We start from the raw sequence: 115,343 nt of genomic DNA, 5'->3' as shown, positions 1-115,343 counted from the left end.
GACATTTTTTTGACCAGATCGCGCGGCCGCGTCTCCGACTTCAGCTCCGCGAACAGTTTTGCCGAGCGGTTGATCATCGTCTGCTTGTCGAGCACGCGGAGCGGCCAAAACCCCTTCTTCATCTCGCGGCCGAGAAAGACATTTTGGGCGGCCGTCAGATTGTCGGCCAAGGCCAGATCTTGATAGACGACCTCGATCCCTTCGCCCCGTGCCTCGATCGGCTTGTGGAAATGGCAGACCTTGCCGTCCACCGCGATTTCGCCGTCGGAGGGTGGGAAGTTCCCCGCAATCAGCTTCACCATGGTCGATTTCCCGGCACCGTTGTCGCCCATCAGGCCAACCACCTCGCCGGCAGCAACCGCGAAGCTAACATCTGACAAGGCGCGGATAGCACCAAAGCTTTTCGAGACGCTTCGTACGTCCAGCACAGACACATTCTCCTCCCTGTGCGACGTCGACTTGAGCACTCAGCCGACGTACCTCTCTCCGGCTGCAATCTATATTGCAAAATGTACAAACATGCAACGTTTATTTCAGACGCATGCGGGGCGGCGACCAACTCTCCCTCGCATCAGTCTGTTCGCAGCCACTTGCTCTCCCGGGCCGAGCCCTGAATTGCCTCCACGAGTTCCTGGATGCGTTGGCCGGCCCGGAAGCCGAAAGACTCGTCTCGCTTCCCGGCGATCGCATCGACGAACCGCGCAATCTCGATAGCCTTCAGATCGTTGAAGCCGAGCTGATGGCCTGGTGCGACGCAGAAGAATCCATAGGGATCGTGATCCGGACCGGCCTCGATGCGCCGAAAGCCACGCCGGCCGCCGGGATCGGCCGTGCTGTAGAAATGCAGCTCGTTGAAGCGCTCCTGGCTGAAGACGAGCGCCCCCTTGGTGCCATAGACCTCGAAATCGTGCTGCATCTTGCGGCCGGTGGCGACCCAGCTCGCTTCGATGCTGCCGGATGCACCATTGGCAAAACGCAGAAATGCGCGACCGATGTCGTCGACCTCGATGGTCCGGCGCCCGCCTCGGCCATCCTGACGGCTCGCTATGACGGTGACGGAATCGCCGAGGACCCGTTCCACCGAGCCAAGCAGAAACTCCGCCGTGGCCAGAGCATGGCTGCCCAGATCCACCAATGCGCCACCGCCGACAGGATCGTGCCGGAAGGTAAATGGGCTTTCCGCATCCGCCATGTAATCCTCGGCGTGAATGCCGCGATAGCTGCGGATCTCGCCCAACTCGCCCGCGCGGATCATCTTCCGCGCCAGCGCGAGCAGCGGGTTGCAGAGATAATTGAACCCGACCTGCGTCCTGACGCCGGCCGCTTCCGCCGCCTCGGCCATCCGTCGGGCATCCGCCGCAACGGGCGCCAGCGGCTTCTCGCAATAGACGTGCTTGCCGGCGGCAATGGCGGCGAGCGCCATCTCCTTGTGGAAGGCGTTCGGCGCCGTGATATCGATCATATCGATCTCCGAGTCCTCGACCAGACGCCTCCAGTCCCCGCTCGCCCGCGCGAACCCCAAGGCCTGCGCCGCCTGCGCGGCGAGGTCATCGGTTCTGTCCGCAACCGTGTGGAGCACCAGTTCGTAGGGAAGATCGAAGACACGTTGTGCGGCAGCAAAGCCGAACACATGGGTCTTGCCCATGAAGCCGGTGCCGATCAGGCCGATTCTGAGTTGAGGTTTTTCACCGGCCATTCAACGCGGCTCCGTTTACCACCAGCGCCGAGTCAATCCGCCCGGCGAAAAAATCGAGCACGTTCCGCACGGACGAGATCGCCATGCGTTCTCCGCATTCGGCGGTGAGCCCGGCTATATGCGGCGTCAGAATCACTTGGTCGAAGCCGAAGAGCGGATGGTTCGCGGCAGGCGGTTCATCGTCGAAGACGTCGATACCGGCTGCGGCGATGCGCCCCTCTCGCAGCGCCGCGATCAGCGCCGCCTCGTCGACCACGCCGCCCCGCGCAGTGTTGATGAGTACGGCAGTCGGCTTCATCGCCGAGAGTTCCATTGGCCCGATCACCGGGCGCTCGGCCTTGGGTACGTTGACGGAGATCGCATCGGCCCAGGCGAGTCCCGTTTGCAAGTCGCTCACCGACGCGACCGGCCCCTCCGGCCAGCCTTGCCTTGCAAGGAATGGATCATATGCGCGCACGTTCATGCCGAATGTTGCCGCCATGCGCGCCAAGTGGCGGCCGATCCGGCCGAACCCGAGGATCAGCAGTCGCTTGCCCGCGAGTTCGTTTGGCTCCAGCCGGTTGCGCCAACCCCATTCGTTGTCGCGGACCGAACGATCCGCGCGGATGAGCCGCTTGGTTGCCGCCAGCAACAGCATCATAGCGTGCTCGGCCACCGACACCGAATTCACGTCGCCGACTATCGCCAGCGCGATACCACGTTCGTTGAGAGAAGGCAGATCCACGGCGTCGTAGCCGACGCCATGGCGCGAGACGATCTTCAGTCTCTCGGCGCGTGCGACGGTCGGAGCCGACAAGGGCTGGGTGCGGATGACGAGACCATCGGCCTTGCCGATCAGAGGTGCATAGCTTGGCTCGGAGACATCTTCGACATAGTCGTAGGTGACGCCGGGCGACCCATCGAGAAGTTCGATGCCGCTCGGATGAAGCTTTCCGGCGACCAGGACGTGGGGCATCAATAGCCTCCCTTGCCGGCTTCGGCCGGGACGGCTTTCGCACCCGTCAATTCGCGGAAGCGAGCGACACTTGCCTGCGCGGCGGAGGCAAGCAGTCGGGAGTCACCCGAGATGGTTGTCATCTCGAAACCCCATTCGACGGCACGTGCGGCGTAGTCGGCCGTGCCGCAATGGAGCGCGGCGCGTTTGCCGTTCCTCTTGCAGGCCGTAACGATCGTCCGCAGAGCGGCGATCATGTCAGGCTCCTCGCGATCGAAGGACGGCGCGAGACGCCCCTGGTGCAGGCTGAAGGTCAGGTCTGCGGGACCGACATAGATGCCGTCGAGCCCTGGCGTTGCGGCGATCGCATCGAGATTGCGCATTGCCTCGGCGGTCTCGACCATGGCGAAAGCCAGGATCTCGTCATTGGCCTCGGCCGCGTAGTTGGCACCCGCCGAGAAGTTGGCACGCGTCGGCCCAAAACTGCGCTGGCCGGCCGGCGGATAGCGCAGGTAGCTGACGAGCTGAGCCGCCTGTTCCGGCGTGTTGATCATGGGACAGATCACGCCATAGGCGCCGGCATCCAGCACCTTCATGATGATGCCCGGCTCCACCCACGGCACGCGCGCCATGGGCACCACCCTGGATGCACGCATCGCCTGGAACATCGGAAGCAGCATCGAATAGTCGAGCGCGCCGTGCTGGACATCGATGCTCACGCTGTCATAGCCCTGCGCGGCCATGATCTCGGCGGTGAATGGATTGCCGATCGAAAGCCAGCCATTGATCGTGGGCCGCCCTTCGGCCCAGATCTGCTTGAGCTCGTTCTTGATCAAGGCGGCCTCCTCAGAACACGATCTGCGCAAGCTTGGTGTCGAGGTAGTCACCGATACCTTCGCTGCCGCCTTCGCGACCCATTCCGGAATATTTCGTGCCGCCGAACGGAGCCTCGGACGCGGCAAGAGCGAAGCTGTTGATGCCCACCATGCCCGCCTTGAGCTCCGCGACAACTCGCCTGGCCCTGTCTGGACTGCGGGTGAACGCATAGGCCGAAAGCCCCACCGGCGAAGCATTTGCTCGCGCGAGCACCTCGTCGTCGGAGCTGAATCTGGCGATCGCCGCGATGGGTCCGAAGTTCTCTTGGGCAAAGACCGTCATGTTGTCGGTAACGTCACTGAGAGCGGTGGGCTCATAGAAATGGCCCGCATTGAACGAGGCGGCGCGACCAGCTCCGGTCGCTACTTTTGCTCCGGCCCCCACCGCGTCGTCGACGATGGCTTCGATCTCCGCAAGCCGGCGGTCGCTGATTAGCGGTCCCATCTGAACCGAGGGGTCGAGGCCGTCGCCCAGCTTCAATGCTCTTGCGCGTTCGACGAAGCCTTCGACGAAAGAGTCGTGGAGGCTTTCGTGGACGAAGAAGCGATCAGGCGTCACGCAGACCTGCCCGGCATTAGCGTATTTGGTTGGCACCGACAGGTTGAGCGCAGTGTCTAGATCTGCATCGTCGAAGACGATCAGCGGCGCGTTGCCGCCAAGCTCCATCGACACCTTCTTCACCGTGTCGGCGGCATCGCGGATCATTTGCTGGCCGACTCGAGTGGAGCCGGTCAGCGATACCTTGCGGACAGCAGGCGAAGCCATGATGGGCGCATAAGTCGTGTCCGTCAGGCCGATGACGAGGTTCACCGTGCCGGCAGGAAGCCTGCCGGCGCGCATGCAGTCGACCATCACCATCGCCACGCCGGGAGTCTGGCTCGACGGACGGATGATAGTCGAACAGCCGGCAGCTAGCGCCGGCGCCACCTTGCGGGCAACCAGAGCAGCCGGAAAATTCCAGGCCGTGAACGCTGCCGCAACCCCGACCGGTTCGCGCAGGACCTCAAACCGGCCGCCCGGTACGCGGCTTTCGATGACTCGACCATAGATGCGCCGCGCCTCTTCGGCATACCAGCGGAACTGGTCGATCGAGAGTCCCCATTCCCGCTCAGACTGGGCGATTGGCTTGCCGGTCTCGGTCGAGATCATCCGCGTCGCTTCGTCCTTGCGGCGGATCATCTCGTCGGCGATGGCGTGAAGCGCGTCAGCCCGCTCGAAGGCGCTTTTGACTTTCCAGGCGGCGAAGCCGCGGACCGCACTTTCCAGAGCCTCCTCGGTATCGACGAAGGCGGCAGATGGCGCATTCCCAAGTGACTCTTCTGTGACCGGGCTCAGGACCGTGGAGGTGGCATTTCCGAACGCCGGTCGCCAACGACCATCGATAAACAATCCGTATTTCGCGTACATGGCTTATCCGATCTCGCTGACCTTCACGGAGCGGCCTTCGACCGCCGATTTCATCGCCGCTTCGGCCAAGACCAGAGCGCGGCGCCCGTCCTCGAAACCGACCAGCGGCCGCTCGGCCTTCTCGACGCAGGTAACGAAGGCGTCGATCTCGGCATCGAACGCTTCGCGGTATCGCTCGATGAAAAAGTCGAGGTAGGGCGTGGTGGCTTCGGCCCGCGCGGCCGAGTAACGGCGCAACTCATGAGGCTTCCGGTTGCCGCTGATCACCATGCCGGTGCTGCCCAGAAGCTCGACGCGCTGGTCGTATCCATAGGTTGAGGTGCGGGAATTGTTGATGTGGCACTGCTTGCCGCTTTTGGTTCGCATCACGACCATGACGCTGTCGTAGTCGTTTAGTTCCTCCATCATCGCCGGGTCGATCAGCCGGCCTCCTATGGCGAACACCTCCTCCGGCTCCTCTCCCAGCATGAAGCGGGCGAGGTCGAAATCGTGGATCGTCATGTCGCGAAAAAGCCCGCCCGCGACCTCGTAGTAGGAACGGGGCGGCATGCCAGGATCACGCGAGGTGATGATGACCTGGTGCAGGTCGCCGATCTCGCCGGATCGTACGGCGTTCCACGCCGCACGATGACCGGGGTCGAAACGTCGGTTGAAGCCGATCTGGACCGGCACGCCCTTGGACAAAATTGCTTCGGCGCAACGGTTCACCCTTTCCAGACTAAGATCGATCGGCTTCTCGCAGAGCACGGGTTTGCCAGCGGCCACCGCCTTTTCGATGTAGTCGGCATGCGTGTCAGTCACCGTCGCGACAAGGACCGCATCTACATCTGCCGAGGCAAATACCTCGTCGGCGGATCCCGAAGCGCGAACGCCGTGCCGCGCCGCGACAGCCTCCGCGGACGATTCGTCGATGTCATAGACGGTGGCCAGTTCCGCACGGGGATGCGCGGCGATGTTTGCCGCATGCATCCTACCTATCCGACCACAGCCGAGCACAGCAATCCTGAGCAAGAAATCCTCCCGGTTTGAATTTTTGCAATGATCGTTGCAAACATATTGATTTGTCAATGGGCATTCCGTATAGATTTGGAAAGACCGTCGTTAGGGAGGAGACAAAGATGACCAGGGCCACCGTCCGTCTGACCATGGCACAGGCGCTCGTGCGCTATCTGTGCAACCAGTTCACGGTCGTCGACGGCGAGAAAGTTCCGCTTTTTCCGGGAGTCTTCGCCATCTTCGGGCACGGCAACGTGACGTGCCTTTCTGAAGCACTCGAGGCGGTGAAGCACGTGCTGCCGACCTGGCGCGGCCAGAATGAGCAGTCGATGGCGCTTGCAGCGATCGGCTTTGCAAAGGCGAAGCGCCGGCGCCAGATCATGGTTGCGGCGACCTCGATCGGTCCGGGTGCGCTGAACATGGTGACGGCGGCGGGTGTCGCCCATTCGAACCGGCTGCCGGTGCTGATGCTCTCAGGCGACACCTTCGTCAGTCGCCGGCCCGATCCGGTCATGCAGCAGGTCGAGCACTTCGGCGACCCAACCATCAACGTCAATGACGCCTTTAAGGCGGTCACGCGCTACTGGGACCGCATCGTCCATCCCGAGCAGATCATCTCGTCGTTGCCGCAGGCGGTTGCGGTGCTGCTTGATCCGGCCGATTGCGGGCCTGCCTTCATCGCTTTGCCGCAGGATGTGCAGGAGATCGCCTGGGATTATCCCGAAGCCTTCTTCGAACAGACGGTGAATGAGGTGCCGCGCCCCCGGCCCGATCGCAGCCGGCTCGCCGAAGCGACCCGCCTCCTCAAAGGCGCAAAGCGGCCGCTGATCATCTCGGGTGGTGGCGTGCGTTATTCGGGTGCCGAGAAGGTTCTTGGCGATTTCGCCAAAAGGCATGGGATCCCGCTCGCGGAGACGATTGCCGGCAAAGGCACGGTTACGCACGACCACCCCGCGCATGTCGGACCGATCGGCATCGTCGGCTCAACCTCCGCCAACGCGCTGGCGGCGGAAGCCGACGTGATCATCGCCGTCGGCACACGGCTCATGGACTTCACCACCGGATCCTGGAGCGCCTTCTCGGCCGACGCAAAGTTCGTCTCGATCAATGCCGCACGCTGGGATGCCACCAAGCACCGGGCGCTCGCCGTCGTCGGCGACGCGCTGGAGACGGTGAGCGAACTCGAAGGTGCCCTCGGCGACTGGAAAGCGGAGAGGGCCTGGACAGACAAGGGTCGCATCGAGTTCGCCAAGTGGAACACGATGCTTGACGGCTTCCAGAAGCCGACCAACGAGCCGGTCCCGACCTATGCGCAGGTCGTAGGCGTGGTGAACGCCAAGGCGGGCGAGCGTGACCTGCTGATCACCGCGGCCGGCGGACTGCCCGGCGAGGTGATGAAGAACTGGCGGGTGAAGGAACCCAACACTTTCGACTGCGAGTTCGGCTTCTCCTGCATGGGTTATGAAATCTCTGCCGGCTGGGGCGCGGCCATGGCCGACCCTACCCGCACGCCGATCGTCATGATCGGCGACGGCACCTACATGATGATGAACTCCGACATCTATTCGTCGGTGCTCGCCGGCCACAAGATGATTCTCGTGGTATGCGACAATGGCGGCTATGCGGTGATCAATCGGCTGCAGAACGCCAAGGGCGGCGCCTCCTTCAATAACCTTATCAAGGACTGCCGGGTCAAGGAGCCGTTCTCGGTCGACTTCGCCAAGCACGCGGAAGCCATGGGCGCGCTGGCGCGGCGTGTCGAAAGCCTTGCCGATCTCGGCCAAGCGATCGAATGGGCGAAGACCACCGACCGAACCACCGTCATTGCCATCGTATCCGACGCCTTCAGCTGGACGCCCGGGGATGCATGGTGGGACGTCGGCGTGCCCGAGATCAGCGGGCGCCAGCAGGTCCGCGACGCGCATGCCGCGCAAACCGAAGGTCGCAAGAAGCAGCGCGTGGGTGTCTGAACCGTTCGGGCGCGCGGGGGCGTCCCCTGCCGGAACGATGCAAAACTCCCTGAGCATTGTTCCGGCAGTTTTTTGTCGCTGCGCAGGCAGCCAGCAGCATTCGAAAATCATGATTGGAGATGACGATGAGAGCCAAGCTTGGCATCGCGCCGATCGCCTGGTGGAACGACGACCTTCCCGAACTGAGCGACGACGTCTCGCTGGAGGAGTGCCTGCGGCAGGCCCGTGAGGCCGGCTTCACCGGCATGGAGACTGGCCGCCGCTTCCCGATGGACGCGGCCGTGCTTGAGCCCATCCTGAGGCAGCATGCCATGAGCGTCTGTGGCGGCTGGTTCTCCGGCCGCTTGCTGGTCGGCAATATCGATGAAGAGAAGGACCGCATCGCCGCGCAGATGGAGTTGTTCAAGGCGACCAACGCGCCCTGCATCGTCTATGGCGAGACGGGTCGCACCATTCAGGGCGACCGCGGAACGCCGCTGGCTATGCGCCCGCGTCTCGACGACGATCAGATCAAGGCCTACGGCCGTAAGCTCACCACTTTCGGCGAATGGTGCGCGGGTCAGGGCATGCCGATTTGCTACCACCACCACATGGCCGCGCCGATCGAAAGCGAACAGGACGTCGATCTGCTGATGAAGCATTCCGGCGAGGGTCTGCCCCTGCTCTACGATGCCGGCCATATGGCCTTTGCCGGCGGCGACGTGCTGCGGGTGGTGGACAAGCACCACGCCCGCATTTCGCATGTACACACCAAGGACATCCGCCAAGCGGTCGTGGACGGGCTCGACCGCAGCCGGGAAAGTTTTCTCGACGCAGTGGTAAAGGGGGCCTTCACCGTACCCGGTGACGGCTCGCTCGACTTCGAGGCGATCGTGAAGCGGCTGGCCTCCTACGGTTACGAAGGCTGGTTCGTCGTTGAAGCCGAGCAGGATCCCGTCAAAAGTCCGCCACTCGAAATGGCGAAGATCGGGCATAAGGAATTGCGGCGCGTCATGGCCGCGGCTGGCTACACTGTGGAGAGCTGAAGTATGAATCGCATGGATGGAAAGGTCTGCGTTGTCACGGGTTCAACGCAGGGGTTGGGAGCGGCCATTGCGCGCCGGCTGGCGGAAGCCGGCGCTGCCGGTCTTGTCACTCTCGGCCGCAACGAGGCGAAGGGCCGTGCCGCGGCCGAGGCGATCACGCACGACACCGGCGTGCCTGTCCACTTTGTCAAGGCCGATCTCGGCAAAGTCGAAGATTGCCGAAGCGTGATGGCGGAGGCCGAGCGCGTTCATGGCAAGATACATGTGCTGGTGAACGCCGGTGCCCGCACGGACCGTGGCACCATCCTCGATACCTCGCCCGAACTTTTCGACGCCCTGTTCGCCGTCAACGTGCGCGGACCCTACTTCCTGATGCAGGAGGCCATCCGCCGCATGATCCGCGACGGCATTGAAGGCGCCATCTGCAACATCGGCTCGATCTCGGAACATGCCGGCCAGCCTTTCATCAACGTTTACTGTGCCACTAAGGCGGCGCTGGCGACGCTGACCCGCAACACGGCGTTTTCCGTGATGAAGAACCGCATCCGCGTCAACCAGCTTGATGTCGGCTGGATGGCCTCCGACCATGAGCGGGAGTTACAGGCGAGTGAGACGGGCGATTCCAATTGGGAAGCGAAAGCGGTCGCAAACCTGCCCTTCGGGCGCCTGATCGACCCCCGCGAGGTCGCGCGGGCGGTAAACTTCCTTGTTTCGGACGATGCCGGGCTCATGACAGGTTCGGTGGTGGATTACGACCAGACAGTCCTTGGTGCCGCATCCGGCCCCATGGCCGTGCCTGAAAAGGCGATGGCGTTTTAACCTTCCGACACCGATTGAGAATCGACGGCCGGAGGATCGCCGGTGCTGCGACAGGTTTCGCGGTTTGGAGTCCCTACCGCTCGGTAACCGTTGGAATGCGGGGATTGACTGCGTTGTTCTGAAGCCTGGCCGCCAAGGCCACGGTCAAAGCCTGGGCAAGACACATAGGAGCCGCCAGCGAGCGCGAGAAAGTGTATTCGTGCTCCGGAACGGCGAAGAGAACGCGCGCGCTCTTGGCCAATGGAGACAGCGTGCTGTCCGAGATCGCCACGATGGGTATACCTCTCCCCGCGGCTTCTTCCACAACATTGACGACCTCGTTCGCATAGAAGCGGAACGACACCGCAAACAGCAGGTCCGTCTTCCGCATCGCGCGGGCCATATGCGTGGCCAGTCCGCCGCCCGGATCCAGGAGCACGCAGCGCTTACCCAGCATGGTCAGTATATAGCGAAGGAGTTCGACGACCGGTGCCGAGCGAAGTTGTCCCATCAGATAGACGACGTCGGCCTTCTCGAGCAGGCTAACGGCTTCCGCCAGATCCTCGGGCTGAATACCGGTGAGCATCTCTTTCAGGGACGCGATGTCACGGACGACCAGATCGTGCATGAATCCCATCTCGCTGCGATCCGTCCGCTCCCCCAGTTCCTTCTCCAACGCCTTGACGCGGGCTTCGAAGCCAGGAGCCGCGGTGGACAATCGTTTCTGGAAGAGGCTCTGCAGGTCCTTGAACCCCTCATACCCCAATGCTTGGGCAAATCGGACGAAGCTGGACGCGTGAACGCCGCTGCCTTCCCCGATCGAGTTCACCGATCGCACCGCGACGTCATTCGGATTTTGGGTGAGATACAACGCAATCTTCTGGTACGACTTGCTCATCCCATCATACCGGTCGTGTATCACGCGGATGAGATCCTCATAGTCCTTGGGAGCCTCGACCTTCTCGTCCACGATGCACATCCTTGCAATTCTTGTTGCATGATGGCGTCTTTGAAGGTTTTTGACCAGCAGAGAGTTGTCAACTCTGTCATGGGGCCACAAGTTGTGACTTCCGGTCGTACTGCGCAGGTCAGCTTCGCGCTAGAAAAACGGATCGGAGCGCCGAAGAGTGCGCATCGCGCGTCCGCGCACCAAGAGGGCTGCGACGGGTCCGTGCGAAGGAGACGCGTCAGAGGAGCAGCGGTTTCGGACAGGCTTAGGAATAGAAGGCCGGAAAGTCGACCGCTCCACCGCCCTACCAAAAGGCTTCGCGGCGGCGAAGATCTTTGCCGACGCCGCCCACTACGACTTGGAGAATACCTGCTGCCTTATGCGATCCGCAGAGTTACCGATCCGGAAGCAAGCCTCATAGTCTTCTTGGAGAGCACATATCGCGCCGCCGCAGACCTCGCGGACTGGGATTCAGCCGGTCTCGAATGTGCATTCGGGCAACCTCTGCGACCACGGGCTCCGCAAGTGCTCTGTCGCGCCGACGTTCGCAACGGCAAGTCCGTCCTACGACCCTGAAAACATCATCGGCTGCGCTTCAGCGGTACTGCATTTGGTACTGCATCGCCAACTTAAATCCCATTAAGCTTTGATTTTTATTATCTTTTCCGGATCAGTCCGTCCAGTCCATCATCGTCCCGACTCGCAATTTCGAGTTCGTGGTTGCTCGATCTCGATTTGTTGTCAGGCCGCTTGCCGACGATAGCAAAAGAACGCCTCCTCGATAGGGGGTCTTGCGATGTAGCGGTCTAGCGACTCGGCCCCCCACATTTGCAGCGGAATATTCTGTGAGTATCATTTGTCCGATTTACACGTCGCTGTTCGCTTTTGCCGAACGAACTATTGAGGCAGCTTCCGCACAAAGCCACATCCTATTATGGCAGGATGATCTCGCCCTGTTGGGATGATATGGATATGCGGATCTGGTTGCACTCATGGCAACATAGCCCTGTTTCTTTGCCACGAAGCTGCCGAAGCAACTGCCTATTTTGGCTTCGCGCGGCTGCGGCTTTTGCGCGCCGATATCTCCGAGGCAGCGTCTATGAAGAGTGACGCGATTTCCTATCCGCCGAGAGGACTCTCTCGCGACGAAGCCGCACGCTACGTCGGTGTCGGATCGACGCTTTTTGAAGAGATGGTTGCTGACGGGCGCATGCCGAGACCTAAACACATCAACAGTCGGGCCGTCTGGGACCGTGTAGCGCTCGACATCGCGTTCACCTCGTTACCCGACAAAAACAACGGTCTGCAACAGCTTTTGGAGCGGAGCAAAAAGGAAGCAAGGAGATAGAATAGGCAGCTTGCGCATACGCTGCTGGCGTAATAAAGTCGCGGGCTCGTACGGAACACGCGACGTGAACGATCGTGAAAAGCTTGCGCAAGAAGTTAAAATTTGGCGCGCCAAGGCAGGATTCACGGCCGAAGCCGCAGCCAAGGTGCTTGGGATACCCAAGCGCACATTTGAAGGCATTGAGCAAGGCAGGGGCTTCCCTTACCCGTTGCTCCTTCGGGTCGCCATGGAGAGCAAAGGCCCTTCGCCTCCGGCGACGATCGAGGTGCCCCGGCGCTTGGAACAGCAGAAGGCTGGAAGGAGGGCTTAATGGGCCGGCCATTCAAGGATGACAAATATCCCGGAGTCTCGTCGCGCCTAAAAGGCGGTAAACTCGTCTATCGTTACCGCGGCAAGGGAAAGCCCGAAATTCGGCTTCCAGGCCGGCCGGGTGATCCAGAGTTCGAAGCCGCCTATGGACGGGCAACTCAAGGCCAGAGTCAGAAGGCCGTGATCATCGACTTGCCTGGACGGGCGTTGCCAAAGACTTTCGGTCATGCTGCCCGCCGACTTGAAACGACGATGGAATGGCTGGACTTCGACCAAGCGACCCAGCAGAAGAATGCTCGGCTTATTGAACGCTTCCTTGAGATGAAGGTCGATCCCGCCTATCCGCTGACCTGGCGCGACACGCCGATCGAGCATCTCGATGCCGACCGTCTGCGTGCGATTATCGAAGGCGTCTTTGGCACCAGACGGACAGTCGCAAAGCACCTGCTGGTAGCGATCAAAAAGCTCCTTTGGGTGGCGATTGACGTTGAGAAGTGGATCAAGCCGCAGGACGATCCTTCGCTGTCAATTCGCGTTCGCATTCCCAAATCGACGGCCAATCCCGGGTGGCCGATGGCCATTCGTGAAAAGTTCGAGGCGCGCCATGCGGTCGGCTCGGCGGCGCGCACCTGCTATGCCCTCGGCTTCTGGCTCGGGAATAGACGCGGCGATATCGCCACACTGGAATGGGAAGATCTGGTCAGCGAGGAAATCGAACTGTTCGATGGCTCGCTGGTTTTGATCGAGGCCTTCGAGTTCCGGCAGAAAAAGAACCGAAACCGCCACGGCGGCAGGGAAGTGTTTATCCCCGTCGTGGACAAGCTGGCGCAGGCTCTGGAGCCGCTAGACCGTTCGAAAGGTGGACCGGTATTGAGGAATGGCTATGGGCGTCCGTTTGCGGAAAAAAGCCTCACCGGCATGATGGCACATTGGAACAAGCAGGCCGGCATTCCGGAGGGCTACACCCTGCACGGGCTCCGGCGTACCTTCGGCACGTATCTCGCCGAATGCAACATCCAGGCACGCGCCATTATGGAAGCGATGGGACATTCCTCCATGACGGTGACGGACGCGTACGTACGGGAAGCCAACAAGAAGCGGATGGCCGTCGATATCGCCCGCGCGATCAACGAGCGGGAGGCGAAACGCGACGCCATAAAGCAGCGGACACCGCTTCGCGTCATCAAGTGAATGGTTTCAATTCGGACCGGTGCAGGGCGGCTTATCGGCCGCCCTTTTTTGTTGGGCCCATAATCGGCCCAAAACGTTTTGGGCCGAGGCCACTTTTTCGCACTAAAATCAAAGATCTTGGTGGGCCCGGAGGGTATTCAGAAAGCCATAAAAATCAATTGGTAAGAGATCAGTGGGACTTCAGAGCATTCAAATCTTTTCCAATATTTTTCAATGTTGTTGTCCCACTCAGAAGTGCCTCAGTCCACCAAGCCGACGCACTGAACGCCTCACTCGGAAGGGAGGTTTGCGCAAGGTGAAAGGAAGTCGCGTCGTGTGCAGCCTTCCTGAGAAAGGTCGCGGTAGAGCCAACTGCTGACGCTCAGCGCGAAGACATCAATGTCCTGTTATGGGGCCGTCAGAGGACCGGCCGCTTCTCGCGCCCAGAAAGCGATAGCAGACATGCAATAGGTGGTACAAAAGTCTCTAGCGTGACCCTTTCGAGACATTTGCGTGCGGCATTTGCGTCTCGAAAGCGGTTCTACAGTGCTACCAGCACCAACGACCGTCTGCGGTCGTTCAGAACACGGGTTACCGTCTCTAAACGGATATTGGACCGGGCAGCCGCCGGAAATTGATCGAATGGAGGTGATCGCCTGTCAGGAGGCGTTCAAAAACGACCTACGACCGCGATCTTCATCGCGGCCGTTTTCATGGTGTCATTCCCGGCTATGCTGACAAGTTCTTTATGATCGGCAGCTTGCGGATCGTCTTGCCCGTCGCCGCCCGTAGCGCGTTGGCGACGGCCGGGCCGATCGGCGGCACACCGGGCTCGCCAACGCCCGTGGGCGGCTCGTCGGACGGCACAATGTGCACCTCGACGCGCGGCATCTGCTCGATCCTGAGCGGCGTATAGGTGTCGTAGTTCTCTTGGTCTATGACACCGCCCGTCAGGGTCAGCTCCTCCTCGAGGATCGCGCCTAGCCCGAAGCCGATACCGCCCTCCATCTGAGCGCGGATCTGGTCAGGATTTATCGCGGTGCCGCAATCTACCCCGCAGACGACGCGGTCGACTTTGAAATCATTTGCATCGTTGAAGGTGATCTCCACCACCTCGGCGACATAGGTCGAGAGGCTTTCATGCAGGGCCACGCCGCGGAAACGGCCTTCCGGCAGAGGCTTGTCCCAGCCTGCCTTCTCAGCAGCCAATTTCAGCACGCCGGCATGCCGTGGATGGTGACCGAGCATCGACAAGCGGAAATCGACCGGATCACGGTTCGCAGCGGCGGCGAGCTCATCAATCAGGGTTTCCATTGCGTAAGCGGTGTGGGTGGAGCCTACCGAACGCCACCACAGCACTGGGATGTTCACGTCCGTCGTGGTCAGCTCGACCTTCAGGTTCGGGATCGCATAGGGCAGGTTGGTGGCGCCCTCCACGGAGGTCGGATCGATGCCGTTCTCGATCATCGCCGCAAAGGGCGAACCGCCCGCGATCGATTGGCCCACGATGTGGTCATGGAGAGCGACGACATTGCCTTCCTTGTCGAGCCCCGCCTTGACTGCGTGCACATAGACCGGCCGGTACCGCCCACCCCGCATGTCGTTCTCGCGGGTCCACTGCACCTTCACTGGCTTGCCGGGTCCCAGTGCACGCGCTGTGGAAACAGCTTCGATAATGAGATCTGCGTCCGAGACCGCTCGGCGGCCGAAGCTGCCGCCGGTCTTCATCACGTGCAGCCTCACCTTGTCCGGCGTGGTGCCGCCTACTTGAGCGGCAGCCGCTTGATAAAGATCGGGCATCTGGTGTCCGCCCCAGACGTCGATGGTGCCGTCTTCGTTGATTCGGGCGGCCGCGTTGAGTGGCTCGATCGAAGCATGGACAAGATAGGGGAATTCGTAGTGCCCTTGGATGACTTTCTCAGCACTGGCCAACGCTGCGGGAGTGTCACCGTCGTCGCGCGCGGTGGCCGCGCCCGGATCGTCTGCTGCCTTAGTGTATTCGGCCATGATCTCGGCCGTGCCGCGCCTTTCGGCCTTGTCTTCGTTCCAGGTCACCTCCACGAGATCGCGGCCCTTGAGCGCCGTCCACATGTCCCTGCCGACCACGGCAATGCCGCGCGGCGTCTGGACGACATCGACAATGCCGTCGAGTGCCTTGGCCTTGGAGGCGTCGAAGCTCTCGATCTCAGCGCCGAATTTCGGCGGATGGATCATAACGGCCGTATTGAGTCCATCCATCTTGAGGTCGATCGTGTAGGTCTGCGCGCCATTGGTCTTGCCGGCGGAATCGTAGCGCTTGAGGCTGTCCGATCCGATCTGGGCCCACTTGTCGCGCGGCTTTAGCGGCACGTCGTCGGGAACCGGCATTCCCGCTGCGGCTTCAGCCAGGTCACCGAAGCGCGCCTGCATCCCTGAGGCGTGCGACACGACCCCGGAAGCGACTGTGATCTCGCCGGCTGGCACGTCCCACCGCTGCGCCGCGGCCGCCACCAGCATGGCCCGTGCGGCAGCACCCGCCTCGCGGTAGCGCTCCCACGACGAGCTCATCGACGTGGAGCCACCGGTTCCCTGCGCGGCCCCTCCCCAGGCGAGATTGCCGTAGAGCGCGGTATTGCCATATCCGCCGACCACGTGGACCTGCGCCCAGGCGCCGTCGAGCTCTTCCATAACCAGGGTGGCGATGCCGAAATAGGAGCCTTGTCCCATCTCGAACTGCGACGAGTGGACGACGATTCGGTTCTCCGGTGTGATCTCGACATAGGTCTGGAAGGGGTTCGCCTGGACCGTTGCAGGCGTCGTTTGTGCGTTGGTGGGCGCGGCCATCATTAGCCGGTAGCCCACGGCGAGGCCCGCGGTGGTGACGGCCGTGCCGAGGAGGAACTGGCGGCGCGTAGGCCCCACGGCATTATGCTTCGGGAGAAACTGCAACATGCCTCAAGTCTCCAGCCGGTTGGCGGTCTCGTGGATGGCCGCGCGGATGCGATGATAGGTGGCGCAGCGGCAGAGATTGCCGCTCATCGCCGAATCAATATCATCGTCCGTCGGCTTCGGCGTCTCTGTCAGGAGGGCCACGGCCGACATGATCTGGCCAGACTGGCAATAGCCGCATTGAGGTACGTCGAACTCGGCCCACACGGCCTGGACCGTTTCGCCGATCTTGCCCGACACGCCCTCAATGGTGGTGATCGAGGCTCCTTCGATGTCGCCGACTGCGGTCTGGCACGAGCGCGTCGGCATGCCGTTAACGTGAACCGTGCAAGCGCCGCACTGGGCAAGGCCGCAACCGAATTTCGTTCCTGTGAGTCCGATGCCGTCACGGATCGCCCAGAGCAGCGGCATCTCTGGATCGACGTCGAGTGTTCGCGCCTCGCCATTGAGGGTAAAAGCGACCATGGTTTGCTCTCCTTGTCCTGAGCTGGCTATCTCGTTGCGCCTCCGCCCGGCTAGGAACCGGATTCTTATTGCTGAGGCATAGCGACCACAGACTAGGATCGCGCAGCTCGAGCAACAAGCCGCTAGCTGGCAATCGCGAGATCGTGAAGTGGCTCGTGTCGAAAGGCTGGAGGCAACTGAATGTCATTTTTGGGCCGACCGGCCGGTCAGTTTCCGGCTCGATGACCTGGTTGGCAGTCATTCCGCTTCTAAGCCGAAACCCCAGACATGAACTGTAGCAGCATCATAAAAGACGACATCAAGCGGCGATTTTTCGTTGCGCTGCACCGCTAGCTCGTTCGCGTGGTTCATGATCCGCTGGTTATCCGCGGATGCTGGTTCACCATAGATGCCAACACAGAGCTTGCGAAACTTGCCACGCGCTATGCGGTTAAGGATGTGGTCGTCATTCGTAGCGAGCGAATGGCCGAAAATGAAGAAGCAATGGCTGGCGGTCTTTGAACTGCTTGAAGCCTTGGTACAGGTAGGCATTGTGACGGATCTTCGCCTTCTTCTGGGCGCTGGTGGGCTGATGAAGGGCGGCTTAGGGTCATGATTTCCGGTTCATCGCGCTGCAATGACCCATGAGTCACAGACGCTGCATTTCGCGCTAGACCGCAGCTGCGGTATTCTCGATCATACGCTCAGCCATCCTATTCGCACCTCGTTGCCGCCGTTCGCCGCACCTATCGATCGGAGGCCTTCCAGCCTCGCGATAGCCGCGCTATGTGGCTGCACACGACGAACAGGAGCAAGATTGGACACATAGAAGCCAGCACAAGATCGCCCTCCCCCTGTCCTTGCTCGTTTTCAACGAAAACAATCAAACTGAGTGCTGCGGGAATGCGAGCTCGATTTGGCCCACTTCAGAGCGAAGTCGGCCATAAGCCATTGATATAATTTTGGTGGGCCCTGAGGGTGCTTGGAAAGTCAGAAATATCAAAGGCTATTCGACAGTGGGACTGTGTTGCGTTACTATGCTCTCCGGTCTTTTCCGGTTGATTTGTCCCACCCCTGATGCCGATTGCGGTCATTCGCCGCTGCCTTGGTCAATTCCCGATTCCACAAGCATCCGGTCCTGAGTGGGCAGACGGGCTCCTAGTGGTAATTAGTCAGCGACACGTTGACCGTTCTCGTCACGCGGGTGAAATCTACGTTCGACCATATACGTCGTCGAAGCGAACGATATCATCCTCGCCGAGATAATCGCCGCTCTGCACTTCAATGATCACCAGGTCAATTCTGCCTGGGTTCTCCAGCCGATGCTTATGGCCGCAGGGGATGTAGGCTGATTCGTTTGTCGCCAGGAACAGCTCCTGCTCGCCATTGACGATTTTCGCGGAGCCGCTGACCACGACCCAGTGCTCCGAACGATGATAGTGCATCTGCAGGCTCAGCCGCCGACCGGGCTTCACCTCGATGCGTTTGATCTTGAAGCGCTCGCCTTCCTCGAGAACCGTGTAGGTACCCCACGGCCGGTGTACCGTGCTGTGGACCAGGTGAGCTTCATGTCCTGAAGCCTTGAGGCCCTCGAACAGCTTCTTGACGTCCTGAACGCGGTCGCGGGATGCGACGAGCAAAGCGTCCGGGGAATCGACGATCACCAGATCGCTGACACCGACCGTGCCGATGACGCGCTTGTCGGAGCTCACATAGCTGCCGGTCGTGTCGACCATATGCACATCGCCGCGTATCCTGTTCCCGCTTTGGTCGGGGGCGATCAAATCGGCCATTGCGTTCCAGGATCCGATGTCGTTCCAATCCATGTCGCAGGCAACCACGGCAAGTTTGTTCGTCTTCTCCATGACAGCGTGGTCGAGCGAGATTCGCGGGGCGGAGCCGAAATGCTCAGGCGCGAGTTCGATTTTGGCAAAGCCTTCGCCTTGACTGAAGCGGCCGTTCTCGTAGCTGTCGGAGACGGCCTGGATCACCGCGGGGCAATGCGATGCCATCTCGTCGAGCATGGTTTGTGCGCTAAAGCAGAAAATGCCGGCGTTCCAGAAGAAGCGCTTGGACGCGACATAGGCTTTGGCTGTGTCCAGATCCGGTTTTTCAACGAAACGGACGACTTTCTCACCATCCGCTTCGATATAGCCGAATGCCGTGTCCGGTCTGGTTGGGGTGATGCCCAATGTGGCGATCCGCCCGAGCTTCGCATGTTCGATGGCCCGGCACATGACGTCTAAAAATGCAGGCAGGTTGCCAACCATGTGATCGGCTGGGAAGACGCATAGAATCGCGTCAGGGCCTTGCGTTGCCTTGGCATGGATGGCGGCTGCCGCAACGGCTGCGGCCGTATCCCGGCCTTCAGGCTCGAGCAGAAAGGTGCGTGGCAGGACCACGGAATCTAGTTCGTCGAACTCGTCCTTGGTAAGGAAGAGGTGTTCCCCAGATGTCACGGCGACGAGTTCCACTACGCCCTTTATCGAACCGACGCGCAGCACAGTGTGCTGAAAGAGAGAATGTCCATCTGCTACTTTAAGGAAAGGTTTGGGGTGCGATTGCCTCGAAGCGGGCCATAGCCGCGATCCGGCTCCACCGCTGATGATGACGGGAACCACTTTCATTAAACAACCTCGATTTCGTCTCTGGAGTGATTGCCCGCGCCCTTTCGAGCGTTAGCGTCACGATCGCCGTCGCTCTGGCTTGGTCTGCGGCCTCCGAGTAACAGCGAAGTTCTGGCGCGTTGCCGAACGGCCTCAGATGACGACGCTATCGGTATCGTACGACGCTTCCATGGCTGCGATGAGAAATGGACATTCAACTATGCCTGTTGGTTGCATCCGCCGAATTGTGCAGGTGGCGGGTCTTAACTGAGACCAGAGATTCTTTGGCTGTCCTCTATCAAAATCAAACGACTTGGCTCCTTCAGATCGAACTCAATTACGCGTGGTGCGAAAAGGCGTGCATATCGTGTAAAGGCGCTCGTCGGAGGAAACCGAATTACAGTATCGCAGCGCCCGAGAAGATACATCTCAACGAGGGCGGAAATTCCGCCGTCAATCCCAAGTGCTGCAGTGTGTAAGGGGCCATCTTGATCGGATCGGAAATGCTTGGGGACGGTGAGAAGATCGGGAAACCTGGCCGACAGGTGATCCAGGATCTGCGCGCTGTCCGTGCACAAGAACAGCCGCACAGGCTTGGGGTGCGGTAACGCTTTAGCCTTATCAACCGCACTGCACACTTGTCGAACGGCGAACTCCGGATCGGCCCAGTAGGGCGCATGCTCCATGATGTCTTCACCGTTACCATGTCGAACATGAACCCCGATGATGCTGTGCCCCTCAAAACATTCTTGGTAAATGGCATCTATGCGTGTTTGAATTTCAGACCGAGGCTTGACACTCTGGAAGACCTGCCGCTCGGCATCCTCATCGCAGCGCCACATCAAGCAAGCGTCACACACTACTGTGTTCGCTTCGACATCCTGTTCGGCCTGAAAGAGCTCGCCCAACTCGTCGCGCTCTTGGAAAATCTGCTCATCTGGGCGGTAAAGGCAGTCGATCGCTGGCCTATTCCACCACTCCGGGAAGAATGGACCCGGGAAGGAAAAGTCGTTGATCCGGTCGTCGCAAATAGCCGGTACGCCAGCGATGTCATTGATCGGTTGGAAGAACACCGGAAAGGCATTTGTGAAGGGTTGGTCGAGATAGCAGGACCCGCGCCAGTCGACGGCTAGCGTTCGTCCCGACCGCTGAGCGTAGCGCCAAGCGGCCGCCAGCGACCACAGACAATCACCGAACCCCGTACGCCTCTGAGAGACGACGAACCTGCGCTTTACCAATCCACTGACCTGCATTTTCGGAAATCTCGTTTCAGAGACGAGGTTGCATCTGACTTGGGATCTCTTAATCGATACTAGTCGACCGTTACGCCGGGCGATTTGGTAGAGGCTGCGCGTGGGGCAGAAGAGCTCCTCAGCACTGCCTATCCTTATCTCTGTGACGCTCGCAAATCTTGACGCCGGGTACACTCGCTTCCGGTTTAAATTCAGCGTTCTCTAATGCGCCCGGCGACATGTGTAAAATTGATTGCGTGAATGTGGCCCATCCATGTGATGGATACTAAGGCGTTCCTTGACCATGAGCCTCTGCTGACGTGGGGCCGCGCTTTGCTAAGCGAAACAGCCGGTCGAGGCAGTCCACAAAGTCCCTTTTTCAAGTCCAATTCTTAACTGCCTCAACGTAACATCTCATTTGCGGGCGTTTCCTGAAGGACGGATGTGCAGGACCCGCCAGCCGTCGAATGTCAGGCGCAGGCCATCCACGTCATTTATGGCCATCATGGCGTCCGGTCCCATCGAAAGATGCGACACGGCGCCCTCTGACGCTTTCAAGTGCGCCAACATGGCGCAACTCCTGCCGGATAGCTTTCGAGCCGGCTGGACTGAGCGACTGGCACGCGATGCTGTGCGACGATGGCCGGGAGAGGAATTTTGGCGTCTGCAGCCATGTGGAGGATCGTTCCGACGGTTCTGCGGGTTCTCGGTGTCAGAGCGGACACCTGTGCGAACCCGCTCTCGTCCGTTTTCGACAGGCCCTGAGGTTCATGACCCTGTTGTTCGCCGAGATCACCCGCCAGTTCAGCGATCCAGGTGAAGATCGGCACGCCTGTCGATGCGGCGATCATCGCCTCGGCCAGCGAAGACGATGAAGAGGGCCATTGGGTCAAGTACAAGCGCCGACCAGCGTTTCATTGCTTCAAAGCCCATTTCGGTGCCTACGCCGATACGGCCCTTGTCGAGGAGATCGCCCACGGCGCCCACACCGAGGACGGCAACGCCGTTCCTGATGCTCTGCCCGACAATCCCGGCGAAGTGTTTGCCGACAGCGCCTACCGAGGCAATCATCTCGGCGACGCGGTGCGCGCCAAGGGTGGAAGGCCGCGCATCGTCGCAACCGCTATGTGGGGGCGCGACGAGGCCGAAAGCTCGACGCCTGGAACCAACCGATCCACAGAATTTGTACTCGGATGGAGAAGATCTTCGGCACCTGTAGCCGGATGCGATGGCGAGGGCTGGCAAAGGCGGCCGTTCAAATTCGCCGCACTGCGATCGCCTACAGTATGAATCACAGTTTGATGGTCGCCTCGTCCCGCCCATCGTTGAAGCCCAGCCACCGTTTTCGGGCTAGCGCGCCCGAAATTCCTTGGAGGTCAATACGTAATGCCCTACCCGGCTTTTCGCCGCCGTCTCAGATGTGCGGTTCGCCCAAGCCCCCGACTGCCACGAACTTTGTCTTCGCGCGGAGCGAAACCTCGCGCCCACGACTTTGTGCCGCCGATGGTGCCGCGCTGCCCTGTCAAACAATCCATTTTATGGATGCACCTCATCCAAACAATCGATTTCACTGATCAAAACAATTTCCATTAGAAGACGCTGAAGCAGACAAAGATTACTTGGTCAGCGCAAAAGAGGGATGGTGGAGTTCTAGTGTGGGTTGGACCCACATGCTCGCCATTTTATCTGGGAACTGCTACGTGCCCTGTTGGCGCAGGGCAATACGATTCCACTGGCCACCCACTTCGTGGAAGAAGCGGAGCGGCTGGGCAACCGACTGTGCGTGCTTGAGAACGGATGTAGAATCCCAGAAGGGCGTCCTAACTCGCTGATTGATGAGCAAATCGGGTTCGACGTGATTGAAATCTATGTCGCTCACCCCGTGAGCTGAGTTCGGCACTCAGGCCGCATGTGCGACTTAGGCAGGTTAGCGGCGAGACTCTGTTTTGCTATGCCTCGAAGCAGGAGCAGGTGTGCTCGCTGGCTGACACTGTCAATGACGAGCTCCGCGCCGCATCTGTCGAAATCCTACCATAGGGTATGAGGCGGGCCGCCGGTGTGGCGAGCCAGATTCGAAACTTCAACTACCATAGAGCAGGAAGAAAATGGGCGAGAACAGGAAAGTTGCTCTGGTTACGGGCATAACGGGACAGGATGGTGCCTATCTCACGCGTCTTCTGCTGGAAAAAGGCTACGTCGTTCATGGGATTAAGCGACGTTCCTCTTCCTTCAACACGGGTCGCATCGAAGACATCTACCAAGACCCGCACGATCCCGATCCGCGCCTAATTTTGCATTACGGTGACCTCACTGATGCGACTAATCTCATCCGAGTAGTTCAGGAATCCCAGCCAGACGAGATTTACAACTTGGCCGCTCAGAGCCATGTCCAGGTGTCGTTCGAAACGCCGGAATACACAGCAAACGCCGACGGTATCGGAACATTGCGACTTCTTGAGGCGATCCGCCTTCTCGGTCTGAAGGACAAGACCCGCTTCTATCAGGCCTCGACTTCAGAGCTCTACGGCCTCGTGCAATCCGTACCGCAGAACGAAACAACGCCCTTTTATCCGCGCAGCCCTTACGCCGCCGCCAAGCTCTACGCCTACTGGATCGTGGTCAACTATCGCGAGGCCTATGGTATCCATGCTTCCAACGGCATTCTCTTCAATCATGAAAGCCCACTGCGCGGCGAAACTTTTGTGACGCGCAAGATCACCCGCGCCGCCGCTGCTATCTACCTCGGCAAGCAGGACAAGCTTTATCTCGGCAATCTCGATGCTCAACGCGATTGGGGCCATGCGCGTGAGTACGTGCGTGGTATGTGGATGATGATGCAGCAGGATCAACCGGATGATTACGTGCTGGCGACGGGCAAGACGACCCCTGTCCGCCAATTCGTCGAATGGGTTTTCAAAGATGTCGGCGTCGAGCTCGAATGGCGTGGTGAGGGAGTCGACGAAAAGGGCTATGATGTCGAGACCGGCAGATGCCTAGTCCAGGTAGACCCACGCTACTTCCGCCCCACGGAAGTCGATCTTCTCCTGGGCGATGCCACCAAGGCGAAGGAGAAGCTCGGCTGGGTGCATGAGACATCCGTGCGCGAGCTCGCCGCGGAAATGGTGCGGGAAGACCTCAAGGTCATGCAGACATCGGTAATCATGAAGGAAGCATAATGTACGATCTGAAGGGAAAAGCCGTGTGGGTCGCGGGCCACAAGCATGGTGGGCAGCGCTGTTGTAGGCCGCCTCGCGTCTGAAGACTGCAAAGTTATGGCCGCCCTGACGTTTCCCCCAAATTTTATCCAGTCTTGAGTTCGTTTCCGCGGGTGGATTTGCCCTGATGGCCAGTGGACGCGACGGGTGCTGGCGCGGAGCGTTTCACGTTGCGCAGCGCGAGCGACCGTCGCGGGTTGAAGGTCGATGCACATTCGTTGGGTGTCTGCCATCCGATGTGCGAGTGCGGACGCGCGCCGTTGTAATCGGCGCGCCATACATTGAGCCTCGCGCGGGCCTGGGCCAGGGACGTGAACCGCGTCTCGTTGAGGAGTTCATCGCGAAGGGGGCCGTTGAAGCTCTCGCGTTAGGGTCCTAGCCAACCTCCGACTGTGAACTCGCGGAAGCGATTTACGGCAAGCGCACACAGCAGCTCGTCCACGGCGTTCGTACATGAAGTTTGGAAACTTATAATACTGGTACACACCTCCATGGGGGAACATTATCTCCAATATCTCAGCGATTACGGGATAGCTATCTGCCTTCACCTACCTCGGCCTAGTGCAGAATCTTGGCCGAATGAACTCGGCGCTCTTGCTGCACACCAATGGTCCGTCCCGCGCGAAGTGCGATCATACCGCCGCAGCTTACCTTCAAATCCGGCACTGGCGAGGATCTAGATCCAAGCCGACGGCGCCGGGGATCAAATAAAAAGCCGCCGACCGAAGCCAGCGGGCTTGATTGGGATGGCCCGCGCGGACGGTCAAGGCTGCGCCGGCCGACCATGGCGGAGGGACCACCTTGGTCAACGGCACGGCCCGATGACGGCGTGCCGATGTACCACAACATGCGGCGAGATAGAGCCTTCCGGCGTCGCGGAAAAAAAGCCCGCCGGTTTTGAGCCAGCGGGCAAGTTCTGGAGTGGCTGAGATCACCCAGCATCAGTCAACGACCGGCGGAAGAGTTGGTTGCAGTGGATGCCAGCTAGCCGCAGCATGCTGTGAATCGTAGCAATGTGAAAAACAAAACTCTGGACTTCTAGGTCGGACTCGCCCCAATATTTGTTTGGGGGAATTCACATGAAAATTGGAGCACTCATCGCAAGTGCAGCCCTGTGCGTCAGCGGCTGCTCTACGAGCACTGTCGTGTCGGACAGCGATCTCACGGCAATGAATACCGTTGCGCTATGTCACGTTCTCGCCAGCAGCACGGACGAACAGTATCGTAGTCGGGTAGCGGCCCTTCTAGTGCGCAGGCGCGCAACAGCAGAGAAGTGCACCAGGCTTGTGAAAACCGACAATGCTGTCGCGACAGGAATAGCGGTCGCCGCTGTCGGCGGCGCAGCTGTGGGTGTCGCTGCCAACAACGGCTATGGAGGCGGAACATATTACCGGCCACCGCCACCACAAATCTATGGCGTCGCGTGGGACCAATTCTATGGCCAGAACTACAGCGTTATCTGGCGCTGCCGCGACCGGTCCACCGGGCGGTTCGTTGACGATTACTATTGCGCCGGCCTGCCCATGGTCGACAGCGCATGGCCGGGCTGGTCGGCGTAGCGGATGAGCAGGCCATACCGCAAATATCGATCCAATCGGTGGCAGAGACCCACCGGTGCCAAGCTGTGGCGGCGCCAACTTGCGAGCGTGCCGGCAATGCTCAGTCTTACGGCAGCGGCGGCAGTGGCTGCCTTCCTGGCGCCGTCGGGCGCGCAACGCAGCGACGATGCATCAAAGGCCAGCCCACGAAGGGCGGCGCCCGCCTTGCTTACCGGTGTCGCATCCGTCATTGACGGCGATACGATCGAAATCCACGGCCAGCGCGTCCGCTTCAACGGCATCGACGCGCCAGAGAGCCGACAGCTGTGCCGCGATGCGAATGGCGCCGAGTATCCTTGCGGCCGGCGATCGGCCGAAGCGCTGGACACTTTCCTGGCCGCGTCGAGGCCGCTCGAATGCACATTCGTGACGTGGGATCGCTACCACCGCTTTGTCGGCGATTGTCGGCGCGCCGACGGCGCGGGCGTGGCCGCCTGGATGGTCCAGCACGGCCAGGCGCTGGATTGGCCTCACTACAGCCAGGGCGCCTATGCGGGGCAGCAGGCGCAAGCCCAAGCCTCAAAGATCGGCCTGTGGGCCGGGACGTTTCAGGCACCCTGGGAATGGCGCGCTGCGCACGCCGACGGCGCGGCGCCGTCGAGCCGCCCACTGGGCATCATCAGCCGTAAGCTGGTCGCGCAGAGCGGCTATTCTTGCGAGCCGCGGAGAACGTGCAAGCAGATCGGTTCCTGCGACGAAGCCAACTGGTACCTGCAAAACTGCTCATGGGGCGGAAAACTCGATCGCGACAAGGATGGGATCCCATGCGAAACACTCTGCTAGCTGAAATGCGCGCTACGGCCTGTTCGGCTTTCCGCTTACACCGATCTAACGAAGACCATGCATGGGCGGCGCGGTCTGCTAACCCCATTTTTTGACGAGGTATTCTATATCTGAAGGGCAGAAAAAGTTGTTGCGACAATAGAGAGAAGACGCCTTAACTAAGACTTTCAAAACCGTTAAGTGTATGCTGCCAGGCGATCAAGGCGTGATGTCGCCCTGTCGGGGGGGCGAGTAAAATGCAGACTGTGATGAGTCAAAAGCTGGCAAGCTATGGCCAGTGGACCTACCGTGGTGCCTGGGCCCTAGAGATTGCGGCCGCAGCGATTGGTCTTACGACAGGTGTAGCATTAGGCGTACAAGCGTTTTCTGCAAGCGAGTCTGTCACTGCAATGGATTTGACGCTCGCCAGTGCACCCTTTCTCATGGTGGCAATCGCGGAGCTCACCAAGATACCGATAGCTACACTGCTTTTCAGCGCGTCTTGGCTCTGGAAGCCCATAATCTTGGTCTTCCTCCTGGTTCTTGCAGGCATCACTTTCGAAACTGTCTTTATGGGGATGGAGAGGGCAGGCGCATTGCGTCAGCTGCGTTATGAGGAGCTCGTAAACAAGATTGATGCCCTTGAGCAGGAAGCGACAAAGCTCGCCTCTGCTGACGAACTTGGTCGAAGAGCCGATCAGGTCGATCAAGCCCGTTCCGAAATTGAGCAGCTGACTTCTCTTGCGGAAAAATCGCGTGCGACCTTTCAGTCGCAAATTGCCGAGGCCAATGCGGAATTGGAGGGAACGACAGCCCTTACCCCAGAAGCCTCGCGTGTTCGCGATCAAGTGGAGGAGAAAAACGCGGTTCGATCGGCGCTGATTCAACAGCGTGATCGCGAAGTTAAAGAGGCTGTCGATCAGTTTGAGCGCCAACGCGACAGCTTTGTTGAACGTATCAAGATGGCGCGCGATTCAGGGGACAGCGACTCGGCACGCAGGCTAGAATCGGAAGTGGCTAAACTTGCCAACCCCCGCACGAAAATTATCACCAAGTTCGACACTCAGATTGACCCGCTCGATCAAGAGATTGCTGCGCTGCGCGAAAATTTCGATCGTTTGCGGGCAAATAGCCCTCCTATGACTACTGACCAGAGGCAGAAGCTTGTCGATAGGCGTTCGTCTCTGGAGCAAACGCGCGATAGTGATGCCGCGGCTTGGCAGCGTCGATTGGATGAAGCGGGCAAACGGCTCGCAGATGCCCAGGCGGCAGAAGCCAACAAGGCAAACACCTCGGCGCAAAACCAGGTCAGACAGGACCAGATTGCCAAAGCCCTCAGCGCCTTGGCCAAGGAGCGGATCCCAATGGCGCGGACAGATCAGGTCCGCCGTATTGCCTCACGGTGGTACGGCAGCAAACCTGAACTGGTGACTGAGGCACAGGCCGGAATAATCTCTGTGATTTGGTTCGGCTCGCTCGCGCTCATTGCCGCGCTCGCGGGACCAATTACGGCAATGGTCGCTCTAGCGCTCCAGCGCATTGCCGCCCGAGAAGAGGACAATTCAGACAGCAAGACTTCCAGGCTGCTCCGCAGAATGCTTCTGAGTTGGCGGTGGCGCCGAATTCGAACGATTAAGGTACCAGTCGAAGTTATGGTCGAGAAAGAGGTTGAGAAGCGGGTTGAGGTGCCTGTGGAAAAGGTGGTCAAAGAGATCCTCTATGTTCCGCTCTTCACCGATGATCCCGAAGTCCTTCGCAAGGCCCTCGACCAGGATTTGCCGCCTGAGGTCTCAGACCTCGTGACGGTATCAATGAAGGGTCGCAAAAGTGCTCGTCCGGCATAACACCACCCTGCTCGAGCAAGCCGTCGATCTCGCCGTCAAAAGGTCAGCGATTCCAACCTTGCAGGCTCAAGCCGCGGCCCAAGAGAAGACAGCCCGGGCGACCGCCTTTCGCCGAATGGCGACTGGCGGAGCCATTGCAGTGGCGGCGGTCGGGATTGGGCTAGGCATCAATCTTGGTCTATGGGACAAAACCTTGCCGGAGCCGGCGGCTTTGCCGACCATAGAGCAGCCAAGCGATCTCACCTCCCCAAAAGATGAGCCGCCTATTCCTGTTCCAACTCCAAAGCCAACTCAGGAGCAGGCGCCTCAGGCTGACGTCCCTACCAAGCCTGACGTGGTGACCGTCGACTTCAACAAGTTCGCCACCAAGAACGTCGAGTTCCAAGGCACCACTTGGGAGTTAATCACAGGTCACCACTTCAAGGATGAGAACGACCAAACCTGGGACCGAGCGTGGTGTTACTCTCGGCGGAGTGTGAACGGCGTAGACGTAAATGTATCATTGGCAGCTCGTTCTGCCCCGACAGCGCCACCAGCCGGGCCTGGCGCTGCTGCTCAGACGCTTCAGTTGGTCGGCCTTAATGATTCATCCGCCGTCGATCTTGCAACAAGATGCGCGTGGCTGGATGGTCGCACATTTGCGTCTTCAGACATCATTCCTGACTCGTCACGAGAGCAGGCCGCAACTGTCCCCGCAGAAACTCCTGCGACAGAGGTCGATCCAGATAGTGGATTTGTTGTCGTGTCCGGGTGGGACGCGATCGGAAACGACCTGCCGGATATGCCAATTAGGAACGTGAGTTCTGAGCAGTGTCAAACCGCCTGCGACACCGACTTCAGGTGTCTAGCGGTTACTTATAACACAAAATTTCGAGCTTGTTTCATGAAAGGGGACGCATCGCTACTGGTCAAAAGCGAAGAGTCGATCATGGCCGCAAAAAAAGTGGTCGAGAGCAATTTGCGCTACTCGAATTTGGTGTTCGCCACAAAAACGGAAATTTCTGGCAACGCCTATTGGACCTCTCCGCTCCGATATCCAGACTGCATACTGCAATGTGCAAACGACAAATCCTGCTTAGGGTTCAATTTCCGCAAAAAAGAAAGTGCGTGTGTCCTTTTCAACAGCATAACCCAATCCGCTGATAACGCAGCGGTCGCATCTGGCATCAAGAGCGTCGCCAACTAAAGTTGAAGCGAAGAACCTATCCTCAAGGAGCGATTGAAACCAAGCTGCTTGTCAAAGAGAGTGGCTAGCAAAATTCCACGATAACCTTTGGGTTAGCGGCAGGAATGTTCTTCGACGAAGCTCCAGCAGAATGCAAAGTGGAGCCAACTGAGGCATCTCAGAGAAAGAATTGTCGTCGGCGCATTGCGGGACCGTCTGACTTAATGTCAAAAATGGGGCCGGAGGCAGACTGTCAGGTCTTGGTAAGACTTCGCGATAAACGGTCATTCGGCCATCCCGGCACGCCTGGTGTCGGTATGCAGTTCGCACCTTAGCCGGCCCCGCGTATAGACCCAGGTTTCGTGACCATCTATCTATCAGTTGGGCGGCGGCAACTGAGCCTGATTTGGCCACGAGGTTGAGAGTGCACCTGGACGACCAGCGCCGTCGCCTTTTCAGCTTACGAAGGAACCGCCGACATCGCTCATCGCACGTCCCCACCTACGTTCTAAATCGGCTTTGGCCATACTTGCGCGCATGCTAAGCGTTGAAGCGCTAACGCCTCTGTTTATGGGACTTCGAAATAGCTTGCGGCAAATCATCGTTAGAATCTTGAACTTGCTTTGCCGCTCAAACGACGCGGTCGACTTACAATCAAAGTTTATCGATCTTGCCCCAACCGAGAAGGCAGACGAGGCAGGAGTATATTCCGATGCGCTCCTATACGCGACGAGCAATCCCAGAGTTTCGAACATCGCGTTGACCGGGCCTTACGGCTCGGGAAAAAGCAGCATCATTAGGGCCTTCCTAAAAAAATACCGGCATCCAATTCTGCAGATATCGCTCGCCGCGTTCCTTCCTGAGGCAACCGCCAGCGGTGGCGCCGTGAGCAAACAGGAGATCGAGAGAAGCATCCTTCAACAGATGCTCTATGGCGCGGACGCGAACCAGCTGCCGCTCTCGCGGTTTAAGCGAATTAAGTCGCCCAGTAGATGGTCGATCGTCATTTCTCTGTACGTGATCCTTGGCGTCGTGGCCTGTTGGCATCTTTTCCAAAAAAGCGATGGCGTCATCAGTGGCAGCTTTTTCCTGCCTCTTTCAATAAGTAACTGGCCCAATTTCTTGTGGTTTGCCGTGGGAGCGTCGTTCCTCTGGCTGACGGTCTACCACTTCTACAAGGTGAGCTTCGGCCTGTCTCTGAAGAGTATTTCTCTTAGAGATATTGAGATCACACCTGTGGCGGCCAGCCAAGAATCGATTCTTAATCGGCATCTGGACGAAATTATATACTTCTTTCAGTCAACGAAGTATGACCTCGTCATTATCGAAGATCTCGACAGGTTCAACAATTCCGAGATATTCGTTACTCTTCGTGAAATAAATAGCCTTGTAAATGCTAATGCAGGCGTGAAGCGGACAATACGCTTCCTTTACGCATTGCGTGATGATATGTTCGTGAACACGGACAGAACGAAGTTCTTTGAGTTCATTATCCCCGTCATACCAGTCATCAACAGCTCGAACTCGATCGATAAAGTACTGGAGCAGGGAAAACGGCTTTCACTGGACAGTCGACTTGATCGCCAGTTTCTGCGTGAAGTTTCGCGATATTTGAACGACCTGAGGCTCATACAAAACATCTTCAATGAGTATGCTATCTATGTCGCTAATCTGGAGACTGATGGCGACAATGTGCTGGACGCAAACAAGCTCCTATCGGTTCTAATATATAAGAATGTATTCCCAAGTGACTTTGAGAACCTTCATCGTGGAAAAGGCAATCTCGCACAGCTACTTGGCAAGCATGATGAGTTTATTGCTCGCGGAGAAGCAGAATATAGGGCCGCTATTGAGCGCATGGAGCATGAGATCGATGTGGCCGACCGGCAAGTTCCGGCCGATCTGCTCGATCTACGTCGAATTTATGCGATGGCGTTGTTTGAGAAACTACCTGCTCAAGCGTCTCACGTCGTTCAGAATGGGCAGAGCCTGATCGAATTTAACAAACTCGCGAGAAGTGAAAATTTCGACCAGATCATCAGTAGCCAGACGATTACCTATCGGAATATCAACGGATATCACCAGAACCTCAACATCTCGAGCTTTCAGTCCGAGGTCGATAGTCTGAGGACGTTTGCGCAGCGCAAGGAAGAGGTTGAACAGCGGACCACTGATTCTAGGAGCTCTGCCTCTAGAAGGCTGCGAGCGTTGCGGGAGAAGATCGCCGCTCTCCGCTCCGCTAAATTCAATGAGGTTATTCGACTGAACGCAAAAGAACAGAGCGATCTCTTTGGCTCGTTTGGCGAAAATGGCGAGCTAGCTCGGTTTCTAATAATGGAAGGCTATATCGACGACACCTATTACCAGTATACGTCGCTGTTCCATGCGGGTCGACTGTCGCCCAACGACAACAAATTTCTCATCCAGATACGCGGCTTCATAAACCCGGACCCCGACTTCCTGATCGACAATGCGAAGGAAGTCGTGGCGGCGATGCGCGGCGAGGATTTCCGTCAGCACTACGTCCTTAACGTCAAGATCGTCGATTGCCTGCTGGGTGACGAGGCCGCTTATGCGGATCAAGGAGCCAAGATGTTTGAGTATTTGGCTTCTGATTTCGAGAATTGCGACGCCTTCTTCACTAGTTACTACGCCACGGGAAAAGAGGTTCCCAAGTTGGTCGCAGGGTTGCGAGCGGCGTGGCCAGGCTTCATTCCGGCCATTCTTGCCAATCCCAGGCATCTCCCCCATGTCGGTCAGATCATCGAGCATTTGCCTGAGCCGGCCCTCAAAGCGCTGCCGGCCGCATATCCCGAGACTTCGCCTTTTGTCTCCGAAAAGCTGGCTCAGATTCTCGCGCTCGGGATCAACATCGATCCGTCTCGTCTAAAAACCCTTGGGATCGAGCTGAAAGACCTCAGAAGTATAGAAGACTTTCCTGGAATTGCTCGCTTCCTCTTCGAAGAAGGATTCTACACGCTCTCGGTTGAGAATCTAGAGTTCATCTTCCAAACGGTTCTAGGAATTGGCGATCTCGAGCCCTTACGCACCCGGAATTACACGACGGTCACGGGAATCGGTAATGCGGTCCTGAGTTCAAGGATCGAGCGCGGCTTCGTTGACTATCTCAAGAACGTGCTCCTGCGGCTTGAGGACAATTCGCGCGAGAGCGTGGCCACCATTCTGTCCATTGTCGGTCGAGAGGATGCCGATTTTGGCGATCTGAGTGCGTTCTTCGAAAGGCAGTCGGCGACCATCCCTTCCCTCGACGATGTGCCAGTCCGTTTTCACTCCCTCGTGTTCCAGCTGAGCAGGATTGAGCCTTCGTGGAAGAATTGCCTTGCCTTCATGGGCAGCGAGGCCTTCGATGCGGCAATTTTCACCGGCTTTCTGGAGACGAAGGCAGCGCTGGCGGCACTTCCACAGCAGGCCATTCCCCACGACGATAAGGCAGCCGTCCTGCGCCAATTCTTGATCAACGACGACGCCTTGCAAGACGCGACGTATCGAATCTATGTCCAAAAGCTACCGAGGACCTTCATTAAATTTCCGAGTAATCTTGGCCCTGGTAAATTGCGGGTATTGATCGAGGAAGCGAGGGTCAATTTTACGAAAGAAAATTTGGACGCGCTTCAAGGGCAAATTGACCTCCAAGTCCTGTTCGTGGCCGGAAACATTGAGGCCTATTTGAAAGACGAGGCGACGTTCGCGCTCGAAGACGATTTCCGTGAGCTGCTCCTAGGCGAGGATATCGGTGACACCCGTAAACTGGCGATCATCCGGTCAATGGATCTCACCTTGCTCGGTGGCCTGCCATCCCGGGCGGGTAAAGTGGGCGCGATCTTGGAAAGAACCGGGGCGGACATGAGCACTCTGGATACCGAAGCCGCGCGCGCGGTAATCCTGAACTCGGCACCGATCCGGGTCCAGATATCACTATTCAATAAGTGCCAGAAAATCTTGGGCGACGGTGACGTGCGCGAGATTCTCGCTGCCCTCCCGGAACCGTTCTCCGAGATCAAGACCGGATATCAAACCCCGAGGATCGATAAGACGGACGTCAACATCGAACTCGTAAAGTGGCTCGATGAGCGCAACATCATTTCGTCGTGGGGCGATACGCTCTTCGGCGATGCGATCCGTATCAACCTCTATCGCCGTGGAGCCAGTTCGTGAGTTTCGGCGACAAAGATCAACGAATTGCAAGTCCAACGCAGCCCGCGAACGAATGGCAACTCTTAGGATAAAGTAGGAGTGCAGCGAACGGCAGAAATGAGGCGCAGAGCCGGCATTGGTTCGGGGCAGATCAGCTCGTCTATTGTGCCCTATGTTTCGGCTTGCCGCCGGCAAATTGCTTCAATGCATTTGCCCGCCTAGAAAGGTGCCCCCTCGGATTCACTGGTCGCTGTCACTTATTCGGACCCTGAAATTGCCTGCCGCCGCGATTTCTCTGACATGTCGACGACAGGGAGCCCTTCCTTTCTGGCCTTGGCAAACGCTCGATCGCTTTCCAGGAACTCCGCCAGCATGAACGGGATCAGTTCCGCTACCGATTCGGACTCGCCATAGGTCTGACGATAAAGCGCCGCATAGTCCTTCAGTGCTTGGTTCAGGTCTGCACTTACGCTTATGGTGATCTTCGAAGGTGTCCGATCCGGAAGTTTGCCGAGTTTCAGATTGGTCATGATGACTCCAGTCAATTCGGGTACGGCCGTAGCACAAGATCCTTGTGCACGATGACGCGCAGTGGCCAACCAGGGCGGACGGTGATCGTGGGCTGAATATTGAGGTTCTTCTCGGTGATGCGCTGGCCAGCTTGACTAACGTTCTGCTGAGCGGATTCGCGGATTGCTTTGACCAGGTCGCTTTCGTCTTGCCCGAGGCTCAGCTCCGTGCCGACCCCCAGCAACGTGGCCAGCGCAACGCCTTTCATCAGCTGCCAGGTGTGGAAATCCACCTTGTCCTCAAGCCCGGCATAGCCGGCGGTGTCCGTCGCCGGCAGATTGTCGATTTCGATCGAAGAGCCGTCGGGCAGCAGTATCCGTTGCCAGACCAGCAGCGCGCGCCTTTGTCCAAAGGCAACAACGCTGTCATAGGTGCCAATCAGGCGAGAGCCTTGCGGAATGAGCAAGGTGCTGCCGGTGACTGTGTCGTGCACATTCTCGGTGACCTGTGCGACGACGAGGCCGGGCAAGTCGGAATTGATGCCAGTGATCAGGCTCGCTGCGATGACGCTGCCGGCCATCAGCTGATACGGCGAAGCCGGCGTCTGCAGTGCATGCAGATTGTAGATTCCACTTGTGTTCCGCTGGCTGACAAAATCGAGCTTGCGCTGTTGATTGTTTTGGTCGCCCTCGGCCGGTGCAACGGAAGCTGAATCGCGTGCGGCATCGGATTGTGGAGCCGTTCCATCAAAGGGTGGACGCCCGCCCTGCCCGTTGCCGGCGGCATCCGCTTGCCGGGGTCGATTTTCGATCCGGAAGAAGACTTGCGATTCGCGCGCCTCGATCGCCTGCTGTGCAAGGCGCTGCTCCTCCGCCGAAACCTCCTGGCCCGGCGCGATGCCCAGCTGGCGTTGGTGCTCAAGGATGGGGCGGCCGAGGTCGCCGGGCAGCGGTGGTCCAAGCACCGGAGGCTTGGGCTTGATCCCGGAATAGTCCTTAGGCAGCCTTTCAATTGCCTCCGCGGTTGGCTTCCGCTCAGTGTTGTAAAGCTCTTCAGCCTGCTCTTTGATGCGCAGCGCCGGTCCCTGCAGCGCCATCATGGTGACGCCTAGAACGGTCCCGGAACCAACAGCAGCAATGGCGACAATAATGCCGCGCTTGAAGCGCACAGCGCGGCGAGGCGAGGCCCGCAGCTGCAGCTGTTCTGGATCGAGTTTCGGTGAAGCATCGGAGCGGGAAGTATCCGTCATGGGCCGTCCCTCACCTGCTGGAACGCGAAAAGAGCAATTTCCGCCACGGCGCTTGCCTGCCGTCGGTCCTCGTGATGCGCACCACCTGCTGCTGCTTGGCGCCGAGGCGCAGTTCGGCCGCGGCGAAGAGGCGATCGACAATGTAATAGTTGCCGCGTATGCGGTAGTTGACGAGCTGGTTGTCCCCGTCAGCACCGACGATGAAGAGCGGCGGGGCCTCGCCCTGATCGATGCGGCGCGGAAACTCGATGTAGACCTTGCTGCCATCATCGAACGCGCGCGTCGGCCTCCAGGGCGGCATGTCGCCGGTAATCGAATAGCGGAAGCGAATATTTTCGAGAGCCACATTCGACGCCACTGGCATAGCAGCCTCGGCCTGCGCATCGCGCCGGCGTAGCGCGATAATCTGGTCCTCGCTGTAGGTCCAGGAGATTGCCGCCATGGCGGTCTTATCCGTGCTTTGAAGCTGCAAGTGATAGCTTCGCCGGTCCGTGGTGATCACCAGATTGGTGGCAAGTCCTGGCGCGAAGGGCTTCACCAGCACATGGGTGCGCTGGTCATCGCCGGAGCCACTGACGGTATCGCCAATTACCCAGCGCACTGTATCGCCGGCCGACACGGATTGGAGTTTCTCGCCTGACTGCAGAGCGATATCGCTGACGCGCTCCGGTGCGGCATAGAGCTGGTAGAGCGCGCCTTCGGCAAAGGGGTAAACCTGCACCGCATTCACATAGCCATATTTGGTGGGTTGCTGCGTCGCCGCCTTGTTGGCATCGGCGACACGTTCTTCAGGCGAGCGCCTGTCTTCAGCAGCCTTGCCCGGCTCGGGCTGCAACTGGCCGGGCAGCGGTAGCGGTTTCGGCACTTCCACGACTTTGACGGGCTTCTCCGGCGCCTTCTCGATTGCCGCCGGTTGGAACTTGGCAGCATCATAGGAAATCTGAGGTGGCGGCACCGGCTTCGAGGCACAGGCGGAGATGACCGCAGCCGACGTCGACAGGACCAGCGCAGTGCGGAGCGACGAGAGTCTATTTATCATTGGCGGGCTCCTTTGGGGGAACGGAAGTCTGCGCGGCACTGTCGAGCTCGCGCGACCAGTCGATGGCATTGATGAAGACGCCGAGCGGGTTTTTGCGCAGCTGATCGGTATTGTTCGGCGGCCGGATCACAATGGTGAGGATCCCGGTCCAACGCGTTGTGCTGGCGAGGCTGCCGCGCTCAAAGACCTGCTCGGTCCATTTGACTTGATAGGAGCTGTCGGACGCTCGAACCACGCTCGTCACCTGCACCGAGACGCTGCGCGTCCCGATCTTGCCGAACGGGTCGTTGGCCTTAGCGTACTCGTTGAGAAAGAGGGCTCCGCGGTCGGTGGCAAAGTCGTAGGCCGAGAGCCAATTCTGCCGCACCAGCACCGCATCGGTGGAAACAGAGCGGACATTCTGGATGAAGCGGCCGAGATGCCAGGCGATCTGGGCATCGGTGGGCTCGTAGTCCCGGATTGCTGGAGCGACGGCGCGCGCCTCGCCGAAACGATCAACCTCGACGACATAGGGCACGACGCGGCCCTGCATCGACTGCCACAAGAGTCCACCAGAGAGCCCGGTGGTCAGAGCGAGGCAGCCAAAGGCCATCAGGCGCCAGTTCCTTGCCTGCACGCGCGCAGTGCCGATGCGCTCGTCCCAAAGTTGGGCGGCCTTCTGGTATGGTGTGACGGGGTGGGGCGTCTTCCCGTAACGTTGAACTGGTCGCTTGAAGAGCATCTAGTCTTCCTTATCGTTGAGAGAGGGGTTGGCGCCGCTTCCACCCCGATCGCCATCGCGGACGGCCTGCGTGGCGGCGTGGCGATGGGCGCGCGCGGTCTGTTCGGAACGCAAGCGCCTCGCCCACGCCGGCGCGGTATTGGCACCTGACGCGGCAGGGTTTCCGGTCATTGATGCGGTCGGCGTGCCGCCCGTCGCGGTCCAGGCGGCATCGCGGCCGGCATCGGCGCTGCGCCGGAATGGTTCTGTTGCAGATCGCATTCCCCGCATCGCGGCGCCGCCAGCTGCGCCGGCAACGCCCTGCAGTCCAGCCGCTACGCCGGAGAGGCCGGACTCGGGCGATGTTGCACGCCCCATCTGCCAAGCTGTGGAAGCAGCCGATCCCATGGCCGTGCCGGCTCGAACGGCGGCGAGACCGCCGCCGGTTGCCATGCGCGCGCCGGCAAGCGCCGCACCTCCGGCAACGAGAGTTGATCCGGCGGCCGCCGCGGTGGTTCCGAGTGCGGCTCCCGCGCCAAGCTGCGGCGCGCCCGAGACAAGACCCGAGGCAATTCCCGGCCCGAAAATGCCGAGCCCAAGCAGCGCCAACGCGCCCAGCACCTGTGACATGGCCGCGGCCAAGTCCGGCTCCTTGCCTTGCAGGGCGGAAGCGAACTCGCCGAAGAGCGTGGAGCCGATGCCGACGATGACGGCAAGCACCATCACCTTAATGCCCGACGAGATCACATTGCCGAGCACGCGCTCGGCCAGAAACGCCGAGCGGTTCCAGAGCGCGAAGGGCACCAGAACAAAGCCGGCCAATGTGGTGAGTTTGAACTCCAGGATGGTGATGAAAAGCTGGATGGAAAGGATGAAGAAGGCGATGAGGACCAGGAACCAGGCGAGAAGCAGCACGAAGATGGTCAGCGCGTTGCCAAAAATCTCGGGAAAGCCGACTAGCTGGCTCGCTTGATTGAGCAGCGGCCAGGCGCCCTCGAAGCCGGCCGCGGCAATGCGGCCTGGCCGCAGGAGACTGTCGGCGGACAAATTGCCGGACGAAGCGTTGATGCCGAGCCCGGCAAAGGAGCGGTAGATAATGTCGGCAAGGCTTCTGAAATTGTTCAGGATGAACGCGAAGGCGCCGACATAGAGCACCTTTCGGACGAGCCGACCGAGAATATTGGGTTCGCCGCCGAACGCCCAGACCAGGCCCGCCAGCGTGATGTCAATGCCGATCAGGATGGTGGTGAGAAAGGCGACGTCGCCCGAAAGCAGACCGAACCCGCTATCAATATAGCGGGTAAAAGTCTCCATGAAGCGATCAATGACGCCGAGGTCATTCATGTCGCCGCCTTCCTCGTTGTCTTGAAGAACTGCTGATCAGTTGCCGGGATAGGCCGTACCGGTGCCCAGGAAACGCTTCGTCGTCTCGCGGGCGGCTTCCTCAGACTGCGCCTTGCGGGCAGCATCTTCGGCTTCAGCCCGGAACTGGGTCGCGAGCAGCGTCTGGATCTGCATCTGCTGCTTGGTCGAAAGCGCGATCAGCTGATTGGTGGCCTGGCTTGCCTCAAGGGCACCTGCCGCGCCCTGACTGCGGTTGACGAGATCGGTAAGCAGGTCGCCGTCGGCCCGCACGTTCTCCACGATCTGCGACTGCGCGCTCATGGTTTGGCGGAACGCCTGCATGGCGTTTTGCCAGCGCTCGCGCGCGGCGCTCGCCACATCGTTGACCTCGATTGTGGCGTCGTAGCTTTCCGGATATTGCACACGCCACTGGTTCTGAAGCTTGTCGAGATCGAAGCTCAGGCCGCTGGCCTGGGTCATCAGGCCGTCGATCCGTTGGAGCGAACCTGTGAGCTGGCCCACGGAAGAAAAATCCAGGCGCTGAAGGTGCCGCGCCATGTTCTGCAGCATCGTCGCCTGGTTCTGAAGCGACTGGATCTGGTTGTTTATCTGCTCCAGGGAACGTGCCGCTGTCAGCACGTTCTGCGCATAATTCGACGGATCGAACACGATCAGGGCGTGGGCCGGCTGAACGTAGTCGGCCATTGGTTTTGCGATCAGGGAAACGATGATCAGGCTGGTGAGAAGGCGGCGCCGCATCATGACGATTGCTCCTTGTCTGGTTGAGGGAATTGCTGGAGAAGCTCGGCAGCCCAATCGAGGCCGCGCGCACTCAGGAACCGGGAGGCAAAGCTGTCCTGCCCGTGCTCTGACAGGACGCTGTCGATCAAAGCTTGCGTGGCCGGATCAGAGGCGCCGCAGAGCGCAAGAGCGATCGGGCCGAGCCCGAGCTCGAAGAGGCGGTTGCCGCGGCGTGACTGCAGATAATACTGGCGCTTCGGTGTGGCACGGGCGACCAATTCGATTTGCCGCTCGTTCAGGCCGAAGCACTCATAGGCTGCCCGCACCTGCGGTTCCACGGCACGGTCATTGGGAAGAAAAATGCGCTGTGGGCAGCTCTCGATGATTGCCGGCGCGATCGACGAGGCAGCGATGTCTGCAAGTGACTGCGTGGCGAAAATCACGGAGACGTTCTTCTTTCGCAGCACCTTCAGCCATTCGCGGATGCGGGCGGCAAAGAGAGGGTTGTCGAGATAGACCCACGCCTCGTCGAGCATCAGCAGCGTCGGCCGTCCGTCGAACCGCTCCTCGAGACGATGGAACAGATAGGTGAGCACCGGGAGCACAGCGCCTTGGCTGTGCATCAGCTCTTCGGTCTCGAAACACTGCACATCCGACAAAGCCAGCCGATCTTCATCGGCATCGAGCAGCCGGCCGAAGGGACCGTCGAGCGTGTAGGGCATCAACGCGGCCTTGAGCCCATTGGACTGAAGCAGAACCGACAGGCCCGTCAGCGTGCGTTCCTGCACCGGCGCAGTCGCAAGGCTGATGAGTGCCGACCAGATCGCCTCCTTTACCTCCGGCGTAACGCTGACATTCTCATAGGCAACGAGGCCGGCTATCCATTCCGCCGCCCAGCTGCGAGTAGTCTGGTCGCCGATATTGCTCAGTGGCTGGAAGGCAAGCGCACCATCCGCGCCCAGCGCGTGGTGTTCTCCGCCCATGGCCAGTGTTGCCGCACGAGCCGAATTGCCCTTGTCGAAGACATAGACCTGCGCCCCGGCATAGCGTCGAAACTGCAGAGCGACTAGCGCGAGCAGAACCGACTTGCCGGCACCGGTCGGACCAACGATCAGCATGTGACCGACATCGTCGACATGGGTGGAAAGCCGAAACGGGGTGGACCCGCTGGTCTCGGCAACAAGAAGCGACGGTGCTTCGATCCGGGTGACTTTCGCGAGATGCTCGTTTGTCGCCGGACCGGCCCAAACCGACGATAGCGGCATGAGATGGGCAAGGTTCAATGTATGAATGAGCGGCTGGCGAACGTTGGCATAGACATGGCCGGGCAATGAGCCGAGCCACGCCTCGACCGCATTGATGCTTTCACGGATCGTGGTGAAGCCGAGCCCATTGACTATGCGCTCAACCGCTCGGAGCTTTTCCGCGGCGGCCTGCCGGTCCTGGTCCCATACCGTCACCGTTGTGGTGAGATAGCCGAAGCCGACGTGATCGCCGCCCAATGCCTGAAGGGCGGCATCCGCATCGAGCGCCTTGTTGTCGGCGTCACTATCGACGAGAGGGACGGGTTCGTTGGTCACGACCTCGCGCAGGATGGCTGCGACCGATTTGCGCTTGGCAAACCACTGACGGCGCAACCGGGTCAGTGTCTTTGTGGCTTCCGTCTTGTCGAGCGGGATGAAGCGCGTCATCCAGCGGTAGGCGAAATCCTGATGGTTGAGCGCGTCGAGGATCCCTGGCCGGGTGACGTTCGGGAAACCAAGGATGGTGAGGGTGCACAGATGCTGCTCACCCAGCATCGGCTCCAGGCCGCCGGTAAGCGGCGCGTCAACCAGAACACCGTCGAGATACATTGGCGTTTCCGGCATGGCGACCGGATGTTGGTAGGTCGAGATTGTGCCGTGCAGATAGGTTAGCGTCTCGGCATCATCGAGGGCGCGCACTTCCGGCATGAAGCCGGACAGCAAATCCAGGACGCGGTCGGTCTCGTCGCGAAACCACGCCAGCTCCTGGCGCCAGTCTCTAGCCCCTCCCGAGTGATGCGAGTCGACCAGTGCGCTTTCCGCCCGCGCCTGGCCATCTGGCGCCGGCATGAAGACCAAGGTCAGATGATAGCGACTCTCGAAGTGCGCGACCTTGCCCTCGAAGGCCGCGCGCCGTTCCTCATCGACCAGCCATGAGGCAGCATCGGGAAAAGCCGAGCTCGGATAGCCCAGCGCTTCAACGCGCTCGGCCTCGAAAAACAACCCCCATCCGGAGCCCAACCTTCGTAGCGCATTGTTGGCTCGTGCGCAGATGCCGACCAATTCGGCTTCGGTCGCGCTTTCAAGGTCGGGGCCACGGAACCGGAAGGTTCGCTGGAAGCTACCGTCTTTATTGAGCACGATGCCGGGCGCGACCAAAGCGGCCCAGGGCAGATGATCGGCCAGCCGATCGGCTTTGCCGCGATACTCCGAAAGGTTCAGCATGCAAGCCACCCCTTCAGGCGAAGATGACGGACAAGCACGCTGGCGAAGTCCGGATCGCGGCGAGCGGCAAAGACCGCGAGCGTGTGGCCGGCGATCCAGAGCGCCAGTCCGGCGATCCACTGCTGCAGGCCAAGGCCTATTGCCGCGGCCACCGTGCCGTTGAGGATCGCCACCGCTCGCGGCGCGCCGCCCAGCAGGATCGGCTCAGTCAATGCCCTGTGAACGGGGACTTCGAAACCCTCGATATGCTGCTCTCCGGTGGCCATCAGACGAGTGCCCCGCCGCCGAAGGAGAAGAAGGAGAGAAAGAAGCTCGATGCCGCGAAGGCGATCGACAGGCCGAAGACAATCTGGATCAGCCGGCGAAAACCGCCTGCCGTGTCGCCGAAAGCAAGGGTCAGGCCGGTGGTGATGATGATGATCACCGCGACGATCTTGGCGACCGGTCCCTGGACCGACTCAAGGATCTGCTGCAGCGGCTGTTCCCAAGGCATGCCGGAGCCCGCTGCGTGGGCCGGGACGGTGAGAAGAAACGCGAGCCCGGTGGACGAAAGGAAGCGAAGCTTCTTGAGCATGAGGTGACCTTTCAAAACTGCTGGAGTTGCGGAAGCGTGAGCGGGGTGACGGCGTAATCACCGCTGCTGTCGAGACCGGTGACCTCAGCGATCGCGTCAATGCGGCGCGAGGATCCGCGCCCAGCGATGAAGACGATCAGATCTACCGCATCAGCGATGAGGCGGCGGGGAACGGTGACGACGGCTTCCTGGGCGAGCTGCTCGATACGGTAGAGAGCGGAGCGCGCCGAATTGGCGTGAACCGTCGCGATGCCGCCGGGATGCCCGGTGTTCCATGCCTTCAGCATGTCCAGGGCTTCCGCGCCCCTGACTTCGCCCACGATGATGCGGTCGGGTCTGAGCCGCAGGGTCGAGCGCACGAGATCGGCGAGCGTGACCGACCCCCGCCTCGTCCTCAAGGCAACGCAATCCTTCGCCGCGCATTGCAGTTCGCGCGTGTCCTCGATCAGGATCACCCGCTCGTCGCAATCGGCGGCTTGTGCCAGCAGCGCATTGGCAAGTGTTGTCTTGCCCGACGACGTGCCGCCGGCGACCAGGATGTTGCGCCGCTCGCGGACCGCCTTCTTCAGCGCATCGGCCTGCAGCGGCAGCATGACCCGGTCGGCGACATAGTCGGCCAACGTGTAGAGTTTCGCCGCAGGCTTTCGGATGGCGAAGCATGGCCCCAGCACGACAGGCGGCAGCAGACCCTCGAAGCGCTCGCCCGATGGCAATTCGGCGCTGACAATCGGATTGTCAGCATGCGCCTCGGCGCGCACGTGGGAGGCGACCAGGCGGATGATGCGTTCGGCCTCAGAAGGATGCATGTGCACGCCGGTGTCGGCCCGGCCTTCACCCAACCGGTCGAGCCGCAGCGCACCGTCGGGATTGACCATCACCTCAATGACGGTCGGATCGGCAAGGGCTTCGGTGATCGCCGGACCCATGGCGGTGCGCAGCATGACGCGGCGGCGATGGTCGGCTTCCGGATGAGAACTCATCCTTCCCCTCCCCTGCGATCGTCGGTGCCAAGTGACCGTTTCCCGGAAGCGATTTGGCGGCCGACCTGTTCAACGAATTTGTCGAAGCGCTCCTGGGCAATCGCTTGCGTGGCCCTGTCCGGCACCGGCGTGTGAGCATGAAGCGTGATCGAAAAGCGGATGAAGAGCGCCAGGCTCTCCAGGATCATCTCGACATCGCGCCTGACATGTCCGAGCTCGCGGGAAAGACGGTCGAGCCTCTTGCCGTAGCGCTGGTCGAGTTCATTCTCCCCACGCTGCTCGATAAAGGTCTCGACCGCGTGCGCCACAATGGCCGATTTGGTGGTCGATGGATTGCGGCTGAGGTTCTCCAGCTTCTCGCTCAACTCGGGTTCAAGCAAAAACTGGTGACGAATGCGGTGGGACTTCATGCTGCTCGTTCCCTCTGACCGGCGCTGATGCACCGGCGACGGGAACGAGCATCGTCGAGATCCTCGAAATCGCTTACGGCCGTTATCTACGCTGAGATGCGCCCGCGTATGGCGCGCCGTTCAGAAGCCGGGCACGATGTCCTTGTCGTCGCCCATTCCCTCCTTGAGGCCGTACGCACGTGCGGCGGTGGAAATCCGATCCATGACGCGCTTGTCGGCGAGCGTCTCGCAGTCATCGTCTGCGGGCGTGAACAGATCGCCCTGATCAGGCTCCTGGACGACGAGGGTCCGTTCTTCGCGCAGGCCCGGATGGCGCTGCTGCTGGACACCTCCGTCTTCGATTGCCGCGCCGGCACTGTCGTCATCGCCAGCAAGACGCCGATCCACGCCGCGCACCTGTCCGCTCCAATCGTCCGGGCGCGACGTGGGCCGATCCGCGTAGGCACCGTCGCGCAGCACCGGCGAAGGCAGCACTCGCTCCGTGAAATTCGGATCCTGGTAATAACGCAACTTCTTGGCGCGAATCGGCGGCAATCCCGAAACCAGGATTAGTTCGTCAGCCTGCGGCAACTGCATCACCTCACCCGGCGTCAGCAGGGGGCGAGCAGTCTCTTGGCGGCTTACCATGACGTGGGACAACCAGGGCGCCAACCGATGGCCGGCATAGTTGCGCATCGATCTGAGTTCCGTCGCGGTACCGAGCGCGTCCGAGATGCGTTTGGCCGTGCGCTCGTCATTTGAGGAAAAGGCAATCCGCACGTGGCAATTGTCGAGAATGGCGTTGTTCTCGCCATAGGCCTTGGAGATTTGGTTCAACGATTGCGCTATCAGATAAGCGCGGATGCCGTAGCCTGCCATGAAGGCGAGCGCAGTCTCGAAGAAGTCGAGCCGACCGAGCGCCGGAAATTCATCCAGCATCATCAGGAGCTGATGCTTGCGGCTCTTCTTTGGATCGCCCTCCAGGCGCTCGGTCAGCCGCCGGCCGATTTGATTGAGCACCAATCGCACCAGGGGCTTAGTGCGCGAGATATCCGACGGCGGCACGACCAGATACAGCGACATCGGTCGCTCGGCATCCACAAGGTCGGCAATGCGCCAGTCGCAGGCCGATGTTGCCGCGGCCACCGTTGGATCACGATAGAGCCCGAGAAACGACATGGCGGTCGAGAGAACGCCTGAGCGCTCGTTCTCTGACTTGTTCAGCACCTCACGAGCCGCCGAGGCCACGACCGGATGGACCTGGGGCTTGTCCACCGTGCCGAGGTGGTTTGTGGTCATCATCCGCTGCAGTGTCGCAGCGAATGAGCGTTGCGGGTCCGACAGGAAGGTGACGACACGGGCGAGTGTCTTTTCCTCTTCGGCGTAGAGCACGTGCAAGATGGCGCCAACTAGGAGTGAATGACTGGTCTTCTCCCAATGGTTCCGCCGCTCCAGCGCGCCTTCCGGATCGACGAGAATGTCGGCGATGTTCTGAACGTCGCGGACCTCATCTGGACCTTTGCGCACTTCCAGCAGCGGGTTGTACCGCGCCGATCTCGGATCGGTCGGATTGAACAAGAGACAGTGCGAGAACTTCGACCTCCAGCCAGAGGTCAGCTGCCAGTTCTCGCCTTTGATGTCGTGAATGACGGCCGAGCCGGTCCAGGAAAGAAGGGTTGGAACAACGAGTCCGACGCCCTTGCCCGAACGTGTCGGCGCAAAGGCCATGACGTGTTCCGGTCCGTCATGGCGCAGATAGCGATAATTCAGTCCGCCAAGGAAAACGCCGGCCGGCTGAAACAGCCCCGCCTTCTCGATTTCCAGCTTCATGGCCCATCGTGAGGACCCATAGGTGGTGACCAACCCCCGCTGCCGTGCGCGCCAGAGGGACCCAGCTATCGCGGCGGCACAGCCCAGGAACCCGCTGGCTCCGGCAAGTATGCCAGCCTTGTCGAAGACTTCAGGCGCATAGGCGTCAAATTGGAACCACCATTCGAACAGTTTCCACGGCTGGTAGATCGGCCAGCCGACTGTCACAAACCATGGCGCGCCGAGTGGCGGCTGATAGGAGAGCATGTGGGCGCACCATTGGGTTGCAGTCCACACGCCAAGAATGACAATTGCGAATACGACAGCGATCTGCCCAATCAGCAACTTCGTGGGTGTCAATGGCTTGCTCCGCTCTTCTGGGCAGACGGACCAAACATCGCGCCGAGCGATGAGAATTCGAACGGCCGCTACGTGCGACCAGGTGCGATGACAAGGTTGATAGGCATTGTTCACCTGCGAACAGCGAAAATCCGCCGCAGCAACCGACCGGCGGTGCCAGGTACGCGGTTTGGTCGCAGAAGATGTTGGGGCTTCAGGCGCGGGCACATTGAAGATGTGCTGACAGACAAACCTTTGGAGCCGACGCGTTTGTGCGAGTAGCGAGCTGAAAGGCTCGGCGAGAAGTCGTCGTTCTCAATCGGGCGACGGGGGATACATCGGCGAAGACGGCATAAGGCAGGATGGGCCAGACCGAGCCGACGGCAACGTCGTAGCCAAGGCCTTGGAGCCCATAGCGCCTGGCCGGGAGGCCGCCGCCAGTCAGGCTTACGCGGCGCGTCGTTGAGCGAGGTGAAGACCCGAACGGGCTCGACGAGGGTCCACGGCGGTCACAATGTTGTGGTGGTGATCGCAGTAGACGCGATCCGGCGAAGTTGGCCCAGCACAAAAACGATAACCGCCAGGTACAGAAGCGTCTTCGCTCACCGGGAAGCGGCACTGATAGAGGCCTAGCTGAATGAGGGGGACGTCTCTCGAAGTTGGTCTGATATTTTCAGGCATGATGGTTTCCTAGTTCGTAGCAGTTACCAGCTGACGGCCGCAGTGCGACCCGTCGGGACGAGCTTCTCTCGTTTTGGAGGGCTATGGGTCACCATATGGTGTTGGTAGCACCATCAATGAAGCCCTACGCCCTGCTTCTGAAGCCAATAGTTTGCGACTTAAGGCCACACGCGCGAACGCATTAGCAATCTACCATCGTGTCCCCGAGGCACTCGCCCGCCGCGGTTTGCCGGCGGCGGGGTGGCACTGGCTTGTGGGGCCCTAGGCCCACTCGCGGCGCTCGCACTGGATCTCGGTGCGGGTTTCCCTTGTCTCATCGCCCTGTCAGCGCCTTGCAAATGAGCGAAACCAAGCTGTCGCGCGCTCGCTCGTGGAGTGCGCCTTTCGGCCGCCATGCAAGGAAATCATCAACGCTCATCCAATCAGCCGGGTTTGTGTCGGCGTCTGGCTGGCTGAATTCCACATACAGATGCAGTTCGTCCGGCACGAAGACGACCCTCCACAATCCTTCGATGTCATTGGCAAGGTTGTAGGCGAGGACGGTCATGGCGGGGCACTCCTTTCGCCGTGGAGCGTGCCTATCTCACGGGAAAATTCCATCGCCAGAAGTTGGTATTGACGCTCCCGCTTTCTCACAAATCCAACGTCCGCATGATGCCGAAAGGTGCAGCTAGCTTTTTTGTATCCTGGTTGGAACACGGGACCGCCGCGCAAGTTCGGTGCACGCAGCCATTCCTCCCCTCCAGGTATTGCTGCAGATCGGTATCCCGATCGGCCCGCGCTCCCCGCAAGGCGCGGGCCCTGGGGCTGTGGTGCTCATGCCATCTACTTCGATCCGCAAGATGGAATATGATCGGGATAGAAGAACCCTCTCGGTGTGGTTCGTCGCCAGCCGTAAACGGTACGAGTTTGAGGGGGTACCGCCGGAAACCTTTGCCGCGTTCCGGGCCGCGTTCGCCAAGGGCCGCTATTTCAACGACCACATCCGCAACAATTTCCGCTACCGTCTGGTTGCGAGCGATAGCGACCCGGGATGACCTGACCTGCCGGCGGCTCAGTCGTCCTATCGCTCCAACCGGCGGTTGGTGGACGCGTTGCCGCTGTGGCGCTTAGGGTTGGTTACGGTCCGCGCTCACTTGGCAAGCCCACCCCCCGCATCCCCCCGCCTGGTGCAAAGCGTTTGATCGGTCCCGCCGTTCTGGCAGTGCGGCGGGACTTTTTTGCGGTCCAGGTGGAGCATCGGCGCGCGGGGAAGGCGCGGTGCACGCAGCACCCTTTTCTCATCCAACGTACGTCGGTGGCGCGCTGAAGGGTCTCAATGACGGTCTGCCGCCGGAGCTCAATTAGCTGGACTATTGCTCGACCGGAAGCGGCTGGTGCTGCGGCTCAGCGTGATGAAAGACCTGTCCAAGATCGCGCGCGTCGAACGTTTGGCCGCAGACTGGGCAGTAGACCAAGTGCTTCGACTCGTCCTCTACCGGCCCGTCATGCGGCCTGCCCTCATAGCCGGTCGCGATGTTGTCGGTTCTAATCCGGGGCATCGACAAGTGCCTTTCGTCGTTTTGGCGGCCGATATTTCTCCATTAGCCGGACCTTGTCACGGTCGACCGTGACCAGCGGCCCGAGGTCGATCGTCACGGTGTCCTCGTCGATGCGCGTGACCTCGCCTTTCAGGTCGATTTGCTGGCCTCGGTTCACCTTGGTGTGGTCGATGATGGAATGTGGGAAGTCGTAACCTGGGATAGAGACGCTTACGCGGTCCTCTGTTATTGTTATCCGCCTTCGAACCCTGGCCGTAATCGCCACCTGGTCACCAATGCCTATTCCCCGAGCCATGCCATGGATTCTGGTGCGGGCAGCGTCTTCTTCAAGAGGCTTCTAATATACGCCCGCAATCGTAAGGCTGACCTACGACCAGAGTTACAAAAGTTGAACTTCATCGGGGAACACTCCTTCTGTCTGCCTGTTCAATTTGCCAGGCGCATCCCGCGCATTCAGACAGGAGAAAGATGATGAAACGCATCCTTTTGGCTTCGGCCGTGCTGGCGGTGTCGGCCGGGCTTTCCTTTGCCCAGACGACTAGCGGAACTTCGAGCGGAACCTCGACCACCACAACCATGCCCAGTACGACGGATCAGGGCACCGGCACGACGAGCAGCGGCACCAACATGTCCGGCGATCAGGGCACCGACACGACGACCACCAGCGGCACCACAAATCCGAACTCGGCCAGAGACTGCGCGCCGGGCCAGCAGACTGGCAGCGCTCAGCAGGCGGCGCCTGGTCAGCAGGACACGACAGCCAATACCGCCGCGCCGGGCCAGGTGAAAAAGACCGACGAAGGTTGCTGATTGGCACATCGGCTCGGGTTGGAATCACCAGCGTGTGGCTGGCTGATCTCCCCCGACCACCGCCTGAACTCAACTCGGCTGGCGAGCAAGTTCCCGCCAGCTCAACGTTCTGATGCTGAAAATACTGGACCAGATCTATGCGTTCTCACCGTGACGCCAGCGAAGCGACGACACCGGGGCGGGACAGGCGAGGCCGCTACAGCTCCAGGCTTGTCTTCCCGGTGCGCACGGCGTCGACGACTTCGCTCATCGAGTCGAGGACGAGCTGGCCGACGATCCCCATGCGGATCAGCAACTCAGGGTCGATCGAGGGACGGCCGATCGGGCAGGCCGCACCCTAATACCCAGGCGGAAAGGCCACGCCCACGCCTGGACACGGCCAGTGTATAGCGGCGGACTGCTTGCCAATGAGCTCTAGTGATGTCGAGCGCCCGCTGCGCCGATATGAGCGTGGAGGCCACGAACAGGCGTTTCAAAGGTCTGGCCTGATCGCGCCGGTTGATGATGCGGATAAAGGCCTGGTGGCCAGGCATCAGCGGCTCGGCCGCCGCCACGATCTCGGCCTGCCGCCACTTGTAGAAGGGCGCCAGATACTGGCGGATGGCCTTGAGCGTAGCGTCATGCTGGAGCGCCAACGGATCGGGATCGATGCCGCCAAAAGGCGACAAGACCAAGTACCCAGGACCGAAGCCAACAGCGATGGGGAAGCGCGACAAGATCGTGAAGTTGGATGCCGAGGGCATGACCAGAACAGCGATAGCCAAAGGAACTGGGGTCAGTGAGCGGAGCGTTTATCGGGAGCTTCAGGGGACCGGTGAGCGCCGATAGGTGACCACTAGGACTACGAGGCGAATTAGGCCCCACCAGACTATGAAACGCTCCTCTCCCAAGCTGACCCGCGCTCTTCCGTATCTTGACCCTCAGCTTCAGACGCCTGTCGAGGAAGTGTTCGACGCTGGCCATCACCCGTGCGCCCGCACGCTCGCTGCGAACATAGAGGGCAGTCGTCGGCGTAGCGAACGAAGCAGTGCTTGCGTCGCTCCAGTTCCCTGTCGAGTTCGTCCAGCATTCCGACTTTGAAACATGGCTGATTTCCACACAGTCGCGGCGGGGCAAGACCGGCTTTTAAGCGTTTGAGACGGATCTCATGGATGGTCGCTGGCTCTGGATGACGGAAACGGATCAAAACGACGGCTGGATGCTCTGCATAGCCAACGAGATCACAATCTGCGGCTTCGGAAGCGAGGCTAGTCTCCATGACGTCAGGGCACGCCGCCGCTTCCGGTCTGCCAGCCTGACGCATGTGTCAACAGTTCCGAGCCGAAGCACTGCACCGCCCTCCCAGCCAAAGAAAGTTGGCTCGCCCGACTGGCAGAAGAAGGCCTCGATGCTTCGCGCCTTCGCGGGGCCGTCAGCCAGACCATCGCCGGTGGGCCGCCGAAGGAACGTGGCATCCTTGCCGCGCTGCGCCGATCCCGCTGCCGGAGCCGATCTCCAGGTCAAGATCTGATGCGACATCTGCTCGATACAAACCGCCTCGGAGCCCCTGCTCTAAAGGAGGGCCCAACGAAACGACCATAATCTTTTCATCTCCTCCCTCACAGCCGTCGAATTCGTCGCGGTGTGCTTGAGAAGCCGTCGGCAAGCGGCGTGACGAGCTCGAAAAATAGTTCGCGGCGTCGGACGGTGCACAGATGCTTTTTGCCGGCCGGGTCCTGTTGTACGACGAGAGGATGGTCCGGCTAGGCAAAGTGCCGGGCCCAAGGAGAGCCAGCTCAGCCTCAATCGCATCGGCCAGCGATTCTTTGAATTCGCGGTAGTCCACATTCATGCAACCACTGCCCTTGTCTTCGCGTTTAGCTGCGTTCAATCGTGGGGAGCGACAAGAATGCGGGCCTTCAGTCCAATTACAATCTGCCTCAATCGCAACCTGACGGTGGTCGCGTCCATAGCCGACGCAATGAAGGTGCTTCAGCAACCATGGCCTAGAATGGGAAAGCCGGGGCGGCTCAACGCGATCCGAATGGTCGAGGAGTCCCTCGCCGGGCATTGCAGCCAGCAAGCTGCGCTCGAGGCCTTCAAGGCGGCCGCGGCTGAACAGGGACTCCTTAGAACAAGAGGGACCACCGCAGGTCTGGGGAAAATTGCGCGGATGGTTGAAGATCTGATGTGAGGTCATGCCGGCAAGCCCGAAATACTGCCTTCTCCCGCGGCAGCCGAAACGCCTCAAAACGGGCTATTAGCCTGGACGTGAGAAGGCCCTGGCTGTACAGTCTAAATGAGATCGACTGGTCGTCGTAGGCCCGTCGAAGTCAACGGGCTGGACCAAGCGTGTCAAAGACACGACTGGCGAAGAGATCGTGCCCAGCAGAGCGTGAGGGATCGCGATGCCAAGACCGATGCCGTCGAGCCGAGACACTCGCGGTCGAAGAGACCACGGAGAATCATCTGCTCATCAAGCCCAGTTCTCCGCGCAATCCTGATCGCGATTTTTGATAAGGTGCAGCCGCACTGTTTGGCCAGCGCAGAAATTCACCGTCGGTTAAGTGGGTCCTGGCTGTCCCGGACGCGGACAGCCGAGCGTCCGTGCGAAGCGTCGCGAGATTTTTGAACAAAAGCGCGAGCTCTCTACCTTACCGAGGGCTTCAGGCGGAAAGCGTTCAAGAGGGCCGTAGCGGCCAAGCAGCCGGGCAGCCGAGACCAGGCCGATGCCTTCGAGACCCGGATAGCCATCGGCGGCATCACCGACGAGCGCGAGGAAATCTGGAATGAGGGCCGGCTCAACTCCGAACTTCTCGCGTACACCCGCGCCATCGCGAATTTTCTGGGTCCTGCGGTCTACCTGGACCACGTGGTCACCGCGGACACACTGCGCGAGATCCTTGTCCGGCGTCCAGATGCACGCCTTCTGCACGCGCTCATCGGCAGCCGCGCTGTGCGCCGCGGAGGCCAGCGCGTCGTCGGCTTCGAGCTCCATCATCGGCCAGACCGCCACTCCCATCGCCGCCAAGGCTTCCTCGAGGGGGTGAAACTGCGCGAGCAACGCCGGCTCGATGCCATCCCCGGTCTTGTAGCCGGGCCAGAGCTGATTTCTAAAGATTCGACTACATGATCGGTAGCCACCCCAACGTGTGTGGCGCCATTCTCGATCATCTCCAGCACTGTGTTCAGCACGCCGACGACGGCGCCAAACGGCTTGTCATGGCCGTTGTTGAACCGGCGTTGGCCGTAGAAGTGGCGAAACAGTTCGTATGTGCCGTCCACTAAATGTACGATAATTGCAATCCTCGAGGAAAAGCATCCGGCCCGGTCTGCAAAGCTAGACGACAGTTGGCCTTCTCCAAACCTTCAAGTAGGTGCGCTCCGCGAACAACGAGAAGATCAGCTACCTGCCGCGCAAGCTCAGCGAAGAGGGCAGCGGCCCGTTCGGGACCTCTGCTACTATGCACCTTGGGGCAAACTTGCGATCTTCTACGCCGGCTACCACTGGTCCAGGGATTGATTAGGCTCGGTCGCATCGACGGCGGCTTCGATCCTCTGCTGGTGGGAGGCGAATTCCGCTCCGCATCGAACTCCTCTCCTGATCCCATACTGACGACAGGACAACAACAATGCTTGGAAGCTTGGAACAGTTCTTTATGGTCCTGGCGACATCCGCTGCGATGAAGTCGCCGACCCGAAGGTTCTTCATCCGACTGACCCATCATCCAGCTCTCGGCGACCTGCATTTGCGGCTCGGACCTGTGGCCGTATAGGGGGATCCAGAATGTCGAAGCCCCATGCACATGGGTCAAGAATACTGCGGCATCGTCATGGAGGTCGGCAGCGAAATCAGGACGGTTCGTCCCGGCCAGTTCGCTGGCGGAGAGTTGGCTTTCGAGTTTGCTGAGGCCGAGTGAGACGGCGCAAGCCACCTTGATGTTCTGAGTTCGCTCTGCACTGGGGTCATACACCTTGATATGGTCTTATGTCCTAGGACAGAGGACACACCGCATGAATGGGATGAAAAGTCAGGATATCGTGATGCTTCTGAAGCTCGTGAGCTTGCAGGAGCAGGAGGGGCAAGTTGGCTCCGGGGAGCTTCATTGGAGCTTCTCGGGCGAGGCCCCGTACTCAGTTCGCGGCCTGGAATCGCTACCCGGGATCAGCAAAACGAGATCGACGCTTCGATCAAGCGAACCCTCTCGTCGGGACTCGCCATCAAAGATCGAGATACGGGCCGAGCCAATCCCCCTCGCCGCAATCTACACAATTTTCTCGTCCACGGACTGAAATTTGTGTTCCCCGCAAGGCGGGCGGCATCACGCGCGGCATGCCGACGGCCTTTGCCGCGCCAATGCTAAAAGGATTGCTGATGAGCGGCGGTGAGTACATCCACATCTGGCCGTTTGCGGAAGGCCGGGATATGGGCCAATCGATCGAGCCCTTGTTCAAGAGCGTGCCTGAAGCTGTTCCGAAAGATGAGCGGCTGGACGAATATCTTGCGCTTGTCGATGCGATCCGGCTCGGAAACCAGCGGGAGGTGGGCCTTGCCGGTGAGCGGCTTTCTGAAAGGCTTCTGAAGAATTGACTACCATCAGAGGCGAGCTGCTCCACATGCTACAGATAGTAGCCGAGGCGCTGGGAAGCGACTTTCGGGAGCGTCTGATATTTGTGGGCGGATGCACGACCGCTCTTTTCATTACCGACGAAGTCACGCTTGGGGATGTCAGGGCGACGGACGATGTCGATCTCATTGTCGATCTACTCCGCAAAGCGCGGTGTTGGTCGGAGATAATAGAACCTTATACCGCAATCCAACTTAGCTAGTTGTAATGTCCCCTCCTCTTTTGCCGCAGCCAGGAATGCCCTGCAGGCCTCCTCCGGCTCCATCTGACGCTGCCCCCAGTTTCTATCCATTTTTGAGTTCCTCAGCCCTCCAGGAACGCCAGAAGCGCCGCATTCACCGCGTTGCTCTCTTCGCGTTGAACCCAATGCGTCCCCTCCTCGAAAGTCTGCAGGCGGCCATCGTCGCAAAGGGCGAGACTGCGCTTGGCCAGCCCGGATTCCAGAGCCTGGTCCTGCATCCCCCACATAACAAGAGTGGGCGTCGTGATCCGCTCCTTCAGGCTCGGGCGAAAGCGCAAGGCGCGATACCAGTTGAGCATGCTGGTCAGCGCCCCCGGCCGCTCCCAAGCCTGCCGATATTCTGCAATCTCCTCTTCTTCGAAGGCGCCTTCCCGGCTGGATGTCCTGAGTGCTCGTGCGAGCAAGGCGGAGCGCCGCGCACCCAAAACGGCTTCGGGCAGCAATGGGATCTGGAAGAAAACCACGTAACTGCTCCGCAGAAACTGCGTCGGAGATCGCAGGGCATGGGTAAACACCACGTCGGGATGGGGCGCATTCAGGATGACGAGCTTGTCCAGGCGATGAGGCAACTTTGCCCCGGCGGCCCAAGCGACGATGCCGCCCCAGTCATGGCCGGCGAGGTGAACCTTCCGATGCCGAGCGCGTCGGCCAAGGCGAAGACATCGCCGAGGAGCTTGGGGAGCGTGTACTCGCGGATGCCCCCTGGCTTGTCGCTGGTGTTGTAGCCCCTCTGGTCGGGAACGATGACCCGATATCCGGCGGAAGCGAGCGTACCGATCTGCCGTCTCCAGCCGATCCAGAAGTCCGGGAAGCCGTGCAGGAGCATGACCGGCTTACCCCCGGCAGGCCCGGCCTGAACGACATGAAACCGAATGCTTCCGGCGTTGACGAACTGATGTTCAGGCGCGAGCGAGATCATGGCTGGTAACGCGAGTGTCCTAAAACTGATCCAGCGCAATGAGGATTATCAGGCTGTCGTCCCGACAACATGCACGCTCAGCCGTCGCATCCCAGCAGATGGGCATGGGAGCCGAAGGTCCAAGTGGGGATGCCGCGAGTGTTTCTGCAGCCGGGGTGTTATTTGCAAGCGCAGGTCTGCACCTGCATCCTTTGGCGCTACTATACGTTTCCCTGCGACGAAGGTGCTCCGGACCGGCGGCCATGTCGAAGAAAACAACCGAGGACGCTTACGAAGGTAAAGTGCAACTTGAGCGGCCGCCCGACCCGGAGGGCCGGGGACGCAATGCCGAATGGCCGTCAGAGATTCCTGGCCGCGGCTGGAAGGACGTGCTGTGGCGGATGTTCGCTGAGCTCACCGAGGACCGTGTTATGCTTATCGCGGCCGGGGCTGCATTCTATCTGCTTCTTGCCTTCTTTCCAGCGCTTGCCGCCTTCGTGTCCATCTACGGTCTCGTCGCCGATCCTCAGACCATCGCTGAGCACGTTGCGTTCCTTGGCGGCGTACTGCCCTCGGGAGGTCTGGATATTATCAGATCTCAGCTTGCGTCCTTGGCCGCTCAGAAGGCTGGCGCGCTCAGTTTCGGCTTCATCTTCGGCCTTGCCGTCGCACTGTGGAGCGCCAGTAACGGCATAAAAACGCTATTCGAAGCCATGAACATCGCCTACGAGGAGAGTGAAAAGCGCGGCTTCATCCACCTGAATCTCCTGGCCTTGGGCTTCACACTTGGCGCCATCCTCATTGGTATCGGCTTTATCATCTCGGTGGGGATTGTGCCGGCCGTGCTTGCGCTGCTGAACCTCGGCGGCTGGACCGAAGCCCTTGTGCGGATCTTTCGGTGGCCGATGATGCTGATCATGGTGGGCGTCGGGATCACGCTGATTTACCGCTACGGACCCAGCCGGGAAAGGGCAAAGTGGCAATGGGCGACATGGGGCGCCTTCCTCGCCGCTGTGGTCTGGATCGCAGTCTCGATAGGCTTCTCCTATTATCTTGAAAACTTCGCCAACTACAACGCCACGTATGGAGCTCTTGGGGCAGTCATCGGCTTGATGATGTGGACTTGGATTTCTGTGATTATCCTGGTTGTAGGTGCGGAGCTGAATTCCGAGATGGAGCATCAGACAGCGATGGACACCACCACAGGTGCGCAGCAGCCGATGGGTTCGCGAGGTGCCACGGTCGCCGACACGCTGGGCGGATCGGCCGATGACGCCGACCAGCAGTCGCGTTTTGACGAGCGCAATGCGTAGCGCGCAGCTCACTTTGCATGCCATGGTCAAGCGGCTGTAACCACGCCGCGGAGCGTGGCCCAGAACGGCTCAAGCCGCGGGCCCGGCTTGCCGAGGTGACAGGCGATCTCACCATCCAGAAGCAACGCAAAAGCGCCGTCGCCGATGCCGAACCCCTCGCCAGCCTCGACGAGGTCGTTGTTCTGCTGAAGCGTCAGAGCCACCGACTTGAAGGCGAGATCGCCTCGCTACGCGACGACGACCCGCTGTGGGCCTGTCTCGATTAGATCTTCCGTCCGGTCAACGGTGTCGCCCGCGTACTCCTGATGGCCGAGTTGTCCGAGATTGGCACCCTTTCCAATAAAGCCATCGCCAAACTCGTAGGCTTGGCGCCGATCGCCAGTGACAGCGGGAGGCGCAGCGGTCGAAGACCGGTGCGCGGCGGCCGTGAAGGTCCGCGCAGCCTCTCCTCGTCGCGCTCACCGTCGCCAGATATGGTCCCCACCTCGGCGCCTTCCATCAGAGTTGAAGCAGGCAGGGAAGGGACAGATGGGTGATTCGCATTGCGCTCGCCCGCAAGCAACTCGTCATTCCCAATGCAAACGCACCCGATCCGCGCACCGAGTTCGAAAATGCAACTTGGACACCCTAGCCAGTCGCTCATTGGGAACCAACGGGCCTTACCTCCGTTTGCTCCTCGAATGGAGGAAACCATGAACAACCGGAATTCTGAACGGCGTCCCCCAACTGCGGTAAGGACTGGTGACGGTACCTCGGAAGACATAGGAGCAACCGTAAGGGGCGCCTTATCCAAAGCGTCGGACATAGCACAAGGGGCAGCGGGAACCGCCAAACGGGCGGCCGCTGGTGGCGCGTCCACCGTGACCAATCAGGTGAAGGAGATGTTGGACCGTCAGGTCGGCAGCGGCGCCGAGGTGATGGGCCAACTGGCGAGTTCGACCAAACGTGCGGCCGAGGACCTCGACACAAATGCACCGATCGTCGCTGGGGTCGTGCGCACCTTCGCCAATAGGCTTGATGGATACGCAGACGACCTGCGAGACAGATCCGTCGATCAACTGGTTCTTGCAGCGTCCGATTTGGCCAGGCGCAAGCCGGGTTTGGTGTTTGGGCTGGCCGCCGTAGCGGGTTTTTTGACATTCCGCACGCTGAAGAGCGCGCCTCCCGCTTCAGAATCCATCAAGGAAAGGCGGCCGGGAGCGAACTGATCTGATGGCACAGGAACAACTGAAGAATTCGCCTCTCCCTCAAGCACTGTCGGCAGTGTTGGCGGACGCCGCGGACCTCTTTCAAAAAGAGTTGCGCCTGGCGCATGCGGAGCTGTCCGCCAACGTCTCAACGAAGCTCCAAGCAGGTGTGTGGATGTCTGCTGCTGGCGCGCTGGGAGTGGTCGCCGCTCTGCTTCTAATGCAAGCCCTCGTACTTGGAATCTCGAGCTTAGGGATAGCCCTGCACTGGTCGTGTCTCATAGTCGCGACCGCAACGGCGGCTGCCGCTGTTTTCGCCTACTATAGGGGCCGCGCTGATGCGCAAAAAGAACTTCTGCCGACACACTCTATAAGCCAAATAAAGCAGGATATTGCGACAACCAAGGAGCAATTAACATGAGCCGCAATTCACAGGTCCAGGATTTTGGAACGAAAGAATGGCTTCTCAGCTCCGCTAGGAACAATCCCGAAGGCCTTCTGCTCGTCGCAGCAGGGTGCGCGCTGCTAATGCGCAGCCGCGGTTCAAGTGCCGGGCATCGCGAGCAATCCCGTGGAACCAACGGGCGCCAAAATGCTCCGCACGCACGCACCGCCAGCGGCGGGGCGTCAAAAGCGCAGGAACAGGCTAGCGAGACAGCTGAGGCCATGCGCGACAATTTAGCCGGCATTGGGGAGAAGGTGAGTGAAACCGCAAGTCACTACGCATCATCCGCCGCGTCATACGCAGAACAGGCCGGTCGCTCCGTATCCGAGAAGTCAGGGCGCGTGGTGCAGCAAGCCCAATCAACGTTGCAAGACACGATTGGCCGCATGGTGGAAGAACAGCCATTGGCTTTTGTTCTGGCCGGCTTCGCAGCCGGTGCCGCCATAGCTGCTGCTTTGCCGGCCAGCGATGTCGAGAGGCGCACGCTCGGCCCAGCAGGAGAGCGATTGACGGATGCTGCTGAAAAAGCTGGGGAACGCTTGAAGTCCTCGACATCAAAGGCGGGCGAACGGCTCAAAAGCGCCGCCGAGGAACATGGGCTGAATTCGGACGGCCTGAAGGAGGTCGCAAGGGACGTTGCGGGCGCCTTTGGAAGCGCCTTGTCAGAAGAGCAATCAAGTGAACCCGTGCAGCCGCCTTCGCCAAGCCCAAGTGGATCGAGCGGTTCATCCACTCCGGCCGCCAAGCTGCAACCGGGCAGCGCCACCCCTTCGGAAGGAATAACGGCCAAATCGCAGCGGTCGGGCAACGCTCGGTCGAGCAAACCTGCCCGCCCCGGTGGCAAGAGAGATTTATGATGGCCGATCCGCAACTTGAGCATCTTGAATACGAAGTTGAGGCTGCCCGGGCTAAGCTCGCCGAGGACTTGTCGACACTTCGGTCGCCAAACACGCTCTCCGAATTTACCGATGATTTGAAACACGAAGCGCTTGAGGCAAAGGATGCCCTGGTGGAGAAAGCAAGAGCCTCAATGCAATCGGTGGCGCAGGCGATTATTGACGATCTCAAGGCCAAGGCGGCTGCCAATCCGAGCGCTGCTTTGGCGATTGGGGCCGGTTTGGGGTGGCGTTTCCTCCGCCGTCCGCCGATCGCAACCGCACTTGTCGGAGCGGGATTGTTCAGCTTATTGCGGACCAATTCGGCCCGGCCACCCGGCGAGCAGCAGGTGGATCACCTATCGTACGCCAAGGAGCGCCTGAAGGAGCAATCTAGTGATTTGGCCGAAAGCGTCAGTGATTTCGCTCTTGAAACGGCTGGTAAAATAAAACGCCAAGCTGCCGAGTTGACCGGCGTGGCCAAGGAAACTGTAAAAGAGAAGACAGAACGTCTAGCTGCGGGTATCCGCCATAGCGGCGTTGGGCCGCACGAGGGCGAGACTGCCGCGAGAGCATCCGCACCCTTCGATGAAGCTTCGTTAGCTGTTCAAGACGCATCGGGCAATGAGCATACCGAGGACAAACTCCTTCTGGCGGCGGCAGGTTTGGCAGTCGCCGCGGCTGTCGGCTTTGCCTATCAACGACGTGTGAATGAGCAGATGGACACCGACCGAACTGGAAGAGCGTAGACAGAGGTCATTGCAGAGAAACAGTCGTCCTGAAGGCAAAGTATGATGCCGCGCTGACATTTATCGAGTCCCGACGAGTTCAGCCATCGGATTGCATATTCTGGAACCACGGACGGCGCGATGACGATGCGCACGGCGGAGAAGATCGGACAAAGCGGTCAACCCCTTCGAGCATGATGATCGTCGGCCGGTCGGTCACGGCCTTCAGCGAAACCGCCAGCGACCGGCTGAAGCGGAATTCACCCCGAAAACTGCCGACCCCATAACGTGAGCGCAACGGCGCGCTCTGTCCGCTGTCAGGACGAACTTTCTCCGATCCGGCTTGGCGCTGCCGGTGCCCGCGCACGCAACTGCTCAGTCATCTAGAGCGTTCTCGGGCATTCCGCTATCGCGACCTCGTTTGGAACGTTTTAACACGCCCACTCGAGCTTTATTTCGCCGAGCGCTGCGCTAGCCCTTCCGATCTGGCTATTGCCAATGCGTATTTGACCAGGCTTGCGCAGGCGAACGCTTCGACTCTCTAAGTGACGACGCCGCAATATTAGCATCGCTCGTCGTTGCAATTTCTCGAAATGCGCAGCTCGACGACCGCCTGCTAGGCGTGTTCGTTGCCCAGCGTTCACGAAGGGGGACGCGCTAGCGGACGAATCCCGATCACCCAGTTTACGGTTACTACGTTCCTACCCGATCACCGCTTGGCGCTGTCGCTGTCCGCTTCGGCCCGCGCAAGGAACTGCTCGGTCGTGGAGGGAAGACGGGATTTCAGCCAATCCGCCATCGCGACTTCCTCTCGCAGATTCTCTTCGCAAGCCCGAAGTACCTCGCTTTCGCCGAGCGATCGAGCAGCGGCAATCAGGATCGTGTAGGAGGCGATTTCCATGTGCTCGAACGTGTAGCTCGCGAGCGATCCTTTCATCACCTCGTCTCCAGCGAAGACGCCGCTCAGCGATTGCGCCATCGCCGTCAGCTTACCGCCAGCATCCTTCATCGTGGATGAACCCTCGTCCATCTGATCGAGACAAGTCTTGAGCCGGGCAGCCTGTTGCTTGGTCTCGTCGAGGTGCTGTCGGATTCGGTCGCTCAGTTCGGGATAATTCTCGATACGACTCAACTGCCCGTTCAACATCGTTTCGGCCTGCTCTTCCATGGCATGGCCATCTCTAAGCCATTGGACAAACCATTCGCGGCTTTCTGACATCTCGAATCTCCTTTGCGATCTAAGGAAACTTTCAGAAGAGGACATTGTTCCGGAGTAGAGCCCGCCGAACGGGCCTTGACCGTCGCAGAGATTAGCGCCGTGGCGGGTCTCAATTCACCTCGCGAAAAATCCTGCAGCGATGCGTGGAAAAGGCGAAGATCGGGAAGATCGGCGCAAGGAAAACGGCCCGTGGACGCTCGCCGCTGCGCCGCTCCATCACACAGTCCAACTGGCACTGGCCGCTTCCTGGCCATCCGACGCGGCGACATATTGAAGGTCCCGCATGGCATACTGCGACCGCTGCATGTCGTTCCTGGCAAGTAAGAACGGCAAGCAGATGAAGCTACCAGCGCTCGGCGAAGCTGAAGTGGATTCTCGACGAGGCGCTGATCGCGGCCGCTGGCGCTCCGCATTGAGCCTTGTGCCTCACCGCGCCACCGCAGTCACAAGGAACGCGACGGCCTCTCCGCTCGTTGATTGCTTTTCGACTCGAGCCGCCGTCATGAGGTTCTAATATACGCCGGCCATCCTAAGGCTGACCTACGACCAGAGTTACAAAAGTTGAACTTCATCGGGGAACACTCCTTCTGTCTGCCTGTTCAATTTGCCAGGCGCATCCCGCGCATTCAGACAGGAGAAAGAAGATGAAACGCATCCTTTTGGCTTCGGCCGTGCTGGCGGTGTCGGCCGGGCTTTCCTTTGCCCAGACGACCAGCGGAACTTCGAGCGGAACCTCGACGAGCGGAACCTCGACCACGACGACCATGCCCAGCACGACGGATCAGGGCACCGGCACGACGAGCAGCGGGACCAACATGTCCGGCGATCAAGGCACCGACACGACCACCACCAGCGGCACCACAAATCCGAACTCGGCCAGAGACTGCGCGCCCGGCCAGCAGACTGGCAGCGCTCAGCAGGCGGCGCCAGGTCAGCAGGACACGGCAGCCAACACCGCCGCGCCAGGCCAGGTCAAAAAGACCGACGAAGGTTGCTGATTGGCACATCGGCTCAGGTTGGAATCACCAGCGTGTGGCTGGATGATCTCCCCCGACCACCGCCTGAACTCAACTCGGCTGGCGAGCAAGTTGCCGCCAGCCGAGCGTCAGTTGAGGAACCTTGTGCTTGCTTGTGCTTTCAGTGGGCAGGCCTGGCTTCTGTTTGCTTTCGGTCAGATACATATCCGCCTGCTCGCGCATCATGCCTGAAGGGAGCTGCGGTCGCGCTCAGAGGAGAGCCGCGCTGTATTGCCGATAGCGCTAGAGCGAAGAAGCCCTACGGCAACCGGCAGTTGGACTGACACCAAGTTGGCTCCGAGAGCGTTGGGAACAGCCTGGCACGGCACGTTGCTCAGTTTGGACCTTCGCAAAGGATGCATGGATGGCGAAAGACGTTTCTCGCGAGGAAGAGCAACGCGGCACCGGAAAGGTCCTCATCTGGGGCGCCGCGATCGCCCTTGTTCTCTTTGTTGCCCTGCTGGCCATATTCGTTCTGGGGTAGTCCTGACTGCTGCAGCAGGATCTAACTTGGGTGCACGACGTTCTGAGCCTAGAGAGCTGCAGAGCCTACTTGGATCTTGAGCACCGTGGGGTTGAATGCAAGTCCGTGTGGTGCAAGTGACTGCTAGGCTTTCACGGTTTTGGTGTCCTCTTCGGTTTAGATGCCGCGGGCCGACGTCACAGCAAGTGCGGCCTTCAGGCGCTGCTCCCGAAGCCGCGGTCTTTGCGTCTCGTGCCGCACGCTCAATGTCGGTCAATCCTCGTGCAGCATCCGAGGCGCGCTCGTCTCTGGCTTGTCTTTCTTTCTCGGTAGGCAAATTCCTACACTCCGATGTGCCAGCACAGTCGGCTGTCGCACCCAACCACGGTCGCCATATCGTATTCCAACAGAAAAAACCCGCCTCGACTGCCGCTGAGCGCGCGCATCCCCGCCTCTGGAACGCTTCAAATACTTTGCCGTTGTTAAAGGCACCTGCAGGAGCCAGGCATGAGAGTATTCCAACGAATTTTGCCGCTCGCCGTGTTCGCCTTGCAGCTTTTTGCCGTGCAGTCATTTGCTCAGACCGAGCAGCAAGATCTGCCGGGGCAAGGCGCATCATCGACAACCGAAGATGCCCAGGATGTCGGCGTCGACGTTTCGCTTGGCAGGCACGAAGTGAAACAGCAGATCGCAAGGGAGCTTGGAATCTCCGAGGTGGAAGTGCCTCTGGCAGTTCATGTGCCTATCGAGCTCGCCAAGCGGGTCTGCGAGAAAGAGGTATTCGACGCACGCGCCAATGTGAACCGAAGCTGCACCGCGACGAAATACATCCCGGAAATTGCCGAAGCAGCACGAAATCGTCCGCAAACCTCTGCCGTTCCGGAGCAATAGGCGAAGACGAATACTATGGGATACAGAAGGGGTGCTTGGCTACTCTGGTCGATCGACAAAGCGCCCCCCGAAAGTGTGGAGCTTGGGCGTAAGTTTTCAGGCAGCGTCGATACCGCTTGGCTTCCCCAGAGGATGAATCAGTTTGGGGCCGTATGCTTCGACAAAAGGCGCACACCAGATTGCGAAGGCAACCTTCGACCAGTAGAGGCGGACACTGCTTGTTAGCAGCATCTTGATGATCGCCAGACTGACGAGCTTCTCTGGTCAGCCTAGTAGCTTTTTGAGACTCCCCGCCCTTTTAGGTATACTTTCCCCTGACTGTCGACAATTGTTAGGGCGTCCTCAGCTGTGAGCGACCATCGCCCTTCCGCCCCGATCGGGAGACAGCGCAGATGGAAACCTCGTTCAAGAACGAACTGTTGCGGCGCCTGAGCGCACCGGATCTGACGTTGCTGCAGCCTCACCTCGAAGCCCGTCACTTGGGACTGAGGACGCACCTGGAGCAGACCTCGGTCCCGATTGACACCGTCGATTTCTTCGAGAGCGGTCTCGGGTTAATGGTGGCGAAGCTTCGGGCTGAGGTCGAGGCCGAGGTTGGCCTTATTGGCTTTGACGGTATGACCGGGGCAGCCCTGGTCATGGGTGAGGACCGGTCCCCACACGATTGCTTTGTTCAATTGAAGGCTGAAGCTATTGCTATAGACGCGCGTTGGCGGATCGTTCTTATGGGCAGCCCGAGGCGGAATACATCCGACTGATCGGGACGCCCCCGTTGCTCATGATGTCACCCGTGCTGCCCTCTCTCCCGTCGCTGACCACATTCGGGAGGTGGCGATTGGCACCTGTCAGGACGTTCTGGCAAGGGTTGTCCAACGGTATGAAACCGCAGTGTCGATCCAGGACAGGATCGTTGAACATTGCAAGGAGGTCGGATTAACACCGCAAGCAGATGAAGCTTTTTTGCAGGCCTTGTGGTTGTCGCTGGCGAAGGCCAGGACGGCCTTGGAGCGTGAGGTCCCCCCGGCACCGCTGCACCTGGCCGGCCGCTCTAGTCCTGGACAATTGCCGACCTCGTCGCTGGTCAGCATGCCAGAATGTCGATGGCGGAAGCCATGAGGACCCCGATTGAATGTTCTCATTCGTTTGTGATCGGGGGTGCAAGTCAATCCGGCTCCAGCGCATGTTGGCCTCAGGAACAAACCGCCGTCGCATCCGTTCAGCATCGCGAAGGACGACACGGCTGTCCACGGCCTTTCCGGTACTGCAAAGGAGACATGACATGCTCGGTCCGCAGAGGGGTTTTCGAAGACCATCTGAGGCTTCGCGCCGCTGGCGACATCGAGGAGGATCTTAGGTGCAACTATGCTGTGGACGTGGTCCTCTTGACCTCGAATTCGAATTTAGAGGCCATGATGCCGTCCGCCTGTCGTCCAAACGCCTGCGCGAGCAGCTGCCTCAAGGTGAGTTCAACTACATCGGAAAACAGGTCCGCGGCCCCTATACACTGCTGATCTGGTCGGCAACTTCGTCCAGGTTCGACGCCATTGGGGGCCCGAGAAGAGATCGGGAACCTTGATCAGGTGCGGGCAAAGGTCCGTTACGAAAAATGCGGCCGCAAGGACTCGATGACAGCGGAAACCCTTCAGGCAGACGATCCTCATTCCGGAACTTCCGCTGGAGCGCAGCCGAGATGCTCAAGCCGCTGCTGGCGCGGCGGACTGAAATCAGCGGTCAACCCGACCGTCGCTCGCTGTTGGCTGCCGGTGTGCCGTCGCCGAAGGAACAACAAGAGACTGGTCCAGTTAGAGCCATGCATGCGTCGATAGAAATGAAAGAGGAGATGACAATGGCGACGAAAAAAAGCTCTCAGGGCAGCTCCAAGGGCTTGGAAGACCTTTTCTATGATGGTCTGAAAGACATCTACTACGCCGAACGCAAGATTCTGACGGCGCTCCGGAAAATGGCAAAGGGCGCGGAGTCAGAAGAGTTGAAGGCGGCGTTCGAAAAACATCGTGACGAGACGGAAGGTCAGATCGAGCGTCTGCAGCAAGTTTTCGACGCCTTTGGCAAGAGAGCCCAAGGGAAAACGTGCCCGGCGATCGACGGCATCATCGAAGAAGGACAGGAGATTTTGGAGGAATTCGAGGAGGCTCCGGCATTGGACGCGGGTCTCGTGGCTGCAGCCCAGTCCGTCGAACATTATGAAATAGCGCGCTACGGGACTCTTGTCACATGGGCCGGGTTACTTGGCTTGAAAGACGCCGTCCCGCTACTCGAACAGACGCTCAAGGAAGAAAAAGCAACCGATGAGGCGCTCACCCGACTAGGCGAAACAGGCGTCAACGAACGGGCGATGCAACAGGCCGCATAACTTCGGATCGAATCGACGCGACCGCGGCCCCCGGCAGACGGGATTGGAGCTTGGTTGTATTCGCCAATCCAGGCACACGTGTACACCGCAGCCGCCGAGCCGTCGACGTGGTGGTGGCCGACCCGTTTCGACTAGGCCACCGGAACTGACAATGGGGGACTGCGAATGCGATTACTTGCCCACGCCTTGGGCGACAGGATGTTGGTATGAACGAGGATACCGCCCGTCGGCCCACGGCAGGCTCTTCCGGGTTCGACAGCTTTTTCATGGCTGGTTTCGAGTGTTCCTCCCACAGGCGCGCCGACGGGGCCCGTCTTGATCTGATCCGCGCGACCTCACATGACATCCATGCACATGCCGACTATCGCCGTTGTGCCGAGCTTGGGCTTCGCACGATCCGCGACGGCTTGCGCTGGCACCTGATTGAAACAGCGCCCGGAGTTTTCGACTGGTCGAGTTGGACGTCGGCGATCGAAGCAGCCCAGGCGGCCGGGGTGCAGATTATCTGGGATATCTTCCACTATGGCTCGCCAGACCATATCGACCAAGGTGGCCCGGGGTTTATCAAGGCCTACGTCCGTTTCGCCGCGGAAGCTGTTCGAGTTCATCGCTCCGCTACCGGGGTGGCTCCCCTGGTGTGCCCGATCAACGAGATTTCGTTTTTTGCATGGGCTGTGGAGGTCGGCTATTTCCCCCGCGTCGGGCCGAACAAGCGTGGATGGTTCAAACGACACCTTGTCAGGGCAGCGGTCGCCGGCGTGAGGGCCATGCGGGAGGCCGAACCCGGCTGCAGGTTCATCTGGGCCGAACCGCTGATCCATATTGCTCCTCGTGACCGTACTCACCCCGAGCGGCGGCGCGCCGAAAATGCTCGCCAGGGCCAATTCGAGGCGTATGACATGCTGATCGGGCGCGTGGAACCGGAGTTGGGCGGCAGCGAGGACGTTGTGGACGTCATCGGCCTCAACTTCTATCCGCACAACCAATGGTACTTGAATGGCCCAACGATACCCATGGGGCATCACGAATACCGTGCACTTTCGGAATTGCTGGTCGAGGTCGCCGAACGATACAAGAAGCCGATGTTCATCGCCGAGACCGGCGCCGAAGGTTCAGGCCGGCCAGCCTGGCTTCACTACGTTTGCGACGAAGTGCGCGATGCGACGAGCCTCGGTGCACCTGTTCAGGGTATATGCCTGTACCCGGTGACGGCCTACCCAGGTTGGGACAATTCGCGCCACGCCGAAGTCGGCTTGTTCTCCACCATTCATGCGGACGGCTCGCGCACTGTTCGCAAGCCACTTGCGGACGAGTTGGAGCGCCAGCGCCAATCGTTCTTGGCGTTTGAGGAACAACAAGCAAGCGCGCTATAGCCTCGCTGATACGAACAGTGCGCGCTTTTCAGCTGCATCAACAGCACAGCATATCTAGAGCTGTTCGCCGAGAAGCAACATCGTTGGTCTCTTTGGCCGTGGGTCGCCCGACGCCGGTCAGGCCGGCGCATCATTCACTCGGCCGCCTCGCGCTGCGTCGGCGTGACGAGCATCCCGTTTGCTGGCAGGCGTGTCTGAATGCGCCCGAACGTAGCCAATGCCTGGCCGACCACCTGATCCATATTGTAATAGCGATATGTTGCAAGACGTCCGACGAACCAGACCTCCGGGCACGCCGCGGCCAAAGCTTCGTATCGTTTGTACAAAGCCTCGTTTTCGGCCCGCGGCACCGGGTAATAAGGATCTCCGACGTCGGTGGGGTATTCGTAGGTGAGGCTGGTCTTCGGACTCTGCTGACCGGTCAGATGCTTGTACTCGGTGATCCGTGTGTATTTTTCCGTCTGCGGATAGTTGACGACGGCGACCGGTTGAAACTGCTCGCAATCAAGTGTCGTGTGCTCAAAGCGCAGCGAACGGTAGGGCAAGCGACCAAGCTTCCAGTCGAAATACTCGTCGATCGGACCGGTGTAGATCATCTGCTGGAAGGGGATCTTGTCGCGAATTTCGCGGTAGTCGGTCTGCAGCATGATCTTGATCTTGGGACTATCCAGCATGCGCTGAAACATGCGCGTATACCCGCCTGCCGGCATGTTCTGGAAGCTGTCGCCAAAATACCGATCGTCGCGATCGGTCCGGGTCGGGACTCGCGCCGTCACTGACTTGCTCAACTGGGAAGGGTCGACACCCCACTGCTTCCTGGTGTAGCCGCGGAAGAATTTCTCGTAGAGCTCTCTGCCTACTGTGCTCACCACGACGTCCTCGGCGGTGCGGACTTCTTTGACCGTTTCGCGTCGGAAACCGAAGAAGTCCTGCAGCTGCTCGGACGTCAATTCAAGGCCGTAGAGGCGGTTTATGGTGTCGAGATTAATCGGTATCGGCAGCAGCTTTCCATCGACAAGCGACAGCACGCGATGTTCGTAAGGCCGCCATTGCGTGAATTGCGACAGATAGTCGACGATCGATTGGGCGTTGGTGTGAAAGATGTGAGGCCCGTAACGGTGAATTAGTATTCCCGCCTCGTCGTAGCAGTCATAGGCATTGCCGCCGACGTGATTTCGTCGGTCTATGATCAGGACGCTTTCCTGCCGTTGCGATGCGATACGCTCGGCCAGCACACTGCCGGCGAAACCGGCCCCTACGATCAACCAGTCGAACACGCTCACGCCCTCCTCAGGAATGGGACGACGCTCTTCATCGCATGGGCGCGCTCGATGTGGGCAGCCATCGCGCTCCAGGTCTTCTCCCAGGACATGTCGGCGAGGTAGGCGTCGGCTTTCTCCACCAGGAAATCGCGGGGGTGGGCCAGGATCGAGCGAAGCTTGGCCTCGATGTCCTCCGCCTCGACAATCTCGACAAGGCCTTCGACGCCGTAGGTACGCACAACGTCGACGATCGCCGTGGACAACACCGGCAGTCCTGCCGCAAGAAACTCGGGAGTCTTGGTCGGGCTGATGTAGCGGGTCGCTTCGTTGAGCGCGAACGGCATCCAGCCGGCACTCCAATGCCTGAGATAGTTCGGCAGGTCTGCATAGGACTTGCCGCCCAGCCAATGCAGGTTGCCTGCCGTGGGAAGGCTCGCCCGATCGATCTTGACGACAGGGCCGAGCATGACAAAATGCACGTCTGGCATTGCCGCAGCCGCATGCGCGATAAGTTCAAGGTCGAGCCGTTCGTCGATGACCCCGAAGTACCCCACCCTCGGGTGAGGTATGTCGGCCTGATCGAACGGGTCTTCACCTGGCGCCCTAGCCTGATGGAAATGGGTAACGTCGATGCTGCTCGGGAAGGGAAAGATCGCCCGATGCAAGCTGCGCTTGGCCTCGTAGAGGCTCTGCCCGCCCGTGAAGACGACATCGGCACGTTGCAACAGCGCCTTTTCCAACTGCGTCAACTCTGCGGGAGCGTCTTTGAACGCGGAGAGTTCATCCATGCAGTCGTAGACGCAGACGTCACAGGCGAGATGATCGCTGAAGCGTAGCGCCATGGGCGTGTAATACCAGGTCGTCAATCGGTCATGCGGCGTGGAGGCGAGGATCTGATCGACGAACCTGCGCTGGATTGCGTCCGCCCTGGTCGCGGAAGTACCAACTGGGATCAGCGGCGTCACTATTCTGATCTTGGGGGTAATATTGTGCACCCGCATCGAAGGGTGGCGCCTCTCATCGAAGATCGGCTCTTCGAAGTAAATTAGCTGTTGCTGTTTTGACGCCAGGGTCAGAATGTGTTGTGGTCTCTGATATACGAAGTTCCATCGGAGGTGTGAAAAGCAAATTAAAATGGACGGTTGTACAGGGATTTTTCGTGTTTTGGACCGGCCCGCCGCCATTTCCATGTAGATTATCCTTCGACATAGTTAGAAAATGCCTCGACTAACAAAAGTCAACCGAGGCAGCTTTGACATGAAGTTCACAGCCTTCTATATAACTTCCATCCCAGTAAGTTGTTCCACAGCTGCAAACTGTTCAGGCGAGACCAGCCGTCCGCTCCACTTGCGATGGCTCAACAGAGAAGGGGAGAGCCGGCCGCCCATTCGATCCACATGATGAAGCCCATCGCGTCAGGTCGGGCTCCCCAAATGTGGCCCTTTGCCACAGAACGGTTGAAATCCTTCAATCGTTCAACAACCGTTCATCGGCGGAGCTATAAATAGGCCTGCGAATCGATTCATCTGAGTCGCGCAGATGGTTCATTTGAATGGAGCCCGCGAGGAATCGAGGAATGGTTGGCGAATGAAGATCGACTTTGAAACCAACGTCTTTCCGTTGTTTCACCCGCAGGCCGTGGATGACCTGAAGGACCCCTGTCCCGTCTTCGACGGCACGCTCTGGCACGTCTTCGGCTCCAGCGGCACGGTCACGACCGAAAGCTGGAAAATACTCCACGCCACAGCGCCGGATCTCTATGGACCCTGGACAGAGCACGAGCCAATCGTCTTGCCGATTACCGGATCGGGCGTTGCGGCACCCGGCGTCATTCATGAGTGCGGCGTCTTCCACATGTTTATCCAGACCGAATTCATGAAGTCCGGCGGACGTTGCGAGCACGCGGTGTCCAATGACGGCTTTCATTGGGTGGTGCTCAATCCGGCGATATTGTCGCTGCCCGACACCGATGAGGACGGCATCTACGATCCCCACCCCGCAATCATCGGAGGCAAGCGCTACATCGTCTATTCAGGGATGCCCAAATTCACCAGGGTGCCCCAGCCTGATGTCTATCTGGCGCGCAGCCAATCCGATTCCTGGTTCGGGCCATGGAAACGTCTCGGCAAGATACTCGATCATCTCGACGTGCCACATCACAATGCGCGCGAGCACCCCGATTACGAATGGGGGATCGAAGGCGCGCAGCTCGTCGAGCTGCCGGACGGTCGTGTGCTTCTCAACGCCACCTGCTTCCTCCCCGAAGGTCCGCGCGGCAGCCGGCAGCGCGTCTTCTTCGCCATCGCCGATGACGTCAAGGGTCCCTACGTTTCCGTCGGCCCCGTTCTCGACCCTGGCGAGCCCGGCGAGAATGGCCATTCGACCGTGATGATCGACGGCCGGCAACTGACCTTGTTCTATCAGAGCAGGCGTGAGGCGACGAACCATCGCTGGCGGTTCGGGTTGGCAAAGTGCGACCTGGATCGACACATACTTTCGAGAGTTGCCTAGAGGTTTAAGTTCCGGCATTTGCCGGAACGGAGGATGAAACGCTCTGGCGGTTGGTGGGACGGATCCCTTTGTACTGGTGATTGAGGGTAGCAGGGGATTCGCAGCCAGTGGGCAAAGCTTGCGACGAGGGATCTATACGCGTCAGGCAAGCCGGTCGCCTCATGGACGGCGGTGCCAGCTGCAAGCCTAGCCTAGCAATGAACTGTAACTGAGCGCAGCAACGCGGCCAGTCGATTCACGCGGTTTTGATCCTGAGCACAATGTCCTGATCGTAATTTCCAAAGCCCTTGCCGAAAATATTGATCCCGCCGGGGCGCTTGGCATCGTCCTTGACGCCGATACGGACGCGGATTGAATGATGGCTCTTCAGATCGAGTGCGGCGAGGCCGGTTTCGGAAATCCTGACGCCGTCGACATAGGCGCCGTCAGTGGCAATTCGCCAGTTCTTCAGCTTGCCGTATTGCGAGCCCTTGAGCTTCCACCAGGAAGGCGTGAAGACGCCGCGCTTGTCGCCGAAATCTCCCGGTGACGTCCAGGTGCCGACATCGACGCCATTGATCGTCAGGGTGATGTCAGAGGGCCAATCGGCGCTGGTGCCCGGCACTTCCGAGGACAGCTCAATCGCCACTTCGAGTTCGGTGATCTCGGTATTGGCGAGCTTGGCATTGTTAGGGAACTGGTATTCGACAAAGCCGCGCGTGAACCACAGCAGCCCGGCCTTCATGCGGTCCGGATCGAGGAAGGTGTTCGGTACATCGAGCAGGCCGATGATGCCGTCCGGCGAACAAAGGCCGCAGGGCGCGGTAACCTCGAAGCCGGTGTAAAGCCCGATCGGCATCGACACTTCGATCGCGTCGTTCTTGACCGCACGATATTCGCTCTTGAACACGACGAGCACTTTTTCGGCGGTCGGATAGCAGATTTTCCGGTTGCCTTTCTTCGCTCTCTCGGTGCGGATCAGCCCCGCATCCTCCAGCACCTGGATGTTGGTCGAGACGGTCGACTGCGGAAGCGACAGCACGGCGGCGATTTCGTTGACATTCATCGGCCCCTTCTCATGCAGCAGTTTCAGCATCGAGATCCGCGCCGAGGAGGCAAGCCCCTTGAGCACGGCAAGGCCTTCCTCAGGTTCAATCACCAGAAAATTGCGATTCATGAAATCGCCAGTCTATGCTCGTGACAGAGGTTATGGCTTCGCTCATTACAACGCGCTGACCGAAACGCCGAGCCGTTGATTTGGTTACATTAAGCCCTCGACCGTCAGTATGCATCGCAAGCCGCACCCACAAGGATGGTGCGACATGTCTACATTTGGTCTCCGACCGCCAGCTCCTCGTAGTGCGGGGTGCTTGTCAGTCCGTGGCCTCGATTTGCAGACGACTAGATGCTGGCGGCCACAAAGAGAGGCAGAAGCCGAACACGGAATTGGGGCCGTTCCCCTGGCCAAATCCCCAAGATACCGGACCTCGACCTCGATGTTAGCCGAACCGGCGCGGATGGATGCACAGGATGCGGTGCGCTGAAGTGCGTGTCGCCGTGAAGTAAATCATCCGATTCGCCACCCGATAGAGTCGGGACGGGGTTCTACCTATTGCTTTTGGGCATGATCTTTTCCGAAAACCGGATTCCACTTCTTTCGAGATCATGCGCCAGTGCCGGCCTGCTTCATGCTGGCCGCGTCAGCGACCCTGTCCACCATGGCGAGAACAGCTTAGCGGTGCGGTGTGATGGACCATGTGGCCGGCCTGCGGGATGATATCGACAACGGAACCAGGAATCTCCGATTGTGGTCTAAGAGCCTCGGCTTTCGCATCGAACAACCGGTCGCCGGCCCCGGCAATAATGCCGGCAGGCAGCAACAGATCATTGTAGCGGGTGAAGCGGCCGCCGGCCAACGCGTCGGCCAGCATCAATCCCGATTCGGCCGCGATCGACCGCAGCTGTGAGGGCCAGCTGGCGATGTCCTTTGCCGACGAAGCAAACCCCACAGAGACGATGCCGGGGCGGGAAATACTTGCCCATGGCGAGCGGCCAGGTGAGCAGCACAAGCAGCGGCAGCAAAATGTGACGGAAAACACCACCGGCGACAGGCAAGGCCGGCAGCCCGCCAGTGCAAGGCCCAGGCGCGGCGGCAAGAACGGACAGATGAAGACTCCCGATCGAATCGTCGTCCGATCGAGATCATCGACTCGCCCGCCTGCCATCCAACCCAAATCTCAGCCCGCTGAGCGGCCGAGTAGTAGATGCGACGTCGCTGCTTCATGGCTCACACTCCATCTTTCAGACAGACTCGTGTGTTGCTGCGAGCAGTTGAATCCGCCACCCAAAGCGGACGCGCCGCGAACGCGGCTGCTAGGCAGGCCGAAGCTTGTGCAAGTACAGCTGTGCGTCACAAGGCAAGTGAACTAAGAAGCTGCACGAACCGCGGTGATCGAGAATGGCGTCGAAATCGACTTCGTGACGGATTCGTTCCAATAGGTTCTGACTCGCGCTTCCTCCGACGGCTCTTTCCAGTACCGAACCGCTTCCTCCACTTCCCCGAGCACGGAATACATGCAAGCGGCGTTGTACTGCGTCACGAAGTCGTCCGGATCGATCGCCAGCGCTCTGGCCAGCCAGGAACGCGCCTTCTTCCGCTCACCGAAATACGCGAGCGCGAGGGCGCCGCGATGCAGCGGTGCCGCATTTTCAGGATGGCGGCCAGTTGCGCGTTCGGCGCGCTCGAAACAGATCCTTGGTTCGCTAGCGGATGAAGGCGACAGGAGCGTCCCCCGGTGTAGAGTTGCCACCCTGGATCTCGCCTTGGCCGGCTGCATTCCTGGCTGTGTCCCCTAGGATACATTGTCGAGCAGGGTCGACTTATCCAAGCCTTGTGTCGGCTCAGACGGCCATTCACCATTCGGCGTCATCTCGTTGACTGTCTCGGGTAGATCCCGCGCAATCCTTCTGATTAGCTCCTCGCGCGAAAGACCCGTCTGCATCGAAATGGACGTGAGTGTACCTTCGTCCATTGCCGCTTGGACGTCCCTTGGCTCAATCGGTTGGTTTGGCCCGCTGCCAACCCACGAGTCAACCTTCGATCCTGCCCCCACCTCCCTGAACCGGTCGAGGATCTCACCAAGGTCAGCCCTCGACACGCCATTCGTTATCTGAGCCAGAATTCTGCGTTGCGGGTCGTTTGGGTTAAGATACCCCGCTCCCGGAATCAATTCACAGAGCTTGTCGCGATTTTGGTATGCCAGAACGCCAAGCATCGCGATCGCCAATCTTCCCAGATTTGCCATTTGATCTCCTCCACGGTTTTGGCCGATGAGCGAATCGAAGCCAAGTCTTGGCGGATGACGACCCGTGTGGGCTCGAACAACTTCTTGCCCGTCGGCTCGCGGGCGGAGAGGACGCGTCCTTCGGGTTACTCGTTTTCATCTGACGTCTTCTCCTGACGCAGAATTTCGGGGCGCTTGGCCCGCAGTCGCCCTACGCCGATCGAACGCCCTAACCCGGCGCCTTCCGGGTTTGTTCCGCTGGTCAGAGTTTGTCGGCGACGATGGAGAGCGCGACCCGACGGGGTAACTCTACCGGCTCGAGAGACAGAGTCTGCCCAACTTGACCATACTTCAGAACGACGACGGCTCGGTTAGCCTCAGCTACCTTGGACTGCCGCCGGCTCGCGCACGAATTTCAATTTCGGCGGGACGGCGAACACCCTGAACCGCTCAGCCAGGCTGTCAAGAGCCTGACGCATGCCCACTCCCGCAGCAGCCGCACCGTGTCCACTGATGACCATCCGCGGGTTCAGGGCAGCCAGGTGCTTCACGGATCTTTCCGCCGCATCCCAGTCCGGCGTGAAGTAGCGCGGCGGACCGTGCATCTCAAGATCCTGAACGGCGACCTCATAGACTGACTCCTGACCGGTGGTGATGAAAGCGTCCCCTACGATCAGCGAGCGGTCCTCCTCGCGCCAGAGCGAGATATGCCCAGGAGCGTGCCCGGGTGTGTGTAGCCATCGCCATCCGGGCATTCCGGGGATCGATCCGTCGGCAGGTAGGAGTTCCAAACGGTTGCCAAGATCAATTGGCCCCCGTGGAAAAAGCGGCGAAAGCAGCGCCATCAGTCCACCCCCGACCCAGGGATCCGGTGGCGGATAGGACGCGGTTCCGTCCAGATAGGGGCGCTCGAGTGGATGCGCGAAGACAGGCACGTCCCACCTATTCGCGAGGTCTAGAACCGTTCCCACATGGTCGAAATGGCCGTGGGTCAGGATGATCGCGGCCGGCCGTGCGTTCGTGCCAAACCGCTTTTCCGCGACCGCAAGAATGCTGCCGCGGGACGTCGGCAACCCGGTATCGATCAGCATCCAGTTCCGATCTCCGCTGCCCGGTGCGCCGAAGAACACGACATTGACGATTGCTAGGCGCAAATAGCCCAAGTCCGGTGCGATGCTCCAAGCGCCGTCGCCACGATCCTCGCGCCTGGCGTGGTCGATCTCGGAAAGTCGAATCTGAACGGTCATGTGATCCCGTGCCTCTCTTGTTGCTGAGCAGCCGCTCGAGTCGATCGGCGGCGGTGGTATATCGCCCCGAACTTGGCACGGCCCTCCTTGTTCCTCCTTCGCCACCCAGCTCCGGACAGTCCACCACAGGAACAAAGGCTCGACCAAATCGGTTCGGCATTACCCGGTCGCGCCAGGACGAGCTGGACTGAGCAACGAAGATGGCGCGCGCCCCATTGGATGCGGTATTTCGCCAACGCGGTTCCCGGTCCTAACAAGGCGGCCGAGTTCGAAGCCGACTGCTGAAAGAAGACTTCGAATGAGCGAAGTGGGGCGTATGGACGAGCACCAGGTGGAGGCTCCGGTTCCGCAAGCTTCGCCTATGACTGGTCAAGTTGGGCGCCAATGGTCGAGGCGGCCCGATCGGCAGGTGTCCAGGTTATCTGGGACATCTTCCATTACGGATCTCCAGACCATGTCGATCAGCGATCGCTGCATTTCATCGATGCCTATGCCTCGTTCGCGGCAGAAGCCGTGAGCGTACAGCGTTCGATCGCCGGAACACCGCCTCTGTTGTGTCCCATCAACTAGATCTCCTTTTTCGCATGGGCTCTTGAGGTCGGCTATTTCCCGCGTGGGGCCGAACAAACGTGGATGGTTCAAGCCGCATCTCGTGAAGGCTGCCATCGCGGGTGTTCGTGCAATGCGGGAGATCGACCCCGCCTGCAGATTTGTCTGGGCCGAGCCCCTTATCCAAATCGCTTCTCGTGACCGGACCCGCAGCGAACGGGGTCGGGCCGAAAACGCCCGTCAGGGGCAGTTCGAAGCTTACGACATGTTGCTGGGCCGCGTCGAACCTGAGTTGGGCGGGAGCGAAGATGTTGTCGATGTCGTGGGCCTGAATTTCTAGCCGCACAATCAATGGTAAATAAACGGGCCGACGATATCGATGGGACACCATGAGTACCGCGCTTTGTCGGAAATGTTGCTCGAGGTTGCTCATCGGTACGGTAAGCCGATGTTCATTGCCGAGACCGGCTCAGAGGGATCCGGCGGGCCGGCTTGGCTCCACTATGTATGCCGCGACGAGGTGCGTGCCGCTATGGGTGTCGGAGCATCGATTCGAGGGTATTTGCCTGTACCCGATAACGGCCTACCCGGGCTGGGACAATTCGAGTCATGCAGAGGTGGGGTTATTTTCGGCCATCCACCCGAATGGCACACGCCGCCTCCGTCAGCCCGTCGCGGACGAACTGGTGCATCAGCAAGATCTGTTCACGGCAAACCGGACGCGCTGATTGTGTTGCGACACACCGCAAGGGCGAGCACCGAAGACCAGGGCAAATTACGGTGTATTCCTCAGCCAAAATCGGCGCCACGCGATGCCAAGTGGCATGGGTGCGAGGATGACCGTGCAGCATCAGGCAGCGGTGGCCCCTTCCACCAACCCGCACTCTGAGCGTCGCTTCCGGAAGTTTGATCTGCTCCAGCGAGAAACCTTCAAACATGCAACTCCCTCCATTCGCAACATTTGCCAAACGTGTAAACGGAGAGGCAGTTCAATGTCGGGTTCCGCGGGATCTGAACTTGCCTTGTATTCCGCGAAGAGGTCGTGAGCCGAACGGCGGCTTTAACTGGTCCCTCGGCAATAACCGGACGGACAGCAAACGGCCCCCAAAAAGCCGCCAGGCGGCGACGCGCCTGATATCGCACTTCGAGATCAACTCTGCCGTTTCCTGTTAGCCGAAGTTGCAAACGGCCCCGCTCACAATCGTGGTTGCGCCTTTGGGCATCGTGGTTCAGACCGCTGGCGGATTAGAACTCATATTGGCTTTGCGATCGGCTCATCGCTGCCGACTATCGGGGACCTATATAAAGGGGCATGTCCACGCGCCGTAAAATCAATGCAACAGCGAAGCTGATTGGAGAGTGGCCTTTAACCCCGGCTGCAACGTTTGGATCGTCGGTCAGAGCGAGGGGTATTTTTCTCGAAATACGCGCCCGCCTTCCAACGGAGTTCAGGAAATTGCTCAATATCGAGTCCCGCGTGCTTACCCTGCGCCTGTCTGAGGGCGCCGAGAATGATGGGCAGGTGGTATTCGGGATCATATCCAAAGCACTGCAGAATATCGAAGACCTGCCCGTAATCCCCCGTGAAATCGAGGACATTCTGACGATCTCGACGGCCGAACGGCACCGCTGGCTGAAAGATGGTCGCTTGCAGAGCGCCGGGACGAAAACGGTGAAACTTCGCGGGCGGGCAAGGAACATCACCTTTCACGTGTTCGACCCTCAGCACGTGGAAGATGTGCTTGACTGCGACCTGGTTACGGTCTGGCGCGAACAGGACGCAGCGACAGCTGCAGAGAATAGGCGGCGAGCCGCTGGGAGGGCCGCTATGAAACGCGCTCAAAGAAGCGGTCGCGGAACTGCAGCTTCAGCTGGTTATGGGCCCGATGAGAACTCGCACTCCAGTTTGCGCGGCTGGGAAGATTTTGAGAATGACGGACTCCTGCGCTGATAGGGCGGGCGCACAAGCAGGTTAGGACGTTTGCCTGCGCCGTGCGAGATGCGCAAGGAGGGCCGTCAAACGCATCGCGTTCAGGACCCGCTTCGCAGGGACACCGCCCTTGCGCGCCATCTCGACACCCCAATGCATGTGATCGAGCTCGCGGATCGAATGAGCGTCCGGATTGATGCTGAAGATGCAGCCCTGATCGAGTGCCTTTTGATGCCAGCGCCAGTCGAGGTCGAGTCGCCACGGATGTGCGTTGATTTCGACGGCAACGCCGTATTTCGCACACGCTTTGAGGACCTTGTCGATGTCGAGATCATAACCGGGCCGGCGCAACAGCTGGCGACCGGTCATGTGCCCGATGATTGTCGTCCGAGGATTTCCGATCGCCTCAATGATACGCTCCGTCTGCTCTTTCTTCGGCAACTTGAAGCGGCTGTGCACGCTCGCGACGACGAAATCAAAGTGCTCCAAAATATGATTCGGGTAATCGAGCGAGCCATCAGCCAGGATGTCCGCCTCGATGCCCTTCAGTATGCGAAATTTTCCATTGTATGCCTTGTTCAGCCGGTCAGCTTCGCGGTGCTGTTCAGCAATCTCCTGCAACGAAAGGCCGCCTGCGTAGTGAGCGGACTGCGAATGATCGGCGACACCATAGTATTCGAAACCGCGCCTACGCGTGGCTTCAGCCATTGCCTCAAGCGTTTCGGTCCCATCGGATGCGGTCGTGTGAGAATGCAGGATGCCATGCAGATCTTCATCCCGAATGAGGGCGGGTAGCTTCTGCTTTGCCGCTCGCTCAATCTCGTCCCTGCCTTCGCGCAATTCAGGCTCGATAAACTGCAGGTCTAGAGCTTGGTAGATTTCTTCTTCTGTCGCTGACGCGATCAGCTTTCTCCCGCGATGAAGCCCGTCGGCGTTTAGGGTGAATCCCTTGTCGGCCGCGAACGTCTTCAGTTGCTCAAGGTGATCTGCCGAACCGGTTGCTTCGAGCAGGCTCGCGCCAAAGTGCTTCCTGTCCGTGACAACAAGCCTGAGGGTCGTATCCTCGATTCCAGTCGACTTTCTGCCCTGCGCTACCAGGGCGAAGTCGGAAACGAGCTCGCAACCGCGCCGGAAGTCACCTGCAATTTCGACGCGCGAAAACTCTGGATGCTCTTGCTTCACCGATATGACCGCATGTTCGAGAAGAGCGGCGGCCTTGTGCAGGTGAAGTTGCGTTTCGCCGCTTCGCACGATGACCAGGTTCTGCAGGAGCTTTGCCTGAAGCGCGGCGCCGAGGCCTTTGATTGGGCGGATGCGGTCTTCTCTCGCTGCGGCCTCGAGCTCCGCCAGCGAGTTCACGCCGAGCGCCTGATGAAGCTTCAGTATCTTATCGGGACGAAGCCCGGGTATGGCAAACAGCTCCATCACGCCCGCTGGAACATCCTCGCGCAGCTTCTCAAGGCTTGGGTGCGTGCCGGTTTGGTAAAGCTTGGTCACGATGTCTGCGATCGCGTCACCGATCCCCGGGATCCTGGTGAGGGCGCCGGCAGCGATGATCCGATCAAGCGGCTGCGACAGCGCCGTCAGACTGTCTGCCGCGCGCAAGTATGCCTTTGTGCGATAGGGATTGTCGCCGCGCATAGACGCCCGTTGCGCGTATTCCCTTAAAAGACTGGCGACGGTCCTAGGATCGATTTTTGCCATGGCTTCAGCCAAACGAGACCGATCTCCGCAGGTTCCAATGAGGCAAGGCCGTGAGCGCCGCGTTGCCCTTTGAATCCCGGCTTTACTGCCTCTTCCGGCGTCGGACGCTACAGATTGGGCAAGGATTGGTCAGCGCGACCCCATCCCGCCAGAGCTTTGGAGGCTGCGCGTTTCTTTAATTCAGGAGCATCGCCCACGTGGAAATGAGAGGGCGCGTCTATTGTCTTCATCTCCGCCCACGTGATCGGTGCCGCGACAGGAGCGCCCGGACGTGATCTCGCGCTGTAGGGCATGATCGCGGTCGCCCCGCGCTGATTGCGTAGATAGTCCACAAAGATGCGACCCTTGCGGCGCGCCTTTGACAACACGGCCGTGAAATGGGCCGGATCGCTCCGGGCGACCGCCTGCGCCAGGCGAGACGCGAAGTCCTTCACCTCTGGCCACTCGGCGCCAGGGGTGAGCGGCGCGATGACGTGCACTCCTTTGCCTCCCGTCAGCATCGGGAAAGTCGTAAGCCCCAGCGCTTTAAGGATAGCGCGGAACTGAAAGGCAGCTGCGCGGACAGCCTCAAAATCGAGGCCTTCATCGGGGTCGAGGTCGAACACGAGGCGGTCGGCCTTTTCGACATCCTCGATCCGAGCCCCCCATCCATGCAGCTCGATCGTTCCCATCTGGACGCAAGTCATCAGTCCGTCGGCATCGTCGACATAGAGATATGGTTCCTCGTGCCCGTCCTTCTCCGTGATGCCGACGTGGTGGACTTTGTCGCCAAAGCTGCCGGCGTCGTGTTTTTGGAAGAAGCACTTCTTCGCGCGGCCCTGTGGGCATCGAACCAGACTGATCGGCCGGCTGCCAACCCAAGGAAGCATGATCGCCGCGACCGCTGCGTAATGGTCGGCAAGCTGTCCCTTGGTGATGTTGGACTCCGGATAGATGACGCGGTCACGGTTACTTATCGCGATGGCGGTTGTCGCAGACGCGGCGAGATCGGCTGCATGACGTTCCGTCTCGAGCACGACCGCCTCCGGCTTCTTGTCTTCGCGGAGACCAAGATAGCTCGGATGTCGTAACGTCCCTTCATTTGTCATTTCGGTGAAGGCAATCTCAGCGACCAGTTTCGGACGGAGCCAGTGTGCGCCGCGCACTTCGGCGCGTGGTGCGTCGACGGTGGCGGCCTTCTGCTCAAGCGGCGCCATGATCTTCAAGAGACGAAGAAGTTCAGCGGTATCGAAGCCGGTGCCGACTTTCCCGGCGTAACGCAGCTTGCCGCGGTCATGAACGCCAAGGATCAAGGACCGAAACGCGCGGACCTTGTCGGACGGCGTCCAGCCGACAATCACAAATTCCTGCCGCCTGATGCATTTGATCTTCAGCCAGCTTGCGCCGCGGGCCGCCACATAACTCGAATCCGCGAGCTTTGAGATGACGCCCTCAAGGCCGGCAGCGCAGAAGCGATCGAGCAGCTCTTCTCCGCGGCCGAGGATATGGTCGGAGTAACGAAGGACCGGATTTTTCGCAGGCAAGATCGCCTCCAGCTTCGCCTTGCGCTCAACAAGAGGAAGCCTTGTCAGATCTTCGCCGTCGAGCTGCAGCAGATCGAATGCATAAAAGTCGATAGTCGCCGGGGCACCCTTCAATGCATTCTGAAGCGCCTGGAAGTTAGATCTTCCTTCCGCATCGACAACCACGGCCTCCCGTCAATCAGGGCGGAGCGCACCTTGAGCTTGCGAGCCTCAGAGAGGATCGAGGGAAAACGGCTAGACCAGTCCAGGCCAGATCGTGTGTAGGCTCGCGCCTCGCCACCGCCGACGGCAACGAGAATACGATAGCCGTCGTATTTCATCTCATGGATCCAACGATCGCCAGCAGGGACCGTGTCCACGAGCGTTGCGAGTTGGACCGGCCGGAAAGCGGGCGGCGCTAAAGTGACCTCGTCACGAGCGGGCGACTTCGCTTGACAAGCGTTCGACCCATTGATTGCCTTCCGCGACGTTGGCTTGACCACTCTGACCTAAACCATGCTCAGAGGCGAAATAAGCGTTATTCGCGTCCAACGCGCGACTACTTCTTTAGTTTCGCTGCCGGCCGTGTTGAGCTTTTCGCGATCATTACCGACCCGCTTGAATAGCGCCTCGGCCTGAGGCCGTGCTTCCTGCCTCCGGCCCTTCCATTCCCGATTTTCTCGCACAGCTCACAGGCAATAATCAAGAGCAGGAACGTGCCCTCAAATGCCGCCACAGCGTATCCGGTTTCTGCCATCGGCTTTCGAAGCCTGACATTCCGGTTCCGGTCCCCCTACCTCAACGTGCCCCATTGACGCCAAGTACCTCGCCCAGAGCAAGCTCCGATGCCAGTTTCAAGAAGTGCAAAATGGCCCATAAATGCGCCGACCAGAGTGAATGCTCTCGTATCCGGGTCTATTTCGAGCAGCGCGGACTTGGTCAGCATTCAGACAGCCTAGCGGGTCCTTCCCAACTAGCCATGGGCACCGGCCTGCTACTCACGGAGCACCCCCTCCTCCTTGGCAGCAGCCTCGAAAGCCTGACGGACCTCTTCCGGGGTCGCCCGATCCTCGACGGCGTCGAGCATAGTTGCACAGCCTTCCTCCACTTAGGTCCCATCTTGGTCCACTTCAGGAGTTCCCCGGCGGCACCCTCGACATTGTTACACCCGTAGGTCTTGACGTACACCGGAGGGGAGAACCAATGGGTTGCCACAACACCCTCCTACTCAGGGGAGAGATACATCTTGGCCTCCTTTGCGGCAGCCTCAAAGGCCTTTCGTATTATGTGGGGGTCAATCGAATCGCCCTCCAAGGCTGACAGGCAGAGGGTCACCGCCTTATGCCAGCGAGGCCCTCGCCGGGTCCACATCTTGAGCTGCTCAAGGGCTTCCTTCGCGTTGTTGCAGCCATGCCTGACACCGGTTTCACTCTTCACGAACACCGGAGGGACGAACCAGATGGGCGCCATGATACCTCCTACTCAGGGAAGAGATACACGTTGGCCTCCTTGGCAGCCGCCTCAAAGGCTTCACGGACCTCATGGGGGGACACCGTGCCCTCGAACGCGTCGACGCAGGATTGGACCGCCTTGGTCCACCTCGGGCCCTTTGTGTCCCACCCCATGAGTTCCTCGGCGGCTCCCTCGACGTGGCTGACCCCATTGCGAATGCCCGGACGTTTCGTCTTCACGTAGACCGGGGGAGCGAACCAGAGGGGACCCATAAGGGGGAACTTAGAGCGGCAAGAGCCCGCTGACCAACCCCGCTTTAGCCGCAGCTAAGGGAACGATGTAGGCCCCCGCGGGTTTAGAGGTTGCAGCGGGATTCTTCGTGGATGTGCAGCCTGTGTGGGGGGTCCGTCGCCTCTCCCTCACCGGCGGCGGGCTCCTTTCGCGAAGGCGGTGTTGGTAAGAGACACCTAGCACCTTATACCGCATCCAATTTAGTTAGTTTGTCATTGGGGGGAGTAATGTCCCCTCCTCTTTTGCAGCAGCCAGGAATGCCTTGCGGGCCTCCTCAGGTTCCATCTCGTCGAAAATCACGGCCATGCAAACGCTCACCGCGAGCTCCCACCAAGGGCCACGCTTGGTCCACTTCATCAGCTCCTCGCCGGCTGCCTCGGCGTTGTTGACATTGTGGATGATCCCGGGACGCTCGGTCTTGACCGGGACCGGAGGGTTGAACCAGTGGAGAGCCATGCGGTCACTCTTTGTCGACCTTATCAAGTTCCTCCAGCAAATACCTTTGCTCAGCCCAGTTCCCGTTCTACAGGCAGATTGAGCAGGTTGCGAAGGTAATTGCGGATTACCTCTGACTATTGAAATGGCGCAGGACGGCGCGCTTCCGTTGCGATGCCACAGCGGCTGAAGTTGGCTGACAGCTACTCGCGACCGATAGCCACGCAGAGGCCCATGGCAGTTGCTGCCTCGACGATCGCCTCGGTTAGTTCTTCGTTGGAGGCCACCAAATAAGGCGCAGTCTCCCGAGCTTCGCGTAGTGCCGCTTTGATCGAGACCGTGTCGCCACGGTCCGCCCTGTTGAGGAGGCGGTTATTCGCGAAGATCGAACCCGACAAACAGGCCAAAGGCTGGGGCAACATTGACAATAAGCTCCACCAGCTCGCAGTCAGTTTCCGGCAGATGTGGCTCGTCTCGGCGCACCGCTGCAATAGTCTCTTTGACGGAGATGATTTGGCCGCGACGGACTTGTAGGATCAGCTCGTGAACAAGGTGTTCGGCAGTCACTTTGTCGGGTCGGCAGTTCGTCCAAACGTTCATACTAGGCCTCCCACCTCAGCGAGAACCCACGCGGAACATTCATGATCCTCTGTCGGGAAAAATCAAGAAGAATGTTTGATAACTTCTGAGTGGGAATCAGAGGGACAAGCCACGAAGCGAGCCTCTATACTCTTTGGACCTGACGCTCAGCCAGCCCGCTAGGGACCTTCTTCCGTCGGGCCCTATTTGGCCCGATCAATAGCCGCAAGTAATGACTGTAGGGTTGGCGGCAGTTCTGGTTCGACCCCCAGATTTAAGAACGTTTGTACGTTATGACGATAGCCTTCGGAACGGATCAGTTTCCGAAACGCTTCGGCGACAGACTGATGGTCTGCTTTGTTGCTCGTTGTCATGTTCGGGAAGTCCCTCCCAATGAGCCGCAACTCGCCCGCAACGAATGGGTTCCATCAGGAGGTCGGAATATTTGGCTGAAATTTCTGAGCGGGAGATCGGATAACTGGCTCGCGCGAAGACCCCCCGTGCCCCCTTCGTTTGCCGCAGCATTAATCCTCGCTCTTTGAACTGAAGATTCGTGTCGATCTAGCGTCGGTGTTGCACATCGTGAACCTTGGAATGCTTCTGTCCAATGTTTGCTCACGCTGTGATGCCAACGGGCAGGCTCTTGCGGCAGGGTGCCGCAAGGTCGCGACGAATGAAACGCCGGCCCAGTTCAACCCGCGCGACGTCCTTCAAAGCTGGAGGGATCGATCTTCGCCAAGCGGTCTGCGGCCTCGACCGCAGTTCGTAGCCTGCTGCACAGCGCGAGATTTTCGGCCAGCATTTCTTCAGTGCGTTGAAGCGCGAGCTCGGTCCGGTGGATGCGCTGCCTGGCATTGGCAACTTCCGATCGGCCGCCATCCCGTGGCCGTGGGGTTCCATAGTGTCCATGGGTTTCTAATACATGGGGGCCGATATCGTTCCCTGATGTCGGGCGAAACGGCGGGCCGCAGAAAAGCGCGATGGGCCGAATGACCAATGCGCTCCCTGTCAAAACAGCGCCAGAAACAGGCGAACGGCTTCGGCCGCTCTACATCCCACGGGCAGAGGCGATCACGGTCCAGAGGGCCATTGATCTGTTCAGGCACGACTACAACGTAAGCGAAGACACACTCAGGCGGCTGGTGATCAAGCACCGTCTTCACAACCAGACAATGCCCGGTGCTCCGTGGAGAATAAGCGCTCCCGGTTTGGCTATGGCGCTCGCCGGCGATGATGACGCGCTTGCGCGGTTGAGGCAGGACGATCGCGAGCACCCGGACGTAACTCGGTATTTCAAGCGGCTCGGCATCCCGCGACCCTGACCTGTTATCAAAAGTTATGGTCGCGGCGACTGTCTAAAATAGACAATGTCGCGGCCCGACAGGGCTCCAAGAGCGAACCGTTGCTGCCTTGCGCATCGCCCTCTAGGCCGCCGGCGTCGAGTTCATCCCGGAGAACGGCAGCCGCGCCGGCGTGAGGCTCCGCAAACCTTAGGCGTAGACTCGTTACTGCGCAGCCACACACCTACTTTTCGCCATCGGACGAAGCGGTTGCAACAGGTGGTGCGCGGGCCATAGCGCTGAGGCAGGTCGCGCCATGGAGCACCGGAGCGCAGCACCCAGAAGATGCCGTTCAGCACGCGCCGATCATCAACACGTGGCACACCTCTTGGCTTGTTGGGTAGACGCTTTATTCCATTGCTGACCATTGTCCAAAAGTAAGCGCCTCGCCGATCACCTATGGGTTTGGGCTTGATGTTTTCCGGAATCGCCAGGGCATGAGTTCCTCGATCTGGCTCTGTGGATGGCCGTTGATGATGGCCTCGAGGGTTTCGGCGAGGTAGGCAACGGGATTGACGTCGTTGAGCCTGCAGGTGGCCACGACGGATGAGAGCAGCGCCCAGTTTTCGGCCCCGATCTCATGGCCAGCAAAGAGAGCATTTTTTCTGGTCAAGCATACGGGCCGGATGGCGTTTTCGACCGGGTTGGTGTCGAGCTCGAGCCGGCCGTCGCCGAGGAAGCGGGTGAGCCCTTCCCAATGGGCAAGACCATAGCGGATGTCTTCGGCCAGCTTTGAGCCCGAGGAGATCATCGACAATTGCTTTTCAAACCACGGCTTCAAGGCGGCGATGATCGGGGTGGAGTACTGCTGTCGGGCGGCGAGCCGAGCTTGTGGCGTCATGCCGCGCACCGTCGCCTCGACGGCGTAGAGCGTAGCGATCTGGCGCACGGCAGCTTCGGCGATCGGGGACTTGGTGTTGCGCGCCAGCTTCACAAAACGTCGGCGCAGGTGGCTCCAGCAATGGACGAGCAGCCACGGTCCTTGTGGCCGCTCCAGGCGTGTCAGCCGGTCATAGCCCTCATAGGCGTCAACCTGCAGGAACTGTCCGCCGAAGCCTTGAAGGAAGCGTTCGGCATGCTCGCCGCCGCGCCCCGGCGCATAGTGGAACAGCACGATGGGCGGGCCTTGGCCACCATGGCCGCGATCATCGGAGGCGATTGCCCAGAAGAAGCCCTTCTTGACCTTGCCGCGTCCGGGATCGAGCACCGGCGCCGTGGTCTCGTCCATAAACAGGCGCTCTGCCGCAGCCAGATGCCCGCGCATCTGATCGGCTATGGGCTTGAGATGGAAGCAGGCCCGGCCTGCCCAGTTGCCCAGTGTCGCCCGATCCAGCTGGATGCCCTGGCGGGCGTAGATCTCGGCCTGCCGGTAGAACGGCAAATGATCACCGAACTTGGCGACGATGACCTGGGCGATCAGCGCCTCGGTCGGCAGGCCACCAGGCACGATATGCTCGGGCGCATGCGCCTGCACGACGGCGCCCGAGCAGCGCCGGCAAGCGTATTTCGGGCGGCGCGTGACCAGCACGCGCAGTTGCGCCGGGATTGCGTCGAGCCGCTCGCTGACATCCTCGCCGATCCTGGCCATCTCGCCGCAGCCGCACGGACACAGCGTGCTCCTGGGCTCGATGATCCGCTCCACCCGCGGCAGATGGGGAGGCAAGTGGCCACGATTGCGCTGGCGCGAACCGGACGAGCCGTCCGAACGCCCCCGGATGACCCGCTGCGCCTTTTCCTGCGCGGCATCGAGCACGCCCTGCGCGATCTCCACGTCTTCGAGCGGCAGGTGGTATTGATCGGGATGCAGCTTCTCGGACTTGGCGCCGAACTTCTCGTGGTTGAGCTGGCTGACGACGCTCTCCAGGCGGCGGCGCGCCTCCTCGGACTCTGCCAAAGCTGCCTGCGCCTCGGCGAGGAGCGCCTTCAAACGCTCGTTCTCTTCCTGGAGAACCGTCAGATTCATGCACTAAATCAAGCACATGAGTGCCGATAACGCCATTGGAGACAAGGCACCTGAGTCACTGTGCCACACTCATCCGGCCAGCTGCGGACGCCGTGCCCGCTCGGGGCGAACCAGTCTCCAATCCAGCCCTTCGAACAAGGCCGCGAACATCGCCGGCGACATGCGCATCACGCCGTCGCGAACCTGCGGCCAGACGAACTTCGAGCCCTCGAGCCGCTTGTGCACCAGCACAAGGCCGGTGCGATCCCACACCAAAATCTTGATCCTGTCAGCCCTTTTGGCCCGGAACACGAAGGCTGCCCCACAGAACGGGTCGAGGCCTAGCATCTCCTGCACAGCCAATGCCAATCCGTCCATGCCGCGCCGGAAGTCAACCGGCCGGGTCGCCACGTAGATCTTCAGATCGTTGCCCGGTGCAATCATCGCGAGGCCCGAACCGCTCGGATCACCTGCGACAGCTGCTCGAGGTCAACCGCCGTTCGGATCAACATGTCGTCGATCACGATTTCCACCTTCGCCGGCGTCGATTTCGATGGCCTCATCCTCCGCTGAGGCGCCGATGAGTCGTCCACCATCAACTGCGCGAACATCGGCGCCATGCTTTCCGCCAGTGCCAGTTGTCCCTGACGAAGGCGACGCCGCCAATCGTAGACCTGCCAGCGGGTCGCGCCATGCTTGCGCGCGACCGCCGCCACCTGCACCCCCGGCATCAGGCTCTCGGCCGCAATCCGGGCTCTCTCGGCCTCCGAGCGAACCCGCCGTCCCGTTGGACCGTCCAGAACCTCGAGCCGGCCTGCGTGGCCAGCTGTTGGGACGTCCAAATGGACGTCCATTTTGCCGTCTGCTCCCACGTAGGCCCTCCGTCTCTCGCGATCGGGGGGATTCTTCGCACATTCACCTCATGCCCCGCACGAGGGGAGCGGCGTGGCGCTTACGTCCAAAAGCGCTGTTAACCAAATTTTCTCACCCGCCAATGCTTATTCGCGCGACTGAAGGGGTGAGGTGATCGATGTGTGATTCAAACATAAGCGCGTTTCCGCTGCATCGGCGGCGGAAGTTGGTCGAAGGGATCGCCCGGGTCCTGGAATCCAAGAACGGGAAGGACGCGAACGCCTTCTGGCGCAACACCGCCAAGGCAATTCTCGTTCAACTGTCCGAATCAGGAATTGCACCCGGGGTCGCCGAACAGGAAGTTGGAACGCTTCTTCATGCTGTCTTGGCCGATATCGCCACCCGCAGTGCTGCGAAACTTGCACAATAGCATCGGCTCACGATGAAGGATTGCCGCATAGAGACGCCCCGGGGCTCCACAAGCGTAGCACCACTGCATCCGTCAAACGCAGGTTTCTCACTGCGGATGAAAAGATAGGCGCGTTCGTCGAAATCATGCGCGCGAATGTGCTCTCGGGCGAGATACGGCTCCGCCTCGCCTGTCCGGCGGTCATCGACCAAATCGAGGTAGGCGATGCGGAAACCCGCATTCACGAAAGGCCGACGGACCTTTTCCACGAGCTGAACCCGCAAAACCAATGAGCCGCCGTTGAGTTCCACACTGCCATTTATGCGACTTTCGAAGCACAAAAGGCGAACATTGAAAGGGCGTTTTGTGTTTTTGACATCTATAGGCCTGCCCATTCCGTCAGTTCCGGTGATCAATAGCAATGGCTGGAACGGGGCTGGAAGCGGACTGTTCGGCTCTCACTGAGATACTAGGAAAGCCGACGTTCAGCCGACGACCCCACTGCGGACGTTGGCGATCTGCTTGGTCGACGGCTGCTTTGGGCCAAGTCAGCCGGTCAGGCCAAGCCCGCCACGCCCAACGCCGCCGTTTTACCTACGGGCGGCTGGTCGGATTCGAAACTGAAGCTTTCAGCGCGCTCCGGCCCTCCGGCCCACTTGTGAAGCACGCGTATCCTTTGTAGATTATGCGCCTCAGCAAGGTCGTCCAGCAGTGAGAGCAGAATGTAACGATCTGCTGACTCCAACTGCTCTGAATTCACGATTCACCTCGCAATTTCTTTGTGCGGCGGGGAGCGGCCTGCTTCTAGTCCACGCGGAACCTTTCGAGGTCTGATCAAGCGATGCGCAGACATCGCAGGAGGGGAGAACTGTGCTTGAAAGCGATGAAGGGGGAAGGGTGTCGACCTATTTTACAGAACATGAGTACGGGGTGCGTCCTGCAACAATCGATGTGATTGATGAGCGCCTATGGGCAGGCCTCTACAGCTTGATCCTGACGAGGATCGGCGATGGCTCGTTCGGCCAGCGCTTTCCAGAACAGTGTTCTGACGGGAACGGTCCCTGCGGATGTGATGAGCAGGCCTTCAGTCGCGTACTCGGTGCAGAGGTGCCGTGGATCGTGTGGCCGCTCACCGCGAGCGAATTGCCCGAAACGCCGGTGATTCTCGATCTGCTTGAGTTCTGCGCCGGCGCTGTCGGCGAACCGATTAAGGGCAGTTATCACTCCTACTTCGGGCACTATCACTTGAGCTGGAATCGGGATGCCGGCCTTGAGCGATTTGTGACGGACATTAACCTCCTGTTTCGCCGCAACGGGGTTGCCTATGAACTGACGTCTACCGGGCAGGCCCGCCGTCTTCTTCCCCAGCCTGTCGCCAATGCGCTCGGCTGGGCGATCTTTCGCACTGGCGATGTGGAGACGGACCGGCTGCTCGAAGCCGCGCGGCAACGGTTTCTCTCGCCAGAGCTCGAAGATCGGCAGGATGCGCTGGAGAAACTGTGGGACGCGTTTGAACGGCTGAAGACGTTGGAGCCCGGCGGCAATAAGCGCGCGCAGGCCGATGCTCTGCTGGACCGCGTCGCCGCGCCGAGCACTGGATTTCGTGATGCCCTCGGCCGGGAGGCGGCCGATCTGACCACTGTCGGGAACAGCTTCCGCATTCGTCATTCCGAGACGACGCAGGAAGCGCTGACCTCTCCGGATCAGGTCGACTACCTGTTTACGCGGATGTTTGCATTCTTGCGCGTGATCCTGAAAGGGACCGGGCGTGGCGGATGACCTTTACGGCCTTGTCGCCGGCATCCTTCACGGAATGACCCACACGCAAATGAGCGACGAGCCGCAACGGATCGCTGGGCTGGTCGTGCCTGCGCCAGAAGGTTTCTCCAAGCGGCAGCGTATCGAACTTGCGCTCGAGAACCACACACAGGAGGACCTGGGTCGAGTGGTCCTCAAATTCGCTGCGGCTCGTGGCGACATCCCCCTCGACGAAGCGGCGCGCAAGGTGCTCGAGGCGGATGACCCGTCGTTGACGCAGATCACACGGCGGGACATTGCGCGGGTCCTTGGCAACGACTTCGCCGGCGAGCGCAGCACCGTGGACGTGGTCGAGGGCCTCTTCCCGCTTTCCTCGGCATTTGAAGGTTTCTTCGGAAACAGCGGAAAAAGCCTTCGCGACCAGATTGCCCGGCACATGGATCACAATCCCGGCGACTGGTCGGTGGAACATCTGTTTGGAGAAATCGGGGCATTCGATTGTTCCAGGGCCAGGTTCGGCGCCTTGCTCGAACAGGCTGTTCATCCCCTTTCCCGATCTGGCGAGGAGCAAACGAAGACAGTCGCCGCCCTGAACAAGGTCCTTTCGCGGGATGGATATGAGCTGGCCCAGGATAACGAAATCTCCGGTCATCCGCTCTTCAGTTTCCGTTCTATGGTGCGCGGGGTCGGTGGCAAGCCGAAGAACCTGATCTTCGCCTCGCGGGGACCAAAGCCGGAGATCGGCTTTGCCGACGCGATCAACAACGACATCGTCATTCTGTCCGGCGAAGAGAGCTGCCTGATCTATGACCGGCCCATCGGCGCGAGCGGCCTTCTGTGGTCCGAGCTCGTCGCCTGGTGGAGCGAGATTACGCCGGGGGCCGAGGCCGCAATGCTCGGAGCGCGCCTCCAGGAATCCCTAGCTTCGGACGCGGAACGCAAGCTTTTCGCGACCTACTTCAAGGCCTATCGGTCCGCGCTTGGCGAGGCGCTGCCCGCTCTCCTGCCGCAAGTCTATCTTCACTACGACCCCGCCATCGTGAAGACCCTGCGAAATCGCCTGCCGCTGCCGCGTCAGCGCATGGACTTCCTGATATTGCTTCCCAACCGTCAGCGCATCGTGATCGAGGTCGACGGCAAGCACCACTTCTCGGAAAACGACCTTCCGTCATTGAGGGTCTACGCCGACATGGTATCGGCCGACCGTGAACTGCGCCTTGCCGGATATGAGGTCTACAGGTTCGCGGCGAACGAACTGGTCGGTAGCGGCGCCGAGGCGAGGGTTACGGATTTCTTCGACAAGCTATTTCGGCTGCACCGCATTCGGCAATGACGGTGCTCGCTCATGCATGACAACTCATGACGATCTGTAGGGGGTAGCATTTGACGACGACGATATTCTGGTCTTGGCAAAGCGATCGCGATCCGAGGCTGCACCATTATTTTGTGCGCGACGCGCTTAAGGATGCCTGCAAGCTCATCGCTGTCGACCCTGACTATGAGGAGGCGGTACGGCCCGAGATCGATCACGACACCAAGAATGTCGCCGGAACCCCGGACATAACGAAGACGATCCTGGACAAGATTGCCAAGGCCAATGTGTTCGTCGCGGATATGACGCCAGTCGGGGTAACCGATCCAGCAGCACTTCAGCCGAACGCAGCCGTAGAGAAGCGTTCGGAGCCGAAGCATCTGCAAAACCCGAACGTCATGTCCGAGCTCGGCTATGCGGAACATGCGCTCTCGCAAGGCCGCATCATCCTGGTGGCGAACGGCGCGCACTATCCCGGTCCCGTGGCGCTCCCCTTCGACTGGCGTCACCGGAGCGGCGCGAAGGTCTATACCCTGAAGGACGGGGCGACGAAGGAGGAGATCAAGGCGGAGCAGAAGCGTTTCGCCGAGGTCTTGAAAAGCTGCATCGTGCCAATCCTGGCCGAGCAGGCGCCGGCTAGGACGCCGCCGCCGCCCATCTCCTGGCAGGCGCCGAGCAGCAGCGATCGCGCGATCTGGCCGCCGGCGGAGAACAAGCTCGAGTTCCGCAACAATGCGATGGGGGAGCCGCCGCGCAGCGTTGAGCTGCGGGATGGGACGCGGATCTTCGCGCGCATCGCGCCACGCGAATGGTCGATACCGGCAAAGGTCGAGCTCGAACAGCGGATTGCAGACGTGGCATTGAACATCCGTGGTCGAGATGGCGACTGGGGTCTCAATGGCGATGGCGCATTGTCGGTCTCGGGCCTTACTACCGGCGCGCGCAACGACATGATCGTAATCAACGCGACGCAATGGTTTCAGTCGAACGGTGAGCTTTGGGCCGTCAACACAAACTGTTTCACCGAGAACAGCGGCGGCCAGGTTTTCGCGTCGGCGCTGCCGTTCACACCGCTCGATATATTCCTCGGCAAAGGCGTCGCCGCCATTAGGGCGATGGGCGGCAAGGGCCCGATCGGAATCAGACTTGGCGCTGGCGATCTGACAGACACTGTCCTGCCAGGAGAATACCAATCTCAGCGTTACCCCGCTGTCAGTGCATGGGTGGATGTGGACGAAGACCGGGAGACCTGGACGTCGGAGGAACGTCGCGCGCTCCTGCTGCGATTCTGGAACGCGCTGATGGACGCTTACGGTCGCCCGCCCGCGCGTTCAATGGCGGAGTTCGAGCGGTCGGCGGCGGTGGCACCGCTTTCGAGATAGGCGATGCATGATGACCGCTTCTGAGGCCAAGCCTACGGCAGCAGCTCGATACCGGATTGATCGCTTTCCCGCCCCACGATGGCCGGCGCAGCCCATTATTCCGCATGCCGCCTGATCGGTCCTTCCGCTAGCCTCAAGGCACCTTCAACGACTTCAATGTCTTGGTCATCCGAACTCCGCGTCTACGGCCAAAGCCTAAAGCATTAGGGATGGGAGCCGACTGGCGAAGACCGCACTTGGTGGACTTGGTTTATGACAGCCCGACCGCTCATAGCAGGGGCGCCAGGCGCGCGTCGATAACAGCCTAACGGGTATCGATCAGACCTTCGCGCTCAAGGACACGTCGCACGTCCTCAAACGAAGCTGTGATATTGCCTACGGGAAACCGCAACTGGCCAAGGCCCTGGATGTTAGAAAACTCTTCGCATCCTTCCTCAAGCATCACAAGCGCCCGGGTGAAGCCGAGTCGACCTTGAAACAGGCCGACCTCGTGGATGACATTCATGCGTGCCTGTAGCTTGCCATCCTTCACTTCATCCTCGGCGGTGAGGATGATGAAGGCGATCGCCGCGGAATCGAGCATCTCGGACAACCGGGCGATATTTGTAACGCCTGCCACGGGGACGCGATTGAACTCGTCGGCCGGCAAATGCAGCCGGTCCTGGACGAAGTCTTTGAGCGCGCGCCAAAGGAGACTGCGGCCGTGGCCAATGAACACATTGGTGCCCACCAGCGCGGATTTTCGCTTCCGCCCTTCCACCCGGAGAAGATGGGAACCGGCTTGCCGTGCAAGACCGGAGATCTTACGCGCGACGATGCCCGGTGCCCCGAGCAACGCCATCTTAAGCGTGACGGCTTGGTGTGGCGCTAAGCGCATGCCCTGCGTCATCGCGCGCATGTCACGCGAGATGATTTGGCCCCGGGGCAGCATCGCCCGCGCGCCATCCTGTTCCGAAAGGACGCGCTCGTTTGCGATCTTTGATTTCACGTCCTCGAGGAAACTGTCTGGACGGTCGCGCAACGCCTCGGAGAGCAAAGAGGCGATCGTTTGCTTCGCTTCATCGACCGCTTGCGCCACCGCACGAGATTCGACCTCCATCTTTTTCAGATCGGGATTGCCACTACGGCGTTTAATCTCCGCCACCACGTCGTCATAGCGATACTCTTCCCAGGTCCCGACCGAGCCATCCAACGGCCACGCGTCTGCTATCCCAGACTCGATGCTGAAATGTGCGCCGGCCGGAGGCCGTGCCAAACCCGCATAGTACACGATGGAATGGTAGCCGAGGTTGGACCCACTCCAGGCCTGCCCGACCTGCTCGCACACCGCGCCGATGCGTCGCAATCCTTGGGTGAGTTCGTCGACCTCAAGTCCATCTGCCAGGACCTTCAGCCGATCCGCGATCTCGATCAGTTCCTGTCCTTCCATCGGCGGTCCCCATAGGGTCGGCGTGACCATGGCGTCAGCGTCCACGGCCCCAGTGTCCTTACTCAAAGGTAGGCCCTCGGTATCACCCTCTCAACATCGACGTTATGAAAACAGCCTTTCCGCTGTGGACTGCGGCGATCGGCTTGCCACCGGGTTCCCGGATGTGATTCAATACGGGTCGAATGGCTTGGGCGCGCTGCCCCTGGGGCACGCGCCAAGGCAGCTGCGGGGCCGGGAGCGGACTGGCCGTTTTCGGCGTAGTCAGGTCGAAGGGACACGCACGGGTTATCTCTTGTGATGACTTTGTTGAGGTCGCATAGCGGTGATCGAGGCAAGTTGATCACCATTGGGCGACTTCGAAATCTCGTAGAAACTTTAAGGCAATCGAGTTTGACCGGACATAAACCCCGAGTTCGCGATTGGGCTTGTGCTCACTGGGATCGACGGAAAGCCAGTTGAAACTGGATATGACTAAATTGTCGTCATCCCACCCGAGTACTTTGGCGTGAAGACGAGGTCGTTCGATTGCCTTGATAGTCATCCCAACTTCCCCGTATCGCTCTCGGAGCGCGAGGAGGTCCGAAGCCTTTTTCGCCCCTGCCGGCTTTCCATAGAATAACGAGACATCGATTTTCTTGTCTTTGGCCCGGTCAAGGAGAGGGAAAACCGTGACGGGACCACCAGCGACACCGAATTGGTGGCTGAGCACAAAAATTCGCTTCTTGCCTTCCTCAGCGGCGCGCATCACGAAATTTGCATGGTCCTTCGTGTACAGGAGCGACATTTCCGCTTTTCGCCCCTGTTTGACGCTATGTCTCGCGATCTCTCTACCAAGGACAGCGAAATGAATAGAGGTATCGGTCCAGACTCCAGGCCTCCCCTTCACCATTTGTGACAGCGCGCCGACAATTTGCGCAACAAAACGAGGGTCTCTTATCCGAAGCGATGCATCGAAGCTCTTATATCCAGATGCGAGCCAATTACATGAGCCCAGAAGTCCGATCCAACCATGCGTCCGGTCATCCGCCACGACGAATTTTGAGTGAGACTCGGTCGAGAATGGGTGAATATGAAATCTGTCCCGCAAGCCAGTTCCGGCAATCCGTGTCTTGATGTCTGCAATCGCGTCCTCACTAGAGCGTCTGGTACCACCAGCTTCGTCCTGCCCACAGAAGAGATCGATACGGACATTTCTCCCAGCCGCGCTCAGCAAGTTTGGCATGACTTCGTTGACGTTTTCGGTCACGAAGCCAGAGTGAACAATGACTCTTTCCCGCGCGCCCTTCAGAGCCTTAGTGAAAGCTTCTAGATTTGCCGCCCCGTCGACGATGAGGTCGCTCGGGTCGAACAGGAATTCTCGATCGGCGATATCTCGAGGTGTCGCTTCCACCGCTCTACGAATGAGAGGCCGAGCTCGTTCCGCACTGTCGTCTGAGGCCAACGCCTTCTGGTATTCACCTTCAATATAGTCGACGAAGGCCTTGGGAGCGCGAGGCGGCATACCTTCGGGAATTCCATCGCGGTAGGTCACTATGCCTTGCATTGGGGCCAGTCGAGCCACGCTCGGGTAGACGTCCACGATAAACTCGTCCTGTCCCTCGATGGCATTGAATACCTCGACAAGGTCATCCGGGTCCAAACCAGCCCTGTCGATTCTCCAGACGATTTGGTCGTTGTTGGCGATCGGAACTTGATTCTCGCGGCAGGGCTGCACGTCGCGAATCCTGAATGCGCAGCCTGTCCGGTCATCGATATAGAAACTTCTGTACTTTGCGAGCGGCGTAATGGAAGGCTTGAGTTCCTCTTCGCCAGCACGATCCCTTCCTTGCGCGGTCGCGACAAACTCGACTGCAGTGGAGGTCGCTTTCAGTTCCACCCAACCCGCCCGCATTAGCCGGGTGACCGCCTCCACGATCATCCGACGGGGCAACGATGAGGCCACTGTCAATTCACTTGCTGTTCGACCTCTGCCCGATAGCGCTTGGAGAAGCAGATGTTCGATGACGCTCCAACGCCGGCCCTTTTCGATCTTGAACCGTCGCTTGCCGCGTAACACAGGATAAATGATATGTACCGTTGTCATCTATTTACCCCGAAATGGAAAGGGAATCACCGCGACATCCGGGTCGTCTCCTTTTTTTAGAAGCGTCATCAACGTGCGAAGGAATGTGAGGTCGAAGCCTTCCTTGTCTCCGTTGGACAAAACGTATTCGAAGAAACTGAGGCTGCCCACCAACACGAGTTGGGATTTGGCTCGGCTAAGCAACACATTCATACGGTTGCTTCTGGTAAGAAAGCCAAGAGCCTTGTCGGGATTTGTGTGCTCGTTGTTGCGCACGAGGCTGACGAGGACGCAGTCCGCTTGGCCGCCTTGGAATGAATCGACGGTTCCGCAGAATTCGTCCCCAATGGCGCGACCGAAGCCGGAGAGGTCGATCTTGGAGTCCTGCATGTCCTTTCTGAGGCGGGACTTGATCCGTCTGACCTGTTCCATATAGGGCGACAAAACGGCGAGGCTAGGCTGCTGCCGATTTGCGCGAAGCGACGCGAGAACTTGAACAACCGCCTCGATCTCTTCCTGATTATGCCAGCTTGGTCTCGAATCTTGAAAGGCCTTATGGCTGTGCGCGGCCCGCGAATACGGTAGGTCTATGAACACGACCGGGGCTTTTATTTCCCTTCCTTGCACGAAGACGGAAACTGGAGATGCCTCCATCCTGAACTTCTCGGCTCTCTTAGCATAGTCCTGTAATTCGCCACCGTAGAAGCATTGCGAAACCAACTTCGAGATCGCCGGGTGCATTCGGTGTTGTTCGTTCAAGCGCCGTGCGATCGGCCTTAGATGCGATCGGGTAGAAAGAAATTCGATGTCGTCGTCAACCAACGTGCCGAACAGAGTCAGGAACCGGAGTGCCGTGGCCGTGAGATTTCCAATATAGCTTTCATCATCGGAATTGATGTCCTCAAGCAACTCGTCGAGCGTTGCGTCCCGAAGCTCTCTGGAAATCATTTCCCTGACCGCGGAGAGAGCGTCTTTGACCTGCGAGGGGGTTTTGAGCAGGTCTACAATGCGCTCGGAGTCGAACGGCGGCAGCTGCTTGTGATCTCCGATCATCAAGCGTCGATGGGAGAGCAACATAGGCGATATCAATTCGCTTCCCGTGGCCTTCCCGGCTTCTTCCACAATGCTCCAGTCGAATAGGCCCTTGTCTTGAATCAGCGTTTCAACTGCGGCGGAGTTAGTGGTGGCGAACACGAGGTTGGCCGAACGCAATATCATGCTCTCCAGTGCGCGACGGTCAGAGGACGTCTTCAATTTGCGCTTGCTCTTGTTCTCTTGAGGCACTCCACCGTAATCGGCAGCCAGAGCGGCGATCCGTTCCCTCACGACATCGCTGCCTTCGCCGAACAGAGGGCTTTTGACCAACTGATCGATAATCTTCTTGGCTAGATAATCGGTCTCGACGCCGTCGGCTTTCCTGTCGTCTTCAACCGAGCGAGCGCGCACCGTCATAGGTGGGTCTGCTTGGTCGGCAAACAGAGGTGTAATCTCGTCCATCAAATGGTCGATGGCCGAGTTGCTCTGAGCTGTTAGAAGGAACCGGGATGTGGGCTCTTCTTGCATTCGTCTGCGCACGATCTCGCTAACCACATATGTCTTACCCACGCCCGGGGGACCCTGAAGGAGGAAGAGCGGAATCGTCGAGAAAATCTCCGCAAGTGCTTTCTGCTTAGACCGATCGAGATTTGCGAAGGCCTCGTCTTTCTCATCCAGCTTGTCTTGGCTGTCTTCGATCCGGTCGCGTGGCGCACTTAACATCCCTAGCAGTTCAGAATGCTTCCCCAACTCTCCGAGGGCGCCGAGCCGGCGCTTCAGTTGAACGACCGTTCCGGCTTGATTGAAAGCGAGGAAGCCGGTCCCAGACAGCTGAGGTGGACGAGTCCCTTCGAGTTCGAACGTTCCGTCCTGTTGGTTCTCGAGGCCCACAATCCTCCATTGCGTCATGTTGACGCTTTCACCCAGCTCACCTGCCGACAACAGTATACACGCGTTTTCCTCGCGCATCTCGCCACTGTCTATTATTCGGCTCAGTCGCTTTGCAGGAGGGTGAATGTTCAATGCATCCGATAGTCTTTCCCTGCGCAAATCGCGAACGGACCTGACCGTGACCCGATAGATGTCTCCATGGAACGAATCGTCGGGTTCGGTCCGGATCTCAATCGGGAAAATATTCGAAGCCGCGTATGCGAGTTCGAGAAGGAACAGAAGTCTGATTGCATCGAAAGAATGTTCCGCTTCCGAGCTCCCAGGATCGGTGCTTTTCAACAGCTTCAACGGATCATGCCACGAGAGCGATCTACCTCGGAGCCGTGGAAAAGATTCCTTAGCATCACGCTTGTCGATGAAGTCCAATGAGGTCAGTCTCATTGGACTACTGTTTATGACCTGCCAGAATTCTGGTGCGTAGACGTCCGCATCTTCGCACTGAGCGAAGTCCCACGTCTCTGGTTCTCCCGTACCTGGTTGTTGCCAAGCCTTGAGCCTGTAGTTCAACTGACTGCCGCAGAGAAGGAACTCCACCTTGTCGCCACCTGCCTTCCTGCTGGCAAGCAGGAACGATTCCCCAAGGTCGTTCGCAACGAAGTCAATTTGCTTGGCGGTTTCGGTGACATCGATCGATCGGCCAGATGCCTTCCTGATTTTATCCGTCAGCTTGCTGCCTTGGCCAAGGCTCAAAGCCACATATAGGTGGGCATCGCGTCTGCTCGCTTCGCCCGAATAGGAGAGGATGATTTCGTCTATTTCCTGCTTTATGAAATCGCCATCGATGTGGGAGACAGGAATCAAATCGAGCATGTATCTGAGCAGACGGACTTCGGTTGCTGAGGTGTGATCCGTGACTGCCGAAGGAACCAACTGCATGTTGGTCAGTCCTTCAGTAGGTATCTCCAAGATCCTCGCGATGAGGAAAGCCAAGTCCGCCCAGTCGCTTCTAAAGGAATACGCATATCGAACACGTGGCGCGGTCCGTAGCAGGCGGAGTCCATCCCCGGCGGTTTCCGAAATTCGCATCGACCATTCGAATCCGGTCAGTTTGAAATCGGGCTCACTGGAAAAGTTCGTCAACACCGCCCATGGATCGATGTTGCGGTGGATGGTTGCCTGTGAATGAAGCAGGTCTATCCCTTCAACCAATCTCCTGAAATTGTTCCAGAGAAGGCTGCGGTTATGAGGCAAGCGGTGTGCGGTCAGTGCGACCGGGCGGCGCCCAAGGTTCAGAAATATTTCAAGCGGAGCGGTGTCACCAGTCGCAATCGCAAGGTAGAAACCGTCGGCGTCCTGCCCGCTCGCTACGAGACGAGGCAAAAGATCAGATGCTTGAGACAAGGCCGCAAGGCTATGGATTTGCCGAATTTCGCTACGCCAAATGCCTTCGAGGTCGTGGTCGTCACGGGTGCGTTTTCTTGGCCAATGCCGAATTAAGACGCTGCTCCCGTGGCTGTCGGAGCCTTGCCATAGCGCAGGGCGACCCTTTGAATCGCTGCCGACGAGTTTTCGGTCGGCGTTGAACTGATCGAAAAATTGAATCCGTCTCGTTTTTGATTTCACAATTGATCCCCACCGCTGCGAAATAGACCGTAGCGCCCAGCGCAAGTCAACGCCGCGGTTCTAAACTACGCGGGGGTAGCTCCCAGGTAGTCGACGACCTCGACGACTTATGAGCCGGCGGATCTAAGCCGTCACTCCGGGAGTGCAATTCTAGTCGCCTGAAGTTGAAATTCCCACTGACGGTTGGCGCTATGCGGAAGCAGTGAAGCGAGGTGATATTCTCGACCGAGGGCTACTCAAGCAAATCCAGCGCTCAGAGCGCCATCGATTCGGATTAAGAAAAATGGCCCCAGTGCGCCCTAATAGCCCTCGACTCCACACAATGCTGCGGCAGCTCCTAAGCTAGAGCATATTGGCTTCGGAACGAGCCTCGCCTCGGCACTGACACTTGTTGCGCTAGGGCAAGTGAAACCGTGATCTCCTAAGGGAATCCTCAGCAAATAGGCTTCACTAGACCTCTGCTACATTTAGGAGCATTCTCCCGCTTGCTTGGGGAGAGAGGGTGTGGATAGGTCTCGTTACGACAATCGTTCTGATCGCTGGCGCAAGCGCACTGGAGCAAAACGCTCTCGTGCACTGCGGCGGGCAAGTGTCCCGCGACGGTTGATTTTCGTCACCGCGGCTGCAGTCGGTGCCTTAGCTCAGACGGTCATGATGCACAGTGACCGCTTGCCCGACCTGACCCCTTCGAGCTGGATCGAGCCAAAGCCCGCCCCCATGACCGGCGTGGCGTCCGTCATTGACGGTGACACGATTGAGATCCGCGGCCAGCGCATTCGGTTCAACGGGATGGATGCGCCAGAGAGCAAGCAATATTGCGACGATGCCAAGGGCTTCGAGTATCCATGCGGTCGGCGATCCGCCGAAGCGCTGGATAGCTTCCTCGCGGCCTCTAGGCCGTTGGCATGCATCTTTGTGACTTGGGATCGCTATCACCGCTTCGTCGGCGACTGCCGGCGCGCCGACGGCGCCAGCGTGGCGGCGTGGATGGTAGAGCATGGCCAGGCGCTCGATTGGCCGCACTACAGCAACGGCGCCTACGCGCCGCAGCAGGCCAAGGCCAAGGCGGCGAGACTTGGTCTATGGGTTGGCAAGTTCGACGCGCCTTGGGACTGGCGCGCATCGCATGGCGACGGGGCTGCGCCGTCGAGCCAGCCGCTCGGGATCATCAGTCGCAAGCTGGTCGCGCAAAGCGGCGGCCTTTCGTGCGAGCCCCGGCGATACTGCTCGCAAATCAGCTCCTGCGAAGACGCCCAATGGTACCTGCACAACTGTGCGTGGGGCCGCAAGCTAGATAGGGATGGTGACGGGGTAGCGTGCGAGACGCTTTGCTAGGGAGGGGTCCATGGATGACAAGTTTTACAACCGCGTCGGCGGCGATCGTATTTCTTCGCGGCAGATCGATGAGTTGATTGGGTTAGCGCGCGGCCTCGCTGCAGACGGAAGTATCAACAAGGCAGAAGTCGAGTTCCTTCAAAAGTGGCTGGCCGCCAATGTCGAGATTAGCGATCAGCCGATCGTCCGGACCTTGTACCGACGGGTCAATGAAATCCTTGCGGACGGGGTGCTCGATGCCGATGAACACACCGAACTTCTCGATACGTTGAACAGCTTCTCGAACCGAGATTTCGAACTCGGGGAAGTGTTGAAGCCGACCACCCTGCCCCTTTGCAATCCGCCTCCGAATTTGACCTTTGAAGGTCGGTCATACTGTTTCACCGGGACGTTCAATTATGGCCAGCGAAAATACTGCGAGCAGGCCATAGCGGATCGTGGCGGCCGCGCCGGCAGTTTAACGCAAAAGACCGACGTGCTCGTGATAGGTGCCTACGCCATGGAGTCTTGGAAGCACTCATCGTTTGGCGACAAGATTTTCAACGCGACCGCCTGGCGCGACGAGGGGTTGCCAATCTCGATTGTCGCCGAGAGCCACTGGGTCGGGTTTCTCTGACTTCGTCCGTTCGTTTGGCAGCGTCTCATACCATCAGCACCCTATTCGACCGAGGTGGAACGATGCGGCACAATGCGTTCAGCGATCAGATCCGCCTGTCTCGGCGATTTGCAGGTCGCTTCTTTACGAGCGTGATCGCGCTCGCAGTTGCAACGGCAGCTGGGTGCAGCTCCATAGACTACCAGAAGCTTACCACCGGTGAGATATCCGGCAGCTTGTTCGTGATGTGGGTAGGTGAGGGCAACAGTTCCGGTGACGGGAGTTTCCTGTTCGTGCCCGACCCTCAGGATCCCTTGATCTTCCACAGGGCAGATCCGGCAGCGCCAGGAAGCACGATCAAGCCGGGCCTCATGTACACGGACGGCGGCTCAATCCCGAAGATCGCGCAGGTCTTCAAAGGGCTGTCGCCTTGGGGCTACGCCCCAGCCTACATGATCCACGACTGGATCTTCATTGCGCATCACTGCATCGTTGACGGGAGCACGGAGAAGAGGTTCGATCAAGTTCGCGGGGTTGGCTTCGACGACTCCGCTGCGATCCTCGGTGAGGCAATCAAGGCGTTGATCGCGACGCGCCAAGTCGCGCCGAACGATGTCGCACCCACTGCCATCACGGCGGCGGTGGGAAGCGCGGTTGCCAAGAATCTTTGGGACGAGAAGGGAGCCTGCAAGTCGCTGCAGGTGAGTGCAAAAGACATTGCTTCCGCAGAGGCAGCGATACCGGGCTCCACATCCAAAGCTCAGAACCTGAGGACCTTCCAAGTACCAGAAGCCGTAATACCTTCGATCCGAGCAGTGAGGCCAGCGAAGATCATCGCTCGTCTGTCCTTCTGACCTGAGCGTCGAGCAAGCCCATGGCGGGCCGGCGTGCGGCGACCGACCGTCGAAACAGCCGTCATGGTGATCGTCATGAACTTTGCGCGAATGGCGGCCCTTATCGGAGAAGTCCGGTTTCAGCAGACGTCATAAACCAATTGAAATGGAGGTTTTGTGGTCTCGATCAATCGCGCCTGGTGGGAGCATCTCGCGCCAAAACCGATGCATCGCCGGTTTCACGAGGTTGGGACCTTGCTGCGCCAATGGTGTCGATCGGAGTATGGCGCACTCTGGCTGGGAATGGCCAAGCGCAAAGGCGGGGTGATACGGGTGAAACCGGGTCAGCTCATTCCGGTCGTCCACTTTGTTGCGCTCGGCGACATGCCGATATTCATCGCACCCCCGATGAAGGTCAGGCTCGGACACCGGATGGTGGGTTCCGATCAGTTTCTTTCGGGTCACGCTCTTGCGGAGAACGAACTTGCCCTTAGCCCGACAATTCGTCTTGATGTCGTTGAGGATCAGGCACTGCTGGCAGCTGCGGCGCGCCGGGATTTCTCCGCCCATATCCCCGGCGTGAAGAATCCAAGTCAGGTCTTCTCGGCGCCAGCGCATCTCCTTCTGGCTCCGGAATCGTTTCCGAGAAAGAGCTTCGTTCTCTATCAGCACATCTTCGGTTCAGGATCGTCTTATCCCGACGATGGGTTCTTCTATGTCGGCGTCACGACCCGTAGCTGGCAGAAGCGCTGGGCGGAACATCGACGAGCGATGGAGACCGGTAGCCCCTTGCTGTTTCACCGAAAGCTTCGCGAAGAGACAGACGCTGGCCGTGTGACCTACATCCACCACAAGGTCATGGCGATCACCGATGATATCGAACGGCTCTATGCCACGGAAGAATGGCTGGTGGATGGACATTGGCACGACCAACGGCGCCTCAATATGATCACGGGAGGCAAGTCGGGTCTGCGATATCTTCGTGAAAATGGCATGCTGGGTGATCGAGTCGTGCCGCTGCCCGATGAGCGCGACGGTATTCTCGAAAACTGGTTACGTGACCATCCCCGCAAGGGACTTCCTGCCCCTTGGGTCTCGGAAAAATGGAAGGACGACGCCTGGGCCGTCGCCCAGATTTGCGGCCGAGACGACCGCCTCTCTGTTGAGCAGGTCCGGGCTATTCGGGAGCTTGCGAAGGTCCATACAGCTGAGACCATCGCCGAACGGATAGGCGCACGGAACCGTGAGCAAGTGCAACGGGTTATCGACGGAGAGACATATACCCGAGTGATTTAGACAAGGTCGAGCATGTTGAACGTCAGGCTGAAGATCGGCCGCAAGGATAGGGGCACAGCTCGGATGAGGAGCTGGTTGACTACGCCGATTTACTCGGGATTCAATCCTGCTGACTTCGCTGGTAAAGTTCGAAGACCCATGGTGAGTGGTGGTGTTCCTGATAGACCAGGCTGAGGTGTTTTTTCGGGCGCGTCACTCCGACGTAAAACAAGCGCCTGGCCTCACGAAGGCTCGCGGGAGTCTGCTTGTCGCGCGTGCTCGGAATGTCGGAAGCGTTTACTCCATACACGATGACCGCATCGAACTCCCTGCCTTTGGCGCTGTGCAGGGTGCTCAGGTTGACGCGACCTGATCCCTCGACCCGCCCGGCGAAGTGCGCGAGGGGAAGATCGAGGTCTCGGGCCGCATCGGTGTTGGCGATCATTTCCCCACAGACGTCCCATTCCTGTTCGGAGTTGCGCGCAATGTTGCGCCACGGCGTAACAAGTTCACGAGAAAAGCGCTGGAGCCAGACGTGGGTCGTCTCGACGCTTGCGAGCGAGGCGTTGAGAAACTCCATGAGTTGCACGGACAACTCCTGCTCCTCGCGTTCGCTGGCGTGGCGCCCATAGACCAGCGTCACCGCTTGCGACAGCAACCGCGCGTATGGCGGTTCGGCATCGCGCCAGCCGCCGGTGATCCAGCGAGCGCACTCCTCGATGAAGCGCGCCAGCCGGGAACTTCGCTTGACCAGGGCATTCATGTCGGTCCGGACAAAAGGGATCCCCGCCTCTTTCAAGGCGGCCGCCACCTTGTCGCCGAGCCAGGCGGCACGATAAAGAACCGCGATTGTTCCGAGCTCGAACCCTTGCTCCACAAGCTTGGGAATGATCGTGTTGGCGACCGCTTCAGCCTGATTGTCGTGTCCGTAGGGAACCGGCCAGAAGTTCAGATCGCCGTCGGGCGCGCCGTCGATGCCATGATAGTCGCGCTCCTCGCCAAGCGCGCCGAGCGACGCGCGGATGATCTTTGCACCGGATCGATAGTTGAAGCGAAGCCTGATCGTACGCACATCGGGCCGGCGCGTCAGGCTTTCGAGCAATTCGGGATTGGCGCCGGCGAAGGCGTAGATCGATTGGTCGGTGTCGCCGACCGCGAAGAGCCGAATTCCGCCTTCGAAGCAGAGCACCAGGACGAGTTCATGCAGCGCGTGGCCCAGGTCCTGGTATTCGTCCACAAACAATATAGGAAAGCGAGCGCGAAGCGCGTCGCGAATCCAGCCATTTTCCTTGATCATGCGATAGGCGATCAGGGGCATGTCGTCGAAGTCGATCAAGCCTTGCCGGTGCAGTTCCGCCTCGTACGCTTCGATGAAATCGGCCAGCTCCGGATTGTGTCCCCGCCATTCAGGCCGCGTGCGGTCGACATCGCGAAGGCGCTTTTCCGAAGCGAACTTCCATCGGTCGTGCGGGTTGCCGTAACCGTCGATCGAGTTCCTGTAGGCCGTTTCAACCGTCGCTTTCATCTGCGACTTGCTTGCGACCTTGAAGTCTGCCGGAAGCCCAATGGGTACGCAACGCGCGTAGGGGCTGATAACCTGGCGCAGCGCGAAACTGTGCACGGTGCCGATGAAAGCGCGGTCGCCCGGCGTGATCCCGAGGCGGGCGAGCCGCGTTTCCAGTTCGATCGCGCAGTCGTTGTTGTAGGTAATACAGGCAACACCACGCGGTTCGGGAATATCCTGCGTCTTGGTCTTCCCGCTCCCCGGACCGGCCAGCACTACGCAATGACCCTTCTCCACGACCGCGGCTGCCTGCTCCGGGTTGCCCTTTAGGTCAGCCAACGCCTGAACAAGGGCCAGGTCGCTAAGCACTGGAGACCAGCGTGACGAGGCCGGCGAGGGCGGCGGCGATGTAGGGGGGGCGGTGGGAGACCAGCGGCTTTTTTCGCCAGCCGGGCACCGAGTCGTCCCTTGCCGACGCTTCCAACCATCGCGAGCAGCTGCTCGGCATCGACTGGCGTGCCTGCACGCCAGTCGGCAATTCGCTTGGTCCGCACGGACCCGAAATCCTGGTCGCTGAGGATGTCGAGGAGCGGGCTCAACAGGGCGGGCGTGTTGGCGACGGAGACTTCGAAGGTCCGATCGTTGAGAAAGACGCTGGTCGTCATCGCACCGGCACTGAATGCCGCATAGTCCTTTCCCTCCCACTCCGCCAGTTGCGCCGGCGTCAGTGGGGGCTTGCCGCGGATGGTGAGCATGTCTGCCCAGAGATCCATAGTGCGTTTCTTGCCGAGAGGCGGTTTGGTGCCGTCCAGAGGATCCCAGTCAGTGATGACGCAATAGGGCAGCGCCAGCGCCTCGGCGAGCTTGACATAGGGGCGGAAGTTCGTGCCGGCGACGTTGCAGACGGTGATACCGAGATCGTCAAGCGAATGGCCGAGGGACGACGCGAAGACGGGCATGAGCGCCTCTTCCGCATCGCCCTCGACAAAGATGGCGCCACGCGCGAACAGCAACTCGGCGCGTGTCGCGTCGAGATAGTTCTCGAGATCGTCAAGCTCGTCGGGTGTCACCGGAAGATGCGCCAATGAGAATGCCTGCGTCGCGCCCCCTCTCCTCTTCAGCTGGACGAGTGACCGCAACGGGGCGACCGCAGCCAGGGTGGGCGAGTGGCTGGTGACTATCATGGCCTGAGCGGCCTCGGCATTACCAAGCAGCTTGGAAAAAACCGATCGCTGCAGGTGCGGGTGAAGATGGGCTTCCGGCTCCTCGATGCACAGCAGCGAGAAATTGCGTTCGTTCTTCTTCCGGCGCCACGCGAATTCCGCAAGCTTCAGTGCCAGCAGAGCAACGTTCGCCGATCCGAGGCTGGCCTCCGCGATGCCGCGCTTGCCGCCGTCGATGTACATCGCGATAGCCCGGAAAAGGCGAAGCGGGTCGGCGGGCGCGAATCTCAAACGGGCGTCGATGTCATGCGCCTTTCCGGACAGGTAGGCGATACCGGCGCGCAGTTCATCTTCAAGCGTCTTCATGGTCGGAAAGGTTTCAAGCGCCTTGCTCGCTTTGTCGAGCTCGGCCGCCACGGCGTCGAGTTCGGGGCGGCTAATGCCCGAGACGGCCTCTTCGAGGAGATGGCGCAGCGGAGAGGCTCGCCAGCTACCGAGATGACCTTCGGCGTCGCGCAAGGCGTCGAGCAGATCGATCGTAATGCGGCGGCGCACTTTGCTCGGCAGCGATCGCGTTTCATCGCCACCACCGAAGACCAGGAACTCGCAGTCGGCGCTGGATTGCGGCGGGCCCGTAACGTCCGACTTTTTGCGAAACACATAACTAAGCTGTGCGATCGTCGGATCATGGCGCGCCCGGAAATCGGTCAATAGCGCGGTCAGCGCCATGTCCGTGGCGAAATCGGAGATTTCCAGATGCACCTCGATGGGCGCGGTATAGTCGGCCGGCCCGCCATCCCAGAAATCGGTGAGCTTCAGTTGCCGTGCCGAATCGGGCAGGGTCGGATCGAGGATGAGCTGAATGGCGAAGAGCAGATTGCTCTTGCCAACACGGTTCTCGCCGAGCAGCACGACATTGCCGGCCAGCGCGACGTCGATCGACTGGAAGTTCCTAAAATTCCTGATGCTCAGCTTGCTCAGCCGCATTTCCGTCCCCAATGCCCGAAGTTTTTCTTTGCCTAAGCTTCAATAGCCGGTGATCTTGGGCGATCACAGTGCCCTGTTGGAACAACAACACGAAAACACGATGCCGAGTCGCTCCACTTACGTCGTCGATGGTATGTTGGCGCTTCGCAGCGCCCGCGCCGCTGCGGCGCGGGGCGGAGCGATCGGTCGCGAGATCGTAACTCTGCCTCTGCTTGCGGCGCGGCTGGTTGGTGGTTTTGCCACACCTGCCGGCACCGATGTTCTCTATCCGGCAATCCAGGCCGCGCTGGCTTCCGAAAGCTTTGGCGATATCGGAATGGTGGCGGCGTTGCCGGGGATGCCGCGTGCGGTTCTGCACGCGCTCGATTGCGCCTGGCGGGCGGATCTCGATCTGTCGTCATTGGCAGGCGAGGTGCCGAGGTTTGACGATCTTCATCGCGTCGAGACCTACGTTCGCGATCACATCTCACCCGCGCATATGCTGCCGCGCGATCTTCGTGATGCAGCCGCCAGGCGGATCGATCGTGCGCGTAGCCTGCTGGGTCCGGTCACGCTTTCGGGAGTGGTGGACGTCGATCCGCTTTGGCTGTCTCTTCTCAATGACCTCGCTCGCGTCACCGACATTACTTGGGAACTGCCGGCGCCTGCCGAGCACGCATGGTTTAGAGGGTCGATCCAAAGAAGGGCTGCGACTACTCCGGTCCGTAAATCCGCCGAGGCGAGCGCGGACCCGAAGTCGGAGGTTATCGAGGCGCTGCGCTGGACCCGGCAGTTGCTGGCGACCGGAAAGGTGCAAGCGCGAGACATCGCGATCGCCGCGACTTCGACACAGGACTGGGACGATCACTTTCTGGCCTATGCGAGAAGTGCCGGATTGCCGTTGCATTTCTCTCATGGGGTGCCCGCTTTGAGCACGCCGGAGGGCCAGGCCTGTGCCGCCCTGGCCGACACTCTCGCAAACGGGCTCAACCAGGAACGGGTCTGGCGCTTGATCCGACGCCTCCCCGCGCACCCGTTCGCCAGCCGGCTGCCGCCGGACTGGTTCGCCGCAATCCCGCGAAGCGCCGGCTTGCGCAGCCTCGACCAGTGGCGAGAAGTTCTGGCCACGGCGAGGCCGCGGCGAGACGACGGCGAATTGGCCGAGCAAATCCTGCTTCCCGTTCTCGAACTCCTCGCGCGCGGCGCCGACATAGCGGCAGAGGCCGGAGCGCGGTTGCTAAGCGGCGCCAGCCTAGCGATGTGGGAGGAGGCTCTGCGAAGCGCCCCGGCACAAGCCATCGCGCTCTCCTTGCAAGCGCTGCGCGTCGCCGACCAGCGTGATCCGGCCAACAGCGTCGTCTGGTGTCCCGCATCGCAACTGGCCGCATGTCCGCGCCCGTATACGCGGCTGCTCGGCCTCACCAGCCGATCCTGGCCGCGTTCGGAAAACGACGACCCGCTGCTGCCGCACCATTTGCTCGACCGCCGCAGGCTTCATCCCGTGGGGGTCGCCGAGCTCGACCGGCGCCATTTCGAGGTCATCCAGGCGCACACCCATGAACAACTCGTCTTGTCCCGCTCGCTGCGCAACCCCAAGGGCGGCGTTCTGTCACCCAGTTCGCTCTGGCCTTCGGCAGAGATCGTGTACAAGCGCGATCGCATTCCGGAACATGCTTTCAGCGAAGCGGACCGGCTTTTGGCGAGACCCCGCGATGCCGGCCAACTCGCCCATGTTCGCCAAAGCCAGCTATGCTGGCGCAACTGGCAACGGCCTTCGATATTGACGCCGCATGACGGCCTTTCAGGAGCCAATCATCCGGCGATTGAGAGAGCCTTGACGCGGGTTCAGTCGACGACATCGCTCCAGAGGCTGTTGCGAGATCCGCTCGGGTTCGTCTGGCGTTACGCTCTGGGCTGGCGCTCTGTCCGGTTCCTATCCGACCCGCTGCAGCTCGGTGCGGCCTCGTTTGGCGAACTGGTTCATGAGCTGATCAGCGGCGCAATCATAGCGCTCGAGCCGACGCCGGGATTTGCGCGCGCCAGCGCCGATGAGATCGAAGCCGCGATCGCCGTTGCGTCGACGGCGATCCTGCACGCATGGCCACTACAGCGTTCCGTTCCGCCACCCATCCTGTGGCGGCATACGGTGAGCGAGGCCGCGCGTCGCACTGCCAGAGGCCTCAACGCCGATGATCAGGTCAGATCCGATACGCGCAGTTGGACGGAGGTGCCGTTCGGGCAAGGCGGCGGCGCCGGGGAAGGCGCGCCGTGGGACACGACGATCACGGTCCCGATCGAGCAGACTGGCCTGGTGTTCGGCGGCCGCATGGATCGGCTCGATATTCGCGCCACCGGCGACGGCGCTCGGATCACCGACTACAAGAGCGCGAAGCCGCCTCCGAGACCTCAACGCATTGCGTTGGGCCAGGGGCGAGAGCTGCAGCGCGTTCTTTATGCAATCGCGGCCCGTGCGCTGCTGCCTGAAGTCAGGACCGTGGTGGCGCGCCTGGTCTATCTCGCCGACGATCCGGCAATCTTCGAGCTCAAGGGCGACGAGCTCGATGCGGTGGTCGGCGAGGCGGCGGGGGTTCTGTCGGCGGCCATGACCATCCTGCGCAGCGGCCGGATCGCGCCGCGTTGGGAGCAGGACGCCGATTACGACGATATGCGCCTCGCGCTTCCTGCCGATCGCGAGACTTATCTGCGCCGCAAGGCTTCAGAGTTCCGGGCAGCCAACCAGCCGCTCAACAAGCTCTGGAGTGCCTCGACATGACGCTCGCCGATCAGGAGGCCCGGCGCCAGGCCATGACCGATTTTTCCTCGATCCTGTTGGTCGAAGCGGCCGCGGGAACGGGCAAGACCTCGCTGATGGCCGGTCGTGTGGCGATGATGCTGGCGGCCGGCCGCCACCCTGGCGAGATCGCCGCCATCACCTTTACCGAGCTCGCCGCGAGCCAGCTCGCGCGCCGGATCAGGGAAACGGTCGATAAGCTGCTGGCGGGCGATGTTCCCGCGTTCATTGAGGCGGTTCTTCCGCAGGGCCTTTCGGAGCAGCAGCGCGAGGCGCTTGTCGTCGCCTTTCCCCGGCTCGACGAGCTCACGGCGACGACAATTCACGGATTTTGCCAGTCGGTCATCCGCAGCCATGGCGTCCAGGCCGGGCTCGACCCCGGCGCCCGTGTGGTCGATGCCACCGTCGCCGACAATCTATTCATGGCGGAGCTGTCGGCGTGGTTTTCGCATCGGCTCGCGGCCGATGCCGCGGAAGGCGACCCGATTGTCGTATTGGCTGAAGAGATTCCGCTTCAGGTGGTGAATCTCATCCGTGAACTCGCGAACCTTCGGCGCAAGCATCCCGACGCCCAACCGATCCGTCCGTCCGCCGGCGCGCGGCCCGACATTGATTTCGTCCAGGCGGTCGACGATTTCGACCGGTGGCAGGCGAGCGCCGAACCCGACAAATGGCTTTCCGACATCGCGCACGAATTGGGCGGGCTTGCGCAGCGATATCATGACTGCCTCGCAAGCAAAGAGAGTTTCCGAGCCCTGTGGCGCCTCTGCGATCCGGGAACCGGCCTTCTCTTCGAGCGCAAAGGCCTGCAGCTAAAAACCTACGATGAGGCTGCGCGGGGCTTCGGCGCTCACCGCAATGATGTCGGTTCAAATTATGGCCGGGAGCTTTATGAAACCGTCGTCACCGCCTGGAGCGAGCTCGTCGGTCATATCGCCAGCACGTTGGTGTGCTCGCTGTCGACCTCCCTCGACCAGTTGCTGGAAAGCTATCAGGCGCGCAAGCGCGCTGCCGCCGTCCTGGATTTCGACGATCTGTTGATTCACGTCCGCTCGCTGGTCCGCGACCATGACGAGGTGCGCCAGGCCATCGGCCAGCGCTATCGCTACATCCTGGTCGATGAGTTCCAGGACACCGACGGCATCCAGAACGAGATCCTGTTCTCGATCGCCGCGACCCAAGCGCGGCCAGGACAATGGGAGAAGTCGGAGCTACGGTCCGGAGCGCTCTTCCTCGTCGGCGATCCGAAACAGGCGATCTATCGCTTTCGCGGCGCCGACATCGAAGCCTACGAACTCTGCCGCCAGCTGATCGACGGCCAGGATCATGGTGCGGTGCTTGAGATCACCGCTAATTTCCGATCGCTGAAACCGATCATCGAGCATGTCAACGCCTGCTTCGAGCCGGTCTTTGCCAAGCCCTCGCAGCCCCGATATGTCGCGCTCGCACCGACCCTCTTCGAAGCGTCGCACCTGCTTCCCTGCGTCGCCCGCTTCACCGTCGAGGTGGCTACCGAGGGTCGCATCTACGCGGAAATGTTTCGCGAGACCGAAGCCGAGCGCGTTGCCGACATTTGCGCTGCCTTGATCGGCAATGTGTCGATAAAACGTGCGGACAAGACATCCACTCCGCTGCAGGCCGGCGACATCGCGCTGCTCTCTCCGGGACACACGGAGCTGTGGCGTTACGAGCGAGCGCTTGAGCAGCGCGGCCTCGCGGTATCCTCGCAAGCCGGCCAGACTCTGATGCGGCGGCAGGAAACGCAGGACATTCTGGCGTTGCTACGGGTCCTGGCGGATTCCTCCGACACGCTGGCCTTTGGCGCGCTGATGCGAGGGCCGCTGGTGGGCCTGAGCGAACAGGAACTGCTGGACATCACCTCAGCCCTTGTCGAGCAAGCCGACGGCCAACGCTTTTTCACTGTGCGGACGGATCCCGAGCTCGTGCAGCATGCTGTCGCCAGAGATATTCTCGTCGAGTTGCAGCGGCTTCGTCGGCGCGCCTCAATCGTGACCCCAAGCCTGATTTTGGCGGAGGCCATCGAACGCCTGAATGTTCGCGTGATCATGGCAGCGCGACATCGCAACAGAAATGCCCGCGCGCTCGTCAACCTCGACGCATTGGTCGAGAGGGCGCGCGGCTACTCGATCGCTGGCCTGCGCGCTTTCATTCGCGATCTGCAGGAAGATTGGGAGCGCAAGGCCCGGGCGCAGGAAGGACGCATCGATGCTGCCAAGGATGCCGTCGAGATCGTCACCATTCATAGCGCTAAGGGATTGGAGTGGCCAATTGTCATTCCGGTCAATTCGACGACCGAACTCTACCGGCCGGATCAGTTCGTGCATCGGCAGTCCGACAACACGTTGCACTGGATGCTGGGGGGCGTCGCGCCGCCGGAGCTGGCTGCAGCGCGCGCCGCGGAAAGCCTGGAGGATGCCAATCAACGTGAGCGTATCTGGTACGTGGCTTGCACGCGGGCACGGGATCTCCTGATCCTTCCCCACATCCCCCAGGCGTCCAAAGATTCCTGGTTCAGCTCGATAGACCTGCGTCAGCTGGACATTCCCGAGCTGGACCTTACGTCCTTTGCGCGGCGCGAAATGCCGGCACCGGCGTCTCTGACCAACGAGCAGTCTTCTGATATTTTTGCCGCCGAGCAGCGGTGCGTCGAGGAAAGCGCGCCGCCGATAGTGTGGCGCCGGCCCAGCGAACATGATGCCGATCGACTCGGCGACCCTCTCGAGGGCGTCGTAACTTCGGAGAGCCACATTGAGCATTTCGAGGTGGTCGGTGCCGGCGCCCGCCGCGGCGTCATCCTTCACAAGCTGATGGAAGAGCTTCTTACCGGTGAGCTCGCGGGAGAACTCGGTGCAAGCGTTGACCGCGCTCGCGAACTGCTCAATCAATTGGTGACCGACGTAAATGACGATGAACCTCAGCCCGATCCTTATGAGATGGGAGCAGCGGCGCTCCGCGGGCTCGCTTTGCCGCAGATTGCCGAACTGCGGCCTCACCTTGTGCCCGAAATCGCAATCTGGGGGCGCGACGAGGCGAGCCTTATTGCCGGGCGGGCCGACGCTTTGACGATCATCGAAGACCGTGTCGACGCTGCCATCGATTGGAAATCCGACGTTCATCCCGCACCTGCTGTGCGCGAAGCACATGTGCGGCAGCTGCGTGACTACCTGTCTGCGACCGGTGCCGTGCGTGGCGCAATCGTCTATCTGACAAGCGGCGAGATCGCGTGGGTTGTCCCGCCGTGACGGGATCATCTATTCGTCGAGGAAGCCGTTGGCGCCATCTTCTTGGACATCTGCAAATCCTGGGATGATGTTACCGGCGAGGAGCTTCTCCTTCGACAGCAACCCGGCGTCCTCAAGCGCCTCGAAATCCGGCAGCTGGCGCAGCGTGTCGAGCCCGAACTGCGACAGAAAATTTTTGGTCGTCACATAGGTGTAGGGCGCGCCGGGCTGTGGCGAACGTGGACCCGAAGCGATCAGGTCTTGCGCGCGCAGCACGCCGATCAGGTCGCGCGACACCTCCTTGCCGAAGAAGGACGACAGCTCGCCACGGGTGATCGGCTGGAAATAGGCAATGCACATGAGGACGAGACCCTCCGCCTGCGACAGCTCTTTTGTCCCCTCGCCCGCCGCCTTGCCGAAGGCGGCGTGGATGACTTCGCCAAAAACTTTTTTGGTCCGGTGCTGCCAGCCGCCGGCGACCGCAACCAGCTCGTAGGGGCGGCCGGCGAGCTCGGCGCGGATGTCGTCGATGACAAGGTCGAGATTGCAGTTCTTGCCGACGACCCGCGCCAGCACCTCGCGCGACACCGGTTCGCTGGCGGCAAAAATGACCGCTTCGACGCGGCCCATCCATTCGCGCCAGCGCAGTTCCGCCGGCAGATGTTCCAGTTCGGTGTCGAGCAGCGCCGGCTGATCGTTTGGATTACGGCGGGCGGACGCTTCGCTCATCGCTACAACCCAAACAGCCGGAATGTGGGGCGGCCGGAGAGCTCGCGCACGGCCTCCAGTTGCTGCAGTCGCTCGAACAGCCGCCGCGATGCAAAGCGCGACAGATTCTTCGTCGTCAGCGATCCGGAGACGGCGTCTTCACTGAGCAGCAGAAAGATTACGTCGCCGGCGCCTTTGGCGCGCAATTTTGGCGCCAGCGCCAGGAGTTTTTCGGCCCGGCGCGACAGCTCGGCGGCCAGCCGGCAGGCGTCTGCCCCCGCCGCCACCAGCGCCAGGCAAACCGCCCGCTCAAAATTCTCGCCCCCGGGTCGGATGCGCCTGCCGCCGGCCTCGCCGCGAAAGACCGAAGCAAAAACCTGAGCCATCAGCAGCGGCAGCGGCTGCGGCCAGCCCAGGCGTTGCGCCAGCACCAGGTCAGCGAGCCACCAGGCAAGAAGCTCGGCATCGGGACGCATGGCGACGACCTCAGCGGCGATCGCCGCCGCGGCGAACGGCGCTGGCCGCCCCGAGCGCGCCAGGTCGTCAATGTGTTCACAAAGCCCGGCCAGCGCCTCGCCGTCCCAATGGAGGCCAAGCTGGTCGAGTATCTTCTCGAGCCGGTCGGGCGTAGCGGCGGGCGGCTGCCCAGCCAACTGCCGCCACGCGCCAAGGATGGCGCCGGCGGGGCCGGGGTCGGCGCCGGCCGGGCGCAGGTACCAAGCGTCGCGCAGGGCGGCCTCGTCCTCCGCCCGCCCAGCCAACCGCATGCTGGCGGCGGCACAGCGAAGCGCCAGCCGCTGGCGCCAGGCGCCGTCCCAGCCGGCTTGCGTGCGCGCGAGCGTGTCGAGCGCGCTCAAGGCGGCGCCGGCCCGAAATGCGGCGTCGGCGTTGGTAACGACGGCGCCGTTGGCCAGCGCCCAGGCCGGGACGGCCGGCGAGAGAGCGGGAACGGTGGCGACGGGGTCGAGGCGAATCATGATTTTGGAGGGTAAAGCGGCTGTGCGCTTTTCGCCATCAATATTGCACCAAAACGCACAGCCCGTCGTACCAACAGAATGAACGATAATGTTGCCTTATCATTCGTTGTTTACGAGCCTACGGAGCCATGGTAGAATACACCCGAAAGGTAGAATTTTGGAGTCTTTCGTGTCCCTGAACATCAAAAATCCGGCCACCGTCGCTCTCGCCGATGAACTCGCACGCCGCCAGGGCGTCAGCAAGACGGCAGCCATCCATCAGGCCCTGAGCGAGCGGCTGCATCGCTTGGGCTTTGGAGAGACCGCTCAGGAGCGTCTGCTGGCAGAATTGCGCGCCATCCGAGAAAGAGTGGCACGATTGCCCGAACTGGATAGTCGCAGCGACGAGGAGATCATCGGGTACGACGAGCATGGAATCCCGAACTGATGGTGATCGACACCTCAGCTGTTGTAGCGATCCTTCGGAGCGAGCCTGAGGCAGCAAGGCTGGAACGAGCGCTGGTCTTGGACCCAATCCGTCTGGTCCCGGCAACCTGCGTGCTCGAGGCACGCATGGTGCTGGTCAGCAGGCGCGGCGAACACGCATTGGCCGAGATCGATCTTTGGCTGCGCAAAATCGAGGCCGACATCATTCCTGTCGACTCCGAATTGGTTGATCTGGCGACCCAAGGTTGGCTGACCTACGGCAAGGGCCACCACCCGGCGGCGCTGAATTTTGCCGATTGCCTGTCCTATGCTTTGGCAAAGCGTGCAGATGAACCGCTGCTTTTCATCGGCAAGGACTTCTCCCAAACGGATATCGAAGCGGCATGAGCATGGCTGGCGACGCGCAACGATCATCCGCTGCTTCCGGCGATGACGACATGCCCGACATCGTCGATATCGTCATGCAGATGGGCGATGCCGACCTAGCCTCGTCCCCCTCCCCTTCCAGCCATTGCCAATCCCAGCCTGCCTGCGCAGCTT

At 60.0% G+C, this 115,343-nt stretch carries 102 protein-coding genes and 7 pseudogenes (1 of these 109 running past the window's edge); 50 read left to right on the top strand and 59 right to left on the bottom strand.

Annotated features, from left to right (window positions below):
• From NKH33_RS18520 to iolG, 6 genes are all read right to left on the bottom strand, one after another.
• A protein-coding gene (locus NKH33_RS18520) for an ATP-binding cassette domain-containing protein (protein WP_352686825.1) crosses the window boundary here: on the bottom strand, positions 1-434 show its 5' portion. Its footprint begins 307 nt before the window's first position; 434 of the gene's 741 nt are visible here — the first part of the coding sequence; its start codon is at positions 432-434; its stop codon lies beyond the left edge, outside the window.
• A gap of 137 nt (positions 435-571) precedes the next feature.
• A complete protein-coding gene (locus tag NKH33_RS18515; RefSeq protein ID WP_352920917.1) occupies positions 572-1,696 on the bottom strand; it encodes a Gfo/Idh/MocA family protein in 1,125 nt (374 codons plus the stop codon).
• Positions 1,686-2,651 (bottom strand): hydroxyacid dehydrogenase, encoded by a 966-nt coding sequence (locus tag NKH33_RS18510; protein WP_352541468.1) that lies wholly within the window; start codon positions 2,649-2,651, stop codon positions 1,686-1,688. Before NKH33_RS18510 ends, NKH33_RS18515 begins: the two co-directional genes overlap by 11 nt.
• Positions 2,651-3,466, bottom strand: coding sequence for an HpcH/HpaI aldolase family protein (locus NKH33_RS18505; protein WP_352920914.1), 816 nt, complete (start codon positions 3,464-3,466; stop codon positions 2,651-2,653). Before NKH33_RS18505 ends, NKH33_RS18510 begins: the two co-directional genes overlap by 1 nt.
• Positions 3,467-3,476: 10 nt before the next feature.
• A complete protein-coding gene (locus NKH33_RS18500; RefSeq protein WP_352541470.1) occupies positions 3,477-4,913 on the bottom strand; it encodes an NAD-dependent succinate-semialdehyde dehydrogenase in 1,437 nt (478 codons plus the stop codon).
• Positions 4,914-4,916: 3 nt separating this feature from the next.
• Entirely contained in the window at positions 4,917-5,924 is a 1,008-nt protein-coding gene (gene iolG / locus NKH33_RS18495) for an inositol 2-dehydrogenase (protein WP_352541471.1), read from the bottom strand.
• Positions 5,925-6,031: 107 nt separating this feature from the next.
• Between iolG and iolD the strand changes: the two genes are divergently transcribed.
• The 3 genes from iolD (at position 6,032) to NKH33_RS18480 (ending at position 9,723) form a co-directional block, all read left to right on the top strand.
• The gene (gene iolD, locus NKH33_RS18490) at positions 6,032-7,879 is read left to right on the top strand and encodes a 3D-(3,5/4)-trihydroxycyclohexane-1,2-dione acylhydrolase (decyclizing) (protein ID WP_352541472.1); all 1,848 of its coding nucleotides are present in this window, start codon (positions 6,032-6,034) and stop codon (positions 7,877-7,879) included.
• A gap of 125 nt (positions 7,880-8,004) precedes the next feature.
• Positions 8,005-8,904, top strand: a complete 900-nt coding sequence (gene iolE, locus NKH33_RS18485) for a myo-inosose-2 dehydratase (protein ID WP_023676597.1) — start codon at positions 8,005-8,007, stop codon at positions 8,902-8,904.
• Between the two features lie 3 nt (positions 8,905-8,907).
• The gene (locus NKH33_RS18480) at positions 8,908-9,723 is read left to right on the top strand and encodes an SDR family oxidoreductase (protein WP_352920911.1); all 816 of its coding nucleotides are present in this window, start codon (positions 8,908-8,910) and stop codon (positions 9,721-9,723) included.
• A 73-nt stretch (positions 9,724-9,796) separates the two neighbouring features.
• Here the strand turns inward: NKH33_RS18480 and NKH33_RS18475 are convergent, their stop codons facing one another.
• Positions 9,797-10,672 carry a MurR/RpiR family transcriptional regulator gene (locus tag NKH33_RS18475; protein ID WP_352449995.1) on the bottom strand — a complete coding sequence of 292 codons (876 nt, stop codon included), beginning with the start codon at positions 10,670-10,672 and terminating at the stop codon, positions 9,797-9,799.
• Positions 10,673-10,699: 27 nt separating this feature from the next.
• Between NKH33_RS18475 and NKH33_RS18470 the strand changes: the two genes are divergently transcribed.
• From NKH33_RS18470 to NKH33_RS18455, 4 genes are all read left to right on the top strand, one after another.
• Positions 10,700-11,227, top strand: coding sequence for a DUF5996 family protein (locus tag NKH33_RS18470; protein WP_352920909.1), 528 nt, complete (start codon positions 10,700-10,702; stop codon positions 11,225-11,227).
• Positions 11,228-11,750: 523 nt separating this feature from the next.
• Positions 11,751-11,999, top strand: coding sequence for a helix-turn-helix transcriptional regulator (locus NKH33_RS18465; protein WP_352816193.1), 249 nt, complete (start codon positions 11,751-11,753; stop codon positions 11,997-11,999).
• Positions 12,000-12,063: 64 nt separating this feature from the next.
• Positions 12,064-12,309, top strand: coding sequence for a helix-turn-helix domain-containing protein (locus NKH33_RS18460; protein ID WP_352541475.1), 246 nt, complete (start codon positions 12,064-12,066; stop codon positions 12,307-12,309).
• A complete protein-coding gene (locus tag NKH33_RS18455) occupies positions 12,309-13,499 on the top strand; it encodes a tyrosine-type recombinase/integrase (protein ID WP_352541476.1) in 1,191 nt (396 codons plus the stop codon). Before NKH33_RS18460 ends, NKH33_RS18455 begins: the two co-directional genes overlap by 1 nt.
• A 708-nt stretch (positions 13,500-14,207) precedes the next feature.
• Here NKH33_RS18455 and NKH33_RS18450 read toward each other — a convergent pair.
• The 6 genes from NKH33_RS18450 to NKH33_RS18425 form a co-directional block, all read right to left on the bottom strand.
• Positions 14,208-16,409, bottom strand: coding sequence for a xanthine dehydrogenase family protein molybdopterin-binding subunit (locus NKH33_RS18450; RefSeq protein WP_352920906.1), 2,202 nt, complete (start codon positions 16,407-16,409; stop codon positions 14,208-14,210).
• Between the two features lie 3 nt (positions 16,410-16,412).
• Positions 16,413-16,871 (bottom strand): (2Fe-2S)-binding protein, encoded by a 459-nt coding sequence (locus NKH33_RS18445; RefSeq protein ID WP_352467057.1) that lies wholly within the window; start codon positions 16,869-16,871, stop codon positions 16,413-16,415.
• Positions 16,872-17,108: 237 nt separating this feature from the next.
• Entirely contained in the window at positions 17,109-17,402 is a 294-nt protein-coding gene (locus NKH33_RS18440) for a DUF4917 family protein (RefSeq protein WP_352920904.1), read from the bottom strand.
• A 659-nt stretch (positions 17,403-18,061) separates the two neighbouring features.
• Positions 18,062-19,477, bottom strand: a complete 1,416-nt coding sequence (locus NKH33_RS18435; RefSeq protein WP_352790442.1) for a mannose-1-phosphate guanylyltransferase/mannose-6-phosphate isomerase — start codon at positions 19,475-19,477, stop codon at positions 18,062-18,064.
• A 242-nt stretch (positions 19,478-19,719) separates the two neighbouring features.
• Complete coding sequence (locus NKH33_RS18430) at positions 19,720-20,709, bottom strand: nodulation protein NodZ (RefSeq protein WP_352691383.1); 990 nt, start codon at positions 20,707-20,709, stop codon at positions 19,720-19,722.
• A 393-nt stretch (positions 20,710-21,102) separates the two neighbouring features.
• Positions 21,103-21,258 (bottom strand): hypothetical protein, encoded by a 156-nt coding sequence (locus tag NKH33_RS18425; protein ID WP_352483792.1) that lies wholly within the window; start codon positions 21,256-21,258, stop codon positions 21,103-21,105.
• A 246-nt stretch (positions 21,259-21,504) separates the two neighbouring features.
• On the opposite strand from NKH33_RS18425, the gene NKH33_RS18420 reads away from it, so the two are divergent.
• From NKH33_RS18420 to gmd, 3 genes and pseudogenes are all read left to right on the top strand, one after another.
• Positions 21,505-21,978 (top strand): hypothetical protein, encoded by a 474-nt coding sequence (locus tag NKH33_RS18420; protein ID WP_352517224.1) that lies wholly within the window; start codon positions 21,505-21,507, stop codon positions 21,976-21,978.
• A 367-nt stretch (positions 21,979-22,345) separates the two neighbouring features.
• Positions 22,346-22,662: pseudogene (locus tag NKH33_RS18415) on the top strand (nodulation factor ABC transporter ATP-binding protein NodI); the annotation flags it as partial.
• A gap of 131 nt (positions 22,663-22,793) precedes the next feature.
• Positions 22,794-23,864: a GDP-mannose 4,6-dehydratase gene (gene gmd / locus NKH33_RS18410; protein WP_352479096.1), complete on the top strand. Its 1,071-nt coding sequence runs from the start codon at positions 22,794-22,796 to the stop codon at positions 23,862-23,864.
• A 124-nt stretch (positions 23,865-23,988) separates the two neighbouring features.
• On the opposite strand, the pseudogene NKH33_RS18405 reads toward gmd, so the two are convergent.
• Positions 23,989-24,267 (bottom strand): annotated as a pseudogene (locus NKH33_RS18405) (integrase core domain-containing protein); the annotation flags it as partial.
• 922 nt (positions 24,268-25,189) lie between these two features.
• On the opposite strand from NKH33_RS18405, the gene NKH33_RS18400 reads away from it, so the two are divergent.
• The 5 genes from NKH33_RS18400 to NKH33_RS18380 all read left to right on the top strand — a co-directional run bounded on the left by NKH33_RS18400 (position 25,190) and on the right by NKH33_RS18380 (position 33,448).
• A complete protein-coding gene (locus NKH33_RS18400) occupies positions 25,190-25,462 on the top strand; it encodes a hypothetical protein (protein ID WP_352517225.1) in 273 nt (90 codons plus the stop codon).
• A 123-nt stretch (positions 25,463-25,585) separates the two neighbouring features.
• Complete coding sequence (locus NKH33_RS18395) at positions 25,586-26,284, top strand: thermonuclease family protein (protein ID WP_352810641.1); 699 nt, start codon at positions 25,586-25,588, stop codon at positions 26,282-26,284.
• A 236-nt stretch (positions 26,285-26,520) separates the two neighbouring features.
• Positions 26,521-28,107 carry a hypothetical protein gene (locus NKH33_RS18390; RefSeq protein ID WP_352797376.1) on the top strand — a complete coding sequence of 529 codons (1,587 nt, stop codon included), beginning with the start codon at positions 26,521-26,523 and terminating at the stop codon, positions 28,105-28,107.
• Positions 28,091-29,293, top strand: coding sequence for a PAN domain-containing protein (locus NKH33_RS18385; RefSeq protein ID WP_023680065.1), 1,203 nt, complete (start codon positions 28,091-28,093; stop codon positions 29,291-29,293). Before NKH33_RS18390 ends, NKH33_RS18385 begins: the two co-directional genes overlap by 17 nt.
• A gap of 549 nt (positions 29,294-29,842) precedes the next feature.
• The gene (locus tag NKH33_RS18380; RefSeq protein ID WP_502906742.1) at positions 29,843-33,448 is read left to right on the top strand and encodes a YobI family P-loop NTPase; all 3,606 of its coding nucleotides are present in this window, start codon (positions 29,843-29,845) and stop codon (positions 33,446-33,448) included.
• A 236-nt stretch (positions 33,449-33,684) separates the two neighbouring features.
• On the opposite strand, the gene NKH33_RS18375 is transcribed toward NKH33_RS18380, so the two are convergent.
• From NKH33_RS18375 to NKH33_RS18310, 13 genes are all read right to left on the bottom strand, one after another.
• Positions 33,685-33,957: a DUF2274 domain-containing protein gene (locus NKH33_RS18375; RefSeq protein WP_352517831.1), complete on the bottom strand. Its 273-nt coding sequence runs from the start codon at positions 33,955-33,957 to the stop codon at positions 33,685-33,687.
• An 11-nt stretch (positions 33,958-33,968) separates the two neighbouring features.
• A complete protein-coding gene (locus NKH33_RS18370; RefSeq protein WP_352495919.1) occupies positions 33,969-35,186 on the bottom strand; it encodes a TraB/TrbI/VirB10 family type IV secretion system protein in 1,218 nt (405 codons plus the stop codon).
• Between the two features lie 10 nt (positions 35,187-35,196).
• Positions 35,197-36,225, bottom strand: coding sequence for a P-type conjugative transfer protein TrbG (gene trbG, locus NKH33_RS18365; RefSeq protein WP_352517829.1), 1,029 nt, complete (start codon positions 36,223-36,225; stop codon positions 35,197-35,199).
• A complete protein-coding gene (gene trbF, locus NKH33_RS18360) occupies positions 36,215-36,946 on the bottom strand; it encodes a conjugal transfer protein TrbF (RefSeq protein WP_352517828.1) in 732 nt (243 codons plus the stop codon). Before trbF ends, trbG begins: the two co-directional genes overlap by 11 nt.
• The gene (gene trbL / locus NKH33_RS18355; protein WP_352920898.1) at positions 36,947-38,269 is read right to left on the bottom strand and encodes a P-type conjugative transfer protein TrbL; all 1,323 of its coding nucleotides are present in this window, start codon (positions 38,267-38,269) and stop codon (positions 36,947-36,949) included. It lies immediately after the preceding gene.
• A 36-nt stretch (positions 38,270-38,305) separates the two neighbouring features.
• Positions 38,306-39,031, bottom strand: a complete 726-nt coding sequence (gene trbJ / locus NKH33_RS18350; protein ID WP_352920896.1) for a P-type conjugative transfer protein TrbJ — start codon at positions 39,029-39,031, stop codon at positions 38,306-38,308.
• Positions 39,028-41,478: a conjugal transfer protein TrbE gene (gene trbE, locus NKH33_RS18345; RefSeq protein WP_352920894.1), complete on the bottom strand. Its 2,451-nt coding sequence runs from the start codon at positions 41,476-41,478 to the stop codon at positions 39,028-39,030. Before trbE ends, trbJ begins: the two co-directional genes overlap by 4 nt.
• Entirely contained in the window at positions 41,472-41,744 is a 273-nt protein-coding gene (locus NKH33_RS18340; RefSeq protein WP_023680309.1) for a VirB3 family type IV secretion system protein, read from the bottom strand. Before NKH33_RS18340 ends, trbE begins: the two co-directional genes overlap by 7 nt.
• Positions 41,744-42,052: a TrbC/VirB2 family type IV secretion system protein gene (locus NKH33_RS18335; RefSeq protein WP_352509267.1), complete on the bottom strand. Its 309-nt coding sequence runs from the start codon at positions 42,050-42,052 to the stop codon at positions 41,744-41,746. Before NKH33_RS18335 ends, NKH33_RS18340 begins: the two co-directional genes overlap by 1 nt.
• Before the next feature lie 11 nt (positions 42,053-42,063).
• Positions 42,064-43,032, bottom strand: coding sequence for a P-type conjugative transfer ATPase TrbB (gene trbB / locus NKH33_RS18330; RefSeq protein ID WP_352764514.1), 969 nt, complete (start codon positions 43,030-43,032; stop codon positions 42,064-42,066).
• On the bottom strand, positions 43,029-43,442 hold the full coding sequence (locus tag NKH33_RS18325) for a CopG family transcriptional regulator (protein WP_352920892.1): 414 nt from the start codon (positions 43,440-43,442) through the stop codon (positions 43,029-43,031). Before NKH33_RS18325 ends, trbB begins: the two co-directional genes overlap by 4 nt.
• A gap of 120 nt (positions 43,443-43,562) precedes the next feature.
• The gene (locus NKH33_RS18320; protein WP_352920890.1) at positions 43,563-45,590 is read right to left on the bottom strand and encodes a conjugal transfer protein TraG; all 2,028 of its coding nucleotides are present in this window, start codon (positions 45,588-45,590) and stop codon (positions 43,563-43,565) included.
• Between the two features lie 973 nt (positions 45,591-46,563).
• The gene (locus NKH33_RS18310) at positions 46,564-46,797 is read right to left on the bottom strand and encodes a hypothetical protein (protein WP_352508341.1); all 234 of its coding nucleotides are present in this window, start codon (positions 46,795-46,797) and stop codon (positions 46,564-46,566) included.
• Between the two features lie 172 nt (positions 46,798-46,969).
• On the opposite strand from NKH33_RS18310, the gene NKH33_RS18305 reads away from it, so the two are divergent.
• Positions 46,970-47,287 (top strand): KTSC domain-containing protein, encoded by a 318-nt coding sequence (locus tag NKH33_RS18305; protein ID WP_352508340.1) that lies wholly within the window; start codon positions 46,970-46,972, stop codon positions 47,285-47,287.
• Positions 47,288-47,777: 490 nt separating this feature from the next.
• On the opposite strand, the gene NKH33_RS18300 is transcribed toward NKH33_RS18305, so the two are convergent.
• The gene (locus NKH33_RS18300) at positions 47,778-48,086 is read right to left on the bottom strand and encodes a hypothetical protein (protein ID WP_352682161.1); all 309 of its coding nucleotides are present in this window, start codon (positions 48,084-48,086) and stop codon (positions 47,778-47,780) included.
• 173 nt (positions 48,087-48,259) lie between these two features.
• On the opposite strand from NKH33_RS18300, the gene NKH33_RS18295 reads away from it, so the two are divergent.
• Entirely contained in the window at positions 48,260-48,601 is a 342-nt protein-coding gene (locus NKH33_RS18295) for a hypothetical protein (protein WP_352902579.1), read from the top strand.
• A gap of 296 nt (positions 48,602-48,897) precedes the next feature.
• Here NKH33_RS18295 and NKH33_RS18290 read toward each other — a convergent pair whose 3' ends face one another.
• Positions 48,898-49,269, bottom strand: a complete 372-nt coding sequence (locus NKH33_RS18290) for a hypothetical protein (protein WP_352508346.1) — start codon at positions 49,267-49,269, stop codon at positions 48,898-48,900.
• Between NKH33_RS18290 and NKH33_RS18285 the strand changes: the two genes are divergently transcribed.
• Both NKH33_RS18285 and NKH33_RS18280 read left to right on the top strand, forming a co-directional pair.
• Positions 49,202-49,429 carry a helix-turn-helix domain-containing protein gene (locus NKH33_RS18285; protein WP_352508336.1) on the top strand — a complete coding sequence of 76 codons (228 nt, stop codon included), beginning with the start codon at positions 49,202-49,204 and terminating at the stop codon, positions 49,427-49,429. The genes NKH33_RS18290 and NKH33_RS18285 overlap by 68 nt on opposite strands.
• Before the next feature lie 244 nt (positions 49,430-49,673).
• A pseudogene (locus NKH33_RS18280) lies at positions 49,674-49,826 on the top strand (diguanylate cyclase); the annotation flags it as partial.
• 186 nt (positions 49,827-50,012) lie between these two features.
• Here NKH33_RS18280 and NKH33_RS18275 read toward each other — a convergent pair.
• Positions 50,013-50,432 carry a hypothetical protein gene (locus tag NKH33_RS18275; RefSeq protein WP_352682210.1) on the bottom strand — a complete coding sequence of 140 codons (420 nt, stop codon included), beginning with the start codon at positions 50,430-50,432 and terminating at the stop codon, positions 50,013-50,015.
• Between the two features lie 57 nt (positions 50,433-50,489).
• Between NKH33_RS18275 and NKH33_RS18270 the strand changes: the two genes are divergently transcribed.
• Positions 50,490-50,774, top strand: coding sequence for a DUF982 domain-containing protein (locus tag NKH33_RS18270; protein WP_023680323.1), 285 nt, complete (start codon positions 50,490-50,492; stop codon positions 50,772-50,774).
• A 369-nt stretch (positions 50,775-51,143) separates the two neighbouring features.
• On the opposite strand, the gene NKH33_RS18265 is transcribed toward NKH33_RS18270, so the two are convergent.
• The gene (locus tag NKH33_RS18265) at positions 51,144-51,701 is read right to left on the bottom strand and encodes a 5'-3' exonuclease (RefSeq protein ID WP_352508345.1); all 558 of its coding nucleotides are present in this window, start codon (positions 51,699-51,701) and stop codon (positions 51,144-51,146) included.
• A gap of 153 nt (positions 51,702-51,854) precedes the next feature.
• Between NKH33_RS18265 and NKH33_RS18260 the strand changes: the two genes are divergently transcribed.
• From NKH33_RS18260 to NKH33_RS18250, 3 genes and pseudogenes are all read left to right on the top strand, one after another.
• Positions 51,855-52,103: a cyclophilin-like fold protein gene (locus tag NKH33_RS18260; RefSeq protein WP_352516146.1), complete on the top strand. Its 249-nt coding sequence runs from the start codon at positions 51,855-51,857 to the stop codon at positions 52,101-52,103.
• A 150-nt stretch (positions 52,104-52,253) separates the two neighbouring features.
• Positions 52,254-52,467: pseudogene (locus NKH33_RS18255) on the top strand (alcohol dehydrogenase catalytic domain-containing protein); the annotation flags it as partial.
• Positions 52,468-52,955: 488 nt separating this feature from the next.
• Positions 52,956-53,171: a hypothetical protein gene (locus tag NKH33_RS18250; RefSeq protein ID WP_352920889.1), complete on the top strand. Its 216-nt coding sequence runs from the start codon at positions 52,956-52,958 to the stop codon at positions 53,169-53,171.
• 340 nt (positions 53,172-53,511) lie between these two features.
• On the opposite strand, the pseudogene NKH33_RS18245 reads toward NKH33_RS18250, so the two are convergent.
• A pseudogene (locus NKH33_RS18245) lies at positions 53,512-54,368 on the bottom strand (alpha/beta fold hydrolase).
• A gap of 242 nt (positions 54,369-54,610) precedes the next feature.
• Between NKH33_RS18245 and NKH33_RS18240 the strand changes: the two are divergent.
• The 6 genes and pseudogenes from NKH33_RS18240 to NKH33_RS18210 all read left to right on the top strand — a co-directional run bounded on the left by NKH33_RS18240 (position 54,611) and on the right by NKH33_RS18210 (position 58,916).
• Positions 54,611-55,660: a YihY/virulence factor BrkB family protein gene (locus NKH33_RS18240; RefSeq protein ID WP_352920888.1), complete on the top strand. Its 1,050-nt coding sequence runs from the start codon at positions 54,611-54,613 to the stop codon at positions 55,658-55,660.
• Positions 55,661-55,722: 62 nt separating this feature from the next.
• Positions 55,723-56,291: pseudogene (locus NKH33_RS33245) on the top strand (transposase); the annotation flags it as partial.
• A 229-nt stretch (positions 56,292-56,520) separates the two neighbouring features.
• Positions 56,521-56,868, top strand: a complete 348-nt coding sequence (locus NKH33_RS18225) for a hypothetical protein (protein WP_352508329.1) — start codon at positions 56,521-56,523, stop codon at positions 56,866-56,868.
• Between the two features lie 4 nt (positions 56,869-56,872).
• Complete coding sequence (locus NKH33_RS18220) at positions 56,873-57,268, top strand: phage holin family protein (RefSeq protein WP_352508328.1); 396 nt, start codon at positions 56,873-56,875, stop codon at positions 57,266-57,268.
• A complete protein-coding gene (locus NKH33_RS18215) occupies positions 57,265-58,149 on the top strand; it encodes a hypothetical protein (protein ID WP_352508327.1) in 885 nt (294 codons plus the stop codon). The genes NKH33_RS18220 and NKH33_RS18215 overlap by 4 nt, the downstream gene beginning before the upstream one ends.
• Positions 58,146-58,916: a hypothetical protein gene (locus NKH33_RS18210; RefSeq protein ID WP_352508326.1), complete on the top strand. Its 771-nt coding sequence runs from the start codon at positions 58,146-58,148 to the stop codon at positions 58,914-58,916. The genes NKH33_RS18215 and NKH33_RS18210 overlap by 4 nt, the downstream gene beginning before the upstream one ends.
• 688 nt (positions 58,917-59,604) lie before the next feature.
• Here NKH33_RS18210 and NKH33_RS18205 read toward each other — a convergent pair.
• Positions 59,605-60,114 carry a ferritin-like domain-containing protein gene (locus NKH33_RS18205; protein WP_352920885.1) on the bottom strand — a complete coding sequence of 170 codons (510 nt, stop codon included), beginning with the start codon at positions 60,112-60,114 and terminating at the stop codon, positions 59,605-59,607.
• Positions 60,115-60,758: 644 nt separating this feature from the next.
• Between NKH33_RS18205 and NKH33_RS18200 the strand changes: the two genes are divergently transcribed.
• The 5 genes from NKH33_RS18200 (at position 60,759) to NKH33_RS18180 (ending at position 66,228) form a co-directional block, all read left to right on the top strand.
• Positions 60,759-61,112: a hypothetical protein gene (locus NKH33_RS18200; RefSeq protein WP_023680319.1), complete on the top strand. Its 354-nt coding sequence runs from the start codon at positions 60,759-60,761 to the stop codon at positions 61,110-61,112.
• Between the two features lie 988 nt (positions 61,113-62,100).
• Entirely contained in the window at positions 62,101-62,484 is a 384-nt protein-coding gene (locus NKH33_RS18195; RefSeq protein WP_156937370.1) for a hypothetical protein, read from the top strand.
• Positions 62,485-62,876: 392 nt separating this feature from the next.
• The gene (locus NKH33_RS18190; RefSeq protein WP_023677855.1) at positions 62,877-63,242 is read left to right on the top strand and encodes a hypothetical protein; all 366 of its coding nucleotides are present in this window, start codon (positions 62,877-62,879) and stop codon (positions 63,240-63,242) included.
• 1,088 nt (positions 63,243-64,330) lie between these two features.
• The gene (locus NKH33_RS18185; RefSeq protein WP_023677856.1) at positions 64,331-64,855 is read left to right on the top strand and encodes a YciE/YciF ferroxidase family protein; all 525 of its coding nucleotides are present in this window, start codon (positions 64,331-64,333) and stop codon (positions 64,853-64,855) included.
• Between the two features lie 206 nt (positions 64,856-65,061).
• Complete coding sequence (locus NKH33_RS18180) at positions 65,062-66,228, top strand: glycoside hydrolase family 1 protein (RefSeq protein WP_023677857.1); 1,167 nt, start codon at positions 65,062-65,064, stop codon at positions 66,226-66,228.
• 134 nt (positions 66,229-66,362) lie between these two features.
• Here the strand turns inward: NKH33_RS18180 and glf are convergent, their stop codons facing one another.
• Together glf and NKH33_RS18170 are read right to left on the bottom strand one after the other, a co-directional pair.
• Positions 66,363-67,505 carry a UDP-galactopyranose mutase gene (gene glf, locus NKH33_RS18175; protein ID WP_352920928.1) on the bottom strand — a complete coding sequence of 381 codons (1,143 nt, stop codon included), beginning with the start codon at positions 67,503-67,505 and terminating at the stop codon, positions 66,363-66,365.
• Between the two features lie 2 nt (positions 67,506-67,507).
• Complete coding sequence (locus tag NKH33_RS18170; RefSeq protein WP_352920883.1) at positions 67,508-68,680, bottom strand: glycosyltransferase family protein; 1,173 nt, start codon at positions 68,678-68,680, stop codon at positions 67,508-67,510.
• A 397-nt stretch (positions 68,681-69,077) separates the two neighbouring features.
• On the opposite strand from NKH33_RS18170, the gene NKH33_RS18165 reads away from it, so the two are divergent.
• Positions 69,078-70,001 (top strand): glycoside hydrolase family protein, encoded by a 924-nt coding sequence (locus NKH33_RS18165; RefSeq protein ID WP_352920882.1) that lies wholly within the window; start codon positions 69,078-69,080, stop codon positions 69,999-70,001.
• Positions 70,002-70,236: 235 nt separating this feature from the next.
• On the opposite strand, the gene NKH33_RS18160 is transcribed toward NKH33_RS18165, so the two are convergent.
• The 5 genes from NKH33_RS18160 to NKH33_RS18140 all read right to left on the bottom strand — a co-directional run bounded on the left by NKH33_RS18160 (position 70,237) and on the right by NKH33_RS18140 (position 74,511).
• Entirely contained in the window at positions 70,237-71,157 is a 921-nt protein-coding gene (locus NKH33_RS18160) for an ArsR/SmtB family transcription factor (RefSeq protein ID WP_352920881.1), read from the bottom strand.
• 523 nt (positions 71,158-71,680) lie between these two features.
• Entirely contained in the window at positions 71,681-71,914 is a 234-nt protein-coding gene (locus NKH33_RS18155; protein ID WP_352920880.1) for an alpha/beta fold hydrolase, read from the bottom strand.
• A 492-nt stretch (positions 71,915-72,406) separates the two neighbouring features.
• Positions 72,407-72,817: a tetratricopeptide repeat protein gene (locus NKH33_RS18150; protein ID WP_352920879.1), complete on the bottom strand. Its 411-nt coding sequence runs from the start codon at positions 72,815-72,817 to the stop codon at positions 72,407-72,409.
• Between the two features lie 15 nt (positions 72,818-72,832).
• Positions 72,833-73,285, bottom strand: a complete 453-nt coding sequence (locus NKH33_RS18145; RefSeq protein ID WP_502906740.1) for a YidB family protein — start codon at positions 73,283-73,285, stop codon at positions 72,833-72,835.
• Between the two features lie 356 nt (positions 73,286-73,641).
• Positions 73,642-74,511, bottom strand: a complete 870-nt coding sequence (locus tag NKH33_RS18140; protein ID WP_023679038.1) for an MBL fold metallo-hydrolase — start codon at positions 74,509-74,511, stop codon at positions 73,642-73,644.
• Between the two features lie 1,861 nt (positions 74,512-76,372).
• Between NKH33_RS18140 and NKH33_RS18135 the strand changes: the two genes are divergently transcribed.
• Positions 76,373-77,011 (top strand): hypothetical protein, encoded by a 639-nt coding sequence (locus tag NKH33_RS18135; RefSeq protein WP_352920878.1) that lies wholly within the window; start codon positions 76,373-76,375, stop codon positions 77,009-77,011.
• A gap of 21 nt (positions 77,012-77,032) precedes the next feature.
• Here the strand turns inward: NKH33_RS18135 and NKH33_RS18130 are convergent, their stop codons facing one another.
• The 7 genes from NKH33_RS18130 to NKH33_RS18095 form a co-directional block, all read right to left on the bottom strand.
• Positions 77,033-78,694: a DNA polymerase/3'-5' exonuclease PolX gene (locus NKH33_RS18130; RefSeq protein WP_352920877.1), complete on the bottom strand. Its 1,662-nt coding sequence runs from the start codon at positions 78,692-78,694 to the stop codon at positions 77,033-77,035.
• Positions 78,695-78,801: 107 nt separating this feature from the next.
• Positions 78,802-80,382, bottom strand: a complete 1,581-nt coding sequence (ligD, locus tag NKH33_RS18125; protein WP_352920875.1) for a DNA ligase D — start codon at positions 80,380-80,382, stop codon at positions 78,802-78,804.
• Positions 80,328-80,537, bottom strand: a complete 210-nt coding sequence (locus NKH33_RS18120) for a hypothetical protein (RefSeq protein WP_352920873.1) — start codon at positions 80,535-80,537, stop codon at positions 80,328-80,330. Before NKH33_RS18120 ends, ligD begins: the two co-directional genes overlap by 55 nt.
• Before the next feature lie 883 nt (positions 80,538-81,420).
• Positions 81,421-81,666, bottom strand: coding sequence for a DUF982 domain-containing protein (locus tag NKH33_RS18110; RefSeq protein ID WP_352920869.1), 246 nt, complete (start codon positions 81,664-81,666; stop codon positions 81,421-81,423).
• 8 nt (positions 81,667-81,674) lie between these two features.
• A complete protein-coding gene (locus NKH33_RS18105) occupies positions 81,675-81,920 on the bottom strand; it encodes a DUF982 domain-containing protein (protein WP_352920867.1) in 246 nt (81 codons plus the stop codon).
• Positions 81,921-82,143: 223 nt separating this feature from the next.
• Positions 82,144-82,395: a DUF982 domain-containing protein gene (locus NKH33_RS18100; protein WP_352920865.1), complete on the bottom strand. Its 252-nt coding sequence runs from the start codon at positions 82,393-82,395 to the stop codon at positions 82,144-82,146.
• Positions 82,396-82,746: 351 nt separating this feature from the next.
• The gene (locus NKH33_RS18095; RefSeq protein WP_352920863.1) at positions 82,747-82,974 is read right to left on the bottom strand and encodes a hypothetical protein; all 228 of its coding nucleotides are present in this window, start codon (positions 82,972-82,974) and stop codon (positions 82,747-82,749) included.
• Positions 82,975-83,942: 968 nt separating this feature from the next.
• Here NKH33_RS18095 and NKH33_RS18090 point away from each other — a divergent pair.
• Complete coding sequence (locus tag NKH33_RS18090) at positions 83,943-84,275, top strand: hypothetical protein (protein WP_352780770.1); 333 nt, start codon at positions 83,943-83,945, stop codon at positions 84,273-84,275.
• Between the two features lie 188 nt (positions 84,276-84,463).
• Here NKH33_RS18090 and NKH33_RS18085 read toward each other — a convergent pair.
• From NKH33_RS18085 to tnpA, 4 genes and pseudogenes are all read right to left on the bottom strand, one after another.
• Positions 84,464-84,661 (bottom strand): annotated as a pseudogene (locus NKH33_RS18085) (transposase); the annotation flags it as partial.
• Between the two features lie 29 nt (positions 84,662-84,690).
• Positions 84,691-86,256 carry an IS66 family transposase gene (gene tnpC, locus NKH33_RS18080; protein ID WP_352920861.1) on the bottom strand — a complete coding sequence of 522 codons (1,566 nt, stop codon included), beginning with the start codon at positions 86,254-86,256 and terminating at the stop codon, positions 84,691-84,693.
• Between the two features lie 69 nt (positions 86,257-86,325).
• Complete coding sequence (gene tnpB, locus NKH33_RS18075; protein ID WP_352480788.1) at positions 86,326-86,679, bottom strand: IS66 family insertion sequence element accessory protein TnpB; 354 nt, start codon at positions 86,677-86,679, stop codon at positions 86,326-86,328.
• Positions 86,676-87,089 carry an IS66-like element accessory protein TnpA gene (gene tnpA, locus NKH33_RS18070; protein ID WP_352920859.1) on the bottom strand — a complete coding sequence of 138 codons (414 nt, stop codon included), beginning with the start codon at positions 87,087-87,089 and terminating at the stop codon, positions 86,676-86,678. Before tnpA ends, tnpB begins: the two co-directional genes overlap by 4 nt.
• A 176-nt stretch (positions 87,090-87,265) precedes the next feature.
• Between tnpA and NKH33_RS18065 the strand changes: the two genes are divergently transcribed.
• Positions 87,266-87,517 carry a DUF6074 family protein gene (locus NKH33_RS18065; RefSeq protein ID WP_352541505.1) on the top strand — a complete coding sequence of 84 codons (252 nt, stop codon included), beginning with the start codon at positions 87,266-87,268 and terminating at the stop codon, positions 87,515-87,517.
• On the opposite strand, the gene NKH33_RS18060 is transcribed toward NKH33_RS18065, so the two are convergent.
• A complete protein-coding gene (locus NKH33_RS18060; RefSeq protein WP_352473732.1) occupies positions 87,463-87,807 on the bottom strand; it encodes a hypothetical protein in 345 nt (114 codons plus the stop codon). The two genes, NKH33_RS18065 and NKH33_RS18060, sit on opposite strands and share 55 nt — an antisense overlap.
• A gap of 586 nt (positions 87,808-88,393) precedes the next feature.
• Here NKH33_RS18060 and NKH33_RS18055 point away from each other — a divergent pair.
• The 3 genes from NKH33_RS18055 to NKH33_RS18045 are packed head-to-tail and all read left to right on the top strand — an operon-like array spanning position 88,394 to position 91,948.
• The gene (locus NKH33_RS18055; RefSeq protein WP_352549778.1) at positions 88,394-89,275 is read left to right on the top strand and encodes a hypothetical protein; all 882 of its coding nucleotides are present in this window, start codon (positions 88,394-88,396) and stop codon (positions 89,273-89,275) included.
• A gap of 49 nt (positions 89,276-89,324) precedes the next feature.
• Positions 89,325-90,587: an AbiJ-related protein gene (locus tag NKH33_RS18050; RefSeq protein ID WP_352549768.1), complete on the top strand. Its 1,263-nt coding sequence runs from the start codon at positions 89,325-89,327 to the stop codon at positions 90,585-90,587.
• 50 nt (positions 90,588-90,637) lie between these two features.
• The gene (locus tag NKH33_RS18045) at positions 90,638-91,948 is read left to right on the top strand and encodes a hypothetical protein (RefSeq protein WP_352920857.1); all 1,311 of its coding nucleotides are present in this window, start codon (positions 90,638-90,640) and stop codon (positions 91,946-91,948) included.
• A 304-nt stretch (positions 91,949-92,252) separates the two neighbouring features.
• Here the strand turns inward: NKH33_RS18045 and NKH33_RS18040 are convergent, their stop codons facing one another.
• The 3 genes from NKH33_RS18040 to NKH33_RS18030 form a co-directional block, all read right to left on the bottom strand.
• On the bottom strand, positions 92,253-93,422 hold the full coding sequence (locus NKH33_RS18040; RefSeq protein WP_352920855.1) for a TIR domain-containing protein: 1,170 nt from the start codon (positions 93,420-93,422) through the stop codon (positions 92,253-92,255).
• Between the two features lie 295 nt (positions 93,423-93,717).
• Positions 93,718-95,253, bottom strand: a complete 1,536-nt coding sequence (locus tag NKH33_RS18035) for a phospholipase D-like domain-containing protein (protein ID WP_352549773.1) — start codon at positions 95,251-95,253, stop codon at positions 93,718-93,720.
• 207 nt (positions 95,254-95,460) lie between these two features.
• On the bottom strand, positions 95,461-98,988 hold the full coding sequence (locus NKH33_RS18030) for an AAA domain-containing protein (RefSeq protein ID WP_352920853.1): 3,528 nt from the start codon (positions 98,986-98,988) through the stop codon (positions 95,461-95,463).
• Positions 98,989-99,200: 212 nt separating this feature from the next.
• Between NKH33_RS18030 and NKH33_RS18025 the strand changes: the two genes are divergently transcribed.
• The 5 genes from NKH33_RS18025 to NKH33_RS18005 all read left to right on the top strand — a co-directional run bounded on the left by NKH33_RS18025 (position 99,201) and on the right by NKH33_RS18005 (position 103,047).
• Positions 99,201-99,266 carry a DUF1508 domain-containing protein gene (locus NKH33_RS18025; protein WP_502906741.1) on the top strand — a complete coding sequence of 22 codons (66 nt, stop codon included), beginning with the start codon at positions 99,201-99,203 and terminating at the stop codon, positions 99,264-99,266.
• Positions 99,267-99,639: 373 nt separating this feature from the next.
• Positions 99,640-100,323, top strand: coding sequence for a thermonuclease family protein (locus tag NKH33_RS18020; protein WP_352920851.1), 684 nt, complete (start codon positions 99,640-99,642; stop codon positions 100,321-100,323).
• Between the two features lie 10 nt (positions 100,324-100,333).
• The gene (locus NKH33_RS18015; protein WP_352920849.1) at positions 100,334-100,939 is read left to right on the top strand and encodes a BRCT domain-containing protein; all 606 of its coding nucleotides are present in this window, start codon (positions 100,334-100,336) and stop codon (positions 100,937-100,939) included.
• 62 nt (positions 100,940-101,001) lie between these two features.
• Positions 101,002-101,772, top strand: a complete 771-nt coding sequence (locus NKH33_RS18010) for a hypothetical protein (RefSeq protein ID WP_352549797.1) — start codon at positions 101,002-101,004, stop codon at positions 101,770-101,772.
• Positions 101,773-101,928: 156 nt separating this feature from the next.
• Entirely contained in the window at positions 101,929-103,047 is a 1,119-nt protein-coding gene (locus NKH33_RS18005; RefSeq protein ID WP_352920847.1) for a GIY-YIG nuclease family protein, read from the top strand.
• A 100-nt stretch (positions 103,048-103,147) separates the two neighbouring features.
• On the opposite strand, the gene NKH33_RS18000 is transcribed toward NKH33_RS18005, so the two are convergent.
• Together NKH33_RS18000 and NKH33_RS17995 are read right to left on the bottom strand one after the other, a co-directional pair.
• Complete coding sequence (locus NKH33_RS18000; RefSeq protein WP_352920846.1) at positions 103,148-104,899, bottom strand: ATP-dependent helicase; 1,752 nt, start codon at positions 104,897-104,899, stop codon at positions 103,148-103,150.
• Complete coding sequence (locus NKH33_RS17995) at positions 104,857-106,680, bottom strand: ATP-dependent nuclease (RefSeq protein ID WP_352920844.1); 1,824 nt, start codon at positions 106,678-106,680, stop codon at positions 104,857-104,859. Before NKH33_RS17995 ends, NKH33_RS18000 begins: the two co-directional genes overlap by 43 nt.
• A 100-nt stretch (positions 106,681-106,780) precedes the next feature.
• Between NKH33_RS17995 and NKH33_RS17990 the strand changes: the two genes are divergently transcribed.
• Complete coding sequence (locus NKH33_RS17990; protein ID WP_352920842.1) at positions 106,781-109,432, top strand: PD-(D/E)XK nuclease family protein; 2,652 nt, start codon at positions 106,781-106,783, stop codon at positions 109,430-109,432.
• A complete protein-coding gene (locus tag NKH33_RS17985; RefSeq protein WP_352920841.1) occupies positions 109,429-112,713 on the top strand; it encodes a UvrD-helicase domain-containing protein in 3,285 nt (1,094 codons plus the stop codon). Before NKH33_RS17990 ends, NKH33_RS17985 begins: the two co-directional genes overlap by 4 nt.
• Before the next feature lie 9 nt (positions 112,714-112,722).
• On the opposite strand, the gene scpB is transcribed toward NKH33_RS17985, so the two are convergent.
• Entirely contained in the window at positions 112,723-113,421 is a 699-nt protein-coding gene (gene scpB / locus NKH33_RS17980; RefSeq protein WP_352920839.1) for an SMC-Scp complex subunit ScpB, read from the bottom strand.
• Between the two features lie 2 nt (positions 113,422-113,423).
• The gene (locus tag NKH33_RS17975) at positions 113,424-114,377 is read right to left on the bottom strand and encodes a DUF1403 family protein (RefSeq protein ID WP_352920837.1); all 954 of its coding nucleotides are present in this window, start codon (positions 114,375-114,377) and stop codon (positions 113,424-113,426) included.
• Between the two features lie 169 nt (positions 114,378-114,546).
• Between NKH33_RS17975 and NKH33_RS17970 the strand changes: the two genes are divergently transcribed.
• Together NKH33_RS17970 and NKH33_RS17965 are read left to right on the top strand one after the other, a co-directional pair.
• A complete protein-coding gene (locus tag NKH33_RS17970) occupies positions 114,547-114,804 on the top strand; it encodes a type II toxin-antitoxin system VapB family antitoxin (RefSeq protein ID WP_352920835.1) in 258 nt (85 codons plus the stop codon).
• A complete protein-coding gene (locus NKH33_RS17965) occupies positions 114,804-115,190 on the top strand; it encodes a type II toxin-antitoxin system VapC family toxin (protein WP_352690994.1) in 387 nt (128 codons plus the stop codon). The genes NKH33_RS17970 and NKH33_RS17965 overlap by 1 nt, the downstream gene beginning before the upstream one ends.
• Positions 115,191-115,343 lie beyond the last annotated feature (153 nt).

The sequence above is a fragment of the Mesorhizobium sp. M1182 genome, from assembly GCF_040318335.1.
GTDB lineage: Bacteria > Pseudomonadota > Alphaproteobacteria > Rhizobiales > Rhizobiaceae > Mesorhizobium.
Note: the sequence above shows the minus strand (reverse complement) of the source record. Positions and strands in the feature narration are given on the sequence as shown.

Bases quoted from the DNA above. Each gene is read 5' to 3' on its own strand.
- NKH33_RS18515 (WP_352920917.1), bottom strand. From the start codon at position 1,696: ATGGCCGGTGAAAAACCTCAACTCAGAATCGGCCTGATCGGCACCGGC.
- NKH33_RS18510 (WP_352541468.1), bottom strand. From the start codon at position 2,651: ATGCCCCACGTCCTGGTCGCCGGAAAGCTTCATCCGAGCGGCATCGAA.
- NKH33_RS18500 (WP_352541470.1), bottom strand. From the start codon at position 4,913: ATGTACGCGAAATACGGATTGTTTATCGATGGTCGTTGGCGACCGGCG.
- iolD (WP_352541472.1), top strand. From the start codon at position 6,032: ATGACCAGGGCCACCGTCCGTCTGACCATGGCACAGGCGCTCGTGCGC.
- iolE (WP_023676597.1), top strand. From the start codon at position 8,005: ATGAGAGCCAAGCTTGGCATCGCGCCGATCGCCTGGTGGAACGACGAC.
- NKH33_RS18480 (WP_352920911.1), top strand. From the start codon at position 8,908: ATGAATCGCATGGATGGAAAGGTCTGCGTTGTCACGGGTTCAACGCAG.
- NKH33_RS18470 (WP_352920909.1), top strand. From the start codon at position 10,700: ATGATGGCGTCTTTGAAGGTTTTTGACCAGCAGAGAGTTGTCAACTCT.
- NKH33_RS18465 (WP_352816193.1), top strand. From the start codon at position 11,751: ATGAAGAGTGACGCGATTTCCTATCCGCCGAGAGGACTCTCTCGCGAC.
- NKH33_RS18455 (WP_352541476.1), top strand. From the start codon at position 12,309: ATGGGCCGGCCATTCAAGGATGACAAATATCCCGGAGTCTCGTCGCGC.
- NKH33_RS18450 (WP_352920906.1), bottom strand. From the start codon at position 16,409: ATGTTGCAGTTTCTCCCGAAGCATAATGCCGTGGGGCCTACGCGCCGC.
- NKH33_RS18445 (WP_352467057.1), bottom strand. From the start codon at position 16,871: ATGGTCGCTTTTACCCTCAATGGCGAGGCGCGAACACTCGACGTCGAT.
- NKH33_RS18440 (WP_352920904.1), bottom strand. From the start codon at position 17,402: ATGCCTACCTGTACCAAGGCTTCAAGCAGTTCAAAGACCGCCAGCCAT.
- NKH33_RS18435 (WP_352790442.1), bottom strand. From the start codon at position 19,477: ATGAAAGTGGTTCCCGTCATCATCAGCGGTGGAGCCGGATCGCGGCTA.
- NKH33_RS18430 (WP_352691383.1), bottom strand. From the start codon at position 20,709: ATGCAGGTCAGTGGATTGGTAAAGCGCAGGTTCGTCGTCTCTCAGAGG.
- NKH33_RS18425 (WP_352483792.1), bottom strand. From the start codon at position 21,258: ATGTTGGCGCACTTGAAAGCGTCAGAGGGCGCCGTGTCGCATCTTTCG.
- gmd (WP_352479096.1), top strand. From the start codon at position 22,794: ATGGGCGAGAACAGGAAAGTTGCTCTGGTTACGGGCATAACGGGACAG.
- NKH33_RS18390 (WP_352797376.1), top strand. From the start codon at position 26,521: ATGCAGACTGTGATGAGTCAAAAGCTGGCAAGCTATGGCCAGTGGACC.
- NKH33_RS18380 (WP_502906742.1), top strand. From the start codon at position 29,843: ATGGGACTTCGAAATAGCTTGCGGCAAATCATCGTTAGAATCTTGAAC.
- NKH33_RS18375 (WP_352517831.1), bottom strand. From the start codon at position 33,957: ATGACCAATCTGAAACTCGGCAAACTTCCGGATCGGACACCTTCGAAG.
- NKH33_RS18370 (WP_352495919.1), bottom strand. From the start codon at position 35,186: ATGACGGATACTTCCCGCTCCGATGCTTCACCGAAACTCGATCCAGAA.
- trbG (WP_352517829.1), bottom strand. From the start codon at position 36,225: ATGATAAATAGACTCTCGTCGCTCCGCACTGCGCTGGTCCTGTCGACG.
- trbF (WP_352517828.1), bottom strand. From the start codon at position 36,946: ATGCTCTTCAAGCGACCAGTTCAACGTTACGGGAAGACGCCCCACCCC.
- trbL (WP_352920898.1), bottom strand. From the start codon at position 38,269: ATGAATGACCTCGGCGTCATTGATCGCTTCATGGAGACTTTTACCCGC.
- trbJ (WP_352920896.1), bottom strand. From the start codon at position 39,031: ATGATGCGGCGCCGCCTTCTCACCAGCCTGATCATCGTTTCCCTGATC.
- trbE (WP_352920894.1), bottom strand. From the start codon at position 41,478: ATGCTGAACCTTTCGGAGTATCGCGGCAAAGCCGATCGGCTGGCCGAT.
- NKH33_RS18340 (WP_023680309.1), bottom strand. From the start codon at position 41,744: ATGGCCACCGGAGAGCAGCATATCGAGGGTTTCGAAGTCCCCGTTCAC.
- NKH33_RS18335 (WP_352509267.1), bottom strand. From the start codon at position 42,052: ATGCTCAAGAAGCTTCGCTTCCTTTCGTCCACCGGGCTCGCGTTTCTT.
- trbB (WP_352764514.1), bottom strand. From the start codon at position 43,032: ATGAGTTCTCATCCGGAAGCCGACCATCGCCGCCGCGTCATGCTGCGC.
- NKH33_RS18325 (WP_352920892.1), bottom strand. From the start codon at position 43,442: ATGAAGTCCCACCGCATTCGTCACCAGTTTTTGCTTGAACCCGAGTTG.
- NKH33_RS18310 (WP_352508341.1), bottom strand. From the start codon at position 46,797: ATGACCGTCCTCGCCTACAACCTTGCCAATGACATCGAAGGATTGTGG.
- NKH33_RS18300 (WP_352682161.1), bottom strand. From the start codon at position 48,086: ATGGCTCGGGGAATAGGCATTGGTGACCAGGTGGCGATTACGGCCAGG.
- NKH33_RS18295 (WP_352902579.1), top strand. From the start codon at position 48,260: ATGATGAAACGCATCCTTTTGGCTTCGGCCGTGCTGGCGGTGTCGGCC.
- NKH33_RS18285 (WP_352508336.1), top strand. From the start codon at position 49,202: ATGGCCTTGAGCGTAGCGTCATGCTGGAGCGCCAACGGATCGGGATCG.
- NKH33_RS18275 (WP_352682210.1), bottom strand. From the start codon at position 50,432: ATGAATGTGGACTACCGCGAATTCAAAGAATCGCTGGCCGATGCGATT.
- NKH33_RS18270 (WP_023680323.1), top strand. From the start codon at position 50,490: ATGCGGGCCTTCAGTCCAATTACAATCTGCCTCAATCGCAACCTGACG.
- NKH33_RS18250 (WP_352920889.1), top strand. From the start codon at position 52,956: ATGAGCGGCGGTGAGTACATCCACATCTGGCCGTTTGCGGAAGGCCGG.
- NKH33_RS18240 (WP_352920888.1), top strand. From the start codon at position 54,611: ATGTCGAAGAAAACAACCGAGGACGCTTACGAAGGTAAAGTGCAACTT.
- NKH33_RS18220 (WP_352508328.1), top strand. From the start codon at position 56,873: ATGGCACAGGAACAACTGAAGAATTCGCCTCTCCCTCAAGCACTGTCG.
- NKH33_RS18215 (WP_352508327.1), top strand. From the start codon at position 57,265: ATGAGCCGCAATTCACAGGTCCAGGATTTTGGAACGAAAGAATGGCTT.
- NKH33_RS18210 (WP_352508326.1), top strand. From the start codon at position 58,146: ATGATGGCCGATCCGCAACTTGAGCATCTTGAATACGAAGTTGAGGCT.
- NKH33_RS18205 (WP_352920885.1), bottom strand. From the start codon at position 60,114: ATGTCAGAAAGCCGCGAATGGTTTGTCCAATGGCTTAGAGATGGCCAT.
- NKH33_RS18200 (WP_023680319.1), top strand. From the start codon at position 60,759: ATGAAACGCATCCTTTTGGCTTCGGCCGTGCTGGCGGTGTCGGCCGGG.
- NKH33_RS18195 (WP_156937370.1), top strand. From the start codon at position 62,101: ATGAGAGTATTCCAACGAATTTTGCCGCTCGCCGTGTTCGCCTTGCAG.
- NKH33_RS18190 (WP_023677855.1), top strand. From the start codon at position 62,877: ATGGAAACCTCGTTCAAGAACGAACTGTTGCGGCGCCTGAGCGCACCG.
- NKH33_RS18185 (WP_023677856.1), top strand. From the start codon at position 64,331: ATGGCGACGAAAAAAAGCTCTCAGGGCAGCTCCAAGGGCTTGGAAGAC.
- NKH33_RS18180 (WP_023677857.1), top strand. From the start codon at position 65,062: ATGAACGAGGATACCGCCCGTCGGCCCACGGCAGGCTCTTCCGGGTTC.
- NKH33_RS18170 (WP_352920883.1), bottom strand. From the start codon at position 68,680: ATGGAAATGGCGGCGGGCCGGTCCAAAACACGAAAAATCCCTGTACAA.
- NKH33_RS18165 (WP_352920882.1), top strand. From the start codon at position 69,078: ATGAAGATCGACTTTGAAACCAACGTCTTTCCGTTGTTTCACCCGCAG.
- NKH33_RS18160 (WP_352920881.1), bottom strand. From the start codon at position 71,157: ATGAATCGCAATTTTCTGGTGATTGAACCTGAGGAAGGCCTTGCCGTG.
- NKH33_RS18150 (WP_352920879.1), bottom strand. From the start codon at position 72,817: ATGCAGCCGGCCAAGGCGAGATCCAGGGTGGCAACTCTACACCGGGGG.
- NKH33_RS18145 (WP_502906740.1), bottom strand. From the start codon at position 73,285: ATGGCAAATCTGGGAAGATTGGCGATCGCGATGCTTGGCGTTCTGGCA.
- NKH33_RS18140 (WP_023679038.1), bottom strand. From the start codon at position 74,511: ATGACCGTTCAGATTCGACTTTCCGAGATCGACCACGCCAGGCGCGAG.
- NKH33_RS18135 (WP_352920878.1), top strand. From the start codon at position 76,373: ATGTCCACGCGCCGTAAAATCAATGCAACAGCGAAGCTGATTGGAGAG.
- NKH33_RS18130 (WP_352920877.1), bottom strand. From the start codon at position 78,694: ATGGCAAAAATCGATCCTAGGACCGTCGCCAGTCTTTTAAGGGAATAC.
- NKH33_RS18120 (WP_352920873.1), bottom strand. From the start codon at position 80,537: ATGAAATACGACGGCTATCGTATTCTCGTTGCCGTCGGCGGTGGCGAG.
- NKH33_RS18110 (WP_352920869.1), bottom strand. From the start codon at position 81,666: ATGGCGCCCATCTGGTTCGTCCCTCCGGTGTTCGTGAAGAGTGAAACC.
- NKH33_RS18105 (WP_352920867.1), bottom strand. From the start codon at position 81,920: ATGGGTCCCCTCTGGTTCGCTCCCCCGGTCTACGTGAAGACGAAACGT.
- NKH33_RS18100 (WP_352920865.1), bottom strand. From the start codon at position 82,395: ATGGCTCTCCACTGGTTCAACCCTCCGGTCCCGGTCAAGACCGAGCGT.
- NKH33_RS18095 (WP_352920863.1), bottom strand. From the start codon at position 82,974: ATGAACGTTTGGACGAACTGCCGACCCGACAAAGTGACTGCCGAACAC.
- NKH33_RS18090 (WP_352780770.1), top strand. From the start codon at position 83,943: ATGACCAATGCGCTCCCTGTCAAAACAGCGCCAGAAACAGGCGAACGG.
- tnpC (WP_352920861.1), bottom strand. From the start codon at position 86,256: ATGAATCTGACGGTTCTCCAGGAAGAGAACGAGCGTTTGAAGGCGCTC.
- tnpB (WP_352480788.1), bottom strand. From the start codon at position 86,679: ATGATTGCACCGGGCAACGATCTGAAGATCTACGTGGCGACCCGGCCG.
- tnpA (WP_352920859.1), bottom strand. From the start codon at position 87,089: ATGGACGTCCATTTGGACGTCCCAACAGCTGGCCACGCAGGCCGGCTC.
- NKH33_RS18065 (WP_352541505.1), top strand. From the start codon at position 87,266: ATGTGTGATTCAAACATAAGCGCGTTTCCGCTGCATCGGCGGCGGAAG.
- NKH33_RS18050 (WP_352549768.1), top strand. From the start codon at position 89,325: ATGAGCGACGAGCCGCAACGGATCGCTGGGCTGGTCGTGCCTGCGCCA.
- NKH33_RS18020 (WP_352920851.1), top strand. From the start codon at position 99,640: ATGATGCACAGTGACCGCTTGCCCGACCTGACCCCTTCGAGCTGGATC.
- NKH33_RS18015 (WP_352920849.1), top strand. From the start codon at position 100,334: ATGGATGACAAGTTTTACAACCGCGTCGGCGGCGATCGTATTTCTTCG.
- NKH33_RS18010 (WP_352549797.1), top strand. From the start codon at position 101,002: ATGCGGCACAATGCGTTCAGCGATCAGATCCGCCTGTCTCGGCGATTT.
- NKH33_RS17995 (WP_352920844.1), bottom strand. From the start codon at position 106,680: ATGCGGCTGAGCAAGCTGAGCATCAGGAATTTTAGGAACTTCCAGTCG.
- NKH33_RS17990 (WP_352920842.1), top strand. From the start codon at position 106,781: ATGCCGAGTCGCTCCACTTACGTCGTCGATGGTATGTTGGCGCTTCGC.
- NKH33_RS17985 (WP_352920841.1), top strand. From the start codon at position 109,429: ATGACGCTCGCCGATCAGGAGGCCCGGCGCCAGGCCATGACCGATTTT.
- scpB (WP_352920839.1), bottom strand. From the start codon at position 113,421: ATGAGCGAAGCGTCCGCCCGCCGTAATCCAAACGATCAGCCGGCGCTG.
- NKH33_RS17975 (WP_352920837.1), bottom strand. From the start codon at position 114,377: ATGATTCGCCTCGACCCCGTCGCCACCGTTCCCGCTCTCTCGCCGGCC.
- NKH33_RS17965 (WP_352690994.1), top strand. From the start codon at position 114,804: ATGGTGATCGACACCTCAGCTGTTGTAGCGATCCTTCGGAGCGAGCCT.